Genomic DNA, 113,875 nt, shown 5'->3' with positions numbered 1-113,875 from the left:
AAACAAGTCTCCGACACCTGGTATCAGGTCCGCAAGAACATTGGTGACATCCGCCATACGCTGCCGGCAGGGGTGGTCGGACCCGGGTTTAACGATGATTTCGGCGATACGTTCGGAATTATCTATGGCTTCACGAGCGACGGTTTCACGCACCGCGCGCTTCGCGACTATGTGGAAGACGTCCGCTCGAAGCTTCTCCTAGTCCCCGACGTATCGAAGATCGAGTTGCTGGGAGCTCAGGACGAGCGGATCTTCGTTGAATTTTCGATGAAGGAACTGGCAAGCCTTGGCATCGACCGCACCGCACTGCTGTCCGCTCTCCAGACGCAAAATATCATAAGGCCGGCTGGCACGATTCAAACGGGCGACGAGACACTATCGCTTCGGGTATCGGGTGCATTTCAGTCCGAGCAGGATGTCGCTGACATCAATTTTGTCGCCGGCGGCCGCATGATCCGCTTGAGCGACATCGCCCGGATTACGCGCGGCTATTCCGATCCGCCGCAGCCTTTGTTTCGCGTCAATGGCGAGCCGGCCATCGGCCTGGCCATCTCGATGCGGGACGGTGGAGACATTCTCGCGCTCGGCAAGAGTCTCAAGCGGGCGATGGCTGCGATCACGGCGGATCTGCCGATTGGCATTGAACCGAAGCTCATTGCCGACCAGGCTGTCACGGTCGAGAGCGCTATCTCCGAATTCATGATGTCATTGCTGCAGGCAATTGCCATCATTCTCGTGGTGAGTTTTATCAGCCTTGGCGTGCGCCCGGGCCTGATCATTGCGCTGTCCATACCGCTGACACTCGCCATCGTGTTCCCGATCATGAAGCTTGCCGGAATCGACATGCAGCGCATATCGCTCGGCGCGCTCATTATCGCGCTCGCGCTCCTCGTCGATGATGCAATGACCACCACGGATGCCACCCTGAACCGGCTGGCTGAAGGCGACGACAAGGTTCAGGCTGCCAGCTTTGCCTTTCGCACCTACGCGTTCGCCATGCTGGCGGGAACACTGGTGACCATCGCGGGCTTCGTGCCTGTCGGCTTTGCCGCGAGTTCTGCGGGAGAATACACGTTCTCCCTCTTTGCCGTTGTCAGTATCGCGCTGATCGTCTCATGGTTCGTTGCCGTGATCTTCGCGCCGCTGATGGGCGTTGTCATCCTCAAGCCGCCGAAGGAACGCAAGACAGACGCCCCCGGCAGGGTTTTCAGGTGGTATCGCGGCTTCCTGATATTCGCCATGCGGGCGAAATGGCTGACCATCGCGCTCTCGCTGGTTCTTTTCGTCGGCTCGTTTCTTCTTCTCCCGTTCATCCCCCGGCAATTCTTTCCGTCGTCCGATCGTCCGGAATTGCTCGTCGATATCAGCCTGCCGCTGAATGCATCCATCTATGCCAGCCAGACAGCCGCACAGAAATTCGATGCCGCCCTGAAGGGCGACCCGGACGTTGCGCGCTGGAGCACCTATGTGGGCCGCGGTGCCATCCGGTTCTACCTTCCGCTCAATGTTCAGCTGCCCAATGATTTTTTTACCCAGTCGGTGGTCGTCGCAAAGGATGTCGCAGCGCGTGAACGTATCCGCGCAAAGCTGGAGACGCTTCTGGCCGATGATTTTCCCAATGCGATTACACGGGTCTCGCCTCTTGAGCTTGGGCCGCCGGTGGGCTGGCCCGTCCAATATCGCGTCAGTGGTCCTGACGCAGGCATGGTGCGCGAAATTGCGTTCAAGCTTGCGCAAGTCATCGCCGCCAATCCCAAGGCGAATGGCGTCAATTTCGACTGGATCGAGCCGGCAAGGCAGGTACGTATTCGGGTCAATCAGGACAAGGCCCGGTTGCTCGGGCTGAGTTCTCAAGCCCTGGCAGGCGTGCTGAATACGGTCATCTCAGGCACCACGGTCACCCAGGTTCGCGATGATATCTATTTGATCGATATCGTTGCGCGCGCGGTCGATGACCAGCGCGTCTCGTTGCCCAACTTGCGCAATTTGCAAGTTCCGCTGCCAGGCGGGCAGACGGTTTCGCTCAGCCAGTTTGCAACTTTCGAATACGAGCAGGAATATCCCCTGATCTGGCGGCGTGATCGTGTCCCGACCCTCACGGTGCAGACGGATATCACTGCCGGTGCAATTCCGGAATCCGTCGTCAACTCGCTGACGCCGGCCGTTGCCGCGTTGTCGAAGACCATTCCAGCATCCTACAGGATCGTGGTTGGGGGCACGGTCGAAGAAAGTCAGAAATCGCAAGCGTCGGTCATCGCCGTTGTGCCGGTGATGCTACTGATCATGTTTACGGTCCTCATGATCCAGCTCCAGAGCTTTCAGCGGCTGTTTCTCGTCCTGAGCGTCGCGCCCCTTGGGCTCATCGGCGTGGTCGCCGCCCTTCTGCTGTCGGGCCGTCCGCTCGGTTTCGTCGCGATTCTGGGGATTCTCGCACTGCTCGGCATGATCACGAAAAATGCGGTGATCCTGATCGGTCAGATCGACGCCGAACGCGATGAAGGGAAAAGCGTGTGGGACGCCGCGCTGGATGCCTCGAGTTCTCGTTTTCGCCCGATCATGCTGACGGCCGTGTCCACCGTGCTCGGCATGATACCGATCGCTCCGACGGTGTTCTGGGGCCCGATGGCCTTTGCGATCATGGGTGGGCTGTTGGTTGCGACGGTTCTCACTCTGATCTTTCTGCCCACATTGTATGTGGCATGGTTCGGGGGAAAAGAGAGGGCGCCGGGGCCGCTCCGATCGGCGCAAGCATAGTCAGATCGTATCTGTTTCACGCCGGACGCTTCGGCACTTAGGGTAACTCCCGGTCTTCAACCTAGGGCATCACCCGATATCGTGGTGCGTCCCGAATGTGCTCTTCTTTCCAGTAGTTGATGTTGGAAGGGGACGCCGGTGCAGGACCTGATGTTGTTTACATCTGCCCGCGCCTTGCGCGCACCGGCGTGGCTCCTGCGCCCGCCTTGTGAGGCTGCGCAACACAATCGGTGCGCACGCTCTTCGTGGCCAAACTTTCCTCAATCCCGTCGCCGCATCTTGCAGACCCCGGTCGCAGGTGGTCGCCTGCATGTCCCATTTGCTGCAGGCCGACCGCTTCTGCACATGGGAGTGCTTTGGCCATGAGCAATGCAGGCGACCAGAAATTGCCGCTTTGGACGCTCACGGCCATGGTGGTCGGCGGGATGGTCGGCGCCGGCGTGTTTTCGATACCGCGAAATTTTGCGCAGGCCACCGGCATCTATGGTGCGCTGATAGCGTGGGCCGTCGCTGGTGCCGGCATGCTGATGCTGGGATTTGTGTTTCAGACATTGGCCAACCGCAAGCCGGATCTCGATGCGGGCGTCTACGCCTATGCGCGGGAGGGGTTCGGGCCCTATGTCGGCTTCTTCTCCGCCTTTGGCTACTGGGCCAGTGCTTGCGTCGGCAACGTATCCTACTGGATTTTGATCAAGTCGACGCTCGGCGCGCTGTTCCCCGCGCTCGGTCAGGGCAATACGGTCACTGCCATCGCACTATCGTCGGTCGGTGTCTGGGCGTTCCATTTCCTTGTGCTGCGCGGCGTCAAGGAGGCGGCAGCGATCAACAAGATCGTGACGATTGCCAAACTCATTCCGCTGCTGTTGTTCGTCGTCCTGTCGATCTTCTTCTTCAAACCGGATGTGTTCGTCGGAAACCTCTGGGGCGGTGCAAGCGGGGACTACGGAAATCTCTTCGCGCAGATCAAGGCGACGATGCTGGTAACGGTCTTCGTGTTTCTCGGCATCGAAGGCGCCAGCAACTACTCCCGCTTCGCGCAACGGCGCGAGGACGTCGGTATTGCGACTGTGACGGGATTTTTGGCCGTGTTGGCCTTGTTCGCGTCGGTGTCCATTCTAGCATACGGCATCCTCCCCCGCGAAGAACTGGCGCAACTGCGTCAACCCTCAGTTGGCGGCGTGCTCGAAGCGGCCGTTGGTCATTGGGGTGCGATCTTCATCGGCATCGGCGTGATTATCTCGGTGCTCGGGGCCTATCTTGCCTGGACCCTGATGGCCGCCGAAGTGCTGTCGGTTGCGGCGAAGAGGCAAGACATGCCGGCCTTCCTGGCACGTGAAAACGCAAATCAGGTTCCGTCAATGGCGCTCCTGATGAGCACATTGCTCGTTCAGGCTGTTCTCATCGCGACGTTGTTTTCCGACGATGCCTTTACCTTCGCTCTCTCGCTGTGCAGCCACCTGTCGCTGATTCCGTATTTCCTCTCGGCGGCGTTCGCGTTGATGCTGGTCTACCGCAAGGAGACTTACGAGACCGATCCAAGCGATCTTCGGAAGGACACGATCATCGCTGTCCTGGCGACTGCCTACACGATCTTCCTTCTGTTCGCCGGCGGTATGAAATTTCTGCTGCTTGGCTTCATCATCTATGCGCCCGGCACGATCCTGTATTTCATCACGCGGAGGGAGCTCAACAAGCAGCTCTTCACTCCGGCAGAATGGGTCCTGTTCGGCGTCGCTGTCGTCGGATGCGTAGTCGGCATCCACGGTCTCGCCACCGGCTATATCAGCATCTAGGAAATCGATGGGAGTTCATGATGGCCAGCGCAAAAAAAGTCCCGTTTGGTGTGCACTCTGAAGTTGGCCAGCTGCGCAAGGTCCTGGTCTGTGCCCCGGGTCTTGCCCATACACGCCTGACCCCGTCCAACTGCGATCAGTTGCTGTTCGACGATGTGCTCTGGGTTGACAATGCGAAGCGCGACCACTTCGATTTCGTCACCAAAATGCGGGACCGCGGCGTCGATGTCGTTGAGATGCATAACCTGCTCGCCGAGACGCTGACAGTCCCGGAGGGCAAGGCCTGGATCCTCGACAATCAGGTCGTGCCGAACCAGGTTGGCCTTGGCTTCATCGACGAGCTCAAAAGCTACCTGTCCGGGCTGGACAACCGAAAGCTCGCGGAAACGCTGATCGGTGGCCTGTCGACCCATGACTTTCCCGAAGCACATGGGGGCGCGGCACTCAGGATGGTGAAGGAGGCCGCGGGGGCGACTGAATACCTTCTCCCGCCACTGCCGAACACGCTCTATACGCGCGACACGACCTGCTGGATCTATGGCGGTGTCACTCTCAACGCGCTGTACTGGCCGGCGCGACACGAGGAAACGATCCTCACCACAGCGATCTACAAGTTTCATCCCGATTTTGCCGGCAACGTCAATGTCTGGTGGGGCGACCCGACAGAGGACCATGGACTGGCTACGCTGGAAGGCGGCGATGTGATGCCCATCGGCAAGGGGGTCGTGCTGATCGGCATGAGCGAACGCACCTCACGCCAAGCGATCAGCCAACTTGCCGCGACCCTCTTTAAAAAGAAGGCCGCGGAGCGCGTCATCGTTGCGGCAATGCCCAAGATCCGCGCGGCGATGCATCTCGATACTGTTTTCACATTCGCCGACCGCGACTGCGTGCTGCTCGCGCCTGACTTTATGAACCAGACACGTACCTATTCCTATCGCCCGAGCGATCATCCGAGCGGTGTCGAGTTGCATGCCGAGAAGAAGTCGTTTGTCGGCGTTGTCGAGGAAGCATTGGGTCTCAAGAAGCTCCGCGTGGTCGAAGCCGGTGGCAGTGATTACCAGCGCGAACGGACCCAATGGGATAGCGGCGCCAATCTCGTTTGCGCATCGCCAGGTGTCGTCTACGCCTACGACCGCAACACTTACACCAACACGTTGCTCCGCAAGGAAGGCATCGAGGTGATTACGATCGTCGGCGCCGAACTCGGTCGTGGCCGTGGTGGTGGTCACTGTATGACCTGCCCGATCATCCGCGATGCCGTGGATTACTAACGCAATCGACCATTCTCTGCTCGGGGGAGCGAGATCGTGGGACTGTTAATACCGAAACCAGCACCATCGACCGACGGAGAGTAATTGTCTGGGGAGTGTGCAATGCGTGGATCCAGAATTGTCCTGGCAGCAACAAGCTTCCTTTATGCCAGCGGGGCAGTAGCTGCCGACATAGATCTGACCGAGCTCAGAAAGGTCGAGTACACGTCGATGAGCCCGACATGGAGCGTTGTTGGATCCCTATCGCCCACCTACACGGCCAATGCCCTGTTTTCGCGCGACGACCGGCGGGGGGATTTTTACTATGAGCCCGATGTGAGCTTGCGGCTGGACGGCAAACTTGCGCCGGACCTGTCCTACCGTATTTTTGCACGTGCTCAGTTCGAAGCATTTTCCAGAGAACACGACGGCAATGCCGCCATTGCGCGTCTGGGCGCGCGGCTGACGAAGAATCTGTATGGCTGGAGAATAAGCGCCACCTACGAAAACAGATATGACTACGACGGCGTGTTTCGCGATCTCGCCTTCACCTCCCACGATGTCACCGGCGCTATCGCGCGCGATTTCAGCATCGACAATGTCACGCTCTCGCCGCTCCTCCAGCTCACTTATCGTTTCTCCGATCTCGCTGAGGCCAGGCGCTGGCGTGCCGATGCGCTGCTTGGCATCGAGGTCGAGCTGAATTCGAAATGGTCGATCGTCAGCACGCCTTTCATCGAAGCGTTCTGGTTTACAGACGGCTTGAACCGCGACCGGCAGGACCAGATCTATTCGGCGTCTCTCGGCCTGAAATACAACATCGCCAGCAACGTATCGCTCACCACGAACGTCATCTACGAGGCGCGAAACTCAAACGTGGCGCTGCGTCACTATAGAGACTGGCTGATCGGCCCACGGCTCGACTTCGCGTTTTAGCGATCAGGACACAAGAGGCGATCATGCGGAATTCGATTGTGGCAGCAGGTACCGCTATTCTCTTCATCTGTACGGCGTTCGCCGCCAGTGCGGAGCCACGCGACTCCGTCGAGCGCGGCGACCGGATGGACCGGGATGCTTTGCGGGACGATGTGCGCATCGATCGTCTGAAGATTCCGCAGCACCCGATCGTCGTCGAGGAGCCGCAGCAACCCGTTTACAACACGAAGAGCAAGCAGAAATCAAAGCGGAGCTCGGACAGCAGTCGTTAGGGTGGCTTCAATGAATTTGATCAAGGCCGGCAATATTGGCGAGGCGAGTCCGGCGAGGTGGTCGGATGCCATCGGCAGTGCCGTGATCCGCGCTATCGGTTTCTTCGGCTTCTGGCTGGCGCTGACGCGCGGAGATCCCGGCGATGTGGGCCCCGGTCTGATTGCAGCTGCCGCAGCGACTTGGGCAAGCCTCAAGCTGCTGCCTGCCGAACAATGGGGCTTCCGTCCGGTCAAGTTTGCCGGATTCGTCCTGCACTTCCTCCGTCAGTCGATTGTCGCGGGAGCGGACGTTGCGCTGCGGGCGCTTCACCCACGACTGCCGCTGCAGCCAGGCTTCGTCACCTACCGGGCGCAGCAGCCGCCGGGCAGGAAGCGAAATACGTTTTGCGCGATCATGAGCCTGATGCCGGGCACGCTTCCGTGCGGGACCTCGATTGACGGCAGCCTGGCCATTCATTGCCTCGATGTGACGCAGCCCGTCGTCGAACAATTGTCGATGGAGGAAACTCTGTGCATGCGGGCGCTCGGAGGCGCAAGATCCGATGCCTAGCCTGCTGTTGGGTGCTTCGGTCTTTGTGCTGCTGACGGTGGCGCTGGGCCTGTTCGCCATTCTTCGGCGATCGGCCGATGTGGACCGCCTGATGGCCGTCCAACTGCTGGGCACGGGAGGAGTCGCCATCCTCCTTCTGCTCGCGGTCGCAACCGAGACGCCGCCTGTCATGGATGTTGCTGTGATGCTCGCGCTGTTCGCGGCGTTTGCGGCCGTCGCATTCGTCAGAGACGCGTCCGGCGCGTCATCCGAGGCCAGAGGGGAGTGAGGGGCGCATGAGCCTCGTCATGGATATCCTGACCATTTGCGCGGTCTCCGCAGGAGCGCTGTTCTTCCTTGCGGGCACGGTGGGTCTGTTGCGTTTCCCAGATACGCTGACGCGTCTGCACGCGCTGACCAAGGTTGATAATCTCGGTCTTGGCCTGATCGTTCTGGGCTTGCTGCCGCAGACGAGTAGCCTGCTGTTCGCGGTCAAATTGGTGATCGTCTGGCTGCTCGTCCAGCTGTCCGGGGCGGTCGTCACCCAATTGATCGCCGGTGCGGTACGCCACCACGGAGCAGACGGATGAGCATCGCCTCCGTCTTCGATATTGCTCTCGTTGCGCTGATCTTGACGATCGGTGCTTCAGCCATCCTTGTGCGCACGGCATTCGCTGCAGTTGTCATGTTCGTCGTCTATGGGCTGCTTCTGTCCATGGCATGGGTCCGGCTCCACGCCGTTGACGTGGCGCTGACAGAGGCCGCGATCGGCGGCGGCATGACCGGCTTGTTGCTGCTCGGCGCCGTCGCGCGTTCCCGCTCCGTGAATGTCCATGGTCCGCGGATTTCGCGGCCGGCGCGCCTTGCCACCTGTGCATTGTGCGCGTTGATCGTCGCGGGTCTTGCCATTGCCATCCTCCATCCGCCGGAGGCTATTCCGACACTCGCGCCCACCGTGATGGAAAACCTGCCGCCGAGTGGTCTCGGCAACCCCGTTGCCGGCGTGCTGTTCGTGTTTCGGGCACTCGACACGCTGCTCGAAAAGGTGGTCCTGCTGCTCGCTTTGCTCGGGGTCTGGTCGCTGGCGTCAGATCATGCCTGGGGTGGAACGCCAGGTTTGCAGGTTTACGCACGGCCCGATCCCACGCTGATCTTTCTGGCTCAGCTTTTGCCGCCGGTGGGCATCGTGTTCGGAATCTATATGTGCTGGGTCGGAGCGAAGGGCCCTGGCGGCGCCTTTCAGGGCGGCACGGTGCTGGCCGCGATGTGGCTCCTTGTCATTGTCGCGGGATTACAGCGGGCCCCTGCGATCGGTCGGCTCTGGCTACGTGGTCTGCTCGTCACCGGACCGGTGCTGTTCCTTGTCATTGGCCTTGCTGGATGGGTATTTGCCGACGCATTTCTGGCTTACCCGGCGGGCTACGCCAAACCGCTGATTGTCGCCGTGGAAGCCGCTCTCACGCTGTCGATCGCTGTGGCGCTTGGCATGCTGGCCGCAGGACCGCCGGTACGGGCACCACAGCAATGAACGCGGCAACGCTGTTCGGCTTGTGTGGCGCAGCGCTGGTGGGCATCGGACTGTACGGGTTCATCACGAATCCCGAACCGCTACGCAAGATCCTTGCATTCAATTTGCTTGGGAGTGGTGTGTTTCTGCTGTTCGGTGTGATCGCCAGGCGGGGGGCAGCGGCCGGGCTCGGCGGTGACCCGGTCCCTCAGGCGATGGTGATCACCGCGATTGTCGTCGCCTTCGCGGCGACGGCCATGGCCATCGCGCTGGTGCAGCGTCTTGGCGATGAGACCGGCCGGGCCTCGATCCGTTCCGACAGATCTGGAACCGGCGAGGAAAAATCCTGATGCCGGCTGCAACCGCGCTTGAGGCGACAACTGCCGACGGGGCGCTTCTTGTTCTGGCCATCGTATTGCCGGTTGTTGGCATCTTGCTGTCGTTTGTCCTTGGCGGACGGTACGCCGAAAGGATTGCTGCGTTCCTGTTGCCCGCAGGCCTCTGCGTGGCATGCATCGTCTTCCTGAAAATATGGCAAAGCGAAACGTCGCTGAGCTACGTTGTGGGTAATTGGAAGCCCCCGCTCGGCATCACGCTGCGCGCCGACGGACTTTCAGTCGCGATGATGGTGGCAATGGCCATCGTGATCTGCCTCATTGGCGTGTTCGCGCATGCGAATTTCGGCAGTCGCGCAGCGTCCGTTGAAACCCGCGCAACTCTGGTGTTCTGGGTCATGCTCATGGCGATCTCGGGCGCGATGAACATGATCTTTCTCGGCGGCGATCTGTTCACCCTCTACGTTGCGCTTGAGCTGCTGACTTTCGCTGCGGTGCCGCTGGTCTGTCTCGATGGCCGCGCGGAGACCTTGCAGGCGGCATTGCGCTATCTGCTCTTCGCGCTGCTGGGCTCGATCCTCTATCTGGTCGGAACGGCCTTGCTGTATGGCAGCTATGGGACCCTCGACATCGTCCTGATGTCGCAACGCGTGCAGATCGAGCCGGCGACGCTCGCTGCCGCGACGCTGATGACGGTGGGGCTGTTCGCCAAAACCGCGCTCTTTCCACTGCATCTCTGGCTTCCCCCGGCGCATGCCGGCGCACCGGCGGCGGCCAGCGCGGTTCTGTCAGCCGTCGTGGTGAAGGGATCGTTCTTTCTCATTGTGCGGCTCTGGTTCGACGCCATGCCGGGCCTCTTGAGTGTGGCCGCCAGTCAACTCATTGGGGTGCTCGGGGCGTCAGCGATTATCTGCGGCAACATTGTCGCGCTCCGACAGAAGCGGCTCAAATTGCTGATCGCCTATTCGACGGTCGCGCAGATCGGCTATCTGTTCCTGATGTTTCCGCTCGCTGCCGACCCGTTGCATCTCCAGTATGGCGATGCCCTGACGGGAGGCATGCTCCAGGCCATCTCGCACGCCACCGCCAAGGCAGCCATGTTCATGGCTGCCGGACTTGTCTATGCCGCGCTTGGACATGACCAGATTTCGGAGCTTGGCGGGATCGCACGTGCGCTTCCCATGACGATGTTCGCCTTCGGCCTTGGTGGCCTATGCCTCATCGGCTTGCCGCCAACGGGTGGCTTTCTGGCAAAGTGGCTGTTGCTGGAGGCGACGATTGCAACGGCACAATGGTGGTGGGCAATCGTGATCATCGCAGGCGGGCTGCTCACGAGCGCATATATCTTCATCGTGCTGTCGCGGGCGATGGGCCCACCAAGCGCGCCGCTGACATTGCACGCCGCGGTGCCGAAGTATCAGGAAGTGGCGGCGCTGGGGCTGGCGTTGCTCTCGGTTCTGCTGGGGCTCGTGGCGCTCGGTCCGATCGATGTATTGCAAGTTGGGCGCCCGGAGGCGCCGATGGCTTGGCAGCGATGATAGAGGCTTATCCCTTGCTGGCTTTCGCCTTGCTCTTTCCGCTCGGGATGCTGCTGGCTTGCCTCTGGCCAATGGCATTGCTGCGAATACCTTCGTATCTGGCGTTTGCTCCGGTCCCTGCATTTGTGGCCGTGCTCCTTGTCTCCGACGATTCTCCGGTTGTCGTCGGCCCGGCCCGTCTGCATTTGACTTTCGCTCTTGATCTCCCCGGGGCGCTGCTGCTCGGCGTTGCTGCGCTGCTGTGGATCACGGCGGGCGCCTATGCGTCACCGTATCTGCAGGGCAGGCCGAACCGCGGGCGCTTCGCCGTGTGCTGGCTCACCGCATTGACGGGTTGCATCGGCGTCTTTCTCGCTGCCGACATGGTGGGTTTCTATTTGTTTTTGGCGATGCTGACGCTTGGCGCCTGCGGCCTCATCATCCAGCACGAAACGGCCGATGCGTGGCGGGCCGGCGCGCTCTATATCGGCCTTGGATTGCTGGCGGAGACATTGTTGCTCATCGCCTTCGTGCTGCTCGCGATGGATATTCCCGGCGATGGGCTGCTAATCGGCGATGCCGCTGCCGCACTCCCGACGTCGCCGCACCGCGATCTGATCATCTGCCTGTTGATCGCAGGCTTTGGCATGAAGGCAGGCCTTGTTCCATTTCACGTCTGGATGCCACGGGCATATGCGCCGGCGCCGGCGCCGGCGGCCGCAGTGCTGAGTGGTGCAGCCGTCAAGGCAAGCATCCTCGGAATGATCCGCTTTCTCCCCCTCGATACAGCACTGCCCCATGCAGGAACGTTACTCGCAGCCGCCGGCTTGTTCGCGGCGCTCTACGGCGTGGTCATTGGAATGACGCAACGCAGGCCCAAGGTTGTGCTGGCCTATTCCAGCGTCAGCCAGATGGGATTCATCGTGGCCGTCATTGGCATGGGCATGATCGCCGGAGATGGCCGCGCTGCACTGGCGGCGATCTTCTATTCTGCGAACCACGTTCTGGTCAAAGGCGCGCTGTTTCTCTCCGTCGGTGTGATCGCGGCGACCGGTCGCCGATATCTATTGCCCATCCTTCTCCCTGTGGCGATCATCGCCGTCGGCCTTGGCGGCCTTCCGCTGACCGGGGGTGCCCTGGCAAAAATCGTGGTCGACGGACCGCTCGGAGACGGGGCCGCCAACACAGTTGCAACGCTGTCTGCTGTCGGCACGACGCTGCTCATGCTGCAATTCGTGCGAGGCCTGGTGACGACGGCATCAACGGACTACGAGGCGACTGCGGCGCCGAGCCTGTTCTGGCCATGGCTGTCGACCGCTGCAGCGTCGCTTATCGTACCATGGGCGCTATTCCTCGCGGTCCCCGAAGGAATGTTGCCCAATCCTTTGGCGCCGGAACTGCTGTGGAAGGCCCTGTTTCCAGTTTTGCTGGGCGCCATATTGGCGGCAGTGCTGTGGCGCTGGGTGCGGCGGCTGCCACATATTCCCGAGGGAGATATTGTCGTCGTTCTGGACAGGTGTGTGAAGATCGCTCCAGCCTGGGGCAGGACCATCGAGCAAGCGGAAGGCATGCTTCGCCAATGGCATGTTGCGGGAATTTCACTGCTGGCACTGACGCTGGCTCTCGGAGCGGCACTCTTGGCCCAGTGAGCATGCCGAACAATCGACATCGCTATGGATGCGATGTTCGTGTCGTCAGGCTGACATCGCGGCCAAATTCTTTATGCCAGCGACGACGCGCTGTCGAAGCTCGACGCGCTGCCGGGACGATACGCCCAGAAGATCTGCCGCACGCCAGATCAGATTCTCTTCAAATTCGTTGACCCGCTGATCCGCGTAGACGGTCTCCCACATCAGTTGAACGATCCGTCGACGTCCATCGTCATCGAGGAACTCGTTGAGTTGCCGGGTAAAGCGATAAAGATCGACCGCGCTACGGGCGACTGCATCTGCATCAACGAGAAGTTGGGCCGTAGCCGTGTCATCGAGCCCATAATGCGATTTGAAAATAGCATGCAATCTGGTGCGCCTGATATTCGATAGCTCGCTATGGACGGTGGCAACGCGGATGAGCAATGCCGCGGTCACGATAAGAAGCTCTCTCTGCTCGACGTTTTTCCGTTGATTGGCGTCTTCCATCGCACGCGAGATGAACGCCTTGATTGATCCAAACATCACCCGACCATTCTCTTCAGAGACAACGACGACTGCGCTCTTGCGGCCGGCCATCCGGGCCCGCGATATCTGGGAAGTTTCAGGAGCGGTCGCCTGAGCTGAAGATGGCGTTTGTCCATCGGCGCCGCCACTTTCTTACCGAATTTTAAAGTTTCCGGATTCGGCCAAAAGCGAGGCAAAGCAGCCGTAGTTGTGGCGCTCCGGCCTCTGCGCATGGCCTGGAATTTTCCGCGGGGACACGCGTTGCTGCGCGTACCTGAATCCAGATCAATGTTCCCCGGCAATCCGGGTACTCATCACGACCTCTTCAGGGTTTTTCCCGATTACCTATTGCGTGCTGACGGCTAGCCTCGTGCAGCAGACGTCACGTCGTTCGTGTCGCGGTTTCGAGAGGGAAGCAAATGCTCAGCATTCGCATATTGACCTTGGCATGCGCCTTCCTGATCCCGCCGATGCTATCCGCACCGGCTCACGCGCAACAGCTTTTCCGCGTTGGCGGACTGACATGCAGCACCGGTCCGAGAGTCGGGCTGGTTCTAGGCTCACGCCAGGAGATGCAATGTGTCTTCCTGTCCACCGTGGCTGCGCGGCAGTATAGTTACAGGGGCATGATCAGGCGGGTTGGCCTCGATGTTGGCGTAACCCGAGGAGGGACACTGTTCTGGGGCGTCTTTGCGCGGAACAGTAATATCGGCCGCGGCACATTGAGAGGCAGCTATGTCGGGGCAAGCGGAAATGTTGCCATCGGCCTGGGCCTTGGCGCCAATGTCCTCGTCGGCGGATCACGCCGTACGATCACGCTGCAGCCGCTCTCTGTCGAGGGCCAGATCGGATTGAATCTGGCACTGGGCATATCCAATCTCGTTCTTCGATAGTCGGCATTTATCATCGGTCATCGCTTTATCGGGCGGGTTGAGCGGTCTTTGCGGGGGTGAGAATGCTCTCACCGATCCGGCCGACCATATAGGGGAAGAACGGGTTTGATGACGCCCGCATCAGCGAGTCGAGACTGGCGATCAGCACATTGCGTTCGCCGCGCGGCGCCAGGGTACCGAGGTTCTCGCCAAAATCCTCGGACTTGTCCGGCTCCGCCCCATAGAGAGAATCGCTGACCGGAAATGGCAGCGCCACATGCGACAGCGAATAGAAGCCCCGTGGATAGTTCAGGCCGAGCGGGCGGGAATGCTCGTCGACGGTGCCGGCCTCGGCCACACGCTCGATCACGTCGTCATTATTGTCACCGGAATTGGTAATGACGGCGAGGCGGTAGCGCCGCGGGCCGGCAGGTACAATACGTGCCAGCGCGGTATCGGTGCTGGTGCGGAGCAGCGGGCCAAATCTGGCGGTGCGGTTGACGTCGAACAGAACGAGTTCGCTCCCATTGGCCGGCAGATGGGCATAGAGATCGGAGACGATGGCCCGCGTGCTGACGGTGAAATCCATCAGCGACTGGAATGTCAGGATGGGTGGAAACTGACCAAGTCTTCCTTCGCTCGCATAGCGCGCGAGCCTCCGTTGCAGAGCCCTGGTCAGAAGATGCGATTGACGCGCGCCGTTCACCGGGAATGAATTGTACTTGAAGGGATTGAACTCCGGAACGACATCGAGCCATGCGGCCTTGGCGAAGGCGGGCAGAATTGCCGGAAATCCCGCAAGGCCGGCAAACCGTGCAAAACTGGTGATACCCACCATCGGCGAGATCAGTATCAGGCTGTCGGGTCGCGACAGTTTTTCGTCGTCGATGGCATCCAGCGCATACATGATGGCTAGTGCACCGCCATTGGAAAATCCAACCAGATGCAGCGGCACGGGCGAATCCACACGCTTCTTCACTTCCCGCACTGCGAGCCGCGTGGCGGCCATCCAGTCTTCCCACGCTATATCGGTCAGCGCAGCCGGAACCGTGCCATGCGCCGGCAGCCTTGGGACGATCGCCAGGAAGCCCTGATCGCGGTAGAAGCGCGCAATATGGCGCTGGCTATAGGGAGAATCCGTCAGGCCATGAAGAAGCACGACAGCCCCGACCGGCTTCCCCTTCGGCTCCAGCACAAAGGAGCGGTTGAAATCCTGCACGAAATGCGGGGGATAGACCGGGCTGCCTTCGAAGTACCGATTGGGTGGCACACGTTCTGTCGCATCGAGCTTCTGCGATACCTCGCGCTGGACTTCGTCGAAAAGTTCCGCCTCGGCCGCCATGTATTGTGCCCAGTCGGCAGTATCCAGCTTGCTCGCATGGAGCTCATGCGGAACGTAGGTATGCCATGTCTCGAGTGGCAGTCCGCGCTGCGAATCGTAGATGCGGACAGCGAAGATCGTCATCAGCGCGATGCCGAAAAACGCCATCAGGATCTTTGCAAATCTGAAGATTCTGGCCCGCACGACCGAACCTCGTGAATGACGACGTGGTGCAGGATAGCCCGGAAAATTTGAAGCGCGACGGGAGATATAGGGGAAAGCACCTGAGCGGGTATCGGGCTTTACCCTGATACTCGGCAACTTCTTCGGCGACGTCCCGATCCGCATATGCAACGGCAACCATATGCGAAGCCGTCAGTTGGCCCGCAACTGAAGATCCGGTTGCCGTTCTCGTCGAGAACGAACACCAGGCTGGACCTGCAAAGCGCGCCGGCGTTGCTCAATTCCGTAGCAAGGGCGCGCGCTTGCGTGATCGCAAGCTTCGGATTTGAAAGGCGGCTTCCGACCTCATCGGGAAAAACTTTCGGCCCGTCCAGGATATGGAAAAAGTATCGCATCGCGCTCCAATAATTCGGAAGAGCCGCGTGTCCCAGTGAATAATTAGTAAGGCGCTGACACATGCGATGGCGCGTCATGTGCACCGACCAAGGGCTTTCCCCGATAGCCATGGTTCTGGATGTGCATTTCAAATCGGAACGCGTGCGGGGGCCACAGCATCAATTGTCAGGGAGTTACGCATGCGAAGGATCTCAGCCTTGCTCGTTCTACTCGCGCTGTCTGCAGTGGTTCCGCTGGCGGATGCGCTTGCCCAAAGCGCAGCAGGACGCGGCGCAGTGTCCGGTGCCATCATTGGCGGCGCCGTCGGTGGGCGACGCGGCGCGGCCATAGGCGCTGCCACCGGAGCGGCCGTGGGGAGTCACAGGCGGCATTGGCATAACCGGTATTACTGGCGCCATGGTCGTTGCTGGGTCCGCACATCGAGCGGAAGATCCCACCCGGTATCGCATCGCTATTGCAGGTGAGCGATACGATTGCACCGCTGCGGCTGCGATAGCCATTCCAGCGCATCACGATCTTTAGCTGTGATCGCAGGGGTGATTCCGCGGCTCGGATCAGGTCAACACCCGATATCGTGATGCAATCGCGTCATCCATTATTCCGACGATTGAAAAGGAGGATGCGATGCAGAACCTGAAGAAGCGTTTCTTATTGTCCCTGCTTGTTTCCACGATCGTGGCGAGCGCGAGCATGGTACTCGTCACCACACAGAGCGAAGCCAAGGGGAGGGCGTGGTGCGCCAAATCACAGTCGCGGGGCACCGATTGTAGTTATGACACGATCGACCAATGCCGTGCAGCGGTTAGCGGAACAGGTGCCTCCTGTCGCAAGCGCGTCCGCTGAGGCGTTGTGTCGTTTTTGAATCGGCAGCCGTCGCCATGTCATCTGGCGACGGTACCTTTATGCGCAGACGAAGCGGCGGCCTTTCGGCAAAGGCCTTCGTTAAACAGACCTTTGCTCCGATACGACTGAACAGCGGGCATAGACCGCATATCGCAGCGTCTTGCGCTCTCTTTATTCCGCCGCGACTGCGACCTGACCCAGCCTGTCGAAGACGACGTCGCCACCGAGAATGGTGAGGTCGCAGCGGGTGTCTTTCTCGACTTCCTCGGGCGCACAGGTGAAGACGTCGTGGCTGAGCACGGCGATATCTGCGAGCTGGCCCGGCACCAGACGGCCCATGCGATCTTCGGCGAATTGCGTATAGGCGCCGAAATAGGTGTAGGCGTGGATCGCTTCCGCCATCGACAGCTTCTGGCCTTCGCCGAGCACCGTGTGGCGGTTGGACATGCGCGTCGTCATCGTGAACAGGTTCTTGAACGGATCGGTGGTCGAGACCGGCGCGTCCGAACTCGCTGCGGGATGCAGGCCGGCGTCGAACCACTTGCGCATGGGATAGGCGACATCAGTGCGCGCCTGGCCGAGATTGGTGATGTAGAGATCGCCGAATTCATACATGAAGACCGGCTGCGGCACCGGATCGATGCCCGAGGCGGCCATGCGTGCGATCTGGCTGTCGCTCAGGAAGCCGCAATGCTCGATGCGATGGCGGCGGCCGAGGATCGGATTGTCCGCCGTCGAGGCTTTCTCGATGCCTGACAGCACCTGCTCGATGGCGGCGTCGCCGATGGCGTGGATCGCGAGCTGGTAACCGAGGCTGTGATAATGCGCGAGATAGTCGTGCATTTCCTTGTCGGTGTAGCAGAAGATGCCGCGGTTCTCGGGATCGCCAACCAGATAGGGCTCCGACATCGCGGCGGTGAGGCCGCCGGCGCTACCGTCACCGAACACTTTCATCGCGCCATAGCGCAGCATGCCGACCTCGCGGCCGAAGCGATAACCTGCAGCATGGGCCTGATCGCCGATGCCGTCGGTGTTGCCGTAGATGCAGACCCAGGTGCGGATCGGCAGCGTATTGGATTTGGCAAGATGCTCGTAGGCATCGATCTCATCCATGCCCGCGGCCATGCCGACCGCGGCGTCCATCACGCTGGTGAAGCCTTGCTCGAGCATGAAACGACTGGCGCGGTCGATCGCATCGCGCAGGCGTTCGGCGCTGGGCTTCGGCGCGGCATCGACAATCAGGCGCAGCGCGCGTTCGGCGAGCAGGCCGGTGAGCTTGTTGTCGCGTCGTTCGATCATGCCGCCGTCGGGCTGCGGCGTGTTGTGGCCGATGCCGGCCGCGCGCATCGCCTGCGTGTTGATCACGGCGACATGGCCGCAGGTGCGCTTGAGATAGACCGGATTGTTCGGCGCGACCTGATCGAGCTCTTCCGCGGTGGGATGACGCTTTTCCGCAAGTTCGTAATGGTCGTAGCCGCGGCCATTGATCCATTCGCCGGGCTTGGCCGTCTTGGCCTTCTCGGCGACGCGGCGCAGGATCTCGCCGATGCTGTTGGCGCCGGTCTCCGGCCGCAGATTGATCTCGGTCATGGTCAGGCCGAGCGGCAGCAGATGCATATGTGCATCGTTCAGGCCGGGGATGGCGGTGCGCCCGGCGAGCTCGATGATGCGCGTATCCGGCCCGGCAAGCTCGGCGATCGTCTCGGCCGAACCGGTCGCCAGCACGCGGCCCGATGCGATCGCGATGGCTTCGACAAAGCCCTCGTTGAGACCACAGAACACGCGTCCTCCGGTCAGGATGAGGCTTGGCTTTTCCATCTTAAGTCTACCTTTTATTCACGGGATCGAGTGCAGCGACGGGTACGCCAAAAATATTCAGCGGAGTAAGATCGCAGATTGTGCAGTGTGAGCCTGCAGACGGGGCAACGTGCCGCACATCGCGCTTTATGTTGGAGTTTTTCTCGCAGGTCAGGAATTAGACACCTGCCATGCGCCTCACGCAGCGACATTTGCGTGAGGCGCGCGTCGGTGTAGGATTCGCCTGATGTCTGGAGCCGGTGTGATGACGACCAATACTCAAGCTGCAACGCGTGCGACGGCCGAAATCCCGAGCATCCCCTGTGACGCCGAGGGGCCGGTGTTTCGCGAGCCGTGGGAGGCCCAGGCCTTTGCCATGGCCGTGACGTTGCATGAGCGCGGCGTGTTCACCTGGACGGAATGGGCTGCGGCGCTGGCCGCCGAGATCAAGCGCGCCCAGGCGGGCGGCGATGCCGACACCGGCGAGACCTATTACCGGCACTGGCTGGCGACACTGGAAAACCTGATCGCCGAGAAGGGCGTGACGACGGCGGACGCGCTGCATCGCTACCGCGACGCCTGGGACCACGCCGCCGATCGCACGCCGCATGGCCAGCCGATCGAACTGACCCCGGCGGATTTCGCGCATCACACCTAGCGGCTTGCTCCGCGCATTGGGCGGCCACGGTGCGCGCTGCGCACCACCGGCCCCCTGTTTGGCATCTCCCGCAATCGTCCGGGCAATTCGATGATCCCTTCGTTGACGCTGGCCCTGTCGCGGCTGCCCGGCGTCGTCGGAGAAAAAGATGCTCGATACAACAAGAACAACCGGCGATTTGCAGGCGCTCGACGGCGCGCATCACGTCCATTCCTTCACCGATCCCGCCGTGATCGCCAGCGGCAAGACTCGCGTCGTGGTGCGGGGCGAAGGCTGTCAGATCTGGGATAGCGACGGCCGCAGATTCCTGGACGGCATGGCCGGGCTGTGGTGCGTCAATGTCGGCTATGGCCGGCAGGAACTGGTCGATGCCGCCACACGGCAGATGGCGGAGCTGCCCTTCTACAGCAACCATTTCCAGTCGACGACGCCGGCCATGACGGAGCTCGCGCACAAGCTCTCGCAGCTGACGCCGGAAGGTCTCGACCACTTCCTGTTCACCTCGTCCGGCTCCGAAGCCAACGACACCATCGTCCGCATGGTGCGCTATTTCTGGAAGCTGCAGGGCAAGCCGGCCAAGCGCACCTTCATCAGCCGCACCATGGCCTATCACGGCAGCACGCTGGCGGCCGTGAGCCTGTGCGGAATGCCGCATATGCACGCGATGGACGGCGGCACGCTGCCCGGCTTCGCCCATATCCAGCATCCGCACTGGTACATGTTCGGTGGCGAGCTGACCAAGGAGGAATTCGGACTGCAGGCCGCGCAGGCGCTCGAGCAGAAGATTCTCGAACTCGGGCCGGACAACGTTGCGGCCTTCATCGGCGAACCCGTGCAGGGCGCCGGCGGCGTGATCGATCCACCGTCGACCTACTGGCCGGAAATCCAGCGCATCTGCGGCAAATACGACGTGCTGCTGATTGCGGATGAAGTGATCTGCGGTTTCGGCCGCACCGGCGAATGGTTCGGCGCGCAAACTTACGGCGTCACGCCGGACCTGATGACGCTGGCCAAGGGCCTGTCCTCCGGCTATCTGCCGATCGCCGCGGTGGCGATGAACAAGCGGGTGTTCGAGACCATCGGCGCCGGCGGGTTGCTCGCTCACGGCTATACCTATTCCGGCCATCCCGTCGCCTGCGCGGTGGCGCTCGCCAATATCGACATCATTGAACGCGAAGGCCTGGTCGATCGCGTCCGCAACGATATCGGTCCCTATCTGCATCAGGCGCTGGCGCAATTCGAACAGCATCCGATCGTGGGCGAGGTGCGCGGCATCGGCACGCTGGCGGCGCTGCAACTGGTCAAGGACAAGGACACCCGCGAGATCTTCACGGTCGAGGACGGCGCCGGCATCTTCTGCCGCGAAGCCGCCTACAATCAGGGCCTGATCGTCCGCGCCGTCGGCCAGTCCATCGTGCTCAGCCCGTCGCTGGTGATCACCCATGCCGAGATCGACGAACTCATCGACAAGCTCAGGCGCGCGCTCGACGAGACCGCCCGGCATTTCGGATTATAAATAATTGCAACGTGATTTGGAGAGCCGCATGAGGATGAGATCTGCTTTCGCCGCTATTGTCGCGGCTGTCGCATTCGCAGGAAGTGCTATCGCCGAGGAGCCGATCCGCGGCGGCACGATGCGGATCGTGATGACGGCGGATATCCGCACGCTCGACGCCTCGCGCAGCGACAATCTCACCGATCACGTGCTCAACCATATCTATGAGCAGCTTGTCGCGCACAGAAACGACATGACCATCGGCCCCGCGGCGGCCGAGAGCTGGGACCTGTCGCCGGACGGCAAGACTTACAAGTTCAAGCTCCGCGACGGCATGGTCTATCACAACGGCGACAGGGTGAAGGCCACCGACGTCAAGTGGCTGTGGGACCGCCGCATGGCGGCCCCGAAGTCCGGTGCGCCATGGGTCTGCGCCGCGAGCTTCGACGGTTCGCGCGGCATGAAGGTCGAGTCGGTGGAAGCACCGGACGACGGCACCGTGGTTTTCACTCTCGACAAGCCGAACACGCTGTTTCTGGTGCGGCTCGCCGACATCGTCTGCAATTTCTGGATTGCCAGCCCGAAGAATGTCGACGCCGAGGGCAACTGGATTGCAGGATCGGCGATCGGTTCCGGCTCGTTCAAGCTGAAGGAGTGGCGCAAGGAGCAATATGTCTCGCTGGAGCGCTTCGCGGACTATGTCCCGTCGAAGCAGAAACGCGACGGTTTCGGCGGCGATCGGACCAGTTATTTCGACGAGGTGCGTTTCGTCGTCATCCCCGACAAGACCGCGGCGGAAACTGCGCTGCTCGCCGGACAGGTCGATATCGTTACCTATCTGCAGGTCTCGCGCATCGAGGAAATGAGAAAGCGCGGCGCCGTCGTAAAGACCGCGCCGGGCCTGTCACTGTCGGCGATCCTGATCCAGACCACCGACCCCTTGATGTCGAACGTCAAGATTCGCCGCGCGCTGGCGCATGCGATCGACTTCAAGGAGATGGCCGAAACCAAGTTGATGGGTCTCACCGAGTTCAATCCGTCGGGTGTTGCGGAATCCTCGGCCTATTTCGACAAGTCGTTCCAGGCCTGGCCGAAATACGATCCCGAAGCCGCGAAAAAGCTCTTGAAGGAAGCCGGCTACAAGGGCGAGCCGATCAAGATGCAGACCAACAAGCGCTATATCGGCATGTATGAGAATGCCGTGGTGGTGCAGGCCATGCTCAACGCCGCCGGTTTCAACGTGCAGCTCGACGTCATCGACTGGGCGGCGCAGCTCGAGAACTGGATGAGCGGCAAGTTCCAGCTGCAGTCCTTCGGCTATTCCTCCCGCGCCGACCCGATGCTGATGTATGGCACCGTCATCGGCAACAAGGCCAAGGCGCCGACGTCGCAATGGGATGACCCGGACGCGCAGGCGCTGTATCTCAAGGCGCTAAACGCGACCAGCTTCGACGAGCGCAAGGCCGTCCTCAAGCAGCTCCATGCCAAGATGGAAGAGGAAGTGCCGATCCTCGGGCTTTACTACTATCCCGTAATCGAGGCGGTCTCGCCAAAACTCGTGAATTACGAGTCGTGGCCGCTCGAAAAACCGCGCGCCTGGGGTGTGTGGAAGAAGCCGTAACTGCCCGCAGCGTTACGGCAGACTTGAAGACCCGGAGCCAGCGACGGCTCCGGGTTTCTTCGTGGCACTCTATACCTCGCACTCCGTCCTCATGGTGAGGAGCGCGCCCTTGCGCGCGTCCCGAACCATGAGATGGCGAAGGCCCCGGAGTACGCTGCCATCCTTCGAGACGCGGTCGAGGCGACCGCTCCTCAGGATGAGGACTGAGTGTGAGCCCCCTCAAACCTCCGATCCAGCAGCATCGCCGCATTCAGCAGCCGCTTCGTATACTCATGCTGCGGACGATCGAAGATGTCGTCGCGGCTGCCGACCTCGACGATCCTTCCGTTCTGCATCACCGCCACACGATCGGCCACCTGTTCCACCGCGCCGAGATCATGCGAGACGAACAGGCAGGCGAAACCATAGCGCTCCTGCAACTCGCGGATCAGCTTCAGGATCTGCTTCTGCACCGTCATGTCGAGTGCCGACACCGGCTCGTCGGCGACAACGAATGCGGGCCGCCTTGCGATGGCGCGGGCGATGGCCACGCGCTGGCGCTGGCCGCCGGACAGTTGATGCGGTAATCTTCGCAGGAAATCCCGGGACAGGCCGACCTCGTCCAGCACCTCGCGCACGCGGGCGTCGCGCGCCTTGCCATCCATCGCGGTATCGAGGCGCAGCGGTTCACCGACGATGTCGCGGATGCGCTGGCGCGGATCGAGCGAGGAATACGGATCCTGGAAGATGATCTGCATTTCCTCGCGCTGCAGCCGCGCCGCGCGGCCGCGCCAGGTCATGATCTGCCCGCCGCGAAAGGCGATGCTGCCGGAGCTCGGCGTGATCAGGCCGACGGTGGCGCGGCCGAGCGTCGTCTTGCCGGAGCCTGAGCCGCCGACCAGCGCCAGCGTCTCGCCTTCGCCGATGGTGAGATCGACGCCATCAACGGCGCGCTTGGCCTCAAGGCGGCCGAACAGCCGCGGGCGTCCCGCATAGTCGATCACCACGTCGCGCAATTCGACCAGCGGTTTGATCGTGCGGGCGTTGCGTAAGCCGCCTGCGCTTCGTCGCGGCAGCGCGTCGACGAGACGCTGAGTATAGTCGTGCTGCGGCGACGACAGCACGTCGAGGCTGCGACCCTGTTCGACGATCCGGCCCTTCAGCATCACGGCGACATCGCGCACATAATGCGAAACCATGCCGAGGTCGTGGCTGATCAGCAGCACCGCGGTGCCGTTCTCCTGCGTCAGTTCCACCATCAGATCGAGCACGTCGCGCTGCACCAGCGTGTCGAGTGCCGTGGTCGGCTCGTCTGCGATCAAAAGATCCGGCTTCAGCAGCATCACCGAGGCCAGCATGATGCGCTGGCGCATGCCGCCGGAAAATTCATGCGGATAGGCGTCGAGGCAATGGACGGGGTTGGGAATGCTGACGCGCTTCAGCATCGTGAGGCAGCGGTCGCGAATCTCGCCGCGCGACAGCCGGCGGTGATGCAGCGCGAGCCCTTCCGCCATCTGCCGGCCGATTGTCATCGACGGATTGAGCGACACCATCGGCTCCTGGAACACGATGCCGATATGCGCGCCGCGGATTCTGCGCAATTCCGGTGGCGCGATGCCGACCAGTTCGGTGTGGCGGAACCTGATGCTGCTGCCGGGTGCGGCGATCAGCGGCGTCGGCAGCAGGCCGAGCACGGCGCGCGCGGCCATGGTTTTGCCCGAACCGGATTCGCCGACCAGCGCCAACATGCTGCCGGGCATGATGGAGAAGCTGGCATCGTCGACGAGCTTGTTGCCGTCGGGGCCGACGGTCACGGTCAGATGCTCGGCGGCAATGACGAGTTGCGATGGATCGGGTTTCATCGTCATCGCATCACGCCTGCATCTTCGGGTCGAGCCAGTCGCGCAGTGCGTCGCCCAGCATGTTGATGCCGAGCAGTGTCAGCGAGATGCACAGACCCGGCAAAATAAGCAGATACGGCGCTTGCGTGATGAAAGGCCGGCCCGAGGCCAGCATGTTGCCCCAGCTCGGCGCCGGCGGCGGCACGCCGAGGCCGAGAAAGCTCAGCGCGCTCTCCGACAGGATGACCCAGCCGAACATCGTGGTGGCCAGCACCGTGATCGGCGCCATGCAGTTCGGCAGCACATGGCGCACCATGGTCACGAGTTCCGAATTGCCCATCACCCGCGATGCCTCGATATATTCGCGTTCGCGCACCGACAGCACGCTGGCGCGTGCGACGCGCACCACGGCGGGCATATAGGCGACGCTGAGCGCCAGGATCAGCGCCTCGCGGCTGGCGCCGGAGATCGCCATGATGAACAGCGCCAGCAGCAGGCCGGGAAAGGCCAGCAGCGAGTCGTTGAGGATCATGAGTATCCTGTCGGTCCAGCCGCGCAGGAAGCCGGCGACGATGCCGAACAACAGGCCGAGTGAGACGGCGATGGCAACGGTCGCGAGCGCGATCCAGCCTGTGGTGCGTGCGCCATAGATCAGGCGGCTCAGCACATCGCGGCCGAATTCGTCGGCGCCGAACAGATGCGATGCGGAAGGTGCTTTCAGCACGGCGCGCAGGTTGAGCTTGAGCGGATCATAGGGCGCCAGCATGGGGCCGAAGATCGCGAGCAGGGTCAGCAGCAGGACGAGGCCGCCGCCGATCAGGAGATTGGCGCGGCCGCGCGCGAGGCGGGGGAGATACCGCGTCATTGTGCGATCTTCGGGTCGAACAGCGGGTACAGCATGTCGACGACCAGATTGACGATGACATAGATGACGCTGATGAACAGGATGCAGCCCTGCACCACCGGATAGTCGCGGGCATAAATCGCCTCGACCAGCAGGCGGCCGAGGCCGGGAATGGTGAATACCGTCTCGGTGATGGCGATGCCGCCGAGCAATCCGCCGAGGATCAGGCCAATCAGCGTCCAGGTCGGCGCAAAGGCGTTGCGGAAGGCGTGGCGCCACATCACCTCGGATTCCGACAGGCCTTTAGCGCGGGCATGGGTGATGTATTCGAGCCGCGACACCTCAATGGTGGAGGCGCGCGCCATGCGCACGATCGGGCCGAGTTCGACCATGATCAGCGTCAGCACCGGCATGAAGATGAACAGCACGCCCTGACGGAAATTCTCGCTCAGCGATACGTAGCCGATGACGGGAAACCATTCGAGCCACATGCCGAATACCAGAAGGATCATCAGGCCAAGCCAGAAGCTCGGGATCGACAACAAGAGCGTCGAGAGTGCCACGCTGCCGTAGTCGGCGAAGGTGCCCTGCCGCCATGCCGCGAACATGCCGGCCGGCACCGCGATGAGCGCGGCAAACACCACGGCTGTGACGACGATGGTCGCGGACACCGCGAAGCGGTCGAGCATCAGCGGCAGTACGTGTTCGCCGGATGAGATCGACTTGCCGAAGTCGCCGGAAAAAATATGGCCGAGCCAGGTCAGATATTGCGACGGCAGCGCGCCGGACAGACCCATTTCCCTGCGCAGCGCCTCGACCTGCTCGGGCGTCGCGAGATCGCCGAGCATCACGGAAGCGGGATCGCCAGGGATCAGCCGCATGGCAAAGAAGATCGCCGCCGATACGATGATCAGTGTCGGCACCGCCTGCAGCAGACGTCCGAGCAGGAAGCGGCCCATTACGCTGCCTTTCGGTTATCGTATGAGCGCATCGCGGATCGCATGCGCGGCGGCGACGGCCTCGCGGGCGCGCGGCACGCTGGTGACCTCGGGCCAGGTCGAGAGCTTGACGAAGGCGAATTCGGATTCCGGATCGATATAGATGAGCTGCCCGAAAATACCGCGCGCCAGCATGGCACGCCCCCGGGGATCCTCGATCCACCATTTGTTGTGATAGGCGCCCTGCGGCAGCGTCTCGCGGAAGAAGCCCTGGAACAGTTCGGTGTTGCCGTTGTTGCGGGTCTCGTCGATCCACGCTTTCGGGATCACCTGACGATCGCCGGACCGTCCGCCATTGATGATCATCTGGGCGAAGCGGCCATAGTCGCGCAGGCTTGCGCAGAAGCCGCCATCGGCCAGCGCGAAGCCGCCGTGGTCGACAGTGAAATAGCCGTCCTCCTGCGCGCCCATCGGCGCCCATAATTCCCGGCTGACCAATTCGGAGAGCGACGTTGCGGTGGCACGTTCGAGGATGAAGCCGAGCACGTCGGTCTCGATGGAGCGATACTGGAACAGGGCGCCGTGGGGGCGGTCCTGTTCGGTCAACGTCAGGATCAGCTCCCACATGGTGCGCGGGTAGTCCGGCTGATCGTTGACGCGCCAGCCGCAGGCATAGCCGAGCTTGACCATATGCGAGCCGGGCGTGGTGTAGGATTCGTCGAACACGACACCGGTTGTCATGTCGAGCACGTGCTGCACAGTCGCGCCGCTATAGGCGGTGCGCGCGAGCTCGGGCAGATAGTGCGTCACCGGCGCCTTGGGATCGAGCACGCCACGGTCGGTGAGAATGCCGGCCACCATACCGACCATCGATTTCGCCATCGACATCGACAGGTGTTGGCTGTGCGGCTTCATATCGTTGAAGTAGCGCTCATAGACGATGGCGCCACGGTGCAGCACCAGCATGCCGTCGGTGGCGTTGTCCGTCAGAAAGCTCTCGAAACTGAGATCGCGGCCGTCAAAGCTGAAAGCAACCGTATCGAGCGCCTGCAAATTCTCGCGCATCGGCATTACCGGGCCCGGCCCGCGCCAGACCTGCGCGGTCGGCGTCATCTCGCGGATGTGCTGGAAGGTCCAACGATGCATCGGCGCCCGGCTCCAGCCGGAGCGTGGCAGCAGGGGGCCGCCGGGATGGAGCGGGTCGCGGTAGGGTGGCCGTTGAAACAGGTCGGTCAGCGTCGTGATCCCCATGCAGCGGCCGCCGCGCAGCGCGCGATGAGCCATCGTTAGACCTCACGAGGGTAACGCCATCAAGATGACCCGGAAGATGCCAATGAGGGGCATGGTGGTGCACCGGGCGCACCGTGCTAGACTGCCATCTTGCCGCAGCCCTGCCGACTTGCCTCTGCGCACACCGGCATGTCTCTTGCTTCGCTGAATGTTTGTCTCACTGGCACGATCCGCTTGGCGGTCGTGCCGCCAACCGAATGTGGATGGATGATGAAGCCGGTCTCCAGTCCAGGCCCCAATCCTGTCGTGATGGACGACGCCGGAGCTGCGCCGGCCCCGGCGCTGAACCCGCCGTCGCGCAAGTCGATCCCGCCTTTCGAGGCGCTGCGTGCCTTCGATGCGGTGGCACGGCTCGGCGGCGTGCGCCGCGCGGCGCAGAGCCTCGGGCGTGATCACGCGGTGATCAGCCGGCATCTGCGCACGCTGGAATCATGGACTGGCACCAAGTTGATCGACCGGACCTCATCGAGCATCTCGCTGACCGATGACGGCGTGCGTTATCACCGGCATATTGCGGCGGCGATGGATGCCATCGCCGATGCCACCATCGACCTGATGCGGCGCGGTGACAATCATCGCCTGCTGATCTGGTGCGCGCCGGGCTTCGCGCTGCACTGGATGTCGCGCAAGATCGGATTGTTCGAGAAGGCCAATCGCGACGTCGATATCGAGCTACGCCCCACCGATCGCCGGCCGGATTTCGCCTCGCACGAGACGGATATCGATATCCGCTTCGAGTCGGTCTATGGCAATCCGCTGCAGCTCGCCCCCGGCCTGCGTTGCATCGAGGCGGCGCGTGTGCCGATCGTCGCGGTGGCCAGCCCGGCCTACCTGGCCTCAATGCCGGCGATCGAGACGCCGCGCGATCTGCTGAACCAGCGCCTGCTGCATGAAGAGGACTTCGACAGCTGGGCGCACTGGCTGGCGGCGCACGGCATCTATGACGAACTCGACCTCGGCGGTCCTCGCCTGTGGCAGGGCCACATGACGCTCGACGCTGCGATCCACGGCCGCGGCGTCGCGCTGTCCAACCATATGGTGGTTGCGCATGAGCTGGAATCCGGCCGCCTCGTCGAGATTGGAAAAGACAATGCGAGCTTTCAACCTTATTCGGACGGCATCTATTACTTGATCACCCGCGCCGACCGCTGGGATGCGCCCCTGATCCGCCGCTATCGCAACTGGCTGATCGAGGCCATCGCGCAAGACTGGCCCGAGCTGAGCGTCGCGGCGCAGGTGAAGCGGAGCAGGGTGGGGTAGAACAAGCGAGCGGCTTCCTAACCTCTCCCCGCTTGCGGGGAGAGGTCGACTGGAACGCGCGAAGCGCGTGGAAGTCGGGTGAGGGGGACTATCCATTCGCTCTGAGCTTGCGGAGACTCCCCCTCACCCAAAGCCTTCGCTGCGCTCAGGCTTCGACCTCTCCCCGCTTGCGGGGAGAGGTTAGGAAGCCAGCGCCTCACTTCAGCGCCTTCACCACCGCATTGAAGAAATCATTGTCCAGAATCGGCGCGTTCAGCGTCGTCGGTTTTGAGCGTGCGCTCAGCACGACGCAGATCACGCGCTGTTTCGGATTGATGTACAGCATCTGGCCGAAGATGCCGCGCGCGACGAAGGCGCCGTCGTCGAGCGTGCCGTCGGGCGCCGGCACGATCCACCACATATAGCCGTAATCGACGCGCTGGCCGTTGATCTGGCGTGAGGACCCGGCCTCGCGGACCCAACCTTCCGGCAGCACGCGGGTGCCATCGATCACGCCGTCATCGAGAATGAACCGGCCGAACCGGGCATAGTCGCGCAGGGTGGCGAACAGGCCGCTGCCGGCGACTTCCAGCCCGCCGGGCGCTTCCAGCCACCAGGCGCCATCGGCCTCCATGCCGAGTCTGGACCAGATCTTCTCCGAGAGATAATCGCTCAGCCATTTGCCGGTGGCGGCCTTCACCAGCGCGCCGACGACATGGGTATCGCCGGTCGAATAGGTCCATTGTGTGCCAGGCGCCGCGGCGCGCGGGCGCTCAGCCATGTAGCGCATGACGGCACCGGGCTCCTGCCCGACCTGCAATGCGAGCATCTTGCGGCGCTCGGAATTCGCGTCGGTCTGGTCGTCGCTCCAGCACAGGCCCGACGTCATCTGTATCAGCGTCTTCACGCTGACGCCTTCATAGGCGCTGCCGGCGAATTCGGGAAGATACCTGGTCAGCGGGTCGTCGACACTCTGGATATAGCCGTCCTGGATGGCGGCGCCCACCAGCGTGGTGCTGAAGGATTTCGCCATCGACATCGACAGCCAGCACGTGGCGGCGTTGATGCCGAGGTCATAATGTTCGAGCAGGACCTCGTCATTCTTCATCACCAGAAGTCCGGCGACGCGGTTGCGCGAGACATAGTCGTAGATGTCGAAGGTGCCGGCGGTGGAGACGATCGGAAAGTCCGGCAGTGTGCGCTTGCCGTAAGTCAGCGGCCGCACCGGTGCGCCCGCCTTGATGGTGCGCGTCGCGAAATTCATCTCGGGTGTGACGAAGGTCCGTAGATGATCGATGGGCATCGATCGGCCGGCATAGGAATTGATGATCGCGTCGGTTGCAGTTTGGGGGCTCGTCGCGGAAGCTTGACGAATGGTGCTGTTGGCTTCGCCTGCACCCGGCGCCACATCTGTCACAGTCAAAGGTCTGTCCTGCATCTTCGGGCGCGTCGATGCGCTCAAGGATTTACTATGGCAGGGCAGAAGGACTGTCGAGGGTGCCAAGGTTGAAACGCGCGGTGCGCCGGGATCACCGGCGCATGTCGCTGATCCCGGGATCAGCGGCACATCACGCTGATTTAAGTCAAACCGGACCGGTGTCCTGATGCGACAATCAGCGAACCGCCGTCGTGTTCGAACTGGTGAGGGCGGTCGGCTGACCGGCCTTGATGACTCGAGCCGTCTGGGTGCCGTCGCTGGTGCCCGTGCGGGCGGCAATGCCGAAACCTGCAACCGCGATGCCGGCAACCAGGGCGACAACGACGATCTTCAGATGCGTGCTGCGGTCTGCGCTGTGGATCGAGTGGTTCATGGCGGCCTCCTGCCGTCTACGCGGCTACTTGTTGCATGGAGGTGTAGTCCCGGCCGGTTTCCAGCCGATGGCGTCCGTGTAGAAAATTGTTTCGTGGAAGCGGAGATTTGTTTCGTCGCGTAGCCGGATACTTACGAATGCAGCGGTTTTGGCGCCTTTGGCGGTATTTGCGTCACCCGAATTCTTCAATGCCGGGAAATGGCGACAAAGTCGGAAGTGTCTGGCCCCACGCTGTCATTCCAGGGAATCTCGATGTGTTCACTGACTCTCGTCATTCCGGGGCACATCGAGCCGCGTAGCGGATCGGTGTGAACCCGGAATCCCGGAGTGTTTGGCTCTACGGAGACTCCCATGTCGAGATTCCCCGCCACTCCAATTGGGGTGGCTGAGGTTCGGTCCCGTCGCCTGCAGCGTCGGTCCCGCCCTCAGGCAAACCAATTGGTTTGCCGGGGAATGACAGCTTGGGCGGCAGACAGCCCCCCAACATTTTTTCCTATCTAGTGTTGACAATATCCCGACATGGATTATATTCTCATTCGTCCTGCCCCGATGAGAGGGGCGATCGCGATCGTCACGTTCGCGGGGTGGGATGCGGTGGACGCCGGAGATGCGGCGTCACGCGGTTTGGGGGTGACGTCTGTCTTCGGGCAGGACGGATCTGCGCCAGCACTGCCACTGGCAAGGAGACGGCCGACCTTGGGATGGAAAGACTCCCTGGACAGTGTGACGGACGACCAAGTCAAAACGCGTTCGGCTTACTCGCTTGAGGCTCCCTTCCCATCGCCTTGGGACTTTAATTCGCGATCGGAGCGTTCGTCGAGGCAAAGTGCAAGCAACCGAAAAAACACCGCAGGCGGAACGTCGGGCACTTGCCTGACGCCTCCGAAAGTCCTGATGCACTCTAGATCGCGGAAGACCGCATTCGCATCAGGCCCAAGGGTGCAACGGGCACCTGGCGTTCCGCACGCCCTCTTGATTGAGGGTGGGAAGGAATGCGCAAAACTCGGACGCGCAAGCGCCGCGAGAATGCGAGCGTGTGTTTCCACGTCACCGAAGCAGGTACCGCCACCCCACTCGATTTAGGTAAGCACTCCTGCTTGTTATTGCGGAGGACGGACCTCAAAACTCCTCCTCGACAGGCTCATGGGCAGACGAGGATCACATGATCATCAAGCCCAGCGCATCGTGGCACACCCGCTCGACCCTCAGCAGGTTGGCGCACATTCTCGAACGGACCGGACTCGCTTTGGTTGGCGCTGCCTGCGGGCTGTTCGTTGCCGAGGTCGGCCGCTTCATCGAGGTCATTGGTTCGGGTGAAGTCGTGTTCGCCATGATCATTTACGGGGCTACCGGTTTCTATCTCGGAATCGATCTGCCCCAGGTTCCTGCCGATTACCGCATGCATCTGCCGCTATGGCGCGGGCTGGGCAACAGTGCGGATATGGTGGAACTGCTCACTGCGGCCGGTACCTTCATAACATCGGTGACGGCGATCACATCAGTCTCCAGTATCATTCTGGGTGAAACCGTGCGCCCCAGGACGGCTGGCATCATCTGTTTGAGCTGGGCAATCGGCGCCACCATGCAGATCGCTGCCGGTATCATCGCACGAATAGAGTTAGGCCGTGCCGTGAAAATGGCGAAGCTCGCGCTCTTCTCCCGGTGAAAGGTCAGGACAATTCCGGCTGACGGAGGTCGAACATGCCGCTCTATATGTATCAGGCTGCCTACACGCCGGAATCATGGGCCGCGCAAATGAAGAATCCGCAGAACCGCGTTGAATCCGTTGGACGGCAGACGACGGAGGCCGTCGGAGGAACATTGATCGGAGGTTGGTATTGCCTGGGCGAATATGACGTGATGCTGATCGCCGATGTGCCGGATATCGAGAGCATGGCGGCCATCGCCGTCGCGATTGCGGCGGGTGGCGCCATCAAGTCCAGCCAGACGACTGCATTGATGACCGGGGCGGAACTTGTGGCGGCCCTGAAGAAGTCGGAGTCCGTCGTCAAGGGTTACAAGCCCGCCCGATAGACATCGGTGGCTTCGAACGCCGCTATCGCCCTGGCGTCGCATTCACTAGCGCGAGGATCTCGTCGCCGTAATGCTCCAGCTTCTTGTCGCCGATCCCCGGGATTTCGCGGAGCTGGTCGAGCGTGGTGGGATGTTCGCTGGCGATGCCATCGATGGTGGCGTCGTGTAGCACGACATAGGCCGGGACGTTGCGCTTCTTCGCGACTTCGGAACGCCAGGCGCGTAGCACGGCGAGCAGATCGGGATTGGCGTTGTCGCTGCGCGGTGCCGCGAGATCGCCGCGGCGGGATTTGCTGCGCGGGGCGCGGCCGGTGCCGCCGGTCTCCTCGCGAAACATCAGCTCGATCTCGCCCTTCAGCACACCGCGCGCTTCTTCGGTGAGCTTCAGCGCATTGAATGCGTCCGCATCCGCATAGAGAAAGCCGCGCGCCACCAGTTGCCGCATCACGGCGCGCCATTGTTTCTCGGTGAGCTCGCCGCCGATCCCGAACACCGACAGCTTGTCATGGCCGAATTGCTTGACCTTGTCGGTGAGGCGGCCGATCAGCACGTCGACCAGATGCATGGCGCCGAATTTCTGCCCGGTGCGATAGGCGCAGGACAACAGCTTCTGCGCGGCGATGCTGCCGTTCCAGACTTTCGGCGGCGAGAGGCAATTGTCGCAATTGCCGCAGCGCGTGCCGGTCGCCTCTTCGCCGAAATAACCCAGCAGTCGGGTGCGCCGGCAATCGACGGTCTCGGCGAGGCCGACCAGCGCGTCGAGCTTGCCGATGGAGACGCGCTTGAAGGTCTCGGATCCCGTGGACTCGTCGATCATGCGGCGCTGTTGCACGATGTCGGAAAGGCCATAGGCCATCCAGGCATTGGACGGCTTGCCGTCGCGGCCGGCGCGGCCGGTCTCCTGATAATAGGCCTCGATGCTCTTCGGCAGATCGAGATGGCAGACGAAGCGCACATCGGGCTTGTCGATGCCCATGCCGAAGGCGACGGTGGCGACGATCACCACGCCGTCTTCATTGATGAAGCGATCCTGATTGGTCTCACGCAGGCGTGCGTCGAGCCCGGCGTGATAGGGCAGCGCGAGGATACCGGCCTTGTTCAATGCGGCTGCGGTGTCCTCGACCTTGGCACGCGACAGGCAATAGACCACGCCGGCCTCGCCGGAATGCCGGTCGCTGATGAAAGCCTGCAACTGCTTCTGTGCGTTGGTCTTGTCGACGATCTCGTATTTGATGTTCGGCCGGTCGAAGCTCGCCACGAAATTCGGTGCGTCTTCCAGGCGGAGGCGTTGCACGATCTCCTGCCGGGTCAGATCGTCGGCGGTGGCCGTCAGCGCAATGCGCGGAATGTTCGGGAACCGTTCGGCGATGACCGAGAGGCCGATATATTCGGGCCGGAAGTCGTGGCCCCATTGCGCGACGCAATGCGCCTCATCGATGGCGAACAGGGCGATCCTGGCGCGGCCGAGCATCGACAGGCACCGCGGCGTGACCAGGCGTTCCGGCGCGACGTAGAGAAGGTCGAGTTCTCCGGCGAGCAATTGCCGCTCGACCTCATTGGCTTCGTCCCAAGACAGGGTGGAATTCAGCACCGCCGCCTTGACGCCCGCCTCAAGCAGGCCCGCGACCTGATCGCGCATCAGCGCAATCAAGGGCGACACGACGATACCGCAGCCCGGGCGCAGCAAGGATGGCAACTGGTAACACAGCGACTTGCCGCCGCCGGTCGGCATCAGCACCAGGCAATTGCCGCCATCGGTCACGTGGCGAACGATATCTTCCTGTGCACCGCGAAAACCCGGCAGACCGAACACCGAATGCAGCACGGACAATGCGTCCGAGGTCTGGAACACGTCTGGCTGATTTTTCGATTGACGCGAGGCGCCGGCGGGAACGGACATGGCGCAGGTCTATTCCTGATTCGAGGGTCGCGTATATCCCGTGAAACGCGTCGTTCCCCCAGGAGAACGCGTCATTCCCGAGAGAATGCTTCATTCTCTATGGCATCGTGACGTTTCGCCTTGATCGCGCCGCTTTACCCCTGTCGATGATCCGTTCTAAGAGAATGAGTGCGCGACCGCGCCAGCGTCGCTGCAACCGGGCAAAAAGAAAAGCCGTATGCCATTCATTTTGCGAATCTTTTCATGGCTTCTGAACCGTCGCCGCGGACCCAAGATCCGCTGGCAGGCGGCCAATGAGAATGCCGCGCGCAAAGTGCGCCGGAAATTCAAAAAGGGGCCGAAGTCCGCGATCCTGTCCCATGTCATCGCGCATCGACCGTCCGTGACGCTGGTGGGGCGGCTGCCTGCGGTCGAAATCTGGAACCTGTCAGATCCGAAGCGTGTCGCGCTGCTCTATCTGCAGCATGGCCGCCGGTTGCGGCTGCCAGCGCCAAAGGCGTTGATGGACGATGCCGTGAAGCGGGCCCGCGCCGCGGAATAGTGGACGTGGTCCACGCGGGGCCACTTGTGCCGTGTGACGTCATGGGCTTGACGGGCCAGTTCCGAGCGGGGATGGTCGCGCCCGGGTCACTCCGTTCCACACTCAATGAAAGACTTCTGCATGATCAAGCGTCTCGGTCCCGGCAAGCGTCTCAGCCAGGCTTCCATCCATGGCAACACCGTCTATCTGGCCGGCCAGGTGCCCGATGAATATTCGGGCGACGTCAAGACGCAGACCAAGCAGGTGCTCGACAAGATCGATGCGCTCCTCAAGGAAGCCGGCACCGACAAGAACAACATCCTCAGCGCCACCGTCTGGCTGCCGAATATCAATGACCGCGATGCCATGAACACGGTGTGGGATGCCTGGGTGCCCGAAGTTGGCCCAGCGCGCGCCTGCGTCGAGTCGAAGCTCGCCGACCCCGCCATCAAGGTCGAGATCGCCGTCATCGCAGCGATTCCGTAAATCATGTCACCCGTTGCCATTGCGGTCGCCCCCAACGGCGGCCGCAAGGTCAAGGCCGACCATCCCGCCGTGCCGCTGACGCCGGCGGAGTTGGCGGTGACGGCCGCGCATTGCCTCGAGGCAGGCGCGGCGATGATCCATGCCCATGTGCGCAACGCCGACGGCAGTCACCTGCTCGATGCGGCGGCCTATCGGGACGCCATCGCGGCGATCCGCAGCGCAGTCGGCGACAGGCTCGTCATCCAGATCACCTCCGAGGCAGTTGGCAAATACACGCCGGCGCAGCAGCGTGCGGTGGTGCAGGCGGTGAAGCCGGAAGCGGCGTCGCTGGCGCTGCGCGAACTGGTGCCCGATGCCAGCGAGGAGCAGGCCTTCGCCGATCTGCTCGGCTGGATGAAGCGCGAGCGCGCGACACCGCAAATCATTCTCTACGATGCGCAGGATGCTGCGCGGCTGGCCGAGTTTCGCAAGCGCGGGCTAGTGCCGTTCGAGAAGCTGCCGGTGCTGTTCGTGCTCGGCCGTTATACGGCGGGGCAGACGTCGCACCCGGCCGATCTGCTGCCGTTCGTCGCGCCCGGTGCGCCAACATTCGAACACTGGAGTGTCTGCGCCTTCGGTGCGCAGGAGACGGCCTGCGTCACCGCGGGCGCATTGCTGGGCGGCCATATCCGCGTCGGCTTCGAGAACAACGAATTGCTGCCGGATGGCTGCCGCGCCAAAGGCAATCAGGATCTGGTTGCGGCGGCGCAACGTGCGATCGAAGCAGTCGGGCTGAAGCGCGCGACGGCGGATGAGCTCAGGGCTGCGACGGCGCTCTAACCTCTCCCCGTTCTTTACGGGGAGAGGTCGCCGCGTCTTCGCGGCGGGTGAGGGGCGGCGCGCTGTAGTCGTCGCACAATCGCACTCACGGTTCGCACCGATCCCGACCCGATAGACCATGCGAGATGATAGGCCGTTACCTTGCCCCTCATCCCGACCTTCTCCCCGCGCAGTGCGGGGAGAAGGAGCGCACTGCCGGCGCCAGGACTACTCACTCAAACCACGGCCATTCCGCGCCGCCATCATGCGTGACGGCGCCGCCGGGGGCCTGTCCGACGAGCTTGGCATATTTCGCCAGCGCACCGGCCCGATGACGCGGCGGACGCTGGGTCCACGCCGCTTTGCGCGCGGCGAATTCGGCATCACTGATCATCAGATCCAGTCGCCGCGCCGGCGCGTCGATGCGGATCTTGTCACCATCGCGCACCAGCGCGAGTGGGCCGCCGATATAGGCTTCCGGCGAGACATAGCCGATGCACATGCCGCGGGTGGCGCCGGAGAAGCGGCCGTCGGTGATCAGCGCGACCTTCTCGCCCATGCCCTGGCCGTAGATGAGCGCGGTGACCCCGAGCATCTCGCGCATGCCGGGGCCGCCGACCGGGCCTTCGTTGCGGATGATGAGCACGTCGCCTTCCTTGTAGTTCTGGTCCTTTACCGCGGCGACGCAGCTTTCTTCGTCTTCGAACACGCGCGCCGTGCCCTCGAACACCGTCTTCTTCAGACCGGCGACCTTGATCACCGCACCATCGGGGGACAGGTTGCCCTTCAACACCGCGACGCCGCCATCGGGCATGATCGGCTTTGCTGAGGAGTAGATGATCTCGCCATCGGCCTTGTTGGCGTTGCCGTATTCTTCCGCGATGGTTCGGCCGGTGATGGTCAGGCACGAACCGTCGATATGGCCGCTCTCGACCAGTGCACGAATGACGACCGCCGTACCGCCGATATCGTAGACATCCTTGGCCACATATTTGCCGCCCGGCCGCAGATTGCCGATCAGCGGCGTGCGCGCGAAGACTTCACCGACATCGTCGATGGTAAATTTGATACCGGCCTCGTTGGCGATGGCCGGCAGATGCAATGCGGCATTGGTCGAGCCGCCGGTGGCGGCGACGATGGCCGCGCCGTTCTCCAGCGATTTGCGGGTGACGATGTCGCGCGGCAACGGGCCGCTCTTGCGCAGCATGTCCATGACCAGACGTCCGGCGCGCCGGGCGAATTGCGCGCGTTCGGCATAGACGCCGGGGATCATCGAGACATTGGGCATGGTGATCCCCAGCGCCTCGGAGACCATCGCCATCGTATTGGCGGTGAACTGGCCCGCACAGGCGCCGATGGTTGGCAGGCACGCGCGCTCGATGGCCTCCAGCTCCTGCTTGTCGATGTCGCCGGTCATGAAGGCGCCGACGGCTTCATAGGAATCCAGCGCAGTCAGCGTCTTGCCCTTGTGTAATCCCGGCAGCGAACTGCCGCCATAGATGAAGATCGACGGCACATTGCAACGGACCATGCCCATGATGACGCCGGGCAACGTCTTGTCGCAGCCACCGAAGCCGATCAGTGCGTCGTAAGCGAGGCCGTGCATCACGGCTTCGATACTGTCGGCGATGATTTCGCGCGACAGCAGCGAGAACTTCATGCCCTCATGGTTCATGCTGATGGCATCGGAGACCGAGATGGTCGAGAACTCGCGCGGCGTGCCGCCGGCTTCGGAAATACCGGTCTTGGCGGCGTCGACCTGAAAGTCATGGGTCATGTTGCAGGGCGTCTGCTCGCCCTTCATCGACACGACGCCGATCATGGGTTTTGCGATCGCCTCGTCGTCGAGGCCCATGGCGCGCATGAAAGCGCGGTGCGGGGCACGGTCGAGGCCGTCGGTGGTGACGCGGGATCGCAATTTCTTCATGGGGCGTATCTTTCCGTTTCTTGGTCTTGTCGTCCAATGCAGTGAGGCCACGCCGTGGGCGTGGCCTCAGGACATCATACAATGAGATGTCGCGTCTTGCTCTACTGGATCGGCGCCACGATGGTCGGGTGCTTGAACTGCATCGCGTCCATCTTCGGCAGCATGCCGGCCTCGGTGTAGATATCGAGCATCTTCTGCATGGCCGGGAAGTTCGGTGCTGCGCCCGGGTCGCGGGCGAAGTCGTTGTCCTTCAGCAGATAGGTCTCCAGTACCGGGATCGGCGCCCTCATGACTTCGTTGACGACCTTCAGCGTTTCCTCGCGGTTGGCCAACGCTTTCTTCATGCCAAGGGTGATGTCGGCGACATAGGCCTTGGCGAGTTCGGGATTCTTGTCGACGAAATCGGCGCGGCAGGCTTCAAGGATATGCACGATGTTCGGCATCGCTTCGTTCAGCGAGAACAGCTTGCGCGTGCCGCCCTTAGCTTCCATGCGCGCGGCAAATGGCTGGTTCATGTTGATCGCGTCGACGCGGCCCTGGCGCAGCGCATCCTCGGAAGCTGCGAAGCCGATCTCGATCAGCTTGACGTCCTTCTCGGGATCGACGCCGGCGCCCTTCAGCAGCATCTTGAACGGACCGTAGGTGCCGCCGCCGATGACGGAAATGCCGACATTCTTGCCCTTGAGGTCGGCGATGGTCTTGATCGGCGAGTCATCCTTCACGGCCCAGTAGACCGAGAAGCTGCCGGGCTTTTCCGACACGTGCTGCGCGACGATATAGGCCTTGAGGTTGCCGCCGTTGACGCCGTTGGCGAGCGACAGCACGCCCTGGGTGGCGCAATCCAGCGCACCGGCGGCGAGCGCCTGCGTCATCGGCGAGGTGCCCTGAAACTGGGTCCATTCGATATTGTAGGTCTTGCCGAGATTGGTGAATTCGGTCGGGCGTTTCATCATCCAGTATTTGGATTCTTCGGCCGGAATGGTCCAGCCGACCTTGATGGTCGGAATCGTCTGCGCCTGCGCCGCACCCGTCAGCGCCCCCGCCGCGAGAGTCGCCGCCATCAGCCACTTCGAAGAACCCAGCTTCATGCCCGCTCACTCCGTTTGATGATGGCCAGACCCGGCCAAAAGAAAAGCCTCACTGTCTTGAAGCCTTTCATGCTTCAAATATTCTGGCAAGCGAGGTGCGTGCCCAACATTCATTCGTGCTGTGGCGCAACAATTGGCAGTTACGCAGGCGTTGATATCATCGTTGCTGCGGCTGCGGACGCAGCGTAGATAGCTCGCAGATGCGAGCAGCGTGGCTCGGCGGCAGAAGGACAACGGCGTCAAAATGGTGGATTCAGCGGGCGGCAAAGAGAAGCTCGGTTACCTTGGCCTCGGCCTGATGGGACTGCCGATGACCAAACGGTTGCTGGGCGCCGGTTACGATGTGGCCGTCTGGAATCGCTCGCCCGGCAAGGCCATTGCGCTGGTAGAGGCCGGTGCGAAAGTCGCCGCCAGCCCACGTGATGTCGTCGCCCATGCGAGCATTATCTTCATGTGCCTCACCGATGCATCGGCGGTAGAGGAAGTGGTGTTTGGCGACAACGGCCTGTCCGGCAGCGATGGCAATGGCAAGCTGGTCGTCGATTTCTCCTCGATTCATCCGGACAAGACCAAGTCCATCGCGGCACGATTGAAAGCCGCAAACGGCATGGGCTGGATCGATGCGCCGGTGTCGGGCGGCACCAAGGGTGCGGAGGAAGCCACGCTGGCGATCATGGCCGGCGGCGACGCCGCCGATGTCGAACGTATCAGGCCTTATATTCTGGCGATGGCGCGCAACTTCACGCATATGGGGCCGACCGGCGCCGGGCAGATGACCAAGCTCTGCAACCAGGTGATTGTCGGCTGCGCCATGGCGGTGCTGGCCGAAGCGACGCGACTTGCCGTGAATGCCGGTATCGACGCCAAACGCCTGCCGGAAGCACTCGCGGGTGGTTTTGCAGACTCGATCCCGCTGCAACTGTTCGTGCCGCGCATGGCACAGGGCATTCACTCGCCGCCGCTCGGCCACATCCACACGATGCTCAAGGACCTCGATACGGTCGTCGCCGTGGCGCAGGACACATCGACGCCGGTGCCGATGGCTGCGCTCGCGGCGCAGATCTTCCGCATGGGCAAGGCGGTGCGCGGCGCCGATGCCGACGCGCTGGAGATCTACAAGCTGTCGGCGCCCAAAGAGTGAAGATCAAGGAATGAAGGTTCTGGTGATTGGCGCGGCCGGCATGATCGGCCGCAAGCTGTGTGAGCGGCTGCTGAAGGACGGTCATGTCGGCGGTGGGGAAATCGGCGATCTTGCGATGGCCGATGCGATCCCCAGCGATCTGGTTGGCGCGCGCAGCATCATGGTCGATCTCGCAAAACCGGATGCGCCCGCAGCACTGCTGGCGTCAAAGCCTGACCTGATCTTCCATCTTGCTGCGGTCGTCTCCGGCGAAGCCGAACAGAATTTCGACAAGGGCTACGCGGTCAATCTCGACGGCACGCGCAATCTGTTCGAGGCGATCCGCGCGATGGGGGGTGGTTATCGCCCTCGCATCGTCTACACCTCGTCCATCGCGACCTTCGGCGCGCCCTATAACGGGCCGATCACCGACGATTTCTTTCATACGCCGCTGTCGAGCTACGGAACGCAGAAGGCGATCTGCGAATTGCTGCTGGCGGACTATACGCGGCGCGGCTTCTTCGACGGCATCGGCATTCGCCTGCCGAATATCTGCGTGCGGCCGGGCAAGCCCAATGCGGCAGCGTCGGGTTTCTTCTCCAATATCATTCGCGAGCCGCTGGCCGGGCGTGAGGCGGTGCTGCCGGTAACCGACGACGTCGGGCAGACACATGCCAGTCCGCGCGCGACGACGGAATTCCTGCTTCATGGCGCGACGCTCGACAGCGCCAAGCTCGGCGCACGCCGCACGGTGATGATGCCCGGCGTGCGGGCATCGGTCGCGGACATGATCGCGGCGCTCCGCCGCGTGGCAGGTGACAGTGTTGTGACACGCATCAAGCATGTGCCAGATCCCGCCACGATGGCGATGGTTGCCGGATGGCCCACGATGTTCGATACCAAACGTGCGCTGGCGCTGGGTTTCCAGGCGGAACCGGACTTCGATTCCATCATTCGTGCTCATATCGAGGATGACCTCGATGGCGTCTTTGTGCGTTAGCGGTTAAGGACAATCATGGCGCGCGATATCATCATGGCGGCGGGAGGCATTGTCGTGCAGCGGGGCGAGACGCCGCTGTTCGCCGTGGTCTGCCTGCGCAAGCGCGGCGACTGGGTGTTGCCGAAGGGCAAGCTCGACAATGGCGAGACGCCGCGCGACGCAGCCGAGCGCGAGGTGCTGGAAGAGACCGGCCATGCCGCGTCGGTGCATGACTATCTCGGTGCCCTGGCCTATCCGCTCGGTGAACGGACCAAGGTCGTGCATTTCTGGCACATGGAGGCCGCGGCCGCGCCGTCACGCAAGTTGATGAAGGATATCAGCGAAGTCGCGTGGCTGCCATTTGACGCCGCGCTGGCGCGGCTGACGCGCAGCCATGAACATGCGTTCCTCGCGCAGGTCGGGCCCATGGCGCTGGCGGCAGCAAGGGCAGCGCCGGTCGTGGATGGCGAGCCCGTGCGGCCAATTGCCGTGGGGCCTGTCAGCGTGCGACGTGACACGGGGTTCTTCGCGAAGATCCGGAACTGGTTGAACGGGTAAGTTCTCTCGTTGCAGCGATGGCTGAAGCGGCGGGCTCAGTGCGTGTTGGTCGCGTCATCGAAGCGCAGCACATTGCCGAACGGGTCGGTGATCTTTGGGGCCGTATCGGTCGGACTCGGGCGCGCGAAACGGGCCCGCTTGTCATGCAGCTCCTTTGCGAAAGCCGCGATATTGCTGCCGCGGATATAGACCACGCTGCCCGGCGTGCCGTCGCCATAGTGTTCGCTGAGATGCAGCTTCACGCCGCCGCGCGACACCTGCATGTAGAGCGGGGAGTCCGGCTCGTAACGATGTTCCCAGTCGATCGCAAAGCCGAGGAAGTCGACATAGAACTCCTTCGCTTTAGCAATGTCATAGATGCGCAGAACCGGAATTGCCGGTTCGAAAGTGACGTCGGTCATCGCTGTCTCCCGCTCATGGCGTAGGGGAGATTATCGCAGCGAAGTCGTCATTGACTAGATCGTGCGGCTAGGCGCCGCGCATGATCACGCCGTACCAGCCGAGACCTTTGTAAGTCTCATAGCCCGGTGTGGCATGGAAGGCGACGAGGCCGCCCGAACGGTCGTGATAGAAGCCGCTGCGGCGGCCGTTCAAGGCCAGCGGGATGCGTTCGGTGAGCAGGCCCTGGCCGTCGGACGAGGCGATGACGCGCAGGTTCGAATCCACCAGCAGTACGCGCGTCTTGTCGTCGTCGACGCGAACGCCCTCGACGATGGCGCGCGCCTGGGCTTCCCAGTCGAAATGAATCGCGAGCACGCCGATGGCGCGGCCATTGGCCTTGCCGCCTTCGCGCACGCTGGCGCAATAGGTCGCGACCTGCGCATTGTTCAGGAGCGGCTGGCGCTCGACGTCGCCCGCGGTGTAGTCGTCGCCGGAGCGCAGCGTACGGGCGTCGCGAAACCAGGCGGTGCCGGCGATATTCTGGCCCGTCACATTGAAACGATCGCCACGGCCGCTGGCGATGACATTGCCCTGCATGTCGCACAGCCAGAGATCGAGATAGACGGTGTAGGCGCCGAGGATCACGGCGAGCCGCTCCGATACATGGGCGACGGTGGCGTCGCTCGGTGCGGCCGCGCAGTCGACGACGGCGGAGTCGGTCGCCCACCAGCGGACGTCGCAGGTGCGCTCATAGAGATTGCGGTCGATCAGCTCGATGGCATTCAGCGACAGGTCGACCATGCGTTCGCCGCGCGAGCGCTCGGTCATCTTCTCGATCGACGCCATCAGGCTGCCGGTGCGGGCTGTGAGCTGGGATTCCAGATCGCGCGCGATGGTCTCGACCTGCTGGCCGACATTGCGCACTTCCTGCGCGACGACGGCGAAGCCCGCGCCCTGCGCTCCCGCGCGCGAGCTTTCGATCAGCGCGTTCAGCGCCAGCATCTTCATCTGGTTGGTGATGTGCTGGATCGACCGGGTTTTCTCGCAGGCGATCTCGTTGACCTCGGCGGTCAACCGCCCGATCAGCGCGGAGATATCGGAGCTATCGTCGTTCTCTTCGGTTGCATTGGCATGCGCAGAATGACTGCTGCGGTTCATTGCCAAGACCATCGTCGTATCCCCGTTGACAGCAATCAGTTACCTCCCGGTTATTGCCCGGTCATGGTTAATCGTGGCTTAATTTTCCGTGTGCCGGGTTCCGCCGACTTGCACGAATAAGCGGCAAGAGTGCGCAATAGGCACTATCTCATTGCGTCTGGGCATGCGCGGCCGCATCCGTAGGACGTTCGATGCCCCGCTAACGGTACAAATTAGGGCGTCATTAGTGATGCTTATACACGCGCCCCCGATTGCTCTGACGAACAACGCGATATCAACCACACTCGTGCAGGCTCAAAGCTTCATAGGCTGAGCCATTGTGATGAGCGTTCTCGAAGACCTGACCGGTGCGACCACGTCGGAACTGTCCGACGAATTGATCTTCCAGATCGCGTCGGCGTCCAGTCCCGAGCAGCGCAAATACGCGGCTGACCTGTTCCGGTATTTCGCCAAACAGCTCGAATTCGAATCTTATCGGCGCGGGCAGCAGAGCATGGCCGTTCCACAGCTTCCGTCGCCGGCCATGATTATCGACGCGACGCCCGAACAGGACGAAGCGCCCACGATCCAGCCGTCGGATGACCCTGGCGATGACCCGTCCGTCGGTCTGATCCCGCCGGTGAGCTGGCAGGATTGACGGCGGCGCGACAGTTTTACGTCAGATCCGTTGCTTCCTACCGATTGGCTTAACCATTCGCAGGCCAAATGAGTCGCGAGTGATTCGAGCGTTGCAATCGTGAAGAGCGGGCGTGCCAGTGAGTGTAGTTATCCCTTTCCCCATGCGTGTAGCGGCCCCCCAGGCCGATGAGTGTGAAATCGATCTGCTGAGCGCCGTCGATCTGGCGATCCGCGATCTCCGCGAAATCTCCCAGACCGCGAACGACATCGCGCAGGCGCGTGCGCGTGAATGCCTGGCCATGCTGGAAAGCGCCTATCACGGTGCGCTGCAGGGCTGACGCATTCTGAGTGCGCCGACAGGAGATCAGCGATGCTGTTTCTGGTGATCTCGAATCCGCGCGCCGATCGTCCGTCCGACATGGCGGCCGCGCGTCAGAGCTTCTGGCCGTGGATGGCGGGGTATCAGGCGTCGGGCATCTGCCAGCACATCTATCCCCGCGTCGGCCGCGGTGTGGTCGCGGTGTTCAAGGTCGGGAGTAACGACGTGCTGCATCGTATCCTCAACGAATGGGCCGATATCATTCCGGCTCAGTTCGAGGTCCATCCGCTGGTCGATCTCGATGCGACCACGGCTCTGCTCGCATCGCAGGTCGCCGCTTCAAAGTAGCGTCGCGAGTTTCAGTTCCCGATCAGCCTTTTCGCGCGGAAACCATCGGTTCGCACCATGGACTCGGCAAATCCGCGTCGCTATATGCGTGATCTCTCCCTTACCAGTATCGGGCACTTTTCATGACGACCACTGACACCGCTGCACCCGTTTCCCAGCCGTTCCAGGCCGAAGTCGCCGAATTGCTGAACCTGATGGTTCACTCGGTCTATTCCGAGACCGATATCTTCCTGCGTGAACTGGTCTCCAACGCGTCCGACGCCTGCGACAAGCTGCGCTATGAGGCGATCGCCAATCCGCAGCTGATCCCCGACGGCCAGTCGCCCAACATCACCATCATTCCGGACAAGGCGGTCGGTACGCTGTCGATCGTCGATACCGGCATCGGCATGGATCGCCAGGAGCTGATCGACAATCTCGGCACCATTGCGCGCTCCGGGACCAAGTCATTCCTGTCGCGGCTCACCGAAGCCAAGGACGGCTCCAACCTGATCGGCCAGTTCGGCGTCGGTTTCTATGCAGCTTTCATGGTTGCTGAGAAGATTGTGGTCACCAGCCATCGCGCCGGCACCCACGACGCCTTCACCTGGACCTCGACTGGCGGCGCCGGTTTCGAGATCGGCCAGGTCGGTGACGGCATGAGCGTGCCGACCGGCACCTCCATTGTGCTGCATCTGAAAGAAGACGCGAAGAAATATCTCGAAACTTACGAGATCGAGCGCATTGTCGGCGCCTATTCGGACAACATCCAGTTTCCGATCATGCTCAAGGACGGCGATGCCGAGCCGCGCCAGATCAATTCGGCCAGCGCGCTGTGGCAGCGCTCCAAGTCCGAACTGACGCCGGAGGATTACAGCGCGGCTTACAAGTCTATCGCGCATGCCTATGACGAACCGGCGATGACGCTGCATTACCGTGCCGAGGGCCGCTATTCCTATGCGGTGCTGCTGTTCGCGCCATCGCAGAAGCCCTTCGACCTGTTTGAGCCGAACCGCAAGGGCCATGTGAAGCTCTATGTGCGTCGCGTCTTCATCACCAACGATGCGGACCTGTTGCCGTCCTATCTGCGTTTCATCCGCGGCGTCATCGATGCCGAGGATCTGCCGCTGAACCTCTCCCGGGAGATGTTGCAGAACAATCCGCAGCTCGCGCAAATCAGGAAGGCCGTGGCGACCCGCGTGATCGGCGAGCTGGAGACGCTGAGCGAGAAGGATGCCGAGACCTTCACCAAGATCTGGGACGCCTTCGGCCCGGTGATCAAGGAAGGCATCTATGAGGATTTCGAGCGCCGCGAGAAGCTGCTGGCGCTGTCGCGCTTCACGACGACCACGGGCGAGAAGCGTTCGCTGAAGGACTATGTCGCCGACCTGAAGCCGAACCAGACCGAGATCTATTATCTTGCCGGCGACAGCCTCGATCGCCTGAAGTCGAATCCGAAGCTGGAAGCCGCCAAGTCGCGTGGCATCGAAGTACTGCTGCTGACCGACGCTGTCGATGCGTTCTGGTCGTCGGCGCCGCTCGATTTCGACGGCAAGCCGCTGAAGTCGCTGAGCCAGGGCGAGGTCAATCTCGATCTGATTCCGCGCATTGATGAAGACGCGACCAAGGACGAGCCGAAGACCGAGACCGATGAGGCGGCGACCATTGCCGTCATCAAGGAAGCGCTCGGCGATCGCGTCTCCGACGTGAAGGTCTCGACGCGTCTGATCACGTCGGCGTCGTGTCTCGTCGCCGGCGGCGCCGGTCCGGATCGCGAGCTCGAGCGCATGCTGGCGATGCAGAATCGCGGCAGCGTCACCAAGCCGATCCTCGAGATCAATCTGCGTCATCCGCTGGTGGCGAAGATCGCCGGTGCCGACAAGGCGGCGGGCGGCGAAGCGTCCGACATCGCGTTCCTGCTGCTCGAGCAGGCGCAGATCCTCGACGGCGAATTGCCAGAAGATCCGGCCGCGTTTGCGAGCCGTCTCAACCGGCTGGTGCTGCGCGGTTTGTGATCGCCGACCGTTCACGGCGCGGGGCATTTGTCCCCGCGCTTTTGATGCCAAGGAACTCCACCCATGAGCACTGTCTTCGAGAAACTCATCGCGAAATATGCCGAGCGCGGCGATTTCGAGCGCCTGCAGGGTTATCGGGACGATCGTCTGGCCATCCTGAAGAGCATTCAGGATGGGACATACGAGAAGATGCACCTGATCTCCGACACCGATCCTGTCTCGATGGTCACGGAGATCGAGCGGGAACTCGCCTGTATCGACGCCGCGTTGAAAAAGCGGATGCAGTGACCGCGCGCGTGCGTTGCAGCAATCGTCGTTGGGCGTAGTCTTGAACTAACGCAAAGCTGATCTGCACATTTCGGCTAAGTCGAAAGATTATCTGGTTCGTCCCGAGCTTCTCACATAGCGTGCGCCCAAATTGAAAACCTGGGAGGCATTGATGAAATTCGGACTGTTGTCGACGGCTGCGCTGTGCGGTCTTTTCCTGGCCGCGCCGGCCTCGGCGCAAGGCGTCAAGATCGGCATTCTCAACGATCAGTCCGGTGTCTATGCCGATTACGGCGGCAAATATTCGGTCGAAGCCGCCAAGATGGCGATCGAGGATTTCGGCGGCGAGGTGCTCGGCAAGAAGATCGAACTGGTCACCGCGGATCACCAGAACAAGCCTGACCTCGCCGTCTCGATCGCGCGGCGCTGGTATGACGTCGAAGGCGTCGACATGATCACTGAATTGACCACCTCGTCGGTGGCGCTCGCGGTGCAGGAACTGTCGAATCAGGAGAAGAAGATCGACATCGTGGTCGGCGCGGCCTCGTCGCGCGTCACCGGCGATGCCTGCACGCCCTATGGCTTCCACTGGTCGTTCGATACACGCGCCTTGGGTGTTGGCACCGGCGGCGCGCTGACCGAAGCTGGCGGCGACACCTGGTTCTTTCTCACGGCGGACTATGCCTTCGGCTATTCGCTGGAGAAGGACACCGGCGACATCGTGAAAGCAAAGGGCGGCAAGGTGCTCGGCGCCGTTCGCCATCCGCTGAACTCGTCGGACTTCTCGTCGTTCCTGCTGCAGGCTCAGGCGTCCAAGGCCAAGGTCATCGGCCTTGCCAATGCCGGTCTGGACACGACCAACGCCGTGAAGCAGGCGGCTGAATTCGGCATCGTCGCCGGCGGCCAGAAGCTCGCCGGCCTCCTGCTGACGCTGGCCGAAGTGAACGGCCTCGGGCTGCAGGCCGCGCAAGGCCTGGTGCTGACGGAATCTTTCTACTGGGATCGAGACGACAAATCGCGTGAGTTCGCCGATCGCTTCTTCAAGCGCACCCAGCGCATGCCGAACATGATCCAGGCCGGCACCTATTCGTCGACACTGTCCTACCTCAAGGCAGTCAAGGCGGCAGGCACCAAGGACTCCGAAGCTGTCGCGAAGAAGCTGAAGGAACTTCCGGTCGATGACGCCTTCGCCCAGGGCGGCAAAGTGCTCGCCAATGGCCGCATGGTGAAGGACCTCTATCTGTTCGAGGTCAAGAAGCCGTCGGAATCCAAGAAGCCATGGGATTACTACAAGCAGCTCGCCGTGGTGCCCGGCGACAAGGCCTATCCGACCGCGGCCGAGAGCGGCTGCCCGCTGACGAAGTAAGCTTCGCTTCCTTAACCTCTCCCCGCTTGCGGGGAGAGGTTAAGGAACAGCCTCAATATCCCGTCATCTCAAGATAGCCCACGCCGCTGTGGCTCCCGGTGAAGCTCACCGGCCCTTCCCAATATGGGAAGCTCGTCGTCATCCAGCTCCTGGTATTCAGCGGCGAGGTCGCGATCTGTAATCCGCGCGATGCGATCGATATCTTCCATGACGTCGGGATCCTGCGGCTGGCGATCTCCGTCATGACGGTCGGCGTCATATCTATAGCGCCTGGGGCAAGCTGTTCGGATTTTCCGTCGGCGGTAATCCAGTTGCCGGCAAAATAGTGCGCGCCGTCCTTCTGCCTGAGACGAAACAGCATCAGTTTCGCATTGTCAGGCAGATGCAGCGAGAACCAGTCCCAGCCGGTCTGGTCGGAAGCCAGCGGCTGGCTCGAATATTCCCTGTCCATCCAAGCGTGGCCGGTGACGGCGATCTCCTTGCCGTCGATGGCCAGCACGCCGGCCGCCGTGAAATACGGCTGGCTGTAGTAATACGATGCCTGGCCGCGTTCGGATTTGCGGCTGAAACCATTTTCGCCCTGCAGCACGAGTGGCTGCCTTGCATCGAGCCGTAGCCGGTAGTTGAAATCCGCTGACGATGCCGACACGTCGAGTGGCGCAACTGACCTGTCGTCGAAGTTCTCAAGCCCGCGCATTTCCCACGCATCGATCCATGCACGGAACGGTGTCGTCGTGACACCGGCCTGACCGACGCCACCGCGGGCAAAACTCTCGGCTGTATGATGCGCGGTTGCCGATGTCACCGCCGCATGGCCCATCCAGATCTGCGGCGTTGCCCAGCCGTCGCCTTGCGCGCCCGCCGCCATCGCCTGACGAAACAGCGTCCACTGCGCGCCATAGGCATTGCCCGATGCGTCCGTGAGATTAGCGGTGAGGTACCACCATTCGATGCGATAATCCGGATGCGGGCCGTGATCGGCCGGAAAAGCGAGAGGACGCCCCGGAACGACAGCCGCAAAACCTTCGGCGTCTCGGCCGAGGCCGGCAAAGCCCTGGGCGAATGTGCGTGAACCGCCGAGCCCGAGCAGCGCGATGCCGCCGATCAAACTGCGACGCGTGATGAGGCTAGCGCTCATTGGCGAACACTTTCACCAGTGTGGCCGGTTGCATGCGCAGCAGCTTCAGGATCGGTAGCAGAGCTGCGAGCAGCGAGGCCAACATGGCAACGCCGAGCAACTGGACCAGTTGCAGCGGAAACACATGGAACGGAAGTCGCCAGCCGAAGGCCTTCACATTGACGACGGCAATAAGACACCAGGCCACCAGCAGCCCGAGCGGCAGCGCCAGCAGTGAGGTAATCAAGGCAACAGACAGCGTCTTCAACAGCTCGATCCCGGCCAGCCGACGGCGCGTGATGCCGATGGCCCAGAGCGGCGCCAGTTGCGGCAGACGCGAATTGCTCAATGTGAGCAGGCTGGTGAGCAAGGCGACGCCTGCGACGCCGAGCGTGAAGGCATTGAGCGCTGCAGTCACCGCGAAAGTGCGGTTGAAGATTGCAAGCGATTCCGTTTTCACCGTTGTCTGGTCAGCCACGCTGCGGCCATCAAGGCCGAAGCGCGTGCGGATGGCGTCGATCAGCGCGGGCACGGCCGCGGGGGCCACGCGCAGGCCCATGCGGGTCTGCGAAATATCAGGGAAATGTTTGACCAGCGCATCGATGTTCACGCCGATCTGGCCTTTGGGATTGCCGTAATCCGCATACACGGCAACGATCTCCATCGGCCATGTGCCGGTCGGCGTCGGCACGTCCAGACGGTCGCCGAGTTTGAGCTTCATGCGCAGCGAGAGTTGTTCGCTGATGAGCGCGCCGTCGCCGGTGCGCACGCGATCCCATGCGTCGCTGGTAGAATCCAGCAGCGGCCATTGATCGCGATAGGTGGCGTGATCGGCGAAGCCGAGAAGCTCGATCGGCGCACCATTGAACTGCACGTCGGTGCGGCTGCCGGGCAGAACAGCCTGCACGTCGGGGCGCGTCTTCAGCCAGGTCTTGATCTCGCTCGCCTGCTTCTCGCTGGCCGCGTTCAGATAGATCTCGGACGCCAGCCGCCCGTCGAGCCAGCCCGTAAAGGTCCGGCTGAAACTCTCCACCATGGTGCCGACGCCGACATTGACGGCGAGCGCCAGCAGCAGCGCCATCAGCGCCAGCGACAGGCCGGAGAGTTGCAGCCGGCTGTCGGCCCAGAACCATGTGACGAGTGGCCGTCGCGTGCTGCGTTCACCGCCGGCAAGGACGATGCCGAGAATGACCGGCAATGCGAGCGCTGCGCCGAGCAGGAGTGCTGCTAGCACGAAAAAGCCAGCAATCAGGGAATCGCCAAGCCAGAGCGCGAGCCCGGCAGCGATGAACACAAGCAATGCGCCCGTGCCTTGTAGCCGTAGCCAGCGATGTTGTGCCTGTTGCCAGGCATAGGGCTGTGCGGTGGCGAGCAAGGGCAGGCGGACAGCTTTCAGCAAGCTCGATGTCGCCGCCAGCAGCGCGCCGATGATGGAAATAGCGAGACCAGCGAACCACCATTCCGGCTTCAGCGTGAGTTGCCCTGGGATCTGTGCGCCATAGAGCCCGCGCAGGCTGGCCGCAACGTCGGGCAGCAGCGATGCGGCGATGAAATAGCCGCAGACGAGACCGATGACGCCGGCGATCAGCGCGATGCTGACAAGCTCCAGCACCAGCACGCTGTTGAGCTGCCGCGCCGAGACGCCGCAGGCACGCAAGGTGCGCAGCATCGGCAGGCGCTGTTCGAAGCCGAGGCCGATGGCCGAATTGACGATGAACAGCCCGACGAAGAAGGACAGCAGGCCGAAGGCGGTGAGATTGAGATGGAAACTGTCGGTGAGACGTTCGAGGTCTGTCTCTGCATCCGGCTGCACCAGCCGCAACCGATCGCCGGCGACGCTGCCGAGCGATGCGCGGGGACCCTTGGCGCTGCCGATCAGCAGGCGCGACATCTGGTCTGGCATCTTCAGCAGTTTCTGAGCGATGCCGATATCGACCACCAGGACGCCGGGCGCGAGTTGCGGCTGCAGTTTCAGCGGCGGCAGCAGGGCTCCGTCATTGAGCGCAGGCGTCGCACCCTCAGTAAGGCCGAGGCTGGTCAGTGTTTCCTGCGCGACCAGCACCTGCCCGGGCGGTGTGAGAAAGGCCTGCGCGCCGGTCCTGCCGATCTCCGTCGCAGCGCTGGCTTCGACAGGCATGGTCACCGGCTCGATGCCCAGCAGGCGCACCGAGCGGCCACCGATTTGCACGCGGCCTTCGACGACGGGCGAGACCGGCCAGCCGGCGCGGCGGAGATCGACAAAGAGCTGTTGCGAAAACGCGCCGCCATTGGTTGCGACCAGCATTGGTGTACGTGTCCCGCCGAAGGCGGCAGCCGCACGGTCATAGCTGGTGCGCGCCTGCTGGTTGAGCGCCTGCACGCCACTCCACAATGCGGTAGCGGCGATCAGGCCGATCAGGAGCGTCGCGAACTGCATCGGATGCCGGCGCCAGTGGCTGAGCAGTACCGCGAGGATCCAGAGCGCGCGTGTCACGCGATCAGCCCGGCATGAAGATGGATGCGGCGATCCAGCGTGGCCGCGAGACGCTCGCTATGGGTCACCATCAGGAAACCGCAGCCGGTGCGGGCGACCAGATCGCGCGCCAGCCCCAAGACTTCGTCAGCCGTATCCTCGTCGAGATTGCCGGTGGGTTCATCGGCGAGCAGCAGCAGCGGCTTCGAGGCCAGCGCGCGGCCGATGGCGACGCGCTGTTGTTGACCGCCGGAGAGCTGTTCGGGATAGCGCTTGAGCAGCGCGCTGAGGCCGAGCCGTTCGGTGAGTTCGCTTTGCCAGGCTGCGTCGTGCTTGCCGGAGATGCGCGCCTGAAATGCCAGATTGTCGGCGACCGACAGCGACGGGATCAGGTTGAATTGCTGGAATACGAGGCCGAGCCGGTCGCGGCGCAGCGCGGCGCGCGCGGAATCGTGGAGGCCGGTGACGACGATGTCGCCAAGGGTGATAGCGCCGCCGTCGGCTTCATCGAGGCCGGCGATCAGATGCAGCAGCGTGCTCTTGCCGCTGCCGGATTCGCCGGTCAGCGCCACGCTCTCGCCTGCGGCAACGCTGAGATCGACACCGCGCAACACGGCGACCTGTTCCTGGGCTGAACGATAGGATTTGGTGAGATGACGAACCGTGAGCATGCGGCAGAGACTATAACAGAACCGCTCCCCGTCGTCCCCACGCAGGCGGGGACGACAACCCGTTACCGCTTGCGTTCCGATACCAGCGCCAGCAGTACCGTCGCCGCCATGAAGCAGGCGGAGGCGCCGAACACCCAATGCGGCAAGGCATGATCCATGAACCAGCCGAACAGGATGGGGCTGATGATGCCGCCGAAATTGAAGCCGGTGGAGACGATGCCGAAGGCGCGGCCGGCAGCGCCGGGAGGGGCGGCCTCGCGCACCAGCATGTCGCGCGACGGCGTCAGCACGCCGCCGAGGAAGCCCGCGGTGGTCATGGCTGCGACGATCACCGGCGTCGGCAGCGTGAACACCGCGATGGCGCAGATGATGGCGGCATTGATCGTGAAACACACGGCGGCGACGCGGCTGTAGTGTCTGGTCCGATCGGCCAGCCAGCCGCCGGCAAGCACGCCGACGGCACTGGCGGCGAGGAAAGCCGTGAGCGCGATATTCGCCGATGACAGCGACGTGCCGTAGCCATTCATCAGCGCGACGATGCCGAAGCTGTTGATGCCATTCTGCGACAGCGACAGCAGCGTGAAGAACAGCGTCAGCATCAGGATCGCCGGGGTCATCATGCTGACCTTGGGCGACTCGGCGCCCTTGGCGTCATCGCCATCAGCCATCGCGCCGGCATCGGGAATGCCGACCACGATCAGCATCAGTGCAATTGCCACGCCGATGGCGCCCGCGACGATCAGCGCGCCCTGGCCGCCGATACCGACCAGCAGTGCCGCCATCAGGGGAGGCGCGACTGCGCCGCCGACGAAGCCTGCGAATGTATGGATCGAAAATGCGCGACCCATCTTCGACTCGTCCATATGCGCAGCGAGGATGGCGTAGTCGGCCGGATGATAGACGCTGTTGGCGAGGCCGAGCAGCGCGGCGCAGACGATCAGCGCGGGATAGCTGAGCAACAGGCCGAGCGCGATCAGCGCGCAGCCGCCGAGCATGACGCCGAGGATCAGGATCTTGCGCGCGCCGATGCGGTCGACGAGATAGCCGATCGGCGCCTGAGTGAGGCCGGAGACGACAGCGAACGTTGTGAGGGCGAAGCCGAGTTCGATATAGCCGACGCCGAGCCGGTCCTTCAGGAACGGGAACAGCATTGGCAGTACGAAGATGTGGAAGTGGCTGACCCAATGCGCAGTGGAAATCGCCGTCAGCGTCCGCGTCGCCGAAGGGACGTGGTCACGCGACGCGAGATGCGAGGTCGAGGCCGGAATATCGACCATATGCGTTTCCACCCAAGGCGGCTGACGGCCGCTTTTTGCAGCCTCGAAAAGGTGCGCTATGCCTACGTTCTCAGCAGGTTAATGTCTATCAGCGCTGCGACATGCAGGTGTTGCGGCCCGTGCAGGGCAGCAGCGGGAAACGCGACCACGGCCCGGGAATGCGACATGATTGAGCATGATGACGAGCAGCCCGAATTTTAAGCCGCTGCGGATACTGCTGTCGGAAGGCACCAGCACCTCCGCGCGGGAGGCTGTCACCGTGCTCGGCCTCGCCGGCCATGTGGTAGATGTCTGCGATCCCGCCGCTGCCGGGCTGGCGCGGTTCTCGCAATTTGTCCGCATATATCACCGCTGCCCGGGAATGAGGGACGATCCCTCGGGCTTCCTGCGGTTCATCGAAGGCCTGCTGGCGACGGGCGACTATGACGTACTAATGCCAATCCACGAACAGGGCTTCCTGTTCGCGAAAGTGCAGGAGCGGCTGAGGCCGCTGGCCGGCCTGGCCTTGCCGTCCTTCGCGAGCTACCGGGCGGCGCATAGCAAGGCCGGTTTCAGCCGTATGCTGAGCGAGCTTGGATTGCCGCAACCCGAGACCCAGATCGTCGCCGGCGCTGATACGCTTCGTGCTGCAGTCCGTTTTCCCTGCGTCATCAAGACAGCGATCGGCACTGCGAGCCGTGGCGTCTGGATGGTGCGCAATGATGCTGACCTTGCGCTTGCAATGAAAGAGCTCGAGGCCAGCAAAGGCTTTGCCGGCGAAGTGCTGGTGCAGGCCCGTGTCAACGGCGCGACCGAGAAGGCGCAGGGCGTGTTCTGCCGCGGCGAACTGGTCGGCTTCCATGCCTATCGCCAGATCATGGAAGGCGCCGGCGGCGGCGATGCCATCAAGCGCAGCGTGCGGCGTGACCGCGTGCGCGACGATCTCGCCACCATCGGTAGGCATCTCGCCTGGCACGGCGCGCTGTCGATCGACTTCATCATGCCGGACGATGACGGCGGGCCATTCTATATCGACTGCAATCCGCGGCTGGTGGAGCCGATGGCGGCTTATCTGGCCGGCGTTGATCTGGTCGATCTGCTGCTGCGCATCTCGCTTGGCGAGACGCCGGATGTCGCACCGGCGACGCGCGAGGGCGTCGTCACGCATCAGGCCATGCAGGTGCTGCTCGGCGGTGCGCAGCGCGGCGGCGACAGGCGAGATCTGCTATGCATTTGCCGCGATATCTGGTGTCGCCGTGGCGACTATGCCGGCAGCTCCGAAGAGCTCACGCCGGTGCGCATCGACTGGCTCAGCGTAGTGCCGCTGATGATGACTGCGCTGTTGCTGCTGGTGTCGCCGAAGCTGTCGCATGTGCTGGCGAAACGCGGCTGGGGTGCGCATCTGCTCGATGCCGGGACGGTTGCGGCCATCGAAAGCGAGATGTTTTAGTTTCATCCGGCCGCGTTAGAGTTGAATAGTTGCGGCAGACGCGGCCGGCTCCCTCTCCCCGCTCTGCGCGGGGAGAGGGGTGGGGTGAGGGGCGTGGCACCTCAGCCACTGCCATCTCTGCTTCTTCGATTCGATAGGTCTTGTTAGGCGGCAACTGCAGTGCGCCGCCCCTCACCCGGATCACGCGCGATGCGCGCGACCGGACCTCTCCCCGCGCAAGATGCGGGGAGAGGTAAGAGGCGATTGATGTGTATCAATGTGTGCCGCGCTGATCCGGTTATCCAAAAGTGCCCCGCACTTCCGCGAGGCCAACGAAACCCGGGGAGCGCATGACAAAGCTGATGGCTGCATCGTCGTTCGCTGCGCCTTGTGCGAATGCGGCTGCGCAGCCGGGCGGCTTCCTGTCTCATCTGGGCGCCGCCGATCTGCGTCAGTTGATGGCCCTGGGCGAGCGGGTGCCCTACACTTCGCAGGATGTCCTGTTCACGCAGGGAGCGCCGGCCGGCAAGTGCTTGAGCGTGGTCGAGGGTGTGGTCGGTATCTACAGGACCGAATGCGATAATCGTCGCCAGATCACAAGTTTTGCGCTGCCGGGCGACATCCTCGAGATCGCAACGCAGGGGCATCATGAAGTGTCCGCCGCTGCAATCGGTCCTGCAGTGGTCTGGGAAATCCCGCGTGAGAAATTCGCGCAATTCGCCAGTCACCGGCCCTATGTGTTGAACGAGATCGTCGCGCTGATGGCGGCCGAGATCGCCGATGCACATGACAAGATGTTCTCGCTGGGCCGCCGCGTGGCTGAAGAGAAACTGATTGTGTTTCTGACATGCTGGCGTGATCGGCTGGTACGGCTCGGCCGCGCTGTCGATCCGCTTCCGGTGCCGATGAGCCGACGCGATATCGCCGATCATCTCGGCCTCACCGTCGAGACCGTCTGCCGGACGCTGGCCAAGCTCGAACGCCGCGGCGCGATCGAGATTCTGCCGGGCCGGATCCGGCTGCTGGACACCGAAACCGTCGCGGCTTCCGTTCTCGCCTGACGACTCGCGCAGCGAGCAAGCGAGCTTTCCCCGAACTTTGATTTCAATCAATTCACTGAGCGCACCGCCGTGATTGATGGGTGCGTGCTCGGGAAAGAATCATCATGACGAAACAGACTGACAGCGTGAAGTGGATGACGATCGGCGAGTCCGGTCTGACCGTGATCCTCGCGGCCACCGTATTTCTCTCCATCATCGCAGCGGCCAAGGCGGAAGATGCGGCCTATGCCTTTCACGTGACGCTGGCCGGCTTCGCCAGCCTGGCCTCCGTGTTCGTCATCCTCAATCGCTATTTCGAGCGCGGCGCATTGCCACCGCAGGAGATCGACGGGCGGCCGAATTACAATTTCGGGCCGATCAAGTTTGCCGCTGTGGCCTCGGTATTCTGGGGCATCGCCGGCTTCACGGTGGGTCTTCTGATCGCCATGCAGTTGGCGTGGCCGGACCTGAACTTCAATCTGCCCTGGACGAGCTTCGGCCGGCTGCGGCCGTTGCATACGTCGGCGGTGGTGTTCGCCTTCGGCGGCAACGTGCTGATCGCGACGTCCTTCTTCGTGGTGCAGAAGACCTGCCGCACGCGGCTCGCCGGCGATCTCGCGCCATGGTTCGTGGTGCTGGGCTACAACTTCTTCATCGTCATTGCCGGCACCGGCTATCTGCTCGGCGTCACGCAATCCAAGGAATACGCCGAACCGGAATGGTATGCCGATCTCTGGCTGACCATCGTCTGGGTGACTTATCTGCTGGTGTTCCTGATGACGCTCGTGAAGCGCAAGGAACCGCATATCTTCGTCGCCAACTGGTTCTATCTCGCCTTCATTATCACCATCGCGGTGCTGCATCTCGGCAATAACCCGGCGCTGCCCGTCTCGGTCTTCGGCTCCAAGTCCTATGTCGCCTGGGCCGGCGTGCAGGATGCCATGTTCCAGTGGTGGTACGGCCACAACGCGGTAGGCTTCTTCCTCACCGCCGGCTTCCTCGCTATCATGTATTACTTCATTCCGAAGCGCGCCGAGCGGCCGGTCTATTCCTATCGGCTGTCGATCGTGCACTTCTGGGCGATCATCTTCCTCTATATCTGGGCCGGTCCGCATCACCTGCATTATTCGGCGCTGCCCGACTGGACGCAGACGCTCGGCATGACCTTCTCGATCATGCTGTGGATGCCCTCCTGGGGCGGCATGATCAACGGCCTTATGACGCTGTCCGGCGCATGGGACAAGCTGCGCACCGATCCAGTGCTGCGCATGCTGGTGGTGTCGGTGGCGTTCTACGGCATGGCGACCTTCGAGGGTCCGCTGATGTCCATCAAGGTGGTCAATTCGCTCAGCCACTATACCGACTGGACCATCGGTCACGTGCATTCCGGCGCGCTCGGCTGGGTCGGCTTCGTCTCCTTTGGCGCGCTGTACTGCCTGGTGCCGTGGCTGTGGAATCGCAAGCAGCTCTACAGCCTGAAGCTGGTCGAGTGGCACTTCTGGATCGCGACGCTCGGCATCGTTCTCTACATCTCGGCGATGTGGGTGTCGGGCATCCTGCAGGGGCTGATGTGGCGTGCCTACACGTCGCTGGGCTTCCTCGAATATTCCTTCATCGAAAGCGTCGAAGCGATGCACCCGTTCTACATCATCCGTGCAGCGGGCGGCGGGCTGTTCCTGATCGGTGCGCTGATCATGGCCTGGAATTTGTGGATGACCGTGCGCGTCGGCGAAGCGGAAGAGGGCGCGCTGTCGAGCCCTGGCGCCACGTTGCAGCCGGCTGAGTGAGGATCAATCATGTCGTTCTGGAGTCGGCACCAAATCTTCGAGAAGAACTCGATCGTCTTGATCGTGGGTATCATCCTCGTCATCGCCATCGGTGGCATCGTCGAGATTGCGCCTATGTTCTATCTCAAGAGCACCATCGAAGCCGTCGAGGGCATGCGGCCCTATACACCGCTCGAACTCGCCGGGCGCAACGTCTATGTCCGTGAGGGCTGCTATCTCTGTCATTCGCAGATGGTGCGGCCGCTGCGTGACGAGGTCGAACGCTATGGGCACTATTCGCTCGCGGCGGAGAGCATGTATGACCATCCGTTCCAGTGGGGCTCGAAGCGCACCGGTCCGGATCTCGCGCGTGTCGGCGCGAAATATTCCGATGAATGGCACGTCACGCATCTGAGCAATCCGCGCGCCATCGTGCCGCAATCGGTGATGCCGTCCTACAAGTTCCTGGCCGAGACGCCTGTCAGCACCGAGAACGTCGCCGATCATCTGCGCACCAACCGCGCGGTGGGTGTGCCCTATACGGACGATCAGATCACCAATGCGGTGGCGGACCTGAAGATCCAGGCCGATCCCGACAATGGCGATACCGACGCGCTGCTCAAGCGCTATCCGAAATCGGTGGCACGTAACTTCGATGGCAAGCCGGGGCTGCCCACCGAGATGGACGCACTGGTCGCCTATCTGCAGATGCTGGGCACGCTGGTCGATTTCAAACTCTACAACGAAAAAGCAAACCTCCGCTGAGGAGATGGAAGCATGCGCGCAATCCTGACCGTCGAGAACTTCGCGTCGAACCTCGTCCTCACATTCTGGACGCCGGTCTTTGTCGGAATCTTCATCGCAATTCTGACCTACGCATTGTGGCCCCGCAACAAGGCGATGTTTGACGCAGCTGCGCGTCAGCCGTTGCGAGAGGATTGATCAGATCATGAGCGATCACGAAGGCGAATTCGACAAGGCCACCGGCAAGACCACCACAGGTCACTCCTGGGATGGTATCAAGGAACTCAACACGCCACTGCCGCGCTGGTGGGTGATGACCTTCTATCTCACCATCGTGTGGGCGATCGGCTATTGGGTCGTGTATCCGTCATGGCCGCTGGTGCAGAGCTACGCGACGGGCGTCATAGGCTATTCGTCACGCGCGGATGTCGCCGTCGATCTCGCCAATCTTGAGAAGATCCGCGGAGGCAAGATGGCGGCGCTCGGCGCTGCACCGCTCGCGGAAATCGAGAAGGATCCGGCTCTGCTGGCGCTGGGGCGCGCCAGAGGCCGTGTGGTGTTCGGTGACAATTGCGCGCCGTGTCACGGCACTGGTGCGACCGGTGCCAAGGGCTTCCCCAATCTGAACGATGACGACTGGCTGTGGGGCGGCACACTGGAGCAGATCGAGAAGACCATCCAGTTCGGCGCGCGTTCCGCCCATGCGGAATCGCATGAAGGATCGATGCTGGCTTTCGGTCGTGACGGTATGTTGAAGAAGCCGGAGATCGAGACGGTTGCGAACTACGTGCGCTCACTGTCCGGATTGCCGACGGCCAAGGGTTACGACGCCAACGTCGGCCAGAAGCTGTTCGCCGACAACTGCGCCTCGTGTCACGGCGACGCCGGCAAGGGAAATCCCGACATGGGGGCGCCGAACCTGACCGATAATATCTGGCTTTACGGTTCGGACGAAGCGACTATCGTCGAGACCATCACCAATGGCCGCAACGGCGTGATGCCGGCCTGGATTGGCCGTCTCGATCCGGCGACCATCAAGGCACTGACGATCTATGTCCATTCGCTGGGGGGTGGACAATAAGTCATAGCGCGCGCGGCCAATCCCGCGCGTGCCTTTGACGTACATCAATTGCATCGCACCGGCGAAGTCTAGGGTCATTCCAAAGACGAGAGTGACCTCCATGAACAAGCCCGTTGCACCCGAGGAATTCGACTACGGCCCGCTCTATGCGGAGCAGAAGAAGGTCTATCCGCAGAAGGTCTCCGGCAGGTATCGCAACGTCAAATGGGCGCTGATGGCGGTCTGCCTTGGCATCTATTATCTGCTGCCCTTCGTGCGTTGGAACCGCGGTCCCGGTGCTCCCGATCAGGCGGTGCTGGTCGACCTGCCGAACAGTCGCTTCTATTTCTTTTTCATCGAGCTGTGGCCGCAGGAAGTTTATTTCTTCACCGGCCTACTGATCCTTGCGGCCCTCACGCTGTTCCTGATGAACGCCGTCGGTGGTCGCGTCTGGTGCGGCTATCTCTGTCCGCAGACTGTCTGGACCGACCTGTTTTTTGCCGTCGAGCGTTTGATCGAAGGCGACCGCCGTGAGCGGATGAAGAAGGAGGCCGAAGGGCTCACGCTGCAGCGTGTCGTCGAACTGACGATGAAGCATTCGATCTGGCTGTTGATCGCATGGTGGACCGGCGGCGCCTGGGTGCTCTATTTCAACGATGCGCCCACGCTGGTGAGGGAACTCGTGACGTTCCAGGCGCCGGCGCTGGCCTATATCTGGATCGCGATCCTGACGGCGACAACCTACACCCTGGCGGGCTGGATGCGCGAGCAGGTCTGTCTCTATATGTGCCCGTGGCCTCGCATCCAGGCGGCCCTTACCGACGAATGGGCGCTCAACGTCACCTACAAGACCGATCGCGGTGAGCAGCGGACCTCGTTGAAGAAGGCGGCCGAGCTGCGCGCGCTCGGCCAACCCGCAGGCGACTGCATCGATTGCTATCAATGCGTCAACGTCTGCCCGGTCGGCATCGATATCCGCAATGGCTTGCAGATGGATTGCATCCAGTGCGGGTTGTGTATCGACGCCTGCGACGGCGTGATGAGCAAGATCGGCCGGCCGACCCGGCTGATCGGCTACGACACCGACCTCAACATTGCCAGGCGCAAGGCGGGCAAGCCGGAGATTTATCGTATTATCCGGCCGCGTACGGTGGCCTATGTCGGCATGATTGTCGCTGTCGGTGCGGTGATGCTCTACGCGCTGCTGAACCGTTCGCTGCTCGACATCAACGTGCTGCACGATCGCAATCCGGTCGCTGTGCGCCTGAGCGACGGTTCGATCCGCAATGCCTATACGGTGCGCCTCTTAAACAAGCGCGGCGCCGGCCGCGTGGTCACGCTCGACGTCAACGGGCTGGCAAATGCCACGGTGCACGTGGTGGGCATGGATGCCGCGTCTACGGGTCGGCCGGAGATTGTGCTGGGCCGCGACCAGACCACCGAGCTGCGCGTACTGGTGACGGCGCCCGCGGCAATCAATTCCGAGAAGTCGCTCCCGCTCGTGATGCGTGTCACCGATGCCGCCCATGATGACATGGCGTCGGCGACCGATCATTTCGTTGCACCGTGAAGGAGAACAGCATGAGCGCCGCCGTTGCCGCACCTCGTCCGATCACCGGCCGGTTTGTCCTGATCTGCCTGGTTTTGTTTTTCGGCATGATCATCGGCGTCAATGTCGTCATGATGAAATTCGCGCTGGAGACGCTGCCGGGTGTCGAAGTGGATAGTCCCTATACAGCGAGCCTCGCTTACGGCAACGAGATCGAGGCCGCGCGTGGCCAGAGCAGTCGCGGCTGGAAGGTCAGCGCGCATGTCGAGCGCGATGCTGCAGGTGATGCCGCGGTCCGTGTCGAAGCGCGCGATCGTCACGGCAATCCGATCACGGGGCTGAGTTTCACCGGGCGGCTGGAGCGGCCGGCCGATCGTCGCGCGGACCGGCCGGTTGAGCTGATCGGGGCCGGGGGCGTGGTCCATCGCGGCAAGGTCGCCGAACTTGCGCCGGGACTGTGGGATCTGGTGCTTGAAGGCGAGGCCGGCGGACAGCGCATGTTCCTGTCGAAGAACCGCCTCGTGCTGAAATAGGTCCAACCATGCAGTCCCTCGTCGTCCTCGTGCCGCTGGCGCTCGCGCTTGGGTTGCTCGGCCTCTGGGCCTTCATGTGGTCGCTGAAAAGCGGACAGTATGAGGATCTGGAAGGTGCGGGATGGCGCGCGATTCTCGATGAGGATCCGCCGGCGAAGAAGCCTGGCGATCCCCTCTGAGGCGGCTCTTTCCGTTCAATCCATCACCGCCACAACTTGTGGCCATATTTTTCCAACCGCCATGCCTTTGCCGCGCGTTGCCTCTGCAGCGCGCGTGCTGGCGTCTGCTGTGCACCGGGCGCATAATGGCGGGAACGGATTTTGCACGTGTTCGGCCGGATAAGATCGGCGTAGGGCGCCGCAGCAGAAAGAAATGAAGCACTATGTATGATGTGATCGTCGTCGGCGGTGGATCTGCCGGCGCTGCCGTGGCTGCCAGGCTCTCCGAAAATCCCGCCACGCGCGTGCTGCTGCTGGAAGCCGGGCTCGACTGGCGCGCGGCGGATGCGCCGTGGGAAGTCACCACAGCGAACCCGATCCCGATCATTCACCAGCGCGAATTCCAGGAAAAGTGGCAGTGGCCGCAGCTGCATTCGCGTCGCGTTGCCGGACAGGATCAGCGCTTCTACTGGCGCGGCAAGGGCCTCGGAGGCTCGTCGATGATGAACGGCCAGATCGCGATCCGCGGTGTCGCCGCTGCATTCGACGAATGGGCATCGCTGGGGTGCACCGGCTGGTCGGCCAGGGACGTCATGCCGCTATTCTCGGTGATCGAGGATGATCTGGACTTCGGCGACAGGCCCGGCCATGGCCGTGGTGGTCCGCTGCCGGTCTATCGCGCGCCGCCGGAGACATGGGGGCCGATCGACAATGGCTTGCGCGATGCGGCGCTGGCGTCGGGCTATGCGTGGTGCGACGACGTCAACGGACCGGATGGCGAAGGCGTCGCCTGCTATCCGATCAACAGCCGCGATCTGCGTCGCATCTCCACCAATGAAGCCTATCTCGAACCGGCGCGCGGCCGCGCCAATCTCGAAATCCGCGGTCATGCGCTGGTCGACCGCGTTGTGATCAAGGACGGTCAGGCGACCGGTGTGATCGTGCACTTCGAGGGGCAGGGCACGCAGGAAATCAGCGCGCGCGAGATCGTGCTATGCGGTGGCTCGATCCACAGCCCGGCGATCCTGCTGCGCTCGGGCATCGGTCCGGCGGACGAGCTGAAGGACATGGGCATCGCTGTCGAGTGCGATCTGCCCGTCGGCCGGAATTTCTTCGATCATCCGCTGTTTCGCACCACCCTCAAGCTGCAGGATGCCGTCGCGCCAAAGGATCGGGACACCCGCCACACCAATTGCTGTGTAACTTACTCGTCGGGCTTGGCCGAGGGCGGCAAGCGCGACATGATCCTGATCGCGTTCAATCACCGTGGCATCGGCAATCCCGGTGCCATCGGCGCCGGCCTGTTCAATGCGTTCTCACGCGGCACGCTGAAGCTCGCATCGACCGATGCGTCGATCGACCCGATCGTCGAGGAGAACATGCTGGCAGACCCCCGCGACATGCTGCGGATGGTCGATGCCGTGAAGCGGCTTGCCGTGATCACCACGCAGCCGGCGCTGGCCGGCATCGCGGACTGGATCCGCCTCACCGATACCGACATGACGCTGCCGCAGGCGGCGGCGTTGCCGACGCGCGAGCTTGAAGCCGTGCTGCGCCGTGACACCGGCGATATCCAGCACGCCGCCGGCACCTGCCGCATGACCGGCTTCAAGGATACGGGTGGCGTGGTCAATCCGGATGGCACCGTGAAGGGCCTCAAGGGTCTGCGCATTGCCGATGCGTCGATCATGCCGTCGGATTGCCGCGCCAACACTCATTTCACCACGGTGGTGATCGGCGAAGCCATTGCGCGCATGATGATGCGCAGGTCGAATGTAGCGTCGCCCGTCGTGGCGATGGCGAAGTAAGAACGCGCAACGCAAGCGCTCAAGAGTGACCGAAGGACAATTCATGTTGAACACTACCGAAACCCAGATCATCGACTGGCTCGCGTCCCAGAAGCAGCCGATGATCGACCTGCTGCGCGACGTCGTGAACATCGATTCCGGCTCCTTCGACAAGGAAGGTGTCGATGCCGTCGGCGCTCGTTTCGAACAGCACTTCGCCGAATACGGCATCGAAACCTGGCGCGAGCCTCATGATGTCTATGGCGATGCCGTGCATGGGCTGATCACCAAACCCGGCAGCAACGAAAAGCCGATCCTGCTGATGGGCCATCGCGATACCGTGTTTCCCAAGGGCGAAGTCGCCAAGCGCCCCTTCACTATTAAAGGCAATCTGGCCCATGGGCCTGGTGTTGCCGACATGAAGGCCGGCGTCGTCATCAACGTATTCGTGGCCGCCGCGCTAAAGAAGTTCGATGCTGCGCCGTGCCCCATCAAGCTGCTGATCACCGGCGATGAGGAGATCGCGTCGCGCTCGTCGCGGCCGATCATCGAGCGCGAGGGCCGTGCGGCGCGCGCCGTCTATAATTCGGAACCGGGACGTCCGACCGGCAATATCACCACGGGCCGCAAGGGCGGCGTGTTCATGCGCTTCGAGGTATTCGGCAAGGCCGCGCATTCCGGCAACAATTTCTCGGTGGGCATCAGTGCCATCGGCGAACTCGCGCACAAGATCGTGCAGATTCATGCGCTGACCGATATGGACAAGGGCATCACGCTGAATGTCGGCCTGGTGTCCGGCGGACAGTCGGTCAACACCACGGCGCCGCATGCCGAAGGCGAGATCGATTTCCGTTACATCGATCCGGCGGACCGCGCGACCATCATGGGCGCCATCGAGAAGATTATTGCGACGTCGACCGTGCCGGGCACGACGGCAAAGCTGCATATCAACGGCGAATTCCTGCCGCTGGTGCAGGACGCTGCGGCGAAGGCGATGTTCGAAGCCTATCAGGCGGCCGCTGTCGACTCGGGCCTCACCACGTTGACCGGCGAATTTGCCGGCGGCTGTGCAGATTCCGGTTTCACCGCCAGCGTCGGCACGCCGACGCTCTGCGGTCTTGGCCCGGTCGGCGGCAATGTCCATACCGACCTGGAGTGGCTGGACATCGAGAGCATCGTTCCGCGTGCACAGACACTGGCGCGGGCGATCCTGCGCACGGAGATCTGACGACGGGAGACGCCGCGTGGCATGGTTCTGGCCCGGCGACGGTTGCTGACAACGCCTTTGTTTGAAGAGACACTCGCCTGACCATGACATCACCTTCTCCCAATACTTCGGTTCCCACCCATCTCGAAGCCGATGTTCTCGTGATCGGCGCTGGCGGCGCCGGCATGTATGCGGCGCTGGAAGCAGCGAAGGGCGGCGCGTCGGTCGTTCTCGCCGATCGGAGCCTGATCGGGCGCGGCGGCGCCACTGTCATGGCGCAGATGACGGTCGCAGCCGCTTTGGGCGAGCAGACACCAGATCACTGGGAACATCACTTTGCCGATACGCTCGCGGCCGGCCGCGGGCTGTGCGACGAACGTCTCGCTGCGTTGTTGTGTGAAGATGGCCCGCAGCGATTGCGCGAGATGGATGCCTGGAAGGTCGGCTGGGCGCGCGAGGACGGCCATATCAAGCAGGCACAGGCGCCGGGCCATGATCGGCCGCGTTGTGCCTATGTGGACTTTCTCTCCACCGGTCCCGCAGTGTCGAAGACGCTGCGTACGCAACTCAACAGCGCCAGCGGCATTCGCCGCATCGGCGATCTCACCATCGTCGATATCGCGCTGCGTGATGGCGAAGCCTGCGGCGCTACGGCGCTGCATCTGCCGACCGGGCAGGCGGTGACGCTGGCCGCGAAGGCCGTGGTGATCGCGACAGGCGGGCTTACCGGTCTCTATCGCCGCAACAGCGCGTCGTCGAATATGGGCGGCGACGGCTATGCGCTGGCACTACGCGCCGGCGCCGAACTGATCGACATGGAGTTCGTGCAGTTCTTCCCGATCGGCCATCTCGCGCCGCGCCTCGTCGGCATGGATCCGATCATGTGGGACCCGTTCCGCTACAAGCTCGGCGGCAAGCTGCTTAATTCCGAGATGCGCGAATTCGAAGAGGACTATGCAACGCGTGACAAGCGCAGCGACGGCACCTATGTGCTAACGCGTGATCTCGCCACCTATGCGATTACCAAGGAGGTCGAAGCCGGCCGCGGCAGCCCCGCCGGCGGCGCCTATCTGAGCTTCCAGCATGTGCCGGAGGCGGAAATCCGCAAGGCGTTCGGGCCGGTGGTGGACCGGCTCGCCGAAAACGGCATCGATCTCGCGCAGCGCCCGGTCGAGGTTGCGCCGATCGCGCATTATCATATGGGCGGCGTTCGCGTGGACGAGATGATGGCGACCGGCGTGCCCGGGCTCTATGCCTGCGGGGAGGCGGTCGGCGGCGCCAATGGCGCCAATCGGCTGTCGGGTAATGCGATCACCGAAGCCTTTGTGTTTGGCGCGCGGGCAGGACGCAGCGCCGCCGAGCGTGCCAAGCAGGGCACTGCGACGTGGTTTGCTGATGCGGCGAAGCCGACCATCGATCTGCTGCGCAGTGCCAGCAAACGTGATGCGCCAAATCCCGCAGCGGTCATCGCGAAGCTGCAGGCCGTGATGGCCGACGATGTCGGTCCGTTCCGCACCGATGCGAAATTGCGTGCGGCGATATCAGCCATCGCGCAATTGAAGGCCGATATCGGCGATACGCCATTCGCGTCAGCGGAAAGCTTCGATCCAGTGCTGGCCGACTGGCTCGATCTGCGCAACATGCTCGCTGTCGCGCAATCGGTTGCCATACCGGCGCTGGCGCGTACCGAAAGCCGCGGCGCGCATCAGCGTGACGATCATCTCGGTCTGGATGATGCGTGGAGCATCAACCAGATCGTGTCGATGTCGGATGGCGACATGACCCTGCGCAAAGTGATGCCCACCACCGGAAAGGCCGCCGCATGAAAGCGACACTCAGCATTCAGCGCGGCGCACTCGGTGAAGCGCCGCATCACGACACGTTCGATATTCCCTTCGAGCACGGCCAGTCCATTCTCGATGGCTTGCGTGCCATCAGGCGCGGCATGGATCCCTCGCTGGCGTTTCGCTTCTCCTGCATCAATGCGAATGCGTGCAAGGAATGCATGATGCTGATCGATGGCAAGGTCGATTACGCCTGCACGGTTCGGCTCAAAGAGGGAATGACGACGCTCGCGCCGCTGCCGAAAAAGGCGCTGATCCGCGATCTCGTCACCGAAATCGCACCGCCTGATGAACGGCTGATGCTGCGGTCCTGAATAATTGTCTGCCTGCTCGGCGGTCAGGCTGATTAATTTATAGTCGTTCTAATCTGGGAAGAGCCCTCTCGGCGACCTTCAATCCGATAGATCAGCGGCTCCGTCGCGGCTGCTGTTCGCTGCGACAATGCGCTGCATCATGGCAATAAACGCAGTCTGTTCCGTTTTGGTGAGGTTGCCGAGCGTGGCGCGGTGCGCCTCGCGTGCGGCGGTTTCGATCTTGTCGAGCAGGGCTGCACCGGCCGGTGTGAGCCGGCAGACGCGGGCGCGGCGGTCGTCGTCGCTGACCGGACGCTCGACCAGCCTGCGTGCTTCGAGTCGCTTCAGCGCGCCCGTCGTCGTCGTGCGATCCAGAGCAATATCAGCGGCTAAGCTGGTTTGATCGGCGGTTCCACGCGCCGCCAATGCAGACAGCAGGCTGTACTGGAGTGGCGTCATCTCGAAGGCACTGCAGGCTTCCTGGAACAGCGCGACATGGATCTGGTGTAGCCGTCTGATCAAAAATCCCGGTCGCTGGGCCAGCGGCCAGGGCTTATGGACGGGCTTGTCACGGCGCGGCTTGGCCTGGGGCAACGCAGTCTCTCCTTGTGTCGGCTACGGCTCGTATGGTGCGAGCGCGTTGAAAAACTACCGCATCGCAATGTTTATGGCACGGACTTTGCTTTTGTAAAATACGAAGTATGCTTCGTATTTTGGTGGACCTCTAATGTCCGCCGGAACGCAAGGAGACCGCCATGTCCGTTACCGCCTCATTCGACCTGCTGCTGCGCGGTGGTCGTGTTATCGATCCCGCTGCTGGTGTTGACGGCATCAAGGATGTTGCCATTCGCAACGGCAAGATCGCCGCAGTGCAGTCCGATATTTTGCCGACCAGCGCAAAGGAAGTGGTGGATGTGACCGGCAAGCTGGTACTGCCGGGCTTGATCGATACCCACGCGCACGTCTTTCAATATGTCAGCGGTCGTTTCGGCATGCAGCCCGACATGGTCGGCGTGCAATCCGGCGTCACCACGCTGATCGACCAGGGCGGCCCGTCCTGCATGACGCTGCCCGGCTTTCGTCACTTCATCGCCGAGCCCGCAAAATCGCGGGTCTATGCGTTTCTGTCGGCCTATCTCGTCGGCGGTCTCGAAGGGCATTTCTATCCCAACCTCTACAGCCCGGACGGTGTCGATATCGACGCGACCGTGAAATCGGCGGTGGCCAATCGCGATCTCGTTCGCGGCATCAAGGCCCATGCGGAAATCGGCGGCTTCGCGCGCTGGGGCATTCGCGTGATGGAAATGGCGGCCGAAATCGGCAAGCGCGCGGAATTGCCGGTTTACGTGCATTTCGGCCAACTCTGGGGTCTGCCGGAGTCAGGCAATAATGGCGAGGACGTCGATACGATTCTGGAGCGCGTGATTCCGCTGCTGAAGGAAGGTGACGTGCTCGCCCATCCGTTCACGCGGCATCCTGGCGGCTTCGTCAATCGCGAAGGCGAGGTGCATCCGGTGATCCAGGCGGCGATCGATCGTGGCCTCAAGATCGATGTCGGCCATGGCAGCCACTTCTCCTATCGCCTGGCCAAGAAGGCGATTGCGGCCGGCATTGTGCCGAACACGCTCGGCGCCGATATTCACGGTTACAACACGGAGGTGCCTGCGCCTGCCGGCACGCCGGATGAGCACGAGGATGACGAGAACCATCCGTTCAAGGGCCAGGCCAAGTTCAGCCTGGTGCAGGCGATGAGTTCGATGATTTCGCTCGGTCTCACGCTGGAACAGGTGGTGCCGATGGTGACGTCGAACCCGGCCAAGATGATCGGCCTGTCCGACAAGATCGGCTCGCTCAAGGTCGGCATGGATGCCGACGTTTCGGTGCTCGTCGAGAAACCCGGCCGTTACGTCCTGCGCGATAACGAGAACACCGACGTGATTGCGAACGGCCTGCTGCAGCCGGCCTTCTGCCTGCGCGCGGGCACCCGCTTCGATCCGATCGCTCCGATCCTTCCTCAGGCCGTTGCGGCCTGAGCTTTGCAAGCCAGTTCGCTAGTCAATCCGGAAGGCGCCGGGAGTTCGTCGATGCGCAATGAGCGAGATATCTCGCCCGCCGCCCCTGTTTCAAAGCAGGGCGTTGGCGCGCGCGTACCGCGCAAGGAGGACGATCGCCTCATGCGCGGGCGCGGGCAATTCGTCGGCGATATCCGGCTGGCGGGATTGCAGGACGTCGCTTTCGTCCGCAGTCCGCTAGCGCATGCGCGAATCCGGGCGATCCATATTCCGGAACGCTATCGCGACGTGGTGTTCACGTCTGCCGATCTTGTCGGTATCAAGCCAATCCGCGCGATCACGGGATTGGCCGGCTTCAAGCCGTCCGATCAACCCATTCTGGCCACCGACAAAATTCGTCAGGTCGGCGAACTCGTCGCTATATGCGTCGCGCCGACGCGTGCCGAGGCTGAAGATATCGCGGCCTCCGTCACGCTCGATCTCGAAGAGCTACCCGCCGTCTATGACATGCTCAAGGCTCGCGAGCCCGGCTCGCCGCTGGTGCATGAGCACTGGGGCGACAACGTCTTTCTCGAAAGCTTCTTCGAACTCGATATTTCCAGCGCTCTCGACGCACCGATCAAGGTGACGCGCGAAATCTCGACCGCGCGGCAATGCATGTCGCCGCTCGAAGGTCGGGGTGTCATCGCCACGTTCGATCATCGTCTCGATCAGCTCACGCTCTATACGGGCAGTCAGATGCCGCACATTGTGCGCAACGGGTTGTCCGATTGCCTTGAGATGGATCAAGGACAGATCAGAATCGTCTCGCCGGATGTCGGTGGCGGCTTCGGTCACAAGGGCATCTTGCTGCCGGAAGAAGTCTGTCTGTCATGGCTCACCATGAAGCGCGGCTTCCCGGTGCGCTGGATCGAGGATCGCCGCGAGCATTTGGTCGCCAGTTCCAACTGCCGCGAGCACCACTACAAGATCACCGTCTATGCCGATCGCGACGGCACGCTGCGCGGCATCGACTGCGAGGCTACTGTCGATTCCGGCGCCTATTCGTCCTATCCGTTCTCGGCCTGTCTCGAAGCCGCGCAGGTGGTCAGCATTTTGCCCGGCCCCTATCAGATGCCGGCCTATCGCTGCCGTACCTATTCGGTGGCCACCAACAAGTGTCCGATCCTGCCCTATCGCGGCGTCGCCCGCACCGGCGTGTGTTTCGCGCTGGAGCTGATGCTCGATCTTGTCGCGGCGGAAGCAGGGCTTGAGCCCGGCGACGTCCGGCTGCGCAATCTGGTGCGGCCGGAGCAGATGCCGTTCGACAACATCACCAAGAAGCATTTCGACAGTGGCGATTATCCCGAGGCGCTGCGCCGCGCGGTGGCGCAGATCGATATCGATGGCATCCGTGCGCGGCAGCGCAAGGGCGAGGATGACGGACGGCTGATCGGTGTCGGTCTCTCGATCTATTGCGAGCAAGCCGCACATGGCACCTCGGTCTATTCCGGCTGGGGCATTCCCATGGTGCCCGGCCATGAACAGGCCACCGCGCGACTGACGCCGGATGGTGGACTCGAACTGAAGGTCGGGGTGCATTCGCACGGTCAGGGTCTGGAGACGACGCTGTCACAGGTCGCATTCGAGATGCTCGGTGTCGATGTCGCAAAAATCCGTGTCGTCCATGGCGACACGGCGATGACGCCCTATTCGACCGGCACCTGGGGCTCGCGCTGCATGGTGATGGCCGGTGGCGCTGTGGCGACGGCGTGTCACGAACTCGGCGAGCGCGCCAAGAAGATCGGCGCCAAGCTGCTGCAGGTCGATGAAGCCAATGTCGTGCTGGTCGACGGCGAAATCCGCGGGCCCAATGGCAGCGTGACGCTGAAGGAAATCGCGCACACCTGGTATCGCCGTCCGCAGGATCTGCCCGGCGATGTCGACCCGGGCGGATTGGAGGCGACCTCCGGTTACAAGCCGCAGCGTGACAGCGGCACGTTCAGCTATGCCGCCCATGCGGTCACCGTCGCCGTCGATCCTGATTTGGGCGATGTGGAAATTCTCGACTACGTCATCGTTGAGGACGGCGGCGTGCTGGTCAATCCGATGATTGTCGACGGCCAGATCTATGGCGGTCTCGCGCAGGGCATCGGCACAGCGCTGTATGAGGAGATGCCGTTTGATCGCGCCGGTCAGCCGCTGAATACGACGCTGGCCGATTATCTGCTGCCCGGCCCGACCGAAGTGCCGGCGCCATGGCTGGATCACATGGAAACGCCGTCGCCTTACACCAAGTTCGGCGTCAAGGGCATCGGCGAAGGCGGGGCCATCGCGCCGCCGGCGGCGATCGGCAATGCGGTGAACGATGCGCTGCGCGGTCTCGGCGTCGAGATGCTGCAGTCGCCGATCACGCCGCGCCGCGTGCTGCAGGGCATTCTCGCAGCGCGCGATGCGAAGAGGACCGCCGCATGAAGCCGGCACCTTTCGCCTATGAGCGCCCGCGCGACGTCGCCTCGGCCTTAGCCGCAATGGCTGGCGATGGCGTGATCAAGATCATGGCCGGAGGCCAATCGCTCGGGCCGATGCTGAATCTGCGTCTGGTGGCTCCCGACACCATCGTCGATATCACCGGCCTCGCCGAGCTGAAGCATGTGGAAGTCGCCGGCGATGAGCTGGTGATCGGCGCCTGCGTCACCCATGCCGATATCGAGGATGGCCGCATTCCCGACGTCACCCGCGGCGCGATGCAACGCGTGGCCTCCGCCATCGCCTATCGCGCGGTGCGCAACCGCGGCACCGTCGGTGGTTCGCTCAGCCATGCCGATCCGTCCGCGGACTGGGTCTCCACTTTCGCCGCACTTGGCGCGACGCTGTCGCTGCGTAGTGCAAGCGGAGCGCGGCGTGTTGCGATGAAGGATTTCCTGCTGGGTGCGCTGGAAAGCGTGCTGCAGCCCGGCGAGATGCTGGAAGCCGTGCGCGTGCCGGCGATGTCTCGCTCCGCGCGCTGGGGCTATGTGAAGAGCTGCCGCAAGACCGGCGAGTTTGCTCATGCCATCGGTGCGGTGCTGATCGACCCCGAGGCGGGCCGCGCGCGTGTCGTCATTGGCGCAGTCGAGGCCGCGCCTATCATTGTCGACAATGCCGAAGAACTGTTCGGCGGGCGTATCCCCAACGATTTCAAATCGCGCTTCGACGCGCGCGTCGCCGACACCCTGCTGTCGAAGGCCGGCATGAGCGATGCCGCCGACCGGCATATTCACGTCACCATTCTGCGCCGCGCTGTTGCGGAGGCCGCGGCATGAACTCGGTCGAACTCACCGTCAACACTCGCGCCGTGAAGAGGGACGTCGAGCCACGTACGAGTCTCGCCGACATGATGCGCGACACGCTCGATCTCACCGGCACGCATCTCGGCTGCGAACATGGCGTCTGTGGTGCCTGCACTATCCTGGTCGATGGCATACCGACGCGCTCCTGCATCACTTATGCGGTGGCATGCGATGGCGCCGATGTCACCACCATCGAAGGTCTTGATGATGACGAGATTGCCACGGAGCTGCGCGCGGCCTTTACCCGCGAACACGCGTTGCAATGCGGCTACTGCACGCCGGGCATGCTGGTCTCGGCGCGCGATCTGGTGAAGCGCCTGCCGGATGCCGACGAGAAGCAGATCCGCATCGGCATGTCAGGCAATCTCTGCCGCTGCACCGGCTATGTCGGCATTGTCCGCGCCGTGCAGTCGGTCATCACCGAGCGCCGCGCGCGCGATATCGCGCCGGAGCCGGATGGCGGGCGCAAGGTGCTGGGACCGGCAGGGTCAGGGCACAAAGCCTGTGTCAGCTCCCAGAAGCTGATGCCCGCGCAGCCTGCTGTATCCGAACCGGCTGCCGCCGTCGCACCGCTGGACATTCCAGACTTCACGCCATCGACCACGCTCGAGCAGCAATTCACTGTCGCGCATGCACCTGCAAAAGTCTTTGCACTGTTCGATGACATCGCGGCCGTCGCCTCGTGCCTGCCGGGCGCCACGCTGGTCGGCACGCCCAGACCCGAGCGTGTCGAAGGCGCGATCCGCGTCAAGATCGGGCCGATCTCGGCCAACTTCAACGGCGCCGCCCGCGTTGAGCGCAACGAGGCCGATCTCGCCGGCCGCATTCTCGGCATAGGCAGCGACCAGCGCAGCCGCTCCACCACGCAAGGCGAAATCCGTTACCGGCTGGTGCCGCAGGATGACGGCGCGGCGACGCGTGTGGAGCTTTCCATCGGCTACAGCCTCACCGGCATGCTGGCACAGGTCGGTCGCAGCGGGCTGGTGCGCGATCTCGCGGCGCGGCTGGTCGCGGAATTCGCCGGCAATCTCGATCGCCGCCTGTCGGGCGATGTGACATCGGCGCCGTCAGCGGCAGCCGATCTGAATGGTGTTTCGCTGATCCTTGGTCTCCTGCGTGAGCGCGCGACGAATGTCGTTCGCCGCCTCACCGGGCGCGGAGGATCGGCGTGAGAGATCGACGTTCGCGCGGACATGCGAGCGGCGGGGTTTGGACTGCGCAAGTTTCATCAGCGTAACACTGGAGGACCACATGATACGGACCATCAAAGCCGCCTCGGCGACCGCCCTGGCCATTGCTTTCCTGAGCAGCGCCGCCACTGCGCAAACCATCAAGATCGGCGTCAATGAGCCCCTGACCGGCGCCTTCGCCGCATCGGGCACCTATGTCGTCAACGGCGCCAAGATCGCCGCCGACGAAATCAACGCCAAGGGCGGCCTGCTCGGCAAGAAGATCGAACTCGTGATCGAGGACAACAAGAGCAACCCGACCGAAGCCGCTGCCGTCGCCGAAAAGCTGATCACCCGCGACAAGACGCCAGTCATGCTGGGCGCCTGGGGCTCCAGTCTCACGCTCGCGGTGATGCCGAAGCTGGTCGAGTACGAAACCGCGATGGTGGTCGAGACCTCGTCGGCGAGCAAGATCACCACCTCGGGCAATCCTTACGTATTCCGTATCTCGCCGCCGTCTTTCGTGGAAGCGGCTGCGTTCAAGAACATCGTCGACAAGCTGGCGCTGAAGAAAGTCGACTTCCTTGTGATCAACAATGACTGGGGCCGCGGCACTGCTGAGGACTTCAGCAAGATGATGAAGGAAAAAGGCATCACCATCGGTCTGGTCGAGACCATGGACCAATCGGCGCAGGACATGAGCGCCCAGCTCGCCAAGATCAAGGCAACGGATTCCGAGACCGTGATCATCACGGCTGCGGTCGACCAGCTCACTTTGATCTTCAAGCAGGCCGCAGCACTCGGCCTGAAGAAGCGGATCATCACTACCGGCGGTTCGCAGAATCCCGATCAGATCATCGCGCAGGCCGGTGCCGCCGCGAACGACACCATGCATCTGACGACGTTCTTGCCGTGGATGCCGGAAAAGACGCCCAACCCGGAAGCCACCACCTATTTCATCAACGAGTGGAAGAAGCGCGGCTTCGATTTCGCCGGCTGCACCGAGAGCTTCCGCGGCTATGATGGCATCCGCACCATCGCGGCAGCCATCGAGAAGGCCGGCAAGGCCGAGCCGGTCGCGATCAAGGATGCGCTCTGGAAGATCGACGTCAAAGGTTTGAATGGCGACATCATCTTCAAGAAGTCGGGCCCGGCCGGTTCGGAGAGCGGCCAGAGCTTCCCGAATGTCTATCTGGTCGAGATCTCCGGCGGCAAGATCGTGATGAAGGATCTGTGATCCAGACGAACTCCGGCAGTGAGCTCCCTCGCCCCGCTCTTGCGGGGAGAGGGCTGGGGTGAGGGGCACTTGCGAGTGAAACTCTGGCTCCTCTCACCCGAAGCCTCGCTGTCGCTCGGCTCCGACCTCTCCCTGCCCGGCGAAGCAAAGCTTCGCTAGGCGGGGAGAGGTTAGCACCTTACTCGAACCTTTAGGGCCGCTCGTGGACCAGCTCCTGCAACACCTCGTCAATATGCTTGTGCTCGGCGGCACCTATGCGCTGCTCGGCATCGGGTTGACGCTGATCTTCGGCATCATGAACGTGGTGAACTTCACCCACGGCATCCTCTACACATTCGGCGCCTATATGATGTTCATTGTCGTGCATCAGCTCGGGCTGAATTTCTTCGTGGCGCTGCCGGTGGCGATCGTCGCTGGCTGGCTGCTGGGCGCCGTCATCGAGATCACGCTGCTGCGGCCGCTGCGCGGCGCCGATATCGATACCACCATGCTGGTGATGATCGGTGCCTGGATCGCGATGCAGTCCGGCGCGCTGTGGATCTGGGGTGGCGTCGCCAAGTCGATCGACAATCCGTTTCCTGACGCGCCGCTGGTGATCGGACCTGTGTCCGTGTCCTGGCTTCGCCTGTTCGTGCTGTTCGCCGCCGCGCTGCTGATCGTACTGGCCTACTCGCTGATCAATCTCACGAAACTCGGCAAGGCGATGCGCGCGACCTTCCAGGACTCCGACACCGCGGCGCTGATGGGCGTCAATGTCAGCCTGATCTACACATCGACTTTCGCCATCGGATCGAGCCTTGCGGCTGCCGCTGGTGCATTGCTCGGTCCGGTCTATGTCGTGTTCCCGCAAATGGGCGATCTCGCCGCGGTGAAGGCCTTCGCCATCGTCATTCTTGGCGGCCTCGGCAATATCACCGGCGCTGTCATCGGCGGCTTCATTCTCGCACTCGCTGAAGAGCTCGGTGCTGGCTACATCTCGTCGGGCTATCGCGATGCCATGGGCTTCCTGATCATCATCATGGTGCTGATCTTCAAGCCGACAGGATTGTTTGCACGGGCGGAGCGCGTCGGATGAAACAGATCGTCACTCTCCTCTGTCTCGCCTTCTTTGCCTCCGTGCCCATGTGGCTGACGGATCCGTATCTGCTCAACGCGCTGATTACGACCGGCATCTTCATCATCGGCGCCATGAGCCTCAATCTGCTGCTCGGCTTTACTGGACAGCTCAGCCTCGGCCATATCGCCTTCTTCGGCATCGGCGCCTATGTCAGCGCGCTGACATCGCTGGGATTCGATGTGCCGATCTACGGTGATTTCCACATCGTCCACGTGCCGTGGCCGCCGATTGCAGGTTTCTTTCTGGCGATCATCATCTCGGGCTTCTGTGGCTATCTGGTCGGACGCCTGTCCTTCAGCGTGCGCGGCGCTTACTTCGTCATCGTAACGATTTCGTTCGCCGAAGTTGTGCGGCTGGTGGCGCTGAACTGGGTCGAGCTGACGCAAGGCCCGCTGGCGTTGACCAATATTCCGTCGATCACCATCGGGCTGCCAGGGCTTGGCTATCTCGTGCTGAAGACCAAGTTTCACAATTACTATCTTGTGCTCGCAGTCGCCGCGATCTCGTATTTCCTGATCTCGCGTCTCGTTCATTCCCATTACGGCCGCGCCATGCGCGGGCTGATGGAGAACGAGACGCTGGCTGTCGCCGTCGGCATCGATGTGACAAAGACGCTGACACTGGCAGCCGTGATCTCTGCGGGTATCGCCGGCGCGGCGGGAAGCCTTTACGCGCATTACATCCGCATCATCGATCCCGACGTCTTCGCTTTCATCTCGACGGTGACCATGGTGATCATGGTGGTGTCGGGCGGTAAGGGATCGCTGGCCGGGCCTGTGGTCGGCGGCGTCATCTTTGGCCTGCTGCCTGTGTTCCTGCGGCCGATCATGCCGCCGGAGGCACAGTGGATCACCTATGGCGTGGTGCTGATCGTCATCCTGTTCGTCATGCCGCGCGGCATCGTGCCGTCGCTTGCCGCGAAACTCGGTTTAGCGCGGGCCGGCGGAACCAGGCGGGCGTCCATCGCCGTCTCCGAACGTACCGCCGAGGAGCGCGCCTGATGGCCGAGACAGTACTCAGCATCGAACACGTCGCGGTCCATTTCGGTGGCCTCGTCGCAATCTCGGACATGAACTTCCATGTCAACAAAGGTGAGATCGTCAGCCTGATCGGGCCGAACGGTGCCGGCAAGACCACGGCCTTCAACGTCATGACCGGCTTTCTCACGCCCACGAAGGGCGCGGTGAACTATTGCGGCGCGGACCTCAAGTGCAAGAAACCGCATGAAATCGCGGATCTCGGTCTGATCCGCACCTTTCAGCGCACCAGCGTGTTTCCGAACGACACCGTCTACGACAACGTCCTGATCGGCCTGCATCGCCAAGGGGAGCTTAAAGGCAAGCTTGGCCTTGCCGAAGCCATTCTCGGCCTGCCGCGCGCCCGCGCATCGGAGAAAGCGCAGCGCGCCCGTGCAGCCGAACTGGTGCGCTGGATCGGGCTGGAAGCGCGCGCCAACGATCTTGCGGGCTCGCTGTCCTACGGCGAGCAGCGCCTCGTCGGTGTCGCGCTGGCGCTCGCCGCGCAGCCGAAGATGTTGCTGCTCGACGAGCCTGTGTCCGGCATGAACGCGTCGGAGACGCATACTTTCGTACAGCTGATCCGCAATATCCGGGATCGTGGCGTCACGATCCTCTTGGTCGAGCACGACATGCCGATGGTGATGAGCGTATCGGATCGGATCGTGGTCCTGAATTACGGCCGCATCATCGCCGAAGGACCGCCCGACGAAATCCGCAAGAATCCCGCAGTGATCGAAGCCTATCTCGGTCAGAGCGCGAAGGATGTGGTCAAGGAGGTCGCAGTCCATGCTTGAGATCCGTGACATGGTCTGCGCCTATGGCCAGATCTCAGCCCTCAAGGGCATTTCGCTTTCGGTCAAGGCCGGTCAGCTCGTGGCGCTGATTGGCGCCAATGGCGCCGGCAAAAGCACGACGTTGCGGGCGATCTCGGGCCTCGTGCCATCGCGCTCCGGCAGTCTGCATTTCGACGGCGAAGACATCACCGGCATTGGCGCGCAGCGGGTGCTCTCAAAGGGCATCGCACATTGTCCGGAAGGACGTCGCGTTTTTCCGCATATGACGGTGGCCGAAAATCTCGACATGGGCGCCTATCTGCGCTCCGACATGTCCGAAGTCGCAGTGGACCGCGACCGCATTTATGGCGAGTTCCCGCGCCTCGCCGAGCGACGCAAGCAGGCTGCAGGTACGCTGTCCGGCGGCGAGCAGCAGATGCTGGCCATCGGCCGTGCATTGATGTCGCGCCCGCGCCTGGTGATGTTCGATGAACCATCGCTTGGTCTCGCGCCCAACATCGTCGAGCGTACCTTTGCGATCATTCGCGCGATCCGTGACGCCGGCACGACTGTTTTGCTCGTTGAGCAGAATGCCTTCGCCGCGCTCGAGATGTGCGATCATGCCTATCTGCTGGAGTCCGGCCGTGTCGTGCTGTCGGGTGCGGGAGCGGAGCTGATCGAGAACGAGCATGTCCGACGGGCCTATCTTGGCGGATGACGACAATCCCGCCCGATGGGTCGCGGTCTGTTCGCGTGAGCGCCTGACCGAACAGACAATCGTCTGCGTCAACGTGGCTGGCCTCGGTGTTCTCATCGTGCAGGATGGCGAGACGATCTATGCCTGCGAGCGCGCCTGTCCGCATGAGCAGGCCGATCTCAGCCTTGGCCGCGTCGCCGATCGCCGGCTGCACTGTCCGCGTCATCTGGCCTGGTTCGATCTGGCAGACGGCAGCATGTCGCCGGGCTGGCCCAGCAGGGGTTTGCGACGCTATCCGGTGCGCGAAAGGGGTGCACAAATCTGGGTCGATGCACAGGCCGTCGTTCCGAAGTAACGAGCCTTCGCGAAAGTTACGCGGCATCGGGTCTGGATGCAGAATTCGTTGGCGCTGCAGCATTCAATTGGTGCAGTTGCGGTATAATAATCATGCTTGCCCCCTCGTAAAGCGCGGATAATACTGCTGAAAAGTCAGACTCCTGAGTGTGTCTGGCAGTACACAAATGGGCGGCAAGACCCATGCTTCTCGTCGATCTTCCAAGCGATCTCCGTCAAGGGCCAGGGATGTGACCATTATCGATTTCGGCAGGGCCATCCCATCGTCGCAGGGGCGCGGCTGGCAGCAATGGCCCGGCCATGAAGACTTTTCGCTGCAGTTCCTGCGCGTGCTGCGCGCGGCGCAGGAAGGCGGAAGTACCGTTTCGGAATGTTTCCTGGCGGCGGAGCGCATCAATCCGCGCGATGACGAGAGCTGGTATCGCGAATGGCATAGCGCGGCTGATATCAACCGTGAGCGCGCCGCGGAGGCGCTGGCCAGCGGCCGAATCCCGACGGCGCTGAGCAACTGGCTGCGCGCAGCCAACTACTATCGCACTGCTCAGGTCATGCTCGCTTGCAGCGATCCGCGGCAAGGCGCCGCCATCGCACTGATGCAGGATTGCGCCCGACTTTACGTGCAGCATGCAACGCCTGCCGGCGAGGTCGTCGAGATCCCGTGGCGGGACGGTGTGTTGCAGGGATACTTCGTTCCTGCGCCGCGCGCGACGCGGCCGCTGCCGGTCGTTCTCTGCGTCGTCGGGCAGGGCCACTACAAGGAAGAGCATCTGCACAGGGTGCCCAGCTACGCGCTGGACCGCGGTCTCTCGCTGTTGCTCGTCGATTTGCCCGGTCAATCCTATAGCCAGGAGATGATCGGGTCGCCTTGTCGGTATGAGGTCGAAACGGCGATCAGCGGCTGGGTCGATTTCCTGGCCGACCGCAGCGATATCGATCAGGAGCGAATTGCGATCTTCGGAGACGGCCTGGGAGCTGCCTTTGCGACGCGCGGCGCCAATCTCGACGACCGCTTTGCAGCAGCTGTTTGCGATGCCGGAATCTGGGAGCTTCACGAGCGCGCGTTTATTGCCAGCCGCATTTCAGGCCGGGCTGGTCTGGGCTGTCCGAGTGAAATCGAGGGCTTCAACAGCAGCAGTGTCGCCGCCAATATCAAATGCCCGGTCCTGGTTGCGATGGGCGAGCGCGACTGGCTCGATGTCGATCACGTCACGGAATGTTGCCGCGTCATGAAACAAAACGGCCTCGACATCGAACTGAAGATCTTTCGCGCGTCGGAAACGGTGGCCCCGCCCGCCCAGATCGATATTCCGACCGTGGGCAACGAGTTCATCTTCGACTGGATTGTCGATCGCCTGCGCGCAGGGACGAAGTAGGGGCGCGGCTCGGTCGATTGACCGCCGCTCACCCGGCGACGTTCAGCTCTCGACTTCCAGCATCAGTGTCGCTTTTTCGAGGCGACTCTTGAGCCGGGACATGTGCTGTCCGATCTCCTTCAAGGCCTGCTCGTCGAAATCGCTGAGAATGAAATCCCCGAGCGACTCCCTGCGGGTTGATAGCGCGGAGATCTTCTTGCTGGCCTTGTCGGACAGCGACATCAGTACAACGCGGGCATCCTCGCGGGACGCGACGCGCCGCATGAAGCCATTCTTCTCGAGCATCTTGGATTGGGTGGTGACGAAGGAGGGGTCGACGTGGAGCATGGCGGACACATCCTTGACCGGCACGCCGTTGCCGCGATCGAGGTCGCTGACGGCCATCAGGATCATCCATTGCGGTCCGCTGATGCCGAGCTCCTTGGCCCAGAACTGTCGGATTCCCTCAAGATGGACGTTGATCGAGGCGATGTCCCAGATGAACTGTCGGATGATCTCCTGATTCTGGCCGGTCACCCAAATCGAAAGCTCATTTTCGTTCCAGCCCGCAGATCCCCCACGCATTGTCACCACTGCCCCGCCGGCCATTCCATCGTCCCACACTTCTCAGAATTCTATAATTGTATCAGTGAATTGTGACGCGCAAACCACGATTTCGTGTGTTGCCGGGAAACCACACTGCATCGCGATAAAGTTACATGAGTTCATAAAGTATTTTGCTTCTAAGAATTGCGCAGGCATTCTCAGTTCCGGCGATGGGGAAACCCTCGATCGTCCCGTTGAAGTAGTTCGCTTGAGTGCCTCGCGTTATGCGGGTGTTTCCGAAAGCGCGAAGTGCTCTAGCGGTTAGTTTGGGGACTTGGGGGACTAAATCTTCGGGCGCACGCGCCTGGCAGATCCGGAACCTTCCCTTTTGGACAACTTGGAGGTTTAACATGACGATGATTAAGAGCCTTATCCTCGGCTCGGCGGCGGGTCTGATCGCCATCGGCGGAGCTCAGGCAGCCGATCTTCCGGTGAAGGCCAAGGCAGTGGAATACGTGAAGATCTGCTCGCTCTACGGCGCAGGCTTCTACTACATCCCGGGCACCGATACCTGCATCAAGATCGGCGGCGCGATCCGTTTGGACGTTGCCTTCAACGGTGGCACCTACGACGTGCCGTTCTGGCAGGGCGGCGCTGGCGGCGCTGGTACGTTCGCGAAGAACTATTACTCGACCCGTGAACGCGTCAACTTGACGACGGACACCCGTACCGCGACCGAATACGGTGTGGTTCGTACCTACGCGAACATCCAGTTCGACTTCCTCCAGGATCGTGAATCGATCGCTGGTGGTTACACCGAAGTCGACTACGCATTCATCCAGTTCGCCGGCTTCACCTTCGGTAAGGCCGTCTCGCAGTTCGATCCCCAGTGGGCGCTCGCCAAGCCGTACATTTCGTCGGGCTTCAACGCCGGTTCGAACAACGCGACCGGTATCCCGCAGCTCGCTTACACCGCTTCGTTCGGTAACGGTGTGTCGGGCACGATCTCGATCGAGAACGCTTCGCCCTACCGCAACGCTGGTGTCATCAACAACATCACACCGTTCGTTGGTCCGTTCGGCGCCAACACCGCCGGCGCCTACGGTGTCGCGTCGAATACCTTCACCGGCAACTCGTACGGTGGTAACCACATTCCTGATATCGTCGGCAACATCCGCCTCGATCAGGCTTGGGGCACGCTGCACTTCGGTGCCGCGATGCACACCATTACCCCGACCTTCTACTCTACTGCTCTTGGTGCTGCTGGTAACGAGTCGCTCGGCCACCCCGACGACAAGTACGGCTTCGCGGTGACCGGCGCTGTCGAGTTCAAGAACCTGCCCACCGGCGCAGGCGACAGCTTGAAGCTCGAAGCCAGCTACGGCAAGGGCGCTGCCAAGTATGTCTTCGGTGGCACGACCGACACCAACGGCGGCGGTCGTTATGCCAAGATCACCGGTAACACCATGGGCTTCGGCTACGTGCTTGACGGCGTCTACACCAACGGTGGCCAGATCATTCAGAGCGACGCCTGGGAAGTCAGCGCGTTCTATGAGCACTACTGGACCCCGGCCTGGCGTACATCGCTGTTCGGTAACTACAGCCATATTTCGTATGGCGCTGGTGGCAACGCGCTCCTCGCCGCTGCTTTCGCTCCGGGCAGGGTGGGCGGCTCGAACAACGGTACCCTCGTTGGTTCATCCGGCAACTTCGATCTCGGCCTAGCCCAGATCGGCACCCGTACTGCCTGGACCCCGGTCCAGAATCTGACGCTGTCGGCTCAGTTCACCTATAGCCGTCTCGAGCAGAACCTCGGTGGCACCCTTACCGGCGCTGCTGTGACCGGCAAGCCTGCTCAAGACTACGCGCTCGGCAACCAGAACGTTTACAACGGCGCTGTGCAGATCCTGCGCTCCTTCTAATTCTGATCGTCTCACGACGACTAGTCTTTGAAACAAAGACCCCCGGCAGGAAACTGCCGGGGGTTTTTGCTTTATAGAGCCGCGTCCGACTTCGTTCGCTCGAGCGGCGTTCTCGACGCCGCGGAGGCGGGCGTCTATACCGGGCGGCGTGGCCTCCGGCCGCGCAAGCCGTAAAGCCCGAAGTCCGCAGGATCATGGCGTCTCCAGCTGAACTGTTTCAAAGCGCATTCGCTGCCTTCCAGCAGGGCCGCCTCCAGGAGGCCGAGCGCGGATTCAGCCAGTTCTTGCGCAAAGACCCGAAGCATTTCCCGGCGCTGAATATTCTCGCTATCGTCCTGGTCGCGCTGAAGCGCCATGCCGAGGCCGAGCCGTATCTGAAAGCGGCCCTGCGCATCAATGCGACATCGGATGCCACGTTCTACAATTACGGCCTGGTGCTGAAGGCGCTGAGCCGGCCGGATGAAGCGCTGCAGCGTTTTACCGAAGCGCTGGCGCTCAATCCCGGCAATGCCGAAACGCTGAATAATCGTGGCACGGTTCTGAACGATCTGCGCGACTACCCCGCCGCGCTGGCGGATTTCGATCGCGCGCTGGCGCTCAATCCGCGCTACGCCGCGGCCTTCTTCAACAAGAGCAAGTCGCTGGCGGAGTTGAAGCGCTATGACGAGGCCCTCGCGGCTTGCGAGTCGGCGCTCGCCTTGCAGCCCGATCTGGCGGAAGCTTGGTTTGGTCGCGGCTACATCTTTGGCCAGATGCGGATGCCGGCAGAAGCGGTGGAGGCCTATGGCCGCGCACGCCAACTCAATCCGGACCTGCCACTCCTGAAAGGCAATCTGCTGCATCAGAAAATGCTGGTCTGCGACTGGCATGACACGAATGCGCTGATTGCCGAGATCGAGGTTGATCTCATAGCCGGCAAACTGGCCGCCGAGCCATTCGGTTGGCAGGGCGTCGCCACCTCGGAACGCAGCCTGCAGCGCTGCGCCGAACTGACCAACGCCTCACGTTTTCCTCTGCAAGCCCCGTTGCTGCGTGCTTCTCCGACCGGGCCGAATGCAAAAATCCGCATCGGCTATCTCTCGGGTGAATTTCGACAGCAGGCGACCTCGCTGCTGCTGGTCGGTGTGCTGGAGCAGCACGACAAAAGCGCGTTCGAGATTTTCGCCATCGACAACGGGTATGACGACGGCAGCGACATCAGGCGACGCATCGCTGGCGCCGTGGATGGGATCGTCGATATCTCCACACTGAACGATCCGCAGGCGGTGGACGCCATTCGCGCACAGCGCATCGACATCCTCGTCAATCTCAACGGCTATTTCGGCGAGCAGCGTACCGGCGTATTCGCGCGCAGGGCCGCGCCGGTGCAGGTCAATTATCTCGGCTTTCCCGGCACGCTCGGCGCGGGTTTCATGGATTACATCCTCGCCGATCAACACGTCCTGCCGCCCGAGCACCGGCAATTCTACAATGAGAAAGTCGCCTGGCTGCCGAATTGCTATCAGGCCAATGACGATCGCCGGGAGATATCGGTACGTGCATTCGCGCGCGCGGAGGTCGGTTTGCCTGCGCAGGGCTTCGTGTTCTGTTGCTTCAACAATGCCTACAAGATCACGCCCGATGTCTTCGATAGCTGGACGCGGATTCTGTCAGCCGTTGACGGTAGCGTTCTCTGGCTGCTGGAGGACAGCGCTGCGGCTGTGGCGAATCTGCGCCGCGAAGCGGAATTGCGGGGCATCGACCCCGCGCGTCTGGTCTTTGCCGCGCGCATGCTGCCGGCCGAGCACCTGGCGCGGCATCGTTGTGCGGATCTATTTCTCGATACGTTGCCGTACAATGCGCATACGACAGCAAGCGACGCATTATGGGCTGGATTGCCGTTGCTGACGTGTCGTGGAGAAACCTTTGCGGGGCGCGTTGCCGCGAGTCTTCTGCAGAATCTGGGTGTGCTGGAGTTGATTGCCGCGAAGCGAGATGACTATGAGCGTATGGCGATCGAGCTGGCGGAAAATCCCGAGCGGTTGTCGTCGATCCGGGAGAAATTATCGGCCAATCGTCTGAACATGCCGGCCTTCGACACCCGGCGTCTGGCACGTGATATCGAAACCGCATTTCGCAAAATGGCCGAACGGGCCCGGGCAGGGCTGGCGCCAGCCCACATCATGTTTCCCGCTAACGATAGCGGCCAATAATATATTTGATTGAGCAAATCAGGTATTGCGCTCAACATTCTGGCTCATGTAATATTTTCGTGCGCAGCCGGCAATTTTTGACGGCCCTAAGTCTTCGAGGAGACTCGCGCACTCTGCTGTAAATCTCCGAAACCACCGGCAATGCCCTGCCGGTGGTTTTTCGGCTTTTTTGGGGCCAGTTTCGAGTGGCCCGCTGGTATTCCAGGATTATTGCTAACGCGGAAGGGCGCGGGAACTGTGTCATGCCGGCACGCCCTTGAATCAGTCCAACCCCCTCTGAAAACGGCAGAATTGCTGCTGACCAGATCGGCAGCATGCGATGGAATCTGTCGCAGAGACATCCAAATTATGACCTGTTGCCCATCGTTGCATATCAGGACTGACGAGCTATCTGACCGAAATTGCTAGAGATTTCTTGCTTTTTGAGCAAGTTGTGGCTAAAAGCCGCTCATCGTGGAGAGTATGAATAATGGCGCATAACTACGCAATTAATGAGGACGTTCACCACCAGCTGCAGGGGCCGCAGGGCCGTTCCACCATCAAGGAACGCAGCATCTACACCATCACCTCTCGCCTTCCGATCGAAGCCGATGGTCGCCCGCGTTACCGGATCAAGAGCAAGTCCGAGAACATCGAGCGTGTCGTGACCGAAGAGCAGATCAGCCGCCTGGGTTGATCTCGGATCAGCCTTCTTGCTGATCGTACTTGCCGTTTGCTGTCGTCGCCGGGGCCTTGGACCCCGCGACGAAGCAGACCGCCCCAAAGACCCCAACCAGATTCTATCTTGAAGCGGGAAGCTTGGCCGGGGCTGATCTCTACTCGTCCTGCTGCGATGGTTGCGGCAAGGCGGCTTCGCACCATATGCTTTGCCCCGAGGGCGGACACCGAAGGCCACACACGCGATCGTCGCGCCGCACCTCGGCAAAAATGATGTGGTCGGAGCGGGGCGTCCCTTGATCGAAAAACTTGAACTGCTGTTGTCGCTGGCGAAGGAACGGCATTTCGGCCGCGCCGCGGAAGCTTGCGGCGTGACGCAGCCCACCATGTCCACCAGCCTCAAGCAGCTCGAGGATATGCTCGGCGTGATGCTGGTGCAGCGCGGCTCGCGCTTCCAGGGCTTTACGCCGGAAGGCGAACGCGCGCTCGACTGGGCACGCCGCATCGTCGGCGATGCCCGCGCGATGAAGCAGGAAATCAACGGCCTCAAGGACAGTCTGTCCGGCGAGATCCGCATCGCCGCAATTCCCACGGTGCTCGGCATGGTCGCCTCGCTGACGACGCCGTTTCGCGCGCGGCACCCCGATGTACGCTTTAAAATCATGTCCTGCACTTCGGCGGCGGTGCTGGGCCTCCTGGAAAATCTTGAGGTCGATGCGGGGCTGACCTACATCGAAAATGAACCGCTGGGCAAAGTCCGCTCGATCCCGCTCTACAAGGAAAGCTACCGGCTGCTTACCTCGCCGGACGGCCTGTTCGGTGATCGCAAGGAAGTCACCTGGAGCGAAGTCGGCCAAGTGCCACTGTGCCTGCTGACCCCCGATATGCAGAATCGACGCATCATCGATCGTGCCCTGAAGTCGGTCGGCGCCGAGGCGATGCCGATGCTGACGTCGAATTCGATTATCGTGCTCTATACCCATGTGAAGACCGGCCGTTGGGCCAGCGTGATGCCGGCCAAGCTGGCGGAGACGCTGGGTCTGACCGCCAATGACTCGGTCCGTATGATCCCGATCGTCGATCCTGTGGTGAATTACGGCGTCGGCCTCGTGGTGCCCCAGCGCGATCCCATGACCCCGCTGGTGGCGACTCTGGTCCAGATCGCCCGGGAGGTTGCGCCGTCGCTGGAGGCGTAAGATCTTCGTTTCGGGTGCTGCAATTGCTGCGCTGCAACCAAGCTAACCATTTCAAATTCATCGATTTCGCCGGGTGTCGATACCGTTTCCGTATCGCAGCATGAGACAGCTTTATTGATCTTTGGATCGATTCCAATTTTGATTGGTTCTCCAGTCATAAGATCAATTGAGTACCGGGATGAACGCAGCCTACGAGCCGAATGCTTATGAGCCTTGGAGTGCCGACCGAGGCACCGAGATCATCGAGAGCCTGTCCCATGTGGAAGGCGGCGTGATCGTGATTCTGCATGCGATGCAGGAAGCCTTTGGTTATGTGCCAGAGGCGGCAATCCCGATGATCGCGCTAGCGCGTAACCTGTCGCGCGCCGAGGTCCATGGCGTGTTCACTTTCTACCATGACTTCCGCCACGAGCCGGCCGGCAAGCATGTGCTGAAGATCTGCCGCGCTGAGGCTTGCCAAGCGGCTGGCGGCGATGCACTTGCGGCGCGCGCGGAAGCGAAATTGGGTGTAAAGTTTGGAAACACGACGGCGGATCAGCGTGTTACGTTGGAGCCGATCTATTGCCTCGGGCTCTGCGCCACGGCGCCATCGGCGATGCTCGATGGCCGTCTGGTTGGCCGCCTCGATGAGAAGCGCATCGATGCGCTGGTCGCGGAGGCACAGCGATGACATCGTCTGACAAGACTCTCAAGATCTACATTCCGCGCGATGCGGCCGCCGTTTCAGTCGGCGCCGATGAACTCGTCAGTGCCTTCGAAACGGAGGCTCAAAAGCGCAAGCTTGCAATCGAGATCATTCGCCCCGGTTCGCGCGGATTGCTGTGGCTGGAGCCGATGATCGAAGTCGCGACGCCGGAAGGCCGTGTCGCCTTCGGGCCGGTCGAAGAGAAAGACGTTGCGTCGGTGCTCGATGCGATGGTCGCAAACGGCTCTCACACGCTGCGTCTTGGTGTCGCGGAGGAGATTCCGTGGCTCAAGAAGCAGACGCGTCTGACCTTTGTGCGCTGCGGCGTCGTCGATCCCCGATCGGTCGAGGATTACATCGCGCATGATGGCTACAGGGGCCTCGCGCGCGCGCTGACGCTGGATAGCGCCGGCATCATTGCCGACGTCACCACCTCCGGCCTGCGTGGCCGCGGCGGCGCCGGCTTCCCGACCGGCATCAAGTGGAAGACGGTGGCCGATACCAAAGCCGATCGTAAATTCATCGTCTGCAATGCGGACGAGGGCGACAGCGGCACCTTCGCTGACCGCATGATCATGGAAGGCGATCCCTTCGTGGTGATCGAAGGCATGACCATTGCCGGCATCGCGGTGGGCGCCACCAAAGGCTACATCTATATCCGTTCGGAATATCCGCATGCCGTCGAGGCGATGAATGAGGGTATCGCTGCCGCCAAGCGCGCCGGTTATCTCGGCGACAAGATTCGCGGCTCGGCGCACGCATTCGATCTCGAAGTCCGCGTCGGCGCCGGCGCCTATGTCTGCGGCGAGGAGACCTCACTGCTGGAGTCGCTCGAAGGCCGTCGCGGCATCGTCCGCGCCAAGCCGCCGCTGCCGGCGCATAAAGGCCTGTTCGGCAAGCCGACGGTCATCAACAACGTGCTCTCGTTTGCGGCGATCCCGTTCATCCTCGACAACGGCGCCAAGGCCTATGCGGATTACGGCATGGGCCGCTCGCGTGGCACGATGCCGATCCAACTCGCGGGTAACATCAAGTTCGGCGGCCTCTTCGAAGTCGCTTTCGGCATCACGCTGGGTGAGCTGATTGATGATATCGGCGGCGGCACCTTCACCGGCAAGCCGGTCCGCGCGGTGCAGGTCGGCGGTCCGCTCGGTGCCTACTTCCCGCGCGAATTGTTCGACACGCCGTTCGACTACGAGGCTTTCGCCAAGCGTGACGGCCTGATCGGCCACGGCGGCATCGTGGTGTTCGACGACACCGTCGACATGTCGAAGCAGGCGCGCTTTGCGATGGAATTCTGCGCCATCGAATCCTGCGGCAAGTGCACGCCATGCCGCATCGGCTCCACCCGCGGCGTCGAGACCATCGACAAGATCCGCCGTGGTGAACGCGTCGCCGAGAACATCGCCGTGCTGCAGGACCTCAGCAACACCATGAAGTTCGGTTCGCTCTGTGCGCTGGGCGGCTTCACGCCGTATCCGGTGATGAGTGCGCTGAAACATTTCCCCGGAGATTTCGGCCCGGCGCCATCGCGCCTTCAGGCCGCAGAGTAAAGGAGCAACACATGTCGCTCGTTCACGAAATCGATTTTGGTACGCCGCGTTCGAAGTCCGAAAAGATGGTCACGCTGACCATCGACGGGCAGAGCGTCTCGGTGCCCGAGGGCACCTCAATCATGCGCGCCGCCATGGAGATGGGCACGCAGATTCCGAAACTCTGCGCCACCGACATGGTGGATGCCTTCGGCTCCTGCCGCCTCTGTCTCGTCGAGATCGAAGGCCGCGCCGGCACGCCGGCCTCCTGCACCACGCCGGCCATGGAAGGCCTCGTGGTTCATACCCAGAATGCGCGGCTCGCGGCGCTGCGTAAGGGCGTGATGGAGCTCTATATCTCCGACCATCCGCTCGACTGTCTCACCTGCGCTGCCAATGGTGATTGCGAATTGCAGGATATGGCCGGTGCCGTCGGCTTGCGCGACGTGCGTTACGGTTATGACGGCGAGAACCATGTCTTCGCCAAGACCGGTCCGAAGCACAATCACAATTCGCCGGAAGCCTGCGAAAACGATCACTGGATGGCGAAGGACGAGTCGAATCCGTACTTCACATACGATCCCTCCAAGTGCATCGTCTGCTCGCGCTGCGTTCGCGCCTGTGAAGAAGTTCAGGGCACTTTCGCGCTGACGATCTCCGGCCGCGGTTTCGAGAGCCGGGTCTCGCCGGGCATGAGCGAGAGCTTCCTGGGTTCGGAATGCGTGTCCTGCGGCGCCTGCGTGCAGGCCTGCCCGACCGCGACGCTGACCGAGAAGGCCGTGATCGAGATCGGCCAGCCTGAGCACTCCGCTGTGACCACCTGTGCCTATTGCGGCGTCGGCTGTACCTTCAAGGCGGAAATGCGAGGTGAAGAACTGGTGCGCATGGTGCCGTACAAGGACGGCAAGGCCAATCGCGGCCATTCCTGCGTCAAGGGCCGTTTCGCCTGGGGCTATGCGAACCACAAGGAGCGCATCCTCAATCCGATGATCCGCGAGAAGATCACCGATCCATGGCAGGAAGTGTCATGGGATGAGGCCTTCAATTTCGCGGCCAAGAAGTTCAAGGGCATCCAGGCCAAACACGGCAAAGACTCCATCGGCGGCATCACCTCGTCGCGCTGCACCAATGAAGAAGTATTCGTGGTGCAGAAGCTGATCCGCGCCGGCTTCGGCAACAACAACGTCGATACTTGCGCGCGCGTTTGCCATTCGCCGACCGGCTACGGCCTGTCCTCAACCTTCGGCACCTCGGCCGGCACGCAGGATTTCGACTCGGTGGAAGACACCGACGTCGTGATGATCATTGGTGCGAACCCGACCGATGGCCATCCGGTGTTTGCGTCACGCCTGAAGAAGCGTTTGCGCGCCGGCGCCAAGCTGATCGTGGTAGATCCGCGCCAAACCGATATCGTGCGCTCGGCCCATATCGAGGCACAGCACCATCTGCCCCTGATGCCCGGTACCAATGTCGCCGTGCTCACCGCGCTGGCGCATGTCATCGTCACCGAAGGCCTCGCCGACGAGACCTTCATCCGCGAGCGCTGTGACTGGAGCGAGTTCGAAGACTGGGCGGCCTTCGTCGCGCAGCCGAACCACAGCCCCGAAGCCACTGCCATCATGACCGGCGTCGATCCGAAGGAGCTGCGCGCCGCTGCCCGTTTGTTCGCCACCGGTGGCAATGGTGCGATCTATTACGGTCTCGGCGTCACCGAGCACAGCCAGGGTTCGACCACCGTGATCGCGATCGCGAACCTCGCGATGGCGACCGGCAATATCGGTCGTCCCGGCGTCGGCGTGAATCCGCTGCGCGGCCAGAACAACGTGCAGGGCTCCTGCGACATGGGCTCGTTCCCGCATGAGCTGCCGGGCTATCGCCACATCTCGGGCGATGCGGTGCGCGAGCAGTTCGAAGCGATGTGGAACGTCAAGCTCAACAGTGAGCCGGGCCTGCGCATTCCCAACATGTTCGATGCCGCCACCGAAGGCACTTTCATGGGCCTCTACGTGCAGGGCGAAGACATCCTGCAGTCCGACCCCAACACCAAGCATGTGGTCGCGGCGCTGTCGGCGATGGAATGCGTCATCGTCCACGACCTGTTCCTGAACGAGACCGCCAACTACGCCCACGTGTTCTTCCCGGGCTCCACCTTCCTGGAGAAGAACGGCACCTTCACCAATGCCGAACGCCGCATCCAGCGCGTCCGCAAGGTGATGTCGCCGAAGAATGGTCTTGAGGACTGGGAAGTGACCTTGGGATTCGCCAAGGCACTCGGCTACGAGATGTCCTACAACCACCCCTCGGAGATCATGGACGAGATCGCGGCGCTGACGCCGACTTTTGCCGGCGTTTCCTATGCGAAGCTCGAAGAGGTTGGTTCGGTGCAGTGGCCGTGTAACGAGAAGCAGCCTCTGGGCACGCCGATCATGCATATGGACGGCTTCGTGCGCGGCAAGGGCAAGTTCATGCTCACCGAATACATCGCCACCGACGAGCGTACAGGGCCGCGCTTCCCGCTGCTGCTCACCACCGGCCGTATTCTCAGCCAGTACAATGTCGGCGCGCAGACACGGCGCACCGAGAATGTGGTCTGGCATGAAGAGGATCGTCTGGAGCTGCATCCGCATGACGCCGAACTGCGTGGCATCCGCGACGGCGACTGGGTGAAGCTGCAGAGCCGCGCCGGTGAGACGACGTTGCGTGCGCTGCTCACCGAGCGTATGGCGCCGGGCGTGGTCTATACGACCTTCCATCACCCGACCACGCAGGCCAACGTCATCACCACCGAGTTCTCGGACTGGGCGACCAATTGCCCGGAATACAAGGTGACGGCGGTGCAGATCTCGCCCTCGAACGGTCCGTCCGAGTGGCAGAAGGAATATGACGAGCAGGCCCGCCAGTCGCGCCGGATCGCCATGCCTGTCGTGGAAGCTGCGGAGTAGGTCTGGAGACCAGACATGCACGAGCCGGTTCGCTCAGTCCCCCGCAAGATCTGGCGCCAGTCCGGCGTCAGCGAGGGGCTGCGCGCGGTGCCAGAAGAGACCGCGCTGGCGATCACCTATAATGGCGGCACCTATGCCGTCATGATGGGGACGCCGCAGGACTATCGCGACTTCGCCTATGGCTTCAGCCTGAGTGAAGGCGTGGTCACCTCGATCAACGAGATCGAGAGTTTCGAGGCCGTTGAATTCGACGATGGCGTTGAGCTGCGCATGTGGCTCGCAGGCGAGAAGGCCGAGAGCATCAGCGCGCGGCGCCGGCAGATCGCAGGGCCGACGGGCTGCGGTCTGTGCGGCATCGACTCGATCTCGGAAGCCGTTAAGCCGGCGGCCATCGTCGCGCCCGGCGGCGTGTTCTCCTTCGACCAGATCATGGCGGCGATGGAGACGCTGTCGCCGCTGCAGAAGGTCAACATCCAGACCCGCGCCGTGCACGCCGCGGCGTTCTGGACGCCGGCCGACGGCATCGTCGCGTTGCGTGAGGATGTCGGCCGTCACAATGCGCTCGACAAGCTGGCCGGTGCGCTGGCGCAGGCCAAGGTCGATGCAGGGCAGGGCATGGTACTGCTGACCAGCCGCGTCTCTGTCGAGATGGTGCAGAAGACGGCTGCCATCGGCGCGCCGCTCATGGTGTCGGTCTCGGCGCCCACCGCGCTTGCCATCCGCATGGCGGAAGCCGCAGGCATTACGTTGGCCGCGATCGCGCGCAGCGACGGGTTCGAAGTTTTCACACATCAGCATCGCGTGCGTCAGCACGGCGTCACCGCGGATGCATCAGGGCAAGAGCATGGACACCCACACATCGACGTCGCCTGACCGGCTGATCTATATGGCCAACCAGATTGGCGACTTCTTCAACAGCCAGGGCCACGATCACGCCGTGGCCGGCATTGCCGAACATATCAAGAAGTTCTGGGATCCGCGCATGCGGAAGAAGATCTTCGAACATCTGGATGCGGGCGGCGCCGGGCTGAAGCCGAACGTCCTCGAGGCGATCGCGTCGCTGAAGAAGTAGGACCAGCCCACACTCGTCATTCCGGGGCGGGCGCGCTTCTTCGCGCGCGCGAACCCGGAAGCTGGACATGGCTTGGCGCTGTTGGAGACTCCCATGCTGAGATACCGGGTTCGCGATCGCCGAGTGGCGCTCGCGCCCCGGAATGACGGCGTTGAGGACTACGGCAAAGCCTAGCCCGCTTCCTTCGGTGTCTGCGGTTTCAGCGCCAGCGCATGTACCGTTCCCGCGAGTTCCGCCGCCAGCAGTTCGTTGATCATGCGATGACGGTCGATCCGGCTCTTCCCTTCGAAGGCCTCCGACACAATATTGACCCTGAAGTGGGTTTCACCCTCCGGGCGGTGGCCCATGTGACCGGCATGCAGATGCGATTCATCTGAAACGTCGAGGCTGAGGGGCGCGAAAGCCTCTGTCAGCTTCTTTGTGATGTTATCTTTCATGGTCATGATGGCCGGCTTAGCGGTTCGCCCCACTCATGGTCAATCACGATGTGGCGACCATATTGGTGCGGCGCAGGGCGCCGAATGAGGTAATCGGAATGTCAAGACTTGAAGCTTTTTGCATTGCGTTGTCATAGTCAGCCATGCCCATCGACTCATCCAAATTCTTCGACAGCATCCGTATCAAGCCGAACAAGCTGAGCGCGAAGCAGCAGGCCGCTGCGCGCGAAGAAGCTATTATGTGCGAGTGGCCCGAGTGCAAGAACAAGGGTCCGCACCGCGCGCCCAAGGGCCGTGCGCAGGACAAGGAATACTGGCACTTCTGCCTGAACCATGTCCGCGAATACAATCAGGGCTACAACTTCTTCCAGGGCATGGCCCCGGACGCGGTCGCCAAGTACCAGAAGGACGCGCTAACCGGCCATCGTCCGACCTGGAAGATGGGCGCCAACGGCTCTGCGGACAAAACCAAGGCCGGGCAGCCCGACCTCGACGGCGCGATCGATCCGTTTGCCATGTTCAACGAGATGAACGGCATGGGTATGGGGCGCGGCCGGGCCCGCAAGCCGCAGCAGCCGATCAAGGAAGAAACCCGCAAGATCTTCAATGCCGAGCGCAAGGCGCTGCAGGTCATGGGTCTGGGCCCCAGCGCGACGCTGGACGACGTCAAGGCGCAGTACAAGGCGCTGGTGAAGCAGCATCACCCCGACGCCAATGGTGGCGACCGCTCCACCGAGGACCGGTTGATCGAAATCATCAAGGCTTACAATTACTTGAAGACCGTGGTCCGGGGCTCCTGAGGCGCTCCGAGATTGGCCACGCGATTGCCAATGTTCGTCGTGCCCGGCCAGCGCGAAGCGAGCTTCGCTGGATGTGCCGGGCATCCACGTCTTTGGCGGCGAGTGAACAAAGACGTAGGTGGCCGGGACAAGCCCGGCCATGACAGTCGAGAGCGCTGCCAAACCATTAAGCATAACCCGTCGCTGCCCGCTTAATTCGCCTTCCCGCCTGATACCGCCGCAATTCCGCCCGGCCTGAGATCTTCAATCTCTGTTGACCATCGCCGGAACGGAACCTGCTGCTCACGGCCAGTTGCCTTGCGAGCAAGGGGCCTTAAGGCTAATATTTGCGTACGAATAAGGGCTCATTTGTCTTTATTCCTTGGGGTGTCGACGTCCCGTCGGCTGCGGAGCTTGGCTTTGAAACATCGCTCGCTTGTTCGCGCGCTGCTGACGTCGGTCGTACTTGCGACAGGCGTGGTGCTGGCCGGCTGCAACGGCGAAGACATGTCGCTCGCCAGCAACGCGAAGGCCAACCAGCCCGTTCCTCCCAAGCTCGTCGCCGAGATGACTGAAAAGGACATGGACCTGCAGTCGCCGATGCTGGTTCGTGTGTTCAAGCAGGAAGCCGAACTCGAAGTCTGGAAGCAGAACCGCTCCGGCCAGTTTGCACTGCTGAAGACCTATCCGATCTGCCGCTGGTCCGGCGACCTCGGTCCGAAGGTCAAGGAAGGCGATCGTCAGGCACCGGAAGGTTTCTATTCGATCACCCCGGCGCAGATGAATCCGCGCTCGTCCTACTATCTCTCGTTCAATACCGGTTTCCCCAACGCCTTTGACAAGTCGCTGGGACGCACCGGTTCGCAGCTGATGGTGCACGGCGATTGCTCGTCGCGGGGCTGTTTCGCCATGACCGACGAACAGATCGCCGAGATCTATTCGCTGGGCCGTGAATCCTTCTTCGGCGGACAGCGCTCGTTCCAGTTCGCGGCGTTTCCGTTCAAGATGACGCCGGTCAACATGGCCAAGCATCGCAACAACCCGAACATGCCGTTCTGGAAGATGATCAAGCAGGGCTATGATCATTTCGAAGTGACGCGGCAGGAGCCGAAGGTCGAGTTCTGCGAGAACAAGTATGTGTTCGATCCGGCCGCACCTGCAGGATCGACCAAGCCGCTGGTGTTCAATGCCTCGGCCAAGTGCCCAGTCTACCAGATTCCGTCCGAGATCGCCGATGCCGTCAGCGCCAAGCAGGCGCAGGATGATGCGAAGATTGCCGAACTGGTTGCCAAGGGCACGCCGGTCGCACAGCGCCGTCCCGATATCGACGGCGGCATGAACCGCGTCTTCGCCTCCAAACTGCCCGATGGCGCCACCGGCCTGTCGGATCCGGAGCCGCCGGGCGTGCAGACCGCCGCCTATTCGCGCGCGCCAGGCACGATCCCGCCGCACGTCAATCCACCGAAGGCCAATGCTGCGGCGACAACCTCCTATTCGGCGTCGCTGTTCGCAGCATCGGAAGAACCCGTCGTCGCCGTGCCCTCCACGCGTGTCGCGTCGGCCTCGTCGGATGGTGGCTTCTTCAGCAATCTCGCCAAGAAGGTCGGCATCGGCGGCTCGGAAACGACCGCGACCGCAACTACGGCGCCAGCCGCTCCCGTGCCGACGCCGGCCGCAAAGCCGAAGGCCGTCGCCAGCAAGGCCGGTCCGTCGGCTGCTCCGGCTGCGACTACTCCCGCTGCGTCTACCTCCGTAGCCGCGAAGCCGGCACCCGCACCGCTCGTCGCCACCGCGCGGCCGCCGCTCAAGCCGACCCTGTCGGCCGAACCATCCGCTCCGTCCTCCGGCGGCGGCGCCGGCACAGCCGCGCTGTCAGGCGCAGCCCCGGTCGTGTCCGCGAATTCGTTCACGGATCGCTTCTCGGCGATGCGCTAGGCGCGTCGCTCTTCCTGCAGACATATCGCTCACGTGTGATTGGCGCCGTGGTCGCTGACGCGTTTGACAATACTCACCTGACGCACGCCGTCGAGCTCCTGCAGCTTCGAAGGATAGCTCGCGATATCCTGTGACGACACCTTGCTGAGCAGGATCGAGAGCTGGTCGGTGCCTTGGGGATCGCGGCTTTCCACGAGGAAGCGCTTCACCTGGCCGGCGCGCAGCGACAATGTCTCGCGCAGCAATTCCGGCGTCAGGCCGTTGTTCTCGACTTCCACCTTCAGCATGCAGGTCTGGTTGCGCGAGCGATAGGCTTCCTCGAGCGGCTTGATACCGACGAGGATGATCAGGATGATCACCGTCGATGCTCCGGCCGCGAGATACAATCCTCCGCCGACCGCAAGCCCGATCGCTGCCACCGTCCAGATACTTGCTGCTGTCGTGAGCCCTTTCACGATCTCGCCGCGCGCCAGGATTGATCCCGCGCCGAGAAAGCCGATGCCGGACACCACCTGCGCTGCGATGCGCGATGGATCGAGCACGACATTGGATTGCGTGAGCAGGATGTTGGAGAAGCCGTATTGCGAGACCAGCATGATCAGGCAGGAGCCGACACAGACCAGCATATGCGTGCGGATGCCCGCAGCCCATAACAGCCGCTCGCGCTCGAAGCCGATCAGGCTGCCGAGCGCTGCGGCGGAGATCAGGCGGATCAGCATTTCGGAATTGGACATCATCGGCACGCCCCCCTCACTCCTGCGGCCGCTCGTGTCGGCACGATGAAACAGGCTAGTCCTCTGCGACGCGTTGTCCAATCGTCGTCAGCGTCGTCCAGCGCAGTGCTTGGCTGCGTGAATGCGTGGAACCAACAGCCCAAAGAAAAATCCCTCCCGAACGGGGAGGGATTTCAGATGGCTTCGCGATCTATCTGGTGGTCGGCTTACGCGTACCGCCCGTGGCAGTGCTTGAACTTCTTGCCGGAGCCGCAGGGGCAATCCTCGTTGCGGCCGACCTTGCCCCAGGTATCCTGGTTGTTCGGATCGCGGGCGACGGCGGGCTGCTGCTGGCCCATCGGCGCGAGCGCCGCATTGGCGAAAGCCATTTCGTCTTCGCCAGTGTTGTAGTCGAGCTTGTGGGCTTCCATGACAGGCAGTTCGGGCTGCACGTCCGGCGGCACGATTTCGACGCGCATCAATTGTGCGGTGACGGCTTCGCGCAGATTGGCGATCATCGCCTCGAACAGGTTGAAGGCTTCCGCCTTGTATTCCTGCAGCGGATCGCGCTGGCCGTAGCCGCGCAGGCCGATGACCTGACGCAGGTGATCCAGCATCACCAGATGTTCGCGCCACAGATGATCCAGCGTCTGCAGCAGGATCGTCTTCTCGACGTAACGCATCACGTCGGGGCCCCACTGGGCGACCTTCGCGGCCATGTGCTCGTCGGCCTTCTGCTCGATACGGTTGAGCAGCTCCTCGTCAGCGATGCCTTCTTCCTTGGCCCATTCGTCGACCGGAAGATCGAGATCGAGTACGCGCTTGAGCTCTTCCTTCAGGCCGGCCACATCCCACTGCTCGGCATACTGGTTTTCCGGCACGTGCTTGGTGACGAGGTCCTCGACGAAGGCGCGGCGCATGTCGTTGACGGTCTCGGCGACGCTGTCGTTCTGCATCAGATCGACGCGCTGCTCGAAGATCACCTTGCGCTGGTCGTTCTGCACGTCATCATATTTCAGCAGGTTCTTGCGGATGTCGAAGTTGCGCGCTTCGACCTTCTGCTGGGCTTTCTCGAGCGCTTTGTTGATCCACGGATGGATGATGGCCTCGCCTTCCTTCAGGCCAAGGCGCGTCAGCATCGTATCCAAACGATCCGAACCGAAGATGCGCATCAGGTCGTCTTCCAGCGACAGGAAGAACTTGGAGCGGCCGGGGTCGCCCTGACGGCCGGAGCGGCCGCGGAGCTGGTTGTCGATGCGGCGTGACTCATGGCGCTCGGAACCCATGATGTAGAGGCCGCCGGGCTTCTCGACGGTCTTGGCCGGCTTGCTGCCCTTGGCGGGCTCGATCTCGACCACTTCCTTGGCGTTCAGCACGATCTCGCGGAAACGCTCGATCTCGGCCTTGATCTCGGCGATCTTGGCGGCCTTCTCGGCCTCGTCGGCGATCTCGGCCGTTTCGATCTGCGCGCGCATCTCGACCGAGCCGCCGAGTTTGATGTCGGTGCCGCGGCCGGCCATGTTGGTGGCGATGGTGATGGCGCCGGGGACGCCGGCTTCGGCGACGATATAGGCTTCCTGCTCATGGAAGCGCGCATTCAGGACCGCGAACAGTTTCGCCGGCTTGCCGGAACGCGCGGCCGCATAGAGCTTGTCCATCGCCTTCGGCTTGGTGAAGTCGATCAGCTTGTAGCCGTTCTTGAGCAGATACTCGCCAAGCACTTCCGATTTTTCGATCGACGCGGTGCCGACCAGCACCGGCTGCATCCGCGCATTGGCGCGCTCGATCTCGGCGAGGATGGCGGCGTGCTTCTCGTCCTGGGTGCGATAGACCTCGTCGTCCTCGTCCATGCGGCCAATGCCGACATTGGTGGGCACTTCGACGACTTCGAGCTTGTAGATGTCGAACAGTTCGTCCGCTTCGGTCAGCGCCGTGCCGGTCATGCCGGCCAGCTTCTTGTACATGCGGAAGTAGTTCTGGAACGTGATCGAGGCCAGCGTCTGGTTTTCCGGCTGGACCGTGACGTGTTCCTTGGCTTCCAGCGCCTGGTGCAGGCCTTCCGAATAACGGCGACCCTGCATCATGCGGCCGGTGAACTCGTCGATGATGATCACTTCGTCGTCGCGGACGATGTAGTCCTTGTCGCGGTTGAACAGCGAGTGGGCGCGCAGCGCCTGATTGATGTGATGCACGACGGAGACGTTCTCCACGTCATACAGCGTCTCGCCCTTGAGCTGGCCGGCATCGCGCAGCAGGGTTTCGATCTTCTCCATGCCGGCTTCGGTCAGCGTCACGGTGCGCTGCTTCTCGTCGACTTCGAAGTCGATGACCTTTTCAAGCTTCGGCAGGAACGTGTCGATGGTGTTGTAGAATTCCGAGCGGTCGTCGAGCGGGCCGGAGATGATCAGCGGCGTCCGCGCTTCGTCGATCAGGATCGAGTCGACTTCGTCGACGATGGCATAGAAGTGCTTGCGCTGGACCATATCTTCCAGCCGGTACTTCATGTTGTCGCGCAGATAATCGAAGCCGTATTCGTTGTTGGTGCCGTAGGTGATGTCGCAGGCATAGGCCGCCTGGCGCTCGGCATCGTCGAGTCCGTGAACGATCACGCCGGTGGTGAGGCCCAGGAAGCTGTAGATTTGGCCCATCCAGCCGCTATCGCGCTTCGCGAGGTAGTCGTTGACGGTGACGACATGCACGCCCTGGCCGGCGAGCGCGTTCAGATAGACGGCGAGGGTGGCGACCAGCGTCTTACCTTCGCCGGTCTTCATCTCGGCGATGTCGCCCTCATGCAGCACCATGCCGCCGATCAGCTGCACGTCGAAGTGACGCTGGCCGAGGGTGCGCTTGGCGGCTTCGCGGACGGTGGCGAAAGCGGGAACGAGGAGATCGTCGAGAGTCTTGCCGGCTTCGAGTTGCGCCTTGAACTCGGCGGTGCGCGCTTTGAGCGCATCGTCCGACAGCGCTGCGACCTCAGGTTCCAGCGCGTTGATCGCGGCAACACGCGATTGATATCCCTTGACGCGGCGGTCGTTGGCAGAGCCGAAGAACTTGCGGGCGAGCGCGCCGATCATCACGAAATCCTGTCTTTAGCAATGCGGCCCGAAGGCCGTGGAATGGTGCAGCGGTCGCCCAGCCTCGTCATATCCAAAGTCTGTGGCGGATTGCTGTCTGGACCCCGGTGCGGAGCGCCAAAAAAGCAAGACCCCGGGAGATGAGTGGGAGCAGGGCAATCAGGGGTTCAATGACCACGGCGCGGCCGAAATCGCGCCTTCGCCACCGGCCCGGTCGGGGAGAGATATGGCCCGTGTGGGGGGTTGTCAACGGCGCGAACCTCTCAAGGATTTCATCATTTTGACAGAGTTTTCGCGTTGCCAAGACGGTACGTTTGGGAGAGTGTCCGCCGTCCCCAACAGGCTCTTATCCGAGATAAGGATTTTCCATGACCTTCGTATCGCTCGCCCTGACGCCGGGCCTGCGCCCGGGCCGCACCCTGGCTGCCCTGACCGGCGCCGTTGCGGTGGCCTTTCTCACCAGTTTCCCGGTTTACGCGCAGGATGCCAATCCGGTCCTCGCCAAGGTCAACGGCCAGGAAATCCGCCAGAGCGACGTCACCATTGCCGAGGAAGAGCTCGGCCCGAGCCTCGCCCAGATGGATCCCGCGACCCGGAAGGACAATGTGCTGTCGTTCCTGATCGACATGAAGATCGTCGCCAAGGCTGCCGAGGACAAGAAGATCGCCGATCGTGAGGATTTCAAGTCCAAGCTGGCCTTCGCCCGTAACCGCCTGCTCATGGACAACCTGTTGGCCGTCGAAGGCAAGGAAGCCCTGACCGACGACAACATGAAGAAGGTCTATGAGGACGCGGCCAAGCAGATCACCGGCGAAGCCGAAGTCCATGCCCGCCACATCCTGGTGGAGAGTGAGGCCGAGGCCAAGACGGTCGCCGACGAGCTGAAGAAGGGCGCTGATTTCGCCGAACTCGCCAAGAAGAAGTCGAAGGATCCGGGCGCGGCCGATGGCGGCGATCTGGGTTTCTTCACCAAGGACCAGATGGTGCCAGAATTCTCCGCCGTTGCCTTCGCGCTGGAGCCGGGCAAGATCTCGGACCCCGTGAAGTCGCAGTTCGGCTGGCACATCATCAAGGTCGAGGAAAAGCGCAACCGCAAGGCGCCGGAATTCGACCAGGTGAAGCCGCAGATCGAACAGTATGTCGTGCGCAAGGCACAGGCCGACTACGTCACCAAGTTGCGTGAAGGTGCCAAGGTCGAACGCATGGATCAGGCTGCTGCAACGCCTGCTCCGGCGGCACCCGCCGCGCCTGCCGCCAAGGACGCGCCGAAGCCGGCTGACAGCAAGATGGCTCCGGCAAAGAAGTAATTCTGGACTCGAAAAGCCCGCCCTCTGTCGAGAGGGCGGGCTTTTTGCCGCCTGTGCGTGGCTTCAGGCCTGCGTTTCGGTGACACGCTGCCGCTGCGTCACGTGGTAGCGCGGCGCTGGCGTCGCATGACCGAATTTGGTCGAGAGGGCGCGGCGATCTGCTTCGAAGCGGGTCCAGTTCGCGCCGTCCTGCAGGCCCGGAATGGTGACGAGCTCACCCTGGTCGAGGCCGGCCAATGCAGCATCGACCATGTCGTCGGCGCGCATCACTGTGGCCTGATCCATGTTCTGGTGCGGGTAGCCCGCGATGTCCCAGAATTCGGTGGCCGTTGCGCCCGGCAACACCGCCTGCACGCGGATGCCCTTGTCGGCGAGTTCATGCACCAGCGAATGGCTGAAGCTGAGCACATAGGCCTTGCTGGCTCCGTAGACGCCGTTGAGGATTTCTGCACCGATACCGACGATCGACGAGATGTTGATGATCGTGCCTTTGTTGCGCGCGACGAAGCCGGGCACGGCGGCATAGGTCAGCCGTGTCAGCGCGGTGATGTTCAGCGTGATCATGTCTTCCATTTTGTCGACATCGGCATTGAGCAACGGAGCCACCGCGCCGACTCCGGCATTGTTGACCAGCATCGTAATGCTCGCATCGTCGCGCAGCGCGGCTTCGACCTTTGCCAGATCGGCCTTGTTGCCGAGATCGGCGGCCAGCGTGCGGACCGATCGTCCGGTCTCGCTGGTCAGTCGCTTGGCGAGGGCCGCCAGGCGGTCCTGGTTCCGCGCCACCAGAATGAGGTCGTAGCCGCGCCTGGCCAGCCGGTCCGCATAGACGGCGCCAATGCCCGTCGAAGCGCCCGTAATCAGTGCCGTGCCCTGATATTAATTTGTCATTGTCGTTCTCCTGAATGCTCTCGGCCGCAGCGGCCGTGTCAGGAAACCTAGTCTTGCGCGGTCATGTCTCAAATGTCATATAAACGGCGTTTTAGGACGTCTTTTCCTACGGGAGTGTGCATATGCAGCGCATCGGCCTTGTTGTTTCCCCGGGATGCTCGCCCATCAGCCTTGCGGCGATGTCGGTCTTTGAGCTGGCCAATATGCTGACCGATCCGCCCACCTACGATCTGCATGTGTTGTCGGAGCGGGGCGGTCAGGTCGGCACCTCGCTGGGCATGAGTTTGACCACCGAACCGTTCAATGCGGCTGATGCCTATGACACGCTGATCATTGCCGGCGGTCTGACGGTCGAATCCGCGACGCCCGGCCTGATCGATTTCGTGCGACAGGCGCCCAAACATGCGCGGCGTGTTGCGTCTATCTGTATCGGCGCCTTCGTGCTCGCCGAAGCCGGCATTCTCGATCAGCGGCGCGCGACCACGCACTGGTTCTATGCGCGCGACATGCAGAAGCAATTTCCGAAAGTGAGAGTCGATGAAGACCGCATCTTCGTGAATGACGGTCCGGTCTGGACCTCGGCCGGCATGACCGCGGGCATCGATCTCGCACTGGCGATGGTCGAGGCTGATCTCGGCGAGGACGTCGCACGCAACATCGCGAAAAAGATGGTCGTGTATCACCGCCGTGCCGGCGGTCAGTCGCAGTTTTCCGCGTTGCTGGAATTGGCGCCGAAGTCGGACCGTATCCAGAAGGCGCTCGCTTTTGCACGGGACAATCTGCAGAAGCCGCTGACGGTGAATGACCTCGCCGATGCCGCAAATCTCAGCCCGCGGCAGTTCAGCCGCGCCTTTCACGCCGAGACGGGCCAATCGCCCGCCAAGGCCGTCGAGCATCTGCGGCTAGAGGCCGCGCGGTTGATGATGGAGCAGAGCCGGCATCCCATCGACACCGTCGCGCAGCAGACGGGGTTTGCCGATCGTGACCGCATGCGCCGCGCATTTCTGCGCGCCTATGGCCAGCCGCCGCAGGTGATCCGCCGAAATGCGCGGTCTCAGATGGACGCGTGAGAGAACGTCAGCTCACCCGATCTTGCGGCCGATATCCAGAAACTTCTGCCGGCGCTGCTGACGAATAGTCGCCGCGTCCATGCCGCGCATGTCGTTGAAAGCCTGGGCGATGGCGTCGCCGGTGATAGCAATCATGGCGGCGGGGTCGCGGTGTGCGCCGCCCGGCGGCTCTTTCAGGATGGAATCGATCACGCCGAAACGCAGCAAATCCTGCGCGGTGATCTTCATATTGGTCGCGGCTTCCTGCGCCTTGGATGAGTCGCGCCACAGGATCGACGATGCCGCTTCCGGCGAGATCACGCTGTAGATGGCATGTTCCAGCATCAGCACCTTGTTGGCAGTGGCGATGGCGATGGCGCCGCCCGAACCGCCTTCGCCGATGATGACGGCGACGTTGGCCACGCCGAGGCCGAGGCAGGCATCGGTCGAGCGTGCGATGGCTTCAGCCTGGCCGCGCTCTTCCGCACCGATGCCGGGATAGGCGCCGGCGGTGTCGACCAGCGACAGCACGGGAATGTTGAAACGGTCGGCCATCTCCATCAGGCGAACCGCCTTGCGGTAGCCTTCGGGGCGGGCCATGCCGAAATTATGCTTGAGGCGGCTCTCGGTGGTGTTGCCCTTTTCCTGGCCGAGCACGCAGACGCTCTCGCCGCGGAAACGGCCGAAGCCAGCCACCAGCGCTTCATCCTCGCCGAACTTGCGGTCGCCGGCGAGCGGCGTGAATTCGGTGATCAGCGCTTCCACGTAATTCATGCAATGCGGGCGCTGCGGATGCCGCGCGACCTGGGTCTTCTGCCACGGCGTCAGGTTCGCATAGAGCTCGTGCAGCGCGGCGACGGCCTTGTCCTCGATGCGCACGATCTCCTCACCGATGTCGCTGCCGCTGGCGGCCAGCGTGCGCAATTCATCGATCTTGGAATCCAGCTCGGCAACGGGCTTTTCAAAGTCGAGATAGCTGCGCATGGGTTCGGACATTCACTGGATATGGGAAGGACGGACGGCGGGCGAAACTGCCGGTGCAGGCTTTTCAAGTCAATCGGGGCTGCAAGTCAAGCCGCGAAGGTGTCATTTACTTTGAAAAATCAAAGAGATATTTCAACGTTCAAGCGCCTTTTTATGACGTTTCCATTGCTGTGTTGCGCTTGCGGCGATGCCACCACCAGATGGTGGCGCCGGCCAGCACGGCCGCCACGATCACGGCCTGAATCCAGTAGTGTTTGGCTTGGCCTTCGAGGCCGGCAATGCCGCCATAGCGGTCCAGCACCGACACTGCGAGCACGCCGGGCAACACATGCGCCGGCGCCCAGAGCAATGCTGCGGGGATGTTCACGGCATAGAATTTCGCCGGTGCGGTCCCCAATGCTCCGGCCGTGACCGGCACGAAAGCGCGGATGGGCGGAACGAAGCGGCCGAGGAACACGGCCAGCGTGCCGAAGCGATGGAAGAAGGCCTCGCTCTGCGCCACCACGCCCGGATAATTCGAAAGCGGCCACGCGTCGAGCAGTTGTCGTTGCCGGACATGCCCGATCCAGAATGCGCTCCCGTCGCCGAGCACGGCGCCCGCCACGGCGGCCGCCAGCACCGCCACGAGATCGAGGTCGCCTGCCGGAATCAGGGCGCTCAGCGCCAGAATGACCGTGGTGCCTGGGATGAATGTGCCGAGCACCGGCACGGCTTCCAGCAAGGCAGCGAGGAAAATAGTGAGGTAGCCCAGCCAGGCATGCGCGGCGACAAAATGGGTCAGGGAATCGATGAAGGACGTCACGAAATTCCGATCCAGCGCGGGGTGCCTCAGCCAACTGACAGCATATATGATTGAAATGGCCGGCCGCGCCGTTCGATCCCCAAATACCGCTGCAAATTGATCGACCCGGAGCATCGGCTGATTCGCAGGGCAGACTTCCAAAAATTGCCGTTAGAACCTATCTCGATGATAACATTCGGGAACTTTGATGAAGAGCTGGGCTTTGTCCAGCCGCGGCTCTCTGATACGTTCCACAAAGCACCCCATCCGCAGCCATTACTAGACTGGTTTCGGGATATCCGGGACCACGGAGGATTGATGACCGCCGCCTCGACCAAACTGCAAGAAAAGACCGACGCGTTGATTGGCATTCCCGACAAGATGGTGTCGGTGCGTAAGTTGTTCGGCATCGATTCCGACCTCGAAGTGCCTGCCTTCTCCGAATCCGATCCGCATGTGCCGGACACCGATCCCGATTACCGGTTCGATCGTGCCACCACGCTTGCCATTCTCGCCGGCTTCTCGCGCAATCGTCGCGTGATGGTCACGGGCTTCCACGGCACCGGCAAATCGACCCATATCGAGCAGGTCGCCGCGCGCCTCAACTGGCCCTGCGTGCGCGTCAACCTCGACAGCCACATCAGCCGTATCGACCTCGTCGGCAAGGACTCCATCGTGGTCCGCGACGGCAAGCAGGTCACCGAATTCCGTGACGGCATTCTGCCCTGGGCGTTGCAGCACAATGTGGCGCTGGTGTTCGACGAATACGACGCCGGCCGTCCGGACGTGATGTTCGTCATTCAGCGCGTGCTGGAAGTGTCCGGCCGCCTGACGCTGCTCGACCAGAACAAGGTGATCAAGCCGCATCCGGCGTTCCGTCTGTTTGCGACCGCGAACACCATCGGTCTCGGTGATACGTCGGGCCTCTATCACGGCACGCAGCAGATCAATCAGGGCCAGATGGATCGCTGGTCGATCGTCACCACGCTGAACTATCTGGCGCATGACGAGGAAGTCGAGATCGTGCTGGCAAAGGCCAAGCACTATCAGAACCCCGAGGGCCGCGACATCGTCAACAAGATGGTGCGCCTCGCGGATCTCACGCGTAACGCCTTCGCCAATGGCGATCTGTCGACGGTGATGAGCCCGCGTACGGTGATCACCTGGGCCGAGAATGCCGACATCTTCAACGATATCGGCTTCGCGTTCCGCGTGACCTTCCTGAACAAGTGCGACGAACTCGAGCGTCCGCTGGTCGCCGAATTCTATCAGCGCTGCTTCAATGCAGAGCTGGCGGAAAGCTCGGTGAATGTGGCGCTGAGCTGATTCCCGCTGATCTTACTTACTTCCCCTCTCCCCTTGCGGGAGAGGGTGCCTTCGCGAAGCGAAGGCGGGAGAGGGGACAGCGCTCCGGTTTGCTGCAGGCCCTCTCCCGTCTCGAACCCGCTTCGCGTGTTCGATCCACCCTCTCCCGCCAGCGCAGCTTCGCTGCGCCCGGGGAGAGGGGAAGAAAGCGACAGCGATGAGCACGACGACGACCAACAAATTCCGCCCCGGCTCCAAGGAAGCGCCGACCGAGCCGTTCAAGCGCGCGGTGACGTCGTGTTTGCGCGCCATCGCCAAAGCGCCCGAGCTTGAAGTGACCTTCGCGGCCGAGCGGCCGGGTCTCTCACCGGGCAAAGCCCGTCTTCCTGAACCCGCGCGAAAAATGAGCAAGCGCGACGCCGCCATCGTGCGCGGCCACGCGGATTCGATCGCGCTCAAACTCGCCTGTCACGATCCCAAGGTTCATCGCAAGCTGATGCCGGGCAATCCGCAGGCGCGCGGCGTGTTCGAAGCCGTCGAGCAGGCCCGCGTGGAAGCGCTCGGGTCGCGCCGCATGGCCGGCGTGGCCAAGAACCTCACGGCGATGCTCGACGATCATTTCCATCGCGGCAAGTTCGACGAAATCACCGACCGCGCCGATGCGCCGTTGGCCGATGCGCTGGCGATGCTGGTGCGCGAGCGCCTGACCGGCATGGCGCCGCCAGCCGCCGCAAAGAAGATGGTCGACCTCTGGCGTCCGGTCCTCGAAGACAAGATCAGCGATCGCCTCGACCAGCTCGATCGGTTCGCTGAGAACCAGGCCAAGTTCGGCGATGCCGTGCACGACCTGCTGTCGGCGCTGGAGCTCGGCGACGATCGCAATGCCGAGCCGGATGACGAGGAGAGCGAGGACGACGAGCGCCAGGGCGAGAACGATCAGGCCGGTGCCGAAGGCTCGCCGGAGAGCGATGCCTCGCAGGAAATGAGCGCCGATCAGGCGCAGCAGTCGTCCGACGAAATGTCCGACAGTTCGATGGAGAGCGCGCAGGCCTCTGCCTCGGATACGTTCGACGAAGACGGCGAGATGGGCGACGACGAAACGCCCGGCGAAGCCACGCGTCCGAACTCGCGCGGGGCGAACGAGCCGCGCGGTCCGGAATATCATGCCTTCGCGCCGAAATTCGACGAAGTCATCGCGGCTGAAGACCTCTGCGATCACGACGAACTCGAGCGGCTGCGCTCCTATCTCGACAAACAGCTCGCGCATCTGCAGGGCGTGGTCGCGCGTCTGGCCAATCGGCTTCAACGTAAGCTCATGGCGCAGCAGAACCGCGCCTGGGACTTCGACCTCGAGGAAGGCATCCTCGATCCCGCGCGCCTGTCGCGCGTGGTGACCGACCCGCATCATCCGCTGTCCTTCATGCATGAGAAGGAAGCGACGTTCCGCGATACGGTGGTGACGCTGCTGCTGGACAATTCCGGTTCGATGCGCGGTCGCCCGATCACGGTCGCTGCGACCTGCGCCGACATTCTCGCGCGCACGCTGGAGCGTTGCGGCGTCAAGGTGGAAATCCTCGGCTTCACGACGCGCGCCTGGAAGGGCGGGCAGTCGCGTGAAGCGTGGCTCGGCGCCGGCAAGCCGGCCAATCCCGGCCGCCTCAACGATCTCCGTCACATCATCTACAAGTCGGCGGACGCGCCGTGGCGCCGCGCGCGCAAGAATCTCGGCCTGATGATGCGCGAGGGTCTGCTGAAGGAGAACATCGACGGCGAGGCGCTCGACTGGGCGCACAAGCGACTGCTCGGCCGTCCCGAGCAGCGCAAGATCCTGATGATGATCTCCGACGGCGCGCCGGTGGATGACAGCACGTTGTCGGTCAATCCCGGCAACTATCTGGAGCGGCATCTGCGCCACATCATCGAAGAGATCGAGACCCGCTCGCCGGTCGAACTGATCGCCATCGGCATCGGCCATGACGTGACGCGCTACTATCGCCGCGCCGTGACCATCGTCGACGCCGAAGAACTCGGCGGCGCCATCACCGAGAAGCTGGCGGAATTGTTCAGCGAAACGGCAGGGCCGGCACCGACCCATGGTCGGCGACGCAGAACGCATTAGGCTTTACAGGATGGGTTTTGCTTTGCTCTACCCATCCTCCAGGGCCATCGCTTGACCGCTGATCTCACCCGTCGTCATTTTCTTGCAGTCGCGGCTTCAGCAGCCGCGCTGCCGTCGCTTGCCCGTGCGCAGCCCGTGCCGGTGCCGGCAACGCCATCGGCGCGTGCGCCGGTGTCGATCGAGATCGAAGCGCGGCCGATCCCGGCTTTCGATACGCGCGACCGCGCGCATACAAGGTTCGGGTCGCTGCAATATCGCAGCGGACTGGTCCTGACGTCGCGATACAAGGACTTCGGCGGCATCTCCGGTCTTCGCCTGGATGACAAGGGTGAGGGTTTCATCGCCATCAGCGACAAGGGCAACTGGTTCACCGGCAAGATCGCCTATAGCGGCGATACCATGGTCGGCATTGTCGATGTCGAGGCGGCGCCGATGCTGGGCGCCGACGGCAGGCCGATCACCGCGCGCGGCTGGTACGATACCGAGTCGATCGCGGTGGACGGACCGACGGTCTATATCGGCCTCGAACGCGTGCATCAGATCCTGAAATTCGACTTCGGCCGCGATGGCGTGCGCGCCCGGGGCGAACCGATCCCGCAGCCGCCGGGCATGCGCAAGCTGCCCAGCAATGGCAGTCTCGAAGCGCTGGTGATGGTGCGCAGGGACAGGTTCAAGACCTCGCCGCTGGCCGGCATGCTGCTGGCGATCTCGGAGCGCGGGCTAGACAGCGCCGGCAATATTGCGGCCTGGATCATCGGCGGCAAGGCGCCGGCGAACTTCTCGGTCCGCCGCACCAAAAATTATGACATCAGCGATGCGGCGCTGCTGCCATCCGGCGATCTGTTGCTGCTGGAACGCAAGTTCTCGCTGTTCGGCGACACCGGCGTCCGCATCCGCCGCATTCCCCTCGCATCGATCGTACCGGACGCCGTCATCGACGGTCCCACCATCTTCGATGCGGATCTCGGCTACGAGATCGACAATTTCGAGGGGCTCGATGTGCATGTCACGCCGGAGGGCGACACGGTGCTGACGCTGATCTCGGACGACAATTTCTCGATGCTGCAGCGAACTCTGCTGATGCAGTTCACGCTGCTGGAATAGGCGATCAGGCCGCAGCCTCGGACTGCTTGGCCTGATGGGCGATCAGCAAGTCGCGCAGTTCACCTGCGGGCTTGGCGGGGCTGAACAGATAGCCCTGCATTTCGGTGCAGCCGAGCGCGCGCAGCAGCTCCTTCTGCCGGGGCGTTTCGACGCCTTCGGCCGTCGTCGTCATGTTGCGCGAACTGGCGATATTGACCACGGCCTGCACGATCGAGGACGACCCCTGTGCATCGGCGATATCGGTCACGAAACAGCGGTCGATCTTGATCTTGTCGAACGGGAAGCGCTGCAGATAGCTCAGGCTGGAATAGCCGGTGCCAAAATCGTCCAGTGCAATGCGCACGCCGATCTCGCGCAGCCCGTGCAGGATTTCCAGTGCGATCTCGTCGTCGCGGATCAGCACGGCCTCGGTAATTTCGAGCTCCAGTCGCCGCGCCGGCAGTCCGGACGCGGCGAGGGCGGAGGTCACCTTCAGGGCGAGCGACGCGCAGCGGAACTGGACCGGCGAGACATTGACCGCCACCCGGACGTCGTCGGGCCAGCTGGCAGCCTCGGCGCAGGCGGTGTTCATCACCCATTCGCCGAGCTCATTGATGATGCCGATATCTTCGGCGACCGGAATGAACTCGGCCGGGGAGATCATGCCGCGTTCGGGATGACGCCAGCGCAACAAAGCCTCGCAGCCGACGATGGCGTCGTCGCGCAGCGTCAGAAGCGGTTGATAATAGACTTCGAAGCCGCCTTTGGCGAAGCCGCCATCACCGGCGGCGTGACGCAGTTCAAGCTCCAGCGAGCGGCGGGCCTGCACCCGCGCATCCATTTCGGGCTCGAAGAAGCGGAAAGTGCGGCGGCCGTCGGCCTTGGCGCCATACATCGCAAGGTCGGCGTTCTTCAGCAGCGTATCGAGGTCTGCGCCGTCGCGCGGCGCCAGCGCGATGCCGATCGACGCGTCGGTGAGCAGGCTGTGGCCGAGACAATCGAATGGCTGGCGGATCGCATCATAGATGCGGCCGACAAGATCCGTGATATCGGAATGGCTCTCCACACCGGTCTGCACGATGGCGAATTCGTCGCCGCCGAGCCGCGCCACCACGTCGGAGCCGCGCACGCAGCCGCGCAGCCGCAGCGCGATGCCCTTGAGCAGTTCGTCGCCGACGGGATGGCCGAGCGAGTCGTTGATGCCCTTGAATTCGTCGATGTCGATATAGAGCACCGCGCATTGCGCGCCGCGCGCGACGCGCTTCAATTCGCGTTCGAGTTCGTTGCGGAACAGCGTGCGGTTCGGCAGGTCGGTCAGCGCATCGTAATGCGCCAGATGCGCGATCTTCTCCTCGGCATTGCGCCGCTCGGTGATGTCTTCATGGGTCGCGACCCAGCCGCCATCGGCCACCGGTCGCGACGAAATCTGGATGGTGCGGCCATCGGCGGTCTGCATGATCTGGATGTGCGACCGCCCGACGTCGGGCAACACTTCCGCCACATAGGCGTCAACGCTGCCAGCGAAGGAGCCCGTTTCCTTGCGATGTGCGATCACGTCGCGGAAAGTACGGCCGGGTGTGATGACCTCGCGCGACAGTCCGTACATATCAAGATAGCGCTGATTGCAAACCACTACGCGCGCCTGCGCATCGAACAGCAGCAGGCCCTGTGTCATGTTGTTGATGGCGGTGTCGAGGCGGTTCTTCTCCAGCGTCATCTGCAACTGTGCTGCACGGTTCTGCCGCTGGATGTGACGGATCATCAGATAAAGCAGACCTGCCAGGATCAGGGCCGACAGCGTCGCGAGGGTCACGAGAAATTTGGTCTGGTCGCGCCAGTTGGCCAGTGTGCCCTCGACCGTCGTGGTTGCGACCAGCGCGACCGGAAAGTTTTGCAGCAGGCGGATCGAGCCGAGCCGATCGATATTGTCGATGGGGCTGACGGTGCGGATGGTTGCGGGCGCGTCGCTGAAGCGCAGATGCTGCAGCAGCGGGCCGCTATTGAAAACCTTGCCGATCGACGAGGGCGTCTGCGGGTAGCGCGCCAGCAACGTGCCATTGCGGTGGAACATTGCGATGGTCCCGTTTTCGCCGAGCGAGACGGAGGCAAAGAATTTTTCGAATTGCTGCGGTTCGACGCTGCGCGTCACGATGCCGAAGAATTCGCCCTTGGGCCCTGTAATGCGACGTGCGAACAGCGTCTTCCACCGGCCGGTGATGCGGCTCAGGACGGGCTGCACGATCTCTTCGTCCTGGGTGAAGGTCTGCGATTTGAGTTTCTGGAAATATTCACGGTCGGCCAGCACCAGATCCGGTCCGGGCCAGGCTCCTGTCCAGTTGACCAGACGGCCTTCGGCATCGAGAACGGTGATGTCGTTGACGAATTCATCATCCACCTTCGACTTCAGCATCATGTGGGACTCGTAGCTCGACATGCTGCTGGCAAAGCTGTGGACCGACATCACGCCGTTGGCGAGAAGATGAGCCGTGAGGCTCTTCTGGATGCGCTGGAGATCCTGGAACTGCTGATCGAAATGCCGGCTGAGCAGCAGCACGGTGTTTTCAAGTTCGCGGTTGGAATTGTCGATCGTGCGCTGACGGAAATTGTTCACGGTCATCGCCGTGCCGGCGGCAATGGTGACGATCAGCACGGCGCCAACGACCACGAGCCAGCGCACCGGCGCGCGGCGTGTTGTCGAGCGCCCATCGCCATGCTCGGCGGCGCCCGGCGCTGAAACGCGCACGTCGTTCGTCATTCGCCTCCCCAGCAGCCGCATGAATCCCTACCCCTCGTGCATAGGAATACCCGGGCAAGGGTGGAAGGCGCGTTAGGAAGTCAGGTGAACCGCGGGTTAATTACAACCGTACAAATGGTATCATGCTACGCAGCAAGGCTTTTCTGCCGCGGTGCGACCGGCCATGTCTGGTTGCGACCGTGCGCTTTTGCGGCATAGAGCGCACTGTCGGCATTGCTGATCAGGTCGTTCGACGTGGTCAGCGATGACGGCACGAGACACGCTGCACCGACGCTGATCGTCGTCGTGGTCATGCCGTCGCGCTCGAGATGGCCGACTTCGACGCGGATCCGTTCGCCGAGTTCGATGGCGTCGGCCAAAGAGAGGCCCGGCAGGATCAGCGCGAATTCCTCGCCGCCATAGCGCGCGGCGCAATCGCTGGCGCGTTTGGCATGCCGGGCGATGCTCCAGGCGATCCCGCACAGAACGAGGTCGCCGGCCTGATGGCCGAAACTGTCGTTGAACACCTTGAAGTGGTCGGCGTCGATCATCAGCAGCGAGATCGGTGCGCGGGCGCGCTGGGCGCGCTGCCATTCCTTTTCCAACACCACATCGAAATGACGTCGGTTGGCGAGGCCGGTGAGGCCGTCGGTCATGGCGAGGCGCGCCATCCTGTCTTCCATCTCGCCGCGCTTGCCCATCTCGCGCGCCAGGATCAGCATCAGCGCGCAGGCGATCAGGCCGAGCGCGGCCATGGCGCCGCCGATCTGCAGCGCTTCCTTGCGCCATTGGCCGAAGATCACGTCGGTGGACCGCCCCACCATCACGATCAGCGGGTGCGCGCCTTCACGCCAGACGAACAGCCGCTCGATATCGTCATTGGACGCGCGCCCCACATAAGAGCCGGAGAAATAGGCCAGGGCCTTCTGCACGCCGCGCATTTTGCTGACGTCGCGGCCGATCACGTCCATGTCGAACGGCGCACGCATGACGATAACGCCATCCTGCCGCAGAACAGTGATGACGTCGGCGGGTTCGAGCTGCAGGCGATCGACCATCTCGTGGAAATACGTGTAGCGGATGAAGCCGGCGACGATGCCCAGAAAAGTTCCGTCGCGCGCCGCGATGCGGCGGCTCAGCACGATGCCGTAACTGCCCTGATGCAGCATCGGCTTGGAGATATAGAGGCCGAACAGCGGATCGCGCTTGTGGACCTTGAAGAATTCCTCATCGGCGAAATTCTGCGGCTTCGGATCCAGCGTCGACGAATCCAGCGTCACGTTGCCGGCGACGTCCGTGACCTGGATGGCGCCGAAGTGGCGCGCGGTGGCGGCATGGTCGAACAGGATCAACTGCCGCATCGGCCGCGAAATCTCGACCAGTTCCGGCGAGGTCATGTTGCTGACCACGTTGCGCAGCGAGAGGTCGTAGAGTTCCACATTGCGGGCGACATCGGCATCGATGCTGGAGGCGAGGTTGCCGAGCGTCTGGTGCGCCAGCTTCTCGTCGCCGCGCCGCATACTCATCAGCACGCTGCCGCAGATGACTGTGAATCCGACAACGACGATCGCCGCAGCTGCCAGCAGCCAGCGCGGGGAGATCCGGCGGGTCGTCTCGGATGTATTACGGGCCAGCATTGGCTTTCGTCGATCAAAAAGGACTGCGTTACAATCACCGACGCATAGCATCAGAACCGGTAATTCTTTGACAGCTACGCGGTGATCAACAGTTTCGTTTCGCCGTTTTGTGACGGGCGGTTAATAGGATGTGAAAGAAATCGAGACGCTTTGGTCCGCGAATGCGCAAAAAGAAATGTGGGCGTGCCGCGCAGGCACGCCCATAAACGTTGGGAGGAACCTGGAAAGCGGGTTCCCGCATCACCGCATGGCGCCGGCCACCATGATGTCGCGGCCGGAACGACGCGCGTTGTCGTCGCAGGTCAGCGCCACGGC

The 113,875-nt window shown here is 62.3% G+C and carries 102 protein-coding genes (2 of these 102 only partly in view); 72 read left to right on the top strand and 30 right to left on the bottom strand.

The window, feature by feature from the left end:
* From AB8B02_RS23030 to AB8B02_RS22975, 12 genes are all read left to right on the top strand, one after another.
* Window positions 1-2,754, top strand: the 3' portion of a protein-coding gene (locus AB8B02_RS23030) for an efflux RND transporter permease subunit (RefSeq protein ID WP_439065265.1). Its footprint begins 312 nt before the window's first position; only the last 2,754 of its 3,066 coding nucleotides appear in the window; its start codon lies off the left edge, out of view; it ends in the stop codon at window positions 2,752-2,754.
* Window positions 2,755-3,116: 362 nt separating this feature from the next.
* Complete coding sequence (locus AB8B02_RS23025) at window positions 3,117-4,547, top strand: basic amino acid/polyamine antiporter (protein WP_068729654.1); 1,431 nt, start codon at window positions 3,117-3,119, stop codon at window positions 4,545-4,547.
* Between the two features lie 20 nt (window positions 4,548-4,567).
* Window positions 4,568-5,821, top strand: a complete 1,254-nt coding sequence (gene arcA / locus AB8B02_RS23020; RefSeq protein ID WP_439065264.1) for an arginine deiminase — start codon at window positions 4,568-4,570, stop codon at window positions 5,819-5,821.
* Between the two features lie 84 nt (window positions 5,822-5,905).
* On the top strand, window positions 5,906-6,736 hold the full coding sequence (locus AB8B02_RS23015) for an outer membrane beta-barrel protein (RefSeq protein WP_439065263.1): 831 nt from the start codon (window positions 5,906-5,908) through the stop codon (window positions 6,734-6,736).
* Between the two features lie 23 nt (window positions 6,737-6,759).
* Window positions 6,760-7,008, top strand: coding sequence for a hypothetical protein (locus AB8B02_RS23010; protein ID WP_439065262.1), 249 nt, complete (start codon window positions 6,760-6,762; stop codon window positions 7,006-7,008).
* 10 nt (window positions 7,009-7,018) lie between these two features.
* Entirely contained in the window at window positions 7,019-7,558 is a 540-nt protein-coding gene (locus tag AB8B02_RS23005; protein ID WP_439065261.1) for a Na+/H+ antiporter subunit E, read from the top strand.
* A complete protein-coding gene (locus tag AB8B02_RS23000) occupies window positions 7,551-7,826 on the top strand; it encodes a monovalent cation/H+ antiporter complex subunit F (protein WP_089263539.1) in 276 nt (91 codons plus the stop codon). The genes AB8B02_RS23005 and AB8B02_RS23000 overlap by 8 nt, the downstream gene beginning before the upstream one ends.
* A gap of 7 nt (window positions 7,827-7,833) precedes the next feature.
* Window positions 7,834-8,127 carry a monovalent cation/H(+) antiporter subunit G gene (locus AB8B02_RS22995; protein WP_093757580.1) on the top strand — a complete coding sequence of 98 codons (294 nt, stop codon included), beginning with the start codon at window positions 7,834-7,836 and terminating at the stop codon, window positions 8,125-8,127.
* The gene (locus tag AB8B02_RS22990) at window positions 8,124-9,065 is read left to right on the top strand and encodes a hydrogenase subunit MbhD domain-containing protein (RefSeq protein ID WP_439065260.1); all 942 of its coding nucleotides are present in this window, start codon (window positions 8,124-8,126) and stop codon (window positions 9,063-9,065) included. The genes AB8B02_RS22995 and AB8B02_RS22990 overlap by 4 nt, the downstream gene beginning before the upstream one ends.
* On the top strand, window positions 9,062-9,394 hold the full coding sequence (locus AB8B02_RS22985) for an NADH-quinone oxidoreductase subunit K (protein ID WP_439065259.1): 333 nt from the start codon (window positions 9,062-9,064) through the stop codon (window positions 9,392-9,394). The genes AB8B02_RS22990 and AB8B02_RS22985 overlap by 4 nt, the downstream gene beginning before the upstream one ends.
* A complete protein-coding gene (locus tag AB8B02_RS22980) occupies window positions 9,394-10,917 on the top strand; it encodes a complex I subunit 5 family protein (RefSeq protein ID WP_439065258.1) in 1,524 nt (507 codons plus the stop codon). The genes AB8B02_RS22985 and AB8B02_RS22980 overlap by 1 nt, the downstream gene beginning before the upstream one ends.
* A gap of 131 nt (window positions 10,918-11,048) precedes the next feature.
* Window positions 11,049-12,545 (top strand): proton-conducting transporter transmembrane domain-containing protein, encoded by a 1,497-nt coding sequence (locus tag AB8B02_RS22975; RefSeq protein WP_439065257.1) that lies wholly within the window; start codon window positions 11,049-11,051, stop codon window positions 12,543-12,545.
* A 45-nt stretch (window positions 12,546-12,590) separates the two neighbouring features.
* Here the strand turns inward: AB8B02_RS22975 and AB8B02_RS22970 are convergent, their stop codons facing one another.
* Window positions 12,591-13,124 (bottom strand): TerB family tellurite resistance protein, encoded by a 534-nt coding sequence (locus AB8B02_RS22970; RefSeq protein ID WP_439065256.1) that lies wholly within the window; start codon window positions 13,122-13,124, stop codon window positions 12,591-12,593.
* A 347-nt stretch (window positions 13,125-13,471) separates the two neighbouring features.
* Here AB8B02_RS22970 and AB8B02_RS22965 point away from each other — a divergent pair, with 347 nt between their 5' ends.
* Entirely contained in the window at window positions 13,472-13,945 is a 474-nt protein-coding gene (locus tag AB8B02_RS22965; protein ID WP_439065255.1) for a DUF992 domain-containing protein, read from the top strand.
* 25 nt (window positions 13,946-13,970) lie between these two features.
* On the opposite strand, the gene AB8B02_RS22960 is transcribed toward AB8B02_RS22965, so the two are convergent.
* Together AB8B02_RS22960 and AB8B02_RS22955 are read right to left on the bottom strand one after the other, a co-directional pair.
* Window positions 13,971-15,413, bottom strand: a complete 1,443-nt coding sequence (locus AB8B02_RS22960) for an alpha/beta hydrolase (protein WP_439065923.1) — start codon at window positions 15,411-15,413, stop codon at window positions 13,971-13,973.
* A 134-nt stretch (window positions 15,414-15,547) separates the two neighbouring features.
* Complete coding sequence (locus AB8B02_RS22955; RefSeq protein ID WP_439065254.1) at window positions 15,548-15,823, bottom strand: DUF6894 family protein; 276 nt, start codon at window positions 15,821-15,823, stop codon at window positions 15,548-15,550.
* 625 nt (window positions 15,824-16,448) lie between these two features.
* On the opposite strand from AB8B02_RS22955, the gene AB8B02_RS22950 reads away from it, so the two are divergent.
* The gene (locus AB8B02_RS22950) at window positions 16,449-16,667 is read left to right on the top strand and encodes a DUF3551 domain-containing protein (RefSeq protein WP_439065253.1); all 219 of its coding nucleotides are present in this window, start codon (window positions 16,449-16,451) and stop codon (window positions 16,665-16,667) included.
* 171 nt (window positions 16,668-16,838) lie between these two features.
* Here the strand turns inward: AB8B02_RS22950 and AB8B02_RS22945 are convergent, their stop codons facing one another.
* A complete protein-coding gene (locus tag AB8B02_RS22945; protein ID WP_439065252.1) occupies window positions 16,839-18,485 on the bottom strand; it encodes an amidohydrolase in 1,647 nt (548 codons plus the stop codon).
* A gap of 244 nt (window positions 18,486-18,729) precedes the next feature.
* On the opposite strand from AB8B02_RS22945, the gene AB8B02_RS22940 reads away from it, so the two are divergent.
* From AB8B02_RS22940 to AB8B02_RS22930, 3 genes are all read left to right on the top strand, one after another.
* On the top strand, window positions 18,730-19,122 hold the full coding sequence (locus tag AB8B02_RS22940; RefSeq protein WP_184512269.1) for a nitrile hydratase accessory protein: 393 nt from the start codon (window positions 18,730-18,732) through the stop codon (window positions 19,120-19,122).
* Between the two features lie 148 nt (window positions 19,123-19,270).
* Complete coding sequence (locus AB8B02_RS22935; protein ID WP_439065251.1) at window positions 19,271-20,638, top strand: aspartate aminotransferase family protein; 1,368 nt, start codon at window positions 19,271-19,273, stop codon at window positions 20,636-20,638.
* Window positions 20,639-20,666: 28 nt separating this feature from the next.
* Window positions 20,667-22,238 (top strand): ABC transporter substrate-binding protein, encoded by a 1,572-nt coding sequence (locus tag AB8B02_RS22930; protein WP_439065250.1) that lies wholly within the window; start codon window positions 20,667-20,669, stop codon window positions 22,236-22,238.
* A 191-nt stretch (window positions 22,239-22,429) separates the two neighbouring features.
* Here AB8B02_RS22930 and AB8B02_RS22925 read toward each other — a convergent pair whose 3' ends face one another.
* Genes AB8B02_RS22925 through AB8B02_RS22910 form a run of 4 tightly spaced genes read right to left on the bottom strand, consistent with a single transcriptional unit; the run spans window position 22,430 to window position 27,124 of the window.
* Window positions 22,430-24,079, bottom strand: coding sequence for a dipeptide ABC transporter ATP-binding protein (locus tag AB8B02_RS22925; RefSeq protein ID WP_439065922.1), 1,650 nt, complete (start codon window positions 24,077-24,079; stop codon window positions 22,430-22,432).
* Between the two features lie 10 nt (window positions 24,080-24,089).
* The gene (locus tag AB8B02_RS22920) at window positions 24,090-24,923 is read right to left on the bottom strand and encodes an ABC transporter permease (RefSeq protein WP_184512266.1); all 834 of its coding nucleotides are present in this window, start codon (window positions 24,921-24,923) and stop codon (window positions 24,090-24,092) included.
* Window positions 24,920-25,861: an ABC transporter permease gene (locus AB8B02_RS22915; RefSeq protein ID WP_184512265.1), complete on the bottom strand. Its 942-nt coding sequence runs from the start codon at window positions 25,859-25,861 to the stop codon at window positions 24,920-24,922. Before AB8B02_RS22915 ends, AB8B02_RS22920 begins: the two co-directional genes overlap by 4 nt.
* A gap of 15 nt (window positions 25,862-25,876) precedes the next feature.
* A complete protein-coding gene (locus AB8B02_RS22910) occupies window positions 25,877-27,124 on the bottom strand; it encodes a serine hydrolase domain-containing protein (protein WP_439065249.1) in 1,248 nt (415 codons plus the stop codon).
* A 135-nt stretch (window positions 27,125-27,259) separates the two neighbouring features.
* Here AB8B02_RS22910 and AB8B02_RS22905 point away from each other — a divergent pair, with 135 nt between their 5' ends.
* Entirely contained in the window at window positions 27,260-28,390 is a 1,131-nt protein-coding gene (locus AB8B02_RS22905) for a LysR substrate-binding domain-containing protein (protein ID WP_210291510.1), read from the top strand.
* Window positions 28,391-28,586: 196 nt separating this feature from the next.
* Here the strand turns inward: AB8B02_RS22905 and AB8B02_RS22900 are convergent, their stop codons facing one another.
* A complete protein-coding gene (locus AB8B02_RS22900) occupies window positions 28,587-29,786 on the bottom strand; it encodes a serine hydrolase domain-containing protein (protein ID WP_439065921.1) in 1,200 nt (399 codons plus the stop codon).
* Between the two features lie 196 nt (window positions 29,787-29,982).
* Window positions 29,983-30,180, bottom strand: coding sequence for a hypothetical protein (locus tag AB8B02_RS22895; RefSeq protein ID WP_089263559.1), 198 nt, complete (start codon window positions 30,178-30,180; stop codon window positions 29,983-29,985).
* Between the two features lie 1,162 nt (window positions 30,181-31,342).
* Between AB8B02_RS22895 and AB8B02_RS22890 the strand changes: the two genes are divergently transcribed.
* Both AB8B02_RS22890 and AB8B02_RS22885 read left to right on the top strand, forming a co-directional pair.
* The gene (locus AB8B02_RS22890) at window positions 31,343-31,846 is read left to right on the top strand and encodes a hypothetical protein (RefSeq protein ID WP_210269244.1); all 504 of its coding nucleotides are present in this window, start codon (window positions 31,343-31,345) and stop codon (window positions 31,844-31,846) included.
* A 35-nt stretch (window positions 31,847-31,881) separates the two neighbouring features.
* Window positions 31,882-32,214 carry a GYD domain-containing protein gene (locus AB8B02_RS22885; protein WP_184512264.1) on the top strand — a complete coding sequence of 111 codons (333 nt, stop codon included), beginning with the start codon at window positions 31,882-31,884 and terminating at the stop codon, window positions 32,212-32,214.
* A gap of 22 nt (window positions 32,215-32,236) precedes the next feature.
* Here the strand turns inward: AB8B02_RS22885 and recQ are convergent, their stop codons facing one another.
* Window positions 32,237-34,114, bottom strand: a complete 1,878-nt coding sequence (gene recQ / locus AB8B02_RS22880) for a DNA helicase RecQ (protein ID WP_439065248.1) — start codon at window positions 34,112-34,114, stop codon at window positions 32,237-32,239.
* A gap of 217 nt (window positions 34,115-34,331) precedes the next feature.
* Here recQ and AB8B02_RS22875 point away from each other — a divergent pair, with 217 nt between their 5' ends.
* The 3 genes from AB8B02_RS22875 to AB8B02_RS22865 all read left to right on the top strand — a co-directional run bounded on the left by AB8B02_RS22875 (window position 34,332) and on the right by AB8B02_RS22865 (window position 35,939).
* Window positions 34,332-34,655, top strand: a complete 324-nt coding sequence (locus AB8B02_RS22875; protein WP_139285792.1) for a hypothetical protein — start codon at window positions 34,332-34,334, stop codon at window positions 34,653-34,655.
* Window positions 34,656-34,775: 120 nt separating this feature from the next.
* Window positions 34,776-35,120, top strand: coding sequence for a RidA family protein (locus AB8B02_RS22870; protein ID WP_120288051.1), 345 nt, complete (start codon window positions 34,776-34,778; stop codon window positions 35,118-35,120).
* A gap of 3 nt (window positions 35,121-35,123) precedes the next feature.
* The gene (locus AB8B02_RS22865) at window positions 35,124-35,939 is read left to right on the top strand and encodes a 3-keto-5-aminohexanoate cleavage protein (protein ID WP_439065247.1); all 816 of its coding nucleotides are present in this window, start codon (window positions 35,124-35,126) and stop codon (window positions 35,937-35,939) included.
* Window positions 35,940-36,150: 211 nt separating this feature from the next.
* Here the strand turns inward: AB8B02_RS22865 and ilvD are convergent, their stop codons facing one another.
* Together ilvD and AB8B02_RS22855 are read right to left on the bottom strand one after the other, a co-directional pair.
* Window positions 36,151-37,845, bottom strand: a complete 1,695-nt coding sequence (gene ilvD / locus AB8B02_RS22860; RefSeq protein WP_439065246.1) for a dihydroxy-acid dehydratase — start codon at window positions 37,843-37,845, stop codon at window positions 36,151-36,153.
* A gap of 101 nt (window positions 37,846-37,946) precedes the next feature.
* Entirely contained in the window at window positions 37,947-38,906 is a 960-nt protein-coding gene (locus tag AB8B02_RS22855; protein ID WP_439065920.1) for an ABC transporter substrate-binding protein, read from the bottom strand.
* Between the two features lie 271 nt (window positions 38,907-39,177).
* Here AB8B02_RS22855 and AB8B02_RS22850 point away from each other — a divergent pair, with 271 nt between their 5' ends.
* Genes AB8B02_RS22850 through AB8B02_RS22840 form a run of 3 tightly spaced genes read left to right on the top strand, consistent with a single transcriptional unit; the run spans window position 39,178 to window position 41,590 of the window.
* Window positions 39,178-40,074, top strand: coding sequence for an NAD(P)-dependent oxidoreductase (locus tag AB8B02_RS22850; RefSeq protein ID WP_439065245.1), 897 nt, complete (start codon window positions 39,178-39,180; stop codon window positions 40,072-40,074).
* 10 nt (window positions 40,075-40,084) lie between these two features.
* Window positions 40,085-41,053 carry a D-erythronate dehydrogenase gene (gene denD, locus AB8B02_RS22845; RefSeq protein WP_439065244.1) on the top strand — a complete coding sequence of 323 codons (969 nt, stop codon included), beginning with the start codon at window positions 40,085-40,087 and terminating at the stop codon, window positions 41,051-41,053.
* 15 nt (window positions 41,054-41,068) lie between these two features.
* Complete coding sequence (locus AB8B02_RS22840) at window positions 41,069-41,590, top strand: NUDIX hydrolase (protein WP_089267820.1); 522 nt, start codon at window positions 41,069-41,071, stop codon at window positions 41,588-41,590.
* 35 nt (window positions 41,591-41,625) lie between these two features.
* On the opposite strand, the gene AB8B02_RS22835 is transcribed toward AB8B02_RS22840, so the two are convergent.
* Both AB8B02_RS22835 and AB8B02_RS22830 read right to left on the bottom strand, forming a co-directional pair.
* The gene (locus AB8B02_RS22835; protein WP_309942205.1) at window positions 41,626-41,991 is read right to left on the bottom strand and encodes a glyoxalase superfamily protein; all 366 of its coding nucleotides are present in this window, start codon (window positions 41,989-41,991) and stop codon (window positions 41,626-41,628) included.
* 67 nt (window positions 41,992-42,058) lie between these two features.
* Window positions 42,059-43,129 (bottom strand): methyl-accepting chemotaxis protein, encoded by a 1,071-nt coding sequence (locus AB8B02_RS22830; protein WP_244528141.1) that lies wholly within the window; start codon window positions 43,127-43,129, stop codon window positions 42,059-42,061.
* Between the two features lie 322 nt (window positions 43,130-43,451).
* Here AB8B02_RS22830 and AB8B02_RS22825 point away from each other — a divergent pair, with 322 nt between their 5' ends.
* The 6 genes from AB8B02_RS22825 to AB8B02_RS22800 all read left to right on the top strand — a co-directional run bounded on the left by AB8B02_RS22825 (window position 43,452) and on the right by AB8B02_RS22800 (window position 48,041).
* The gene (locus AB8B02_RS22825) at window positions 43,452-43,766 is read left to right on the top strand and encodes a hypothetical protein (RefSeq protein WP_089267817.1); all 315 of its coding nucleotides are present in this window, start codon (window positions 43,452-43,454) and stop codon (window positions 43,764-43,766) included.
* Between the two features lie 142 nt (window positions 43,767-43,908).
* The gene (locus tag AB8B02_RS22820) at window positions 43,909-44,085 is read left to right on the top strand and encodes a hypothetical protein (protein ID WP_210269243.1); all 177 of its coding nucleotides are present in this window, start codon (window positions 43,909-43,911) and stop codon (window positions 44,083-44,085) included.
* A 32-nt stretch (window positions 44,086-44,117) separates the two neighbouring features.
* Window positions 44,118-44,414 (top strand): DUF3303 family protein, encoded by a 297-nt coding sequence (locus tag AB8B02_RS22815; protein WP_320445823.1) that lies wholly within the window; start codon window positions 44,118-44,120, stop codon window positions 44,412-44,414.
* 122 nt (window positions 44,415-44,536) lie between these two features.
* Window positions 44,537-46,408 (top strand): molecular chaperone HtpG, encoded by a 1,872-nt coding sequence (htpG, locus tag AB8B02_RS22810; protein ID WP_439065243.1) that lies wholly within the window; start codon window positions 44,537-44,539, stop codon window positions 46,406-46,408.
* Between the two features lie 63 nt (window positions 46,409-46,471).
* Window positions 46,472-46,696 (top strand): hypothetical protein, encoded by a 225-nt coding sequence (locus tag AB8B02_RS22805; protein WP_439065242.1) that lies wholly within the window; start codon window positions 46,472-46,474, stop codon window positions 46,694-46,696.
* A 151-nt stretch (window positions 46,697-46,847) separates the two neighbouring features.
* Window positions 46,848-48,041 carry an ABC transporter substrate-binding protein gene (locus AB8B02_RS22800; RefSeq protein WP_089267812.1) on the top strand — a complete coding sequence of 398 codons (1,194 nt, stop codon included), beginning with the start codon at window positions 46,848-46,850 and terminating at the stop codon, window positions 48,039-48,041.
* Between the two features lie 52 nt (window positions 48,042-48,093).
* On the opposite strand, the gene AB8B02_RS22795 is transcribed toward AB8B02_RS22800, so the two are convergent.
* The 4 genes from AB8B02_RS22795 to AB8B02_RS22780 form a co-directional block, all read right to left on the bottom strand.
* Window positions 48,094-49,179 (bottom strand): lipocalin-like domain-containing protein, encoded by a 1,086-nt coding sequence (locus AB8B02_RS22795; RefSeq protein WP_439065241.1) that lies wholly within the window; start codon window positions 49,177-49,179, stop codon window positions 48,094-48,096.
* Window positions 49,169-51,631, bottom strand: coding sequence for an FtsX-like permease family protein (locus AB8B02_RS22790; protein ID WP_439065240.1), 2,463 nt, complete (start codon window positions 51,629-51,631; stop codon window positions 49,169-49,171). Before AB8B02_RS22790 ends, AB8B02_RS22795 begins: the two co-directional genes overlap by 11 nt.
* Window positions 51,628-52,281, bottom strand: a complete 654-nt coding sequence (locus AB8B02_RS22785; RefSeq protein WP_439065239.1) for an ABC transporter ATP-binding protein — start codon at window positions 52,279-52,281, stop codon at window positions 51,628-51,630. The genes AB8B02_RS22790 and AB8B02_RS22785 overlap by 4 nt, the downstream gene beginning before the upstream one ends.
* A 62-nt stretch (window positions 52,282-52,343) precedes the next feature.
* A complete protein-coding gene (locus AB8B02_RS22780) occupies window positions 52,344-53,558 on the bottom strand; it encodes an MFS transporter (protein WP_439065238.1) in 1,215 nt (404 codons plus the stop codon).
* A gap of 175 nt (window positions 53,559-53,733) precedes the next feature.
* Between AB8B02_RS22780 and AB8B02_RS22775 the strand changes: the two genes are divergently transcribed.
* From AB8B02_RS22775 to AB8B02_RS22715, 13 genes are all read left to right on the top strand, one after another.
* Entirely contained in the window at window positions 53,734-54,987 is a 1,254-nt protein-coding gene (locus tag AB8B02_RS22775) for a hypothetical protein (protein WP_439065237.1), read from the top strand.
* A 329-nt stretch (window positions 54,988-55,316) separates the two neighbouring features.
* A complete protein-coding gene (locus AB8B02_RS22770) occupies window positions 55,317-56,027 on the top strand; it encodes a Crp/Fnr family transcriptional regulator (RefSeq protein ID WP_175368130.1) in 711 nt (236 codons plus the stop codon).
* Between the two features lie 134 nt (window positions 56,028-56,161).
* Window positions 56,162-57,793, top strand: coding sequence for a cytochrome-c oxidase, cbb3-type subunit I (ccoN, locus tag AB8B02_RS22765; protein WP_175368156.1), 1,632 nt, complete (start codon window positions 56,162-56,164; stop codon window positions 57,791-57,793).
* A gap of 9 nt (window positions 57,794-57,802) precedes the next feature.
* Window positions 57,803-58,537: a cytochrome-c oxidase, cbb3-type subunit II gene (ccoO, locus tag AB8B02_RS22760; RefSeq protein ID WP_439065236.1), complete on the top strand. Its 735-nt coding sequence runs from the start codon at window positions 57,803-57,805 to the stop codon at window positions 58,535-58,537.
* Between the two features lie 12 nt (window positions 58,538-58,549).
* Complete coding sequence (locus AB8B02_RS22755; protein WP_068729582.1) at window positions 58,550-58,714, top strand: cbb3-type cytochrome oxidase subunit 3; 165 nt, start codon at window positions 58,550-58,552, stop codon at window positions 58,712-58,714.
* 7 nt (window positions 58,715-58,721) lie between these two features.
* Window positions 58,722-59,597, top strand: a complete 876-nt coding sequence (ccoP, locus tag AB8B02_RS22750) for a cytochrome-c oxidase, cbb3-type subunit III (protein WP_439065235.1) — start codon at window positions 58,722-58,724, stop codon at window positions 59,595-59,597.
* 100 nt (window positions 59,598-59,697) lie between these two features.
* A complete protein-coding gene (gene ccoG, locus AB8B02_RS22745) occupies window positions 59,698-61,146 on the top strand; it encodes a cytochrome c oxidase accessory protein CcoG (protein ID WP_439065234.1) in 1,449 nt (482 codons plus the stop codon).
* 11 nt (window positions 61,147-61,157) lie between these two features.
* On the top strand, window positions 61,158-61,658 hold the full coding sequence (locus AB8B02_RS22740) for a FixH family protein (protein ID WP_439065233.1): 501 nt from the start codon (window positions 61,158-61,160) through the stop codon (window positions 61,656-61,658).
* Window positions 61,659-61,666: 8 nt separating this feature from the next.
* Window positions 61,667-61,837 (top strand): cbb3-type cytochrome oxidase assembly protein CcoS, encoded by a 171-nt coding sequence (gene ccoS, locus AB8B02_RS22735; protein ID WP_089267801.1) that lies wholly within the window; start codon window positions 61,667-61,669, stop codon window positions 61,835-61,837.
* A gap of 203 nt (window positions 61,838-62,040) precedes the next feature.
* Window positions 62,041-63,624: a GMC family oxidoreductase gene (locus AB8B02_RS22730; protein ID WP_231078865.1), complete on the top strand. Its 1,584-nt coding sequence runs from the start codon at window positions 62,041-62,043 to the stop codon at window positions 63,622-63,624.
* A 43-nt stretch (window positions 63,625-63,667) separates the two neighbouring features.
* Window positions 63,668-64,831 (top strand): M20 family metallopeptidase, encoded by a 1,164-nt coding sequence (locus AB8B02_RS22725; RefSeq protein WP_244528046.1) that lies wholly within the window; start codon window positions 63,668-63,670, stop codon window positions 64,829-64,831.
* Window positions 64,832-64,914: 83 nt separating this feature from the next.
* Window positions 64,915-66,636 carry an FAD-binding protein gene (locus AB8B02_RS22720; protein ID WP_439065232.1) on the top strand — a complete coding sequence of 574 codons (1,722 nt, stop codon included), beginning with the start codon at window positions 64,915-64,917 and terminating at the stop codon, window positions 66,634-66,636.
* Complete coding sequence (locus AB8B02_RS22715; RefSeq protein ID WP_439065231.1) at window positions 66,633-66,968, top strand: 2Fe-2S iron-sulfur cluster-binding protein; 336 nt, start codon at window positions 66,633-66,635, stop codon at window positions 66,966-66,968. Before AB8B02_RS22720 ends, AB8B02_RS22715 begins: the two co-directional genes overlap by 4 nt.
* Before the next feature lie 78 nt (window positions 66,969-67,046).
* On the opposite strand, the gene AB8B02_RS22710 is transcribed toward AB8B02_RS22715, so the two are convergent.
* Complete coding sequence (locus tag AB8B02_RS22710) at window positions 67,047-67,541, bottom strand: MarR family winged helix-turn-helix transcriptional regulator (RefSeq protein ID WP_320445806.1); 495 nt, start codon at window positions 67,539-67,541, stop codon at window positions 67,047-67,049.
* Window positions 67,542-67,702: 161 nt separating this feature from the next.
* On the opposite strand from AB8B02_RS22710, the gene AB8B02_RS22705 reads away from it, so the two are divergent.
* The 11 genes from AB8B02_RS22705 to AB8B02_RS22655 all read left to right on the top strand — a co-directional run bounded on the left by AB8B02_RS22705 (window position 67,703) and on the right by AB8B02_RS22655 (window position 80,009).
* Window positions 67,703-68,980, top strand: coding sequence for an amidohydrolase/deacetylase family metallohydrolase (locus AB8B02_RS22705; RefSeq protein ID WP_439065230.1), 1,278 nt, complete (start codon window positions 67,703-67,705; stop codon window positions 68,978-68,980).
* Between the two features lie 51 nt (window positions 68,981-69,031).
* The gene (locus tag AB8B02_RS22700; RefSeq protein ID WP_439065229.1) at window positions 69,032-71,413 is read left to right on the top strand and encodes a xanthine dehydrogenase family protein molybdopterin-binding subunit; all 2,382 of its coding nucleotides are present in this window, start codon (window positions 69,032-69,034) and stop codon (window positions 71,411-71,413) included.
* Window positions 71,410-72,243 carry an FAD binding domain-containing protein gene (locus tag AB8B02_RS22695; RefSeq protein WP_439065228.1) on the top strand — a complete coding sequence of 278 codons (834 nt, stop codon included), beginning with the start codon at window positions 71,410-71,412 and terminating at the stop codon, window positions 72,241-72,243. The genes AB8B02_RS22700 and AB8B02_RS22695 overlap by 4 nt, the downstream gene beginning before the upstream one ends.
* On the top strand, window positions 72,240-73,442 hold the full coding sequence (locus AB8B02_RS22690) for a xanthine dehydrogenase family Fe-S subunit (protein ID WP_439065227.1): 1,203 nt from the start codon (window positions 72,240-72,242) through the stop codon (window positions 73,440-73,442). The genes AB8B02_RS22695 and AB8B02_RS22690 overlap by 4 nt, the downstream gene beginning before the upstream one ends.
* A gap of 79 nt (window positions 73,443-73,521) precedes the next feature.
* Window positions 73,522-74,676, top strand: a complete 1,155-nt coding sequence (locus tag AB8B02_RS22685) for an ABC transporter substrate-binding protein (protein ID WP_439065226.1) — start codon at window positions 73,522-73,524, stop codon at window positions 74,674-74,676.
* 202 nt (window positions 74,677-74,878) lie between these two features.
* Entirely contained in the window at window positions 74,879-75,751 is an 873-nt protein-coding gene (locus AB8B02_RS22680; protein WP_176454739.1) for a branched-chain amino acid ABC transporter permease, read from the top strand.
* A complete protein-coding gene (locus tag AB8B02_RS22675) occupies window positions 75,748-76,794 on the top strand; it encodes a branched-chain amino acid ABC transporter permease (protein WP_439065225.1) in 1,047 nt (348 codons plus the stop codon). Before AB8B02_RS22680 ends, AB8B02_RS22675 begins: the two co-directional genes overlap by 4 nt.
* Window positions 76,794-77,606, top strand: coding sequence for an ABC transporter ATP-binding protein (locus tag AB8B02_RS22670; protein WP_439065224.1), 813 nt, complete (start codon window positions 76,794-76,796; stop codon window positions 77,604-77,606). Before AB8B02_RS22675 ends, AB8B02_RS22670 begins: the two co-directional genes overlap by 1 nt.
* Window positions 77,599-78,303, top strand: coding sequence for an ABC transporter ATP-binding protein (locus AB8B02_RS22665; RefSeq protein WP_175368115.1), 705 nt, complete (start codon window positions 77,599-77,601; stop codon window positions 78,301-78,303). The genes AB8B02_RS22670 and AB8B02_RS22665 overlap by 8 nt, the downstream gene beginning before the upstream one ends.
* Window positions 78,275-78,637, top strand: coding sequence for a Rieske (2Fe-2S) protein (locus AB8B02_RS22660; RefSeq protein ID WP_175368114.1), 363 nt, complete (start codon window positions 78,275-78,277; stop codon window positions 78,635-78,637). Before AB8B02_RS22665 ends, AB8B02_RS22660 begins: the two co-directional genes overlap by 29 nt.
* Window positions 78,638-78,866: 229 nt before the next feature.
* Window positions 78,867-80,009 (top strand): alpha/beta hydrolase family protein, encoded by a 1,143-nt coding sequence (locus AB8B02_RS22655; RefSeq protein WP_309942280.1) that lies wholly within the window; start codon window positions 78,867-78,869, stop codon window positions 80,007-80,009.
* Window positions 80,010-80,051: 42 nt separating this feature from the next.
* On the opposite strand, the gene AB8B02_RS22650 is transcribed toward AB8B02_RS22655, so the two are convergent.
* Window positions 80,052-80,525 carry a MarR family winged helix-turn-helix transcriptional regulator gene (locus tag AB8B02_RS22650; protein ID WP_309942281.1) on the bottom strand — a complete coding sequence of 158 codons (474 nt, stop codon included), beginning with the start codon at window positions 80,523-80,525 and terminating at the stop codon, window positions 80,052-80,054.
* Window positions 80,526-80,944: 419 nt separating this feature from the next.
* On the opposite strand from AB8B02_RS22650, the gene AB8B02_RS22645 reads away from it, so the two are divergent.
* The 9 genes from AB8B02_RS22645 (at window position 80,945) to AB8B02_RS22605 (ending at window position 92,732) form a co-directional block, all read left to right on the top strand.
* Window positions 80,945-82,456, top strand: a complete 1,512-nt coding sequence (locus AB8B02_RS22645) for a porin (RefSeq protein WP_175368112.1) — start codon at window positions 80,945-80,947, stop codon at window positions 82,454-82,456.
* A gap of 194 nt (window positions 82,457-82,650) precedes the next feature.
* Entirely contained in the window at window positions 82,651-84,648 is a 1,998-nt protein-coding gene (locus tag AB8B02_RS22640) for an O-linked N-acetylglucosamine transferase family protein (protein ID WP_439065223.1), read from the top strand.
* A gap of 469 nt (window positions 84,649-85,117) precedes the next feature.
* Window positions 85,118-85,324, top strand: coding sequence for a hypothetical protein (locus AB8B02_RS22635; RefSeq protein WP_068729538.1), 207 nt, complete (start codon window positions 85,118-85,120; stop codon window positions 85,322-85,324).
* A gap of 277 nt (window positions 85,325-85,601) precedes the next feature.
* The gene (locus AB8B02_RS22630; protein ID WP_120287415.1) at window positions 85,602-86,501 is read left to right on the top strand and encodes a LysR family transcriptional regulator; all 900 of its coding nucleotides are present in this window, start codon (window positions 85,602-85,604) and stop codon (window positions 86,499-86,501) included.
* Between the two features lie 178 nt (window positions 86,502-86,679).
* Window positions 86,680-87,171 carry a formate dehydrogenase subunit gamma gene (locus AB8B02_RS22625; RefSeq protein WP_089267785.1) on the top strand — a complete coding sequence of 164 codons (492 nt, stop codon included), beginning with the start codon at window positions 86,680-86,682 and terminating at the stop codon, window positions 87,169-87,171.
* The gene (locus AB8B02_RS22620; RefSeq protein WP_439065222.1) at window positions 87,168-88,739 is read left to right on the top strand and encodes a formate dehydrogenase beta subunit; all 1,572 of its coding nucleotides are present in this window, start codon (window positions 87,168-87,170) and stop codon (window positions 88,737-88,739) included. The genes AB8B02_RS22625 and AB8B02_RS22620 overlap by 4 nt, the downstream gene beginning before the upstream one ends.
* A gap of 11 nt (window positions 88,740-88,750) precedes the next feature.
* Window positions 88,751-91,660: a formate dehydrogenase subunit alpha gene (gene fdhF / locus AB8B02_RS22615; RefSeq protein WP_120287413.1), complete on the top strand. Its 2,910-nt coding sequence runs from the start codon at window positions 88,751-88,753 to the stop codon at window positions 91,658-91,660.
* A gap of 15 nt (window positions 91,661-91,675) precedes the next feature.
* Window positions 91,676-92,533 carry a formate dehydrogenase accessory sulfurtransferase FdhD gene (gene fdhD, locus AB8B02_RS22610; RefSeq protein ID WP_089267782.1) on the top strand — a complete coding sequence of 286 codons (858 nt, stop codon included), beginning with the start codon at window positions 91,676-91,678 and terminating at the stop codon, window positions 92,531-92,533.
* A complete protein-coding gene (locus AB8B02_RS22605; protein WP_068729526.1) occupies window positions 92,505-92,732 on the top strand; it encodes a formate dehydrogenase subunit delta in 228 nt (75 codons plus the stop codon). The genes fdhD and AB8B02_RS22605 overlap by 29 nt, the downstream gene beginning before the upstream one ends.
* A 170-nt stretch (window positions 92,733-92,902) precedes the next feature.
* Here the strand turns inward: AB8B02_RS22605 and AB8B02_RS22600 are convergent, their stop codons facing one another.
* Window positions 92,903-93,175, bottom strand: coding sequence for a BolA family protein (locus AB8B02_RS22600; protein ID WP_089267781.1), 273 nt, complete (start codon window positions 93,173-93,175; stop codon window positions 92,903-92,905).
* A 137-nt stretch (window positions 93,176-93,312) separates the two neighbouring features.
* Between AB8B02_RS22600 and AB8B02_RS22595 the strand changes: the two genes are divergently transcribed.
* On the top strand, window positions 93,313-93,969 hold the full coding sequence (locus tag AB8B02_RS22595; protein WP_089267780.1) for a J domain-containing protein: 657 nt from the start codon (window positions 93,313-93,315) through the stop codon (window positions 93,967-93,969).
* Window positions 93,970-94,368: 399 nt separating this feature from the next.
* Complete coding sequence (locus AB8B02_RS22590) at window positions 94,369-95,883, top strand: L,D-transpeptidase family protein (protein WP_439065221.1); 1,515 nt, start codon at window positions 94,369-94,371, stop codon at window positions 95,881-95,883.
* A gap of 29 nt (window positions 95,884-95,912) precedes the next feature.
* Here the strand turns inward: AB8B02_RS22590 and AB8B02_RS22585 are convergent, their stop codons facing one another.
* Together AB8B02_RS22585 and secA are read right to left on the bottom strand one after the other, a co-directional pair.
* A complete protein-coding gene (locus tag AB8B02_RS22585; RefSeq protein ID WP_309942303.1) occupies window positions 95,913-96,620 on the bottom strand; it encodes an MgtC/SapB family protein in 708 nt (235 codons plus the stop codon).
* Between the two features lie 203 nt (window positions 96,621-96,823).
* Complete coding sequence (secA, locus tag AB8B02_RS22580) at window positions 96,824-99,670, bottom strand: preprotein translocase subunit SecA (RefSeq protein ID WP_439065220.1); 2,847 nt, start codon at window positions 99,668-99,670, stop codon at window positions 96,824-96,826.
* A gap of 368 nt (window positions 99,671-100,038) precedes the next feature.
* Between secA and AB8B02_RS22575 the strand changes: the two genes are divergently transcribed.
* Entirely contained in the window at window positions 100,039-100,977 is a 939-nt protein-coding gene (locus AB8B02_RS22575; RefSeq protein WP_120287408.1) for a peptidylprolyl isomerase, read from the top strand.
* 63 nt (window positions 100,978-101,040) lie between these two features.
* On the opposite strand, the gene AB8B02_RS22570 is transcribed toward AB8B02_RS22575, so the two are convergent.
* Window positions 101,041-101,841, bottom strand: a complete 801-nt coding sequence (locus AB8B02_RS22570) for an SDR family NAD(P)-dependent oxidoreductase (RefSeq protein ID WP_439065919.1) — start codon at window positions 101,839-101,841, stop codon at window positions 101,041-101,043.
* A 149-nt stretch (window positions 101,842-101,990) separates the two neighbouring features.
* On the opposite strand from AB8B02_RS22570, the gene AB8B02_RS22565 reads away from it, so the two are divergent.
* Window positions 101,991-102,938, top strand: coding sequence for a GlxA family transcriptional regulator (locus tag AB8B02_RS22565; RefSeq protein WP_439065219.1), 948 nt, complete (start codon window positions 101,991-101,993; stop codon window positions 102,936-102,938).
* A gap of 12 nt (window positions 102,939-102,950) precedes the next feature.
* Here AB8B02_RS22565 and AB8B02_RS22560 read toward each other — a convergent pair whose 3' ends face one another.
* Together AB8B02_RS22560 and AB8B02_RS22555 are read right to left on the bottom strand one after the other, a co-directional pair.
* On the bottom strand, window positions 102,951-103,913 hold the full coding sequence (locus tag AB8B02_RS22560) for an acetyl-CoA carboxylase carboxyltransferase subunit alpha (protein WP_093757526.1): 963 nt from the start codon (window positions 103,911-103,913) through the stop codon (window positions 102,951-102,953).
* A 139-nt stretch (window positions 103,914-104,052) separates the two neighbouring features.
* On the bottom strand, window positions 104,053-104,703 hold the full coding sequence (locus tag AB8B02_RS22555; protein ID WP_089267860.1) for a DedA family protein: 651 nt from the start codon (window positions 104,701-104,703) through the stop codon (window positions 104,053-104,055).
* A 297-nt stretch (window positions 104,704-105,000) separates the two neighbouring features.
* On the opposite strand from AB8B02_RS22555, the gene cobS reads away from it, so the two are divergent.
* The 3 genes from cobS (at window position 105,001) to AB8B02_RS22540 (ending at window position 109,210) form a co-directional block, all read left to right on the top strand.
* Window positions 105,001-106,008 carry a cobaltochelatase subunit CobS gene (cobS, locus tag AB8B02_RS22550; protein WP_068729504.1) on the top strand — a complete coding sequence of 336 codons (1,008 nt, stop codon included), beginning with the start codon at window positions 105,001-105,003 and terminating at the stop codon, window positions 106,006-106,008.
* 196 nt (window positions 106,009-106,204) lie between these two features.
* On the top strand, window positions 106,205-108,106 hold the full coding sequence (gene cobT, locus AB8B02_RS22545) for a cobaltochelatase subunit CobT (RefSeq protein WP_093758161.1): 1,902 nt from the start codon (window positions 106,205-106,207) through the stop codon (window positions 108,104-108,106).
* Window positions 108,107-108,157: 51 nt separating this feature from the next.
* Window positions 108,158-109,210, top strand: coding sequence for an esterase-like activity of phytase family protein (locus tag AB8B02_RS22540; protein WP_439065218.1), 1,053 nt, complete (start codon window positions 108,158-108,160; stop codon window positions 109,208-109,210).
* Between the two features lie 4 nt (window positions 109,211-109,214).
* Here AB8B02_RS22540 and AB8B02_RS22535 read toward each other — a convergent pair whose 3' ends face one another.
* The 3 genes from AB8B02_RS22535 to AB8B02_RS22525 form a co-directional block, all read right to left on the bottom strand.
* Window positions 109,215-111,944, bottom strand: coding sequence for a bifunctional diguanylate cyclase/phosphodiesterase (locus tag AB8B02_RS22535; protein ID WP_439065217.1), 2,730 nt, complete (start codon window positions 111,942-111,944; stop codon window positions 109,215-109,217).
* A 125-nt stretch (window positions 111,945-112,069) separates the two neighbouring features.
* On the bottom strand, window positions 112,070-113,560 hold the full coding sequence (locus tag AB8B02_RS22530; RefSeq protein WP_439065216.1) for a diguanylate cyclase: 1,491 nt from the start codon (window positions 113,558-113,560) through the stop codon (window positions 112,070-112,072).
* A gap of 240 nt (window positions 113,561-113,800) precedes the next feature.
* A protein-coding gene (locus AB8B02_RS22525) for an SDR family NAD(P)-dependent oxidoreductase (RefSeq protein ID WP_439065215.1) crosses the window boundary here: on the bottom strand, window positions 113,801-113,875 show its end. It continues 675 nt past the right edge of the window; the window shows 75 of its 750 coding nt (coding positions 676-750); the start codon falls outside the window, past its right edge; the stop codon is at window positions 113,801-113,803.

This window comes from Tardiphaga sp. 862_B3_N4_1, from assembly GCF_051811085.1.
GTDB classification, from domain to species: domain Bacteria; phylum Pseudomonadota; class Alphaproteobacteria; order Rhizobiales; family Xanthobacteraceae; genus Tardiphaga; species Tardiphaga robiniae.
This window is presented reverse-complemented; position numbering and strand designations above follow the sequence as displayed.

What these genes read in the sequence shown, in the direction of transcription:
- AB8B02_RS23025 (WP_068729654.1), top strand. Translation starts at nt 3,117, where the DNA reads ATGAGCAATGCAGGCGACCAGAAATTGCCGCTTTGGACGCTCACGGCC.
- arcA (WP_439065264.1), top strand. Translation starts at nt 4,568, where the DNA reads ATGGCCAGCGCAAAAAAAGTCCCGTTTGGTGTGCACTCTGAAGTTGGC.
- AB8B02_RS23010 (WP_439065262.1), top strand. Translation starts at nt 6,760, where the DNA reads ATGCGGAATTCGATTGTGGCAGCAGGTACCGCTATTCTCTTCATCTGT.
- AB8B02_RS23005 (WP_439065261.1), top strand. Translation starts at nt 7,019, where the DNA reads ATGAATTTGATCAAGGCCGGCAATATTGGCGAGGCGAGTCCGGCGAGG.
- AB8B02_RS23000 (WP_089263539.1), top strand. Translation starts at nt 7,551, where the DNA reads ATGCCTAGCCTGCTGTTGGGTGCTTCGGTCTTTGTGCTGCTGACGGTG.
- AB8B02_RS22995 (WP_093757580.1), top strand. Translation starts at nt 7,834, where the DNA reads ATGAGCCTCGTCATGGATATCCTGACCATTTGCGCGGTCTCCGCAGGA.
- AB8B02_RS22990 (WP_439065260.1), top strand. Translation starts at nt 8,124, where the DNA reads ATGAGCATCGCCTCCGTCTTCGATATTGCTCTCGTTGCGCTGATCTTG.
- AB8B02_RS22985 (WP_439065259.1), top strand. Translation starts at nt 9,062, where the DNA reads ATGAACGCGGCAACGCTGTTCGGCTTGTGTGGCGCAGCGCTGGTGGGC.
- AB8B02_RS22980 (WP_439065258.1), top strand. Translation starts at nt 9,394, where the DNA reads ATGCCGGCTGCAACCGCGCTTGAGGCGACAACTGCCGACGGGGCGCTT.
- AB8B02_RS22970 (WP_439065256.1), bottom strand. Translation starts at nt 13,124, where the DNA reads ATGGCCGGCCGCAAGAGCGCAGTCGTCGTTGTCTCTGAAGAGAATGGT.
- AB8B02_RS22965 (WP_439065255.1), top strand. Translation starts at nt 13,472, where the DNA reads ATGCTCAGCATTCGCATATTGACCTTGGCATGCGCCTTCCTGATCCCG.
- AB8B02_RS22960 (WP_439065923.1), bottom strand. Translation starts at nt 15,413, where the DNA reads ATGGCGTTTTTCGGCATCGCGCTGATGACGATCTTCGCTGTCCGCATC.
- AB8B02_RS22955 (WP_439065254.1), bottom strand. Translation starts at nt 15,823, where the DNA reads ATGCGATACTTTTTCCATATCCTGGACGGGCCGAAAGTTTTTCCCGAT.
- AB8B02_RS22950 (WP_439065253.1), top strand. Translation starts at nt 16,449, where the DNA reads ATGCAGAACCTGAAGAAGCGTTTCTTATTGTCCCTGCTTGTTTCCACG.
- AB8B02_RS22945 (WP_439065252.1), bottom strand. Translation starts at nt 18,485, where the DNA reads ATGGAAAAGCCAAGCCTCATCCTGACCGGAGGACGCGTGTTCTGTGGT.
- AB8B02_RS22940 (WP_184512269.1), top strand. Translation starts at nt 18,730, where the DNA reads ATGACGACCAATACTCAAGCTGCAACGCGTGCGACGGCCGAAATCCCG.
- AB8B02_RS22935 (WP_439065251.1), top strand. Translation starts at nt 19,271, where the DNA reads ATGCTCGATACAACAAGAACAACCGGCGATTTGCAGGCGCTCGACGGC.
- AB8B02_RS22930 (WP_439065250.1), top strand. Translation starts at nt 20,667, where the DNA reads ATGAGGATGAGATCTGCTTTCGCCGCTATTGTCGCGGCTGTCGCATTC.
- AB8B02_RS22925 (WP_439065922.1), bottom strand. Translation starts at nt 24,079, where the DNA reads ATGAAACCCGATCCATCGCAACTCGTCATTGCCGCCGAGCATCTGACC.
- AB8B02_RS22920 (WP_184512266.1), bottom strand. Translation starts at nt 24,923, where the DNA reads ATGACGCGGTATCTCCCCCGCCTCGCGCGCGGCCGCGCCAATCTCCTG.
- AB8B02_RS22915 (WP_184512265.1), bottom strand. Translation starts at nt 25,861, where the DNA reads ATGGGCCGCTTCCTGCTCGGACGTCTGCTGCAGGCGGTGCCGACACTG.
- AB8B02_RS22910 (WP_439065249.1), bottom strand. Translation starts at nt 27,124, where the DNA reads ATGGCTCATCGCGCGCTGCGCGGCGGCCGCTGCATGGGGATCACGACG.
- AB8B02_RS22905 (WP_210291510.1), top strand. Translation starts at nt 27,260, where the DNA reads ATGTCTCTTGCTTCGCTGAATGTTTGTCTCACTGGCACGATCCGCTTG.
- AB8B02_RS22895 (WP_089263559.1), bottom strand. Translation starts at nt 30,180, where the DNA reads ATGAACCACTCGATCCACAGCGCAGACCGCAGCACGCATCTGAAGATC.
- AB8B02_RS22890 (WP_210269244.1), top strand. Translation starts at nt 31,343, where the DNA reads ATGATCATCAAGCCCAGCGCATCGTGGCACACCCGCTCGACCCTCAGC.
- AB8B02_RS22885 (WP_184512264.1), top strand. Translation starts at nt 31,882, where the DNA reads ATGCCGCTCTATATGTATCAGGCTGCCTACACGCCGGAATCATGGGCC.
- recQ (WP_439065248.1), bottom strand. Translation starts at nt 34,114, where the DNA reads ATGTCCGTTCCCGCCGGCGCCTCGCGTCAATCGAAAAATCAGCCAGAC.
- AB8B02_RS22875 (WP_139285792.1), top strand. Translation starts at nt 34,332, where the DNA reads ATGCCATTCATTTTGCGAATCTTTTCATGGCTTCTGAACCGTCGCCGC.
- AB8B02_RS22870 (WP_120288051.1), top strand. Translation starts at nt 34,776, where the DNA reads ATGATCAAGCGTCTCGGTCCCGGCAAGCGTCTCAGCCAGGCTTCCATC.
- AB8B02_RS22865 (WP_439065247.1), top strand. Translation starts at nt 35,124, where the DNA reads ATGTCACCCGTTGCCATTGCGGTCGCCCCCAACGGCGGCCGCAAGGTC.
- ilvD (WP_439065246.1), bottom strand. Translation starts at nt 37,845, where the DNA reads ATGAAGAAATTGCGATCCCGCGTCACCACCGACGGCCTCGACCGTGCC.
- AB8B02_RS22855 (WP_439065920.1), bottom strand. Translation starts at nt 38,906, where the DNA reads ATGGCGGCGACTCTCGCGGCGGGGGCGCTGACGGGTGCGGCGCAGGCG.
- AB8B02_RS22850 (WP_439065245.1), top strand. Translation starts at nt 39,178, where the DNA reads ATGGTGGATTCAGCGGGCGGCAAAGAGAAGCTCGGTTACCTTGGCCTC.
- denD (WP_439065244.1), top strand. Translation starts at nt 40,085, where the DNA reads ATGAAGGTTCTGGTGATTGGCGCGGCCGGCATGATCGGCCGCAAGCTG.
- AB8B02_RS22840 (WP_089267820.1), top strand. Translation starts at nt 41,069, where the DNA reads ATGGCGCGCGATATCATCATGGCGGCGGGAGGCATTGTCGTGCAGCGG.
- AB8B02_RS22835 (WP_309942205.1), bottom strand. Translation starts at nt 41,991, where the DNA reads ATGACCGACGTCACTTTCGAACCGGCAATTCCGGTTCTGCGCATCTAT.
- AB8B02_RS22830 (WP_244528141.1), bottom strand. Translation starts at nt 43,129, where the DNA reads ATGAACCGCAGCAGTCATTCTGCGCATGCCAATGCAACCGAAGAGAAC.
- AB8B02_RS22825 (WP_089267817.1), top strand. Translation starts at nt 43,452, where the DNA reads ATGAGCGTTCTCGAAGACCTGACCGGTGCGACCACGTCGGAACTGTCC.
- AB8B02_RS22820 (WP_210269243.1), top strand. Translation starts at nt 43,909, where the DNA reads ATGCGTGTAGCGGCCCCCCAGGCCGATGAGTGTGAAATCGATCTGCTG.
- AB8B02_RS22815 (WP_320445823.1), top strand. Translation starts at nt 44,118, where the DNA reads ATGCTGTTTCTGGTGATCTCGAATCCGCGCGCCGATCGTCCGTCCGAC.
- htpG (WP_439065243.1), top strand. Translation starts at nt 44,537, where the DNA reads ATGACGACCACTGACACCGCTGCACCCGTTTCCCAGCCGTTCCAGGCC.
- AB8B02_RS22805 (WP_439065242.1), top strand. Translation starts at nt 46,472, where the DNA reads ATGAGCACTGTCTTCGAGAAACTCATCGCGAAATATGCCGAGCGCGGC.
- AB8B02_RS22800 (WP_089267812.1), top strand. Translation starts at nt 46,848, where the DNA reads ATGAAATTCGGACTGTTGTCGACGGCTGCGCTGTGCGGTCTTTTCCTG.
- AB8B02_RS22795 (WP_439065241.1), bottom strand. Translation starts at nt 49,179, where the DNA reads ATGAGCGCTAGCCTCATCACGCGTCGCAGTTTGATCGGCGGCATCGCG.
- AB8B02_RS22785 (WP_439065239.1), bottom strand. Translation starts at nt 52,281, where the DNA reads ATGCTCACGGTTCGTCATCTCACCAAATCCTATCGTTCAGCCCAGGAA.
- AB8B02_RS22780 (WP_439065238.1), bottom strand. Translation starts at nt 53,558, where the DNA reads ATGGTCGATATTCCGGCCTCGACCTCGCATCTCGCGTCGCGTGACCAC.
- AB8B02_RS22775 (WP_439065237.1), top strand. Translation starts at nt 53,734, where the DNA reads ATGATGACGAGCAGCCCGAATTTTAAGCCGCTGCGGATACTGCTGTCG.
- AB8B02_RS22770 (WP_175368130.1), top strand. Translation starts at nt 55,317, where the DNA reads ATGACAAAGCTGATGGCTGCATCGTCGTTCGCTGCGCCTTGTGCGAAT.
- ccoN (WP_175368156.1), top strand. Translation starts at nt 56,162, where the DNA reads ATGACGATCGGCGAGTCCGGTCTGACCGTGATCCTCGCGGCCACCGTA.
- ccoO (WP_439065236.1), top strand. Translation starts at nt 57,803, where the DNA reads ATGTCGTTCTGGAGTCGGCACCAAATCTTCGAGAAGAACTCGATCGTC.
- AB8B02_RS22755 (WP_068729582.1), top strand. Translation starts at nt 58,550, where the DNA reads ATGCGCGCAATCCTGACCGTCGAGAACTTCGCGTCGAACCTCGTCCTC.
- ccoP (WP_439065235.1), top strand. Translation starts at nt 58,722, where the DNA reads ATGAGCGATCACGAAGGCGAATTCGACAAGGCCACCGGCAAGACCACC.
- ccoG (WP_439065234.1), top strand. Translation starts at nt 59,698, where the DNA reads ATGAACAAGCCCGTTGCACCCGAGGAATTCGACTACGGCCCGCTCTAT.
- AB8B02_RS22740 (WP_439065233.1), top strand. Translation starts at nt 61,158, where the DNA reads ATGAGCGCCGCCGTTGCCGCACCTCGTCCGATCACCGGCCGGTTTGTC.
- ccoS (WP_089267801.1), top strand. Translation starts at nt 61,667, where the DNA reads ATGCAGTCCCTCGTCGTCCTCGTGCCGCTGGCGCTCGCGCTTGGGTTG.
- AB8B02_RS22730 (WP_231078865.1), top strand. Translation starts at nt 62,041, where the DNA reads ATGTATGATGTGATCGTCGTCGGCGGTGGATCTGCCGGCGCTGCCGTG.
- AB8B02_RS22725 (WP_244528046.1), top strand. Translation starts at nt 63,668, where the DNA reads ATGTTGAACACTACCGAAACCCAGATCATCGACTGGCTCGCGTCCCAG.
- AB8B02_RS22720 (WP_439065232.1), top strand. Translation starts at nt 64,915, where the DNA reads ATGACATCACCTTCTCCCAATACTTCGGTTCCCACCCATCTCGAAGCC.
- AB8B02_RS22715 (WP_439065231.1), top strand. Translation starts at nt 66,633, where the DNA reads ATGAAAGCGACACTCAGCATTCAGCGCGGCGCACTCGGTGAAGCGCCG.
- AB8B02_RS22705 (WP_439065230.1), top strand. Translation starts at nt 67,703, where the DNA reads ATGTCCGTTACCGCCTCATTCGACCTGCTGCTGCGCGGTGGTCGTGTT.
- AB8B02_RS22700 (WP_439065229.1), top strand. Translation starts at nt 69,032, where the DNA reads ATGCGCAATGAGCGAGATATCTCGCCCGCCGCCCCTGTTTCAAAGCAG.
- AB8B02_RS22695 (WP_439065228.1), top strand. Translation starts at nt 71,410, where the DNA reads ATGAAGCCGGCACCTTTCGCCTATGAGCGCCCGCGCGACGTCGCCTCG.
- AB8B02_RS22690 (WP_439065227.1), top strand. Translation starts at nt 72,240, where the DNA reads ATGAACTCGGTCGAACTCACCGTCAACACTCGCGCCGTGAAGAGGGAC.
- AB8B02_RS22685 (WP_439065226.1), top strand. Translation starts at nt 73,522, where the DNA reads ATGATACGGACCATCAAAGCCGCCTCGGCGACCGCCCTGGCCATTGCT.
- AB8B02_RS22675 (WP_439065225.1), top strand. Translation starts at nt 75,748, where the DNA reads ATGAAACAGATCGTCACTCTCCTCTGTCTCGCCTTCTTTGCCTCCGTG.
- AB8B02_RS22670 (WP_439065224.1), top strand. Translation starts at nt 76,794, where the DNA reads ATGGCCGAGACAGTACTCAGCATCGAACACGTCGCGGTCCATTTCGGT.
- AB8B02_RS22665 (WP_175368115.1), top strand. Translation starts at nt 77,599, where the DNA reads ATGCTTGAGATCCGTGACATGGTCTGCGCCTATGGCCAGATCTCAGCC.
- AB8B02_RS22660 (WP_175368114.1), top strand. Translation starts at nt 78,275, where the DNA reads ATGTCCGACGGGCCTATCTTGGCGGATGACGACAATCCCGCCCGATGG.
- AB8B02_RS22645 (WP_175368112.1), top strand. Translation starts at nt 80,945, where the DNA reads ATGACGATGATTAAGAGCCTTATCCTCGGCTCGGCGGCGGGTCTGATC.
- AB8B02_RS22640 (WP_439065223.1), top strand. Translation starts at nt 82,651, where the DNA reads ATGGCGTCTCCAGCTGAACTGTTTCAAAGCGCATTCGCTGCCTTCCAG.
- AB8B02_RS22635 (WP_068729538.1), top strand. Translation starts at nt 85,118, where the DNA reads ATGGCGCATAACTACGCAATTAATGAGGACGTTCACCACCAGCTGCAG.
- AB8B02_RS22625 (WP_089267785.1), top strand. Translation starts at nt 86,680, where the DNA reads ATGAACGCAGCCTACGAGCCGAATGCTTATGAGCCTTGGAGTGCCGAC.
- AB8B02_RS22620 (WP_439065222.1), top strand. Translation starts at nt 87,168, where the DNA reads ATGACATCGTCTGACAAGACTCTCAAGATCTACATTCCGCGCGATGCG.
- fdhF (WP_120287413.1), top strand. Translation starts at nt 88,751, where the DNA reads ATGTCGCTCGTTCACGAAATCGATTTTGGTACGCCGCGTTCGAAGTCC.
- fdhD (WP_089267782.1), top strand. Translation starts at nt 91,676, where the DNA reads ATGCACGAGCCGGTTCGCTCAGTCCCCCGCAAGATCTGGCGCCAGTCC.
- AB8B02_RS22605 (WP_068729526.1), top strand. Translation starts at nt 92,505, where the DNA reads ATGGACACCCACACATCGACGTCGCCTGACCGGCTGATCTATATGGCC.
- AB8B02_RS22600 (WP_089267781.1), bottom strand. Translation starts at nt 93,175, where the DNA reads ATGACCATGAAAGATAACATCACAAAGAAGCTGACAGAGGCTTTCGCG.
- AB8B02_RS22595 (WP_089267780.1), top strand. Translation starts at nt 93,313, where the DNA reads ATGCCCATCGACTCATCCAAATTCTTCGACAGCATCCGTATCAAGCCG.
- AB8B02_RS22585 (WP_309942303.1), bottom strand. Translation starts at nt 96,620, where the DNA reads ATGATGTCCAATTCCGAAATGCTGATCCGCCTGATCTCCGCCGCAGCG.
- secA (WP_439065220.1), bottom strand. Translation starts at nt 99,670, where the DNA reads ATGATCGGCGCGCTCGCCCGCAAGTTCTTCGGCTCTGCCAACGACCGC.
- AB8B02_RS22575 (WP_120287408.1), top strand. Translation starts at nt 100,039, where the DNA reads ATGACCTTCGTATCGCTCGCCCTGACGCCGGGCCTGCGCCCGGGCCGC.
- AB8B02_RS22565 (WP_439065219.1), top strand. Translation starts at nt 101,991, where the DNA reads ATGCAGCGCATCGGCCTTGTTGTTTCCCCGGGATGCTCGCCCATCAGC.
- AB8B02_RS22560 (WP_093757526.1), bottom strand. Translation starts at nt 103,913, where the DNA reads ATGTCCGAACCCATGCGCAGCTATCTCGACTTTGAAAAGCCCGTTGCC.
- cobS (WP_068729504.1), top strand. Translation starts at nt 105,001, where the DNA reads ATGACCGCCGCCTCGACCAAACTGCAAGAAAAGACCGACGCGTTGATT.
- cobT (WP_093758161.1), top strand. Translation starts at nt 106,205, where the DNA reads ATGAGCACGACGACGACCAACAAATTCCGCCCCGGCTCCAAGGAAGCG.
- AB8B02_RS22535 (WP_439065217.1), bottom strand. Translation starts at nt 111,944, where the DNA reads ATGACGAACGACGTGCGCGTTTCAGCGCCGGGCGCCGCCGAGCATGGC.
- AB8B02_RS22530 (WP_439065216.1), bottom strand. Translation starts at nt 113,560, where the DNA reads ATGCTGGCCCGTAATACATCCGAGACGACCCGCCGGATCTCCCCGCGC.